Source organism: Alishewanella sp. BS5-314 (genome assembly GCF_025377695.1).
GTDB lineage: Bacteria > Pseudomonadota > Gammaproteobacteria > Enterobacterales > Alteromonadaceae > Alishewanella > Alishewanella aestuarii.
The window spans coordinates 1402661-1518003 of record NZ_JACEHJ010000002.1 but is presented as its reverse complement, the minus strand read 5'-3'; the positions used below and the strand labels follow the sequence as shown (position 1 = coordinate 1518003).

Annotated in this window: 103 protein-coding genes, 3 tRNA genes and 1 other RNA gene (2 of these 107 running past the window's edge); 49 read left to right on the top strand and 58 right to left on the bottom strand. The window is 52.0% G+C overall.

The features are described 5' to 3' along the window. The 4 genes in view from zipA to H1D31_RS11440 are tightly spaced (at most 59 nt apart) and all read left to right on the top strand, a layout consistent with a single transcriptional unit that may run on beyond the window. Positions 1 to 693: the 3' portion of a cell division protein ZipA gene (zipA, locus tag H1D31_RS11455; protein ID WP_261258696.1), read on the top strand. It extends 195 nt beyond the left edge of the window; only the last 693 of its 888 coding nucleotides appear in the window; its start codon lies beyond the left edge, outside the window; the stop codon is at positions 691 to 693. Positions 694 to 752: 59 nt separating this feature from the next. Beyond that, a complete protein-coding gene (gene ligA / locus H1D31_RS11450) occupies positions 753 to 2789 on the top strand; it encodes an NAD-dependent DNA ligase LigA (RefSeq protein ID WP_409976781.1) in 2037 nt (678 codons plus the stop codon). Beyond that, the gene (locus tag H1D31_RS11445; protein ID WP_065956344.1) at positions 2782 to 3117 is read left to right on the top strand and encodes a DUF3392 domain-containing protein; all 336 of its coding nucleotides are present in this window, start codon (positions 2782 to 2784) and stop codon (positions 3115 to 3117) included. The genes ligA and H1D31_RS11445 overlap by 8 nt, the downstream gene beginning before the upstream one ends. Continuing rightward, positions 3114 to 3581, top strand: coding sequence for a DUF2919 domain-containing protein (locus H1D31_RS11440; protein WP_261258694.1), 468 nt, complete (start codon positions 3114 to 3116; stop codon positions 3579 to 3581). The genes H1D31_RS11445 and H1D31_RS11440 overlap by 4 nt, the downstream gene beginning before the upstream one ends. A gap of 11 nt (positions 3582 to 3592) precedes the next feature. Here the strand turns inward: H1D31_RS11440 and H1D31_RS11435 are convergent, their stop codons facing one another. The 4 genes from H1D31_RS11435 to H1D31_RS11420 form a co-directional block, all read right to left on the bottom strand. After that, positions 3593 to 5221 carry a tetratricopeptide repeat-containing response regulator gene (locus tag H1D31_RS11435; RefSeq protein WP_261258691.1) on the bottom strand — a complete coding sequence of 543 codons (1629 nt, stop codon included), beginning with the start codon at positions 5219 to 5221 and terminating at the stop codon, positions 3593 to 3595. Positions 5222 to 6009: 788 nt separating this feature from the next. Continuing rightward, positions 6010 to 6085, bottom strand: a tRNA-Val gene (locus tag H1D31_RS11430). A 25-nt stretch (positions 6086 to 6110) separates the two neighbouring features. After that, a tRNA-Val gene (locus tag H1D31_RS11425) sits at positions 6111 to 6186 on the bottom strand. A gap of 25 nt (positions 6187 to 6211) precedes the next feature. Further along, positions 6212 to 6287: transfer RNA gene (locus H1D31_RS11420), tRNA-Val, on the bottom strand. Positions 6288 to 6485: 198 nt separating this feature from the next. On the opposite strand from H1D31_RS11420, the gene gltX reads away from it, so the two are divergent. The 3 genes from gltX (at position 6486) to H1D31_RS11405 (ending at position 10922) form a co-directional block, all read left to right on the top strand. Then, on the top strand, positions 6486 to 7892 hold the full coding sequence (gltX, locus tag H1D31_RS11415) for a glutamate--tRNA ligase (protein WP_261258689.1): 1407 nt from the start codon (positions 6486 to 6488) through the stop codon (positions 7890 to 7892). Positions 7893 to 8009: 117 nt separating this feature from the next. Beyond that, positions 8010 to 8801, top strand: a complete 792-nt coding sequence (locus H1D31_RS11410; protein WP_261258687.1) for a YdiY family protein — start codon at positions 8010 to 8012, stop codon at positions 8799 to 8801. A 114-nt stretch (positions 8802 to 8915) separates the two neighbouring features. Continuing rightward, complete coding sequence (locus tag H1D31_RS11405) at positions 8916 to 10922, top strand: PhoX family protein (protein ID WP_261258685.1); 2007 nt, start codon at positions 8916 to 8918, stop codon at positions 10920 to 10922. A 77-nt stretch (positions 10923 to 10999) separates the two neighbouring features. Here the strand turns inward: H1D31_RS11405 and serA are convergent, their stop codons facing one another. The 4 genes from serA to ssrS form a co-directional block, all read right to left on the bottom strand. After that, on the bottom strand, positions 11000 to 12226 hold the full coding sequence (gene serA, locus H1D31_RS11400; protein ID WP_261258683.1) for a phosphoglycerate dehydrogenase: 1227 nt from the start codon (positions 12224 to 12226) through the stop codon (positions 11000 to 11002). A gap of 105 nt (positions 12227 to 12331) precedes the next feature. After that, positions 12332 to 12988 (bottom strand): ribose-5-phosphate isomerase RpiA, encoded by a 657-nt coding sequence (gene rpiA, locus H1D31_RS11395; protein WP_008951555.1) that lies wholly within the window; start codon positions 12986 to 12988, stop codon positions 12332 to 12334. A 99-nt stretch (positions 12989 to 13087) separates the two neighbouring features. Beyond that, positions 13088 to 13672: a 5-formyltetrahydrofolate cyclo-ligase gene (locus H1D31_RS11390; protein WP_261258680.1), complete on the bottom strand. Its 585-nt coding sequence runs from the start codon at positions 13670 to 13672 to the stop codon at positions 13088 to 13090. 40 nt (positions 13673 to 13712) lie between these two features. Then, positions 13713 to 13896: non-coding RNA, 6S RNA (gene ssrS / locus H1D31_RS11385), on the bottom strand. 141 nt (positions 13897 to 14037) lie between these two features. Here ssrS and H1D31_RS11380 point away from each other — a divergent pair. The 9 genes from H1D31_RS11380 (at position 14038) to gcvP (ending at position 24101) form a co-directional block, all read left to right on the top strand. Then, positions 14038 to 14619 carry a UPF0149 family protein gene (locus H1D31_RS11380; RefSeq protein ID WP_261258678.1) on the top strand — a complete coding sequence of 194 codons (582 nt, stop codon included), beginning with the start codon at positions 14038 to 14040 and terminating at the stop codon, positions 14617 to 14619. Between the two features lie 56 nt (positions 14620 to 14675). After that, positions 14676 to 15254: a hypothetical protein gene (locus tag H1D31_RS11375; protein WP_261258676.1), complete on the top strand. Its 579-nt coding sequence runs from the start codon at positions 14676 to 14678 to the stop codon at positions 15252 to 15254. Further along, positions 15244 to 15420, top strand: coding sequence for a hypothetical protein (locus H1D31_RS11370; protein ID WP_008951558.1), 177 nt, complete (start codon positions 15244 to 15246; stop codon positions 15418 to 15420). Before H1D31_RS11375 ends, H1D31_RS11370 begins: the two co-directional genes overlap by 11 nt. A gap of 4 nt (positions 15421 to 15424) precedes the next feature. Then, positions 15425 to 16732, top strand: a complete 1308-nt coding sequence (gene pepP / locus H1D31_RS11365; RefSeq protein WP_261258673.1) for a Xaa-Pro aminopeptidase — start codon at positions 15425 to 15427, stop codon at positions 16730 to 16732. A 57-nt stretch (positions 16733 to 16789) separates the two neighbouring features. Continuing rightward, complete coding sequence (gene ubiH, locus H1D31_RS11360) at positions 16790 to 17998, top strand: 2-octaprenyl-6-methoxyphenyl hydroxylase (RefSeq protein ID WP_261258670.1); 1209 nt, start codon at positions 16790 to 16792, stop codon at positions 17996 to 17998. Next, the gene (locus H1D31_RS11355; RefSeq protein ID WP_261258668.1) at positions 17985 to 19187 is read left to right on the top strand and encodes an FAD-dependent oxidoreductase; all 1203 of its coding nucleotides are present in this window, start codon (positions 17985 to 17987) and stop codon (positions 19185 to 19187) included. Before ubiH ends, H1D31_RS11355 begins: the two co-directional genes overlap by 14 nt. 341 nt (positions 19188 to 19528) lie before the next feature. Continuing rightward, positions 19529 to 20608: a glycine cleavage system aminomethyltransferase GcvT gene (gcvT, locus tag H1D31_RS11350; RefSeq protein WP_261258667.1), complete on the top strand. Its 1080-nt coding sequence runs from the start codon at positions 19529 to 19531 to the stop codon at positions 20606 to 20608. Between the two features lie 132 nt (positions 20609 to 20740). Then, the gene (gene gcvH / locus H1D31_RS11345; protein ID WP_008951563.1) at positions 20741 to 21130 is read left to right on the top strand and encodes a glycine cleavage system protein GcvH; all 390 of its coding nucleotides are present in this window, start codon (positions 20741 to 20743) and stop codon (positions 21128 to 21130) included. Between the two features lie 79 nt (positions 21131 to 21209). Beyond that, positions 21210 to 24101: an aminomethyl-transferring glycine dehydrogenase gene (gcvP, locus tag H1D31_RS11340; RefSeq protein ID WP_261258663.1), complete on the top strand. Its 2892-nt coding sequence runs from the start codon at positions 21210 to 21212 to the stop codon at positions 24099 to 24101. Positions 24102 to 24534: 433 nt separating this feature from the next. On the opposite strand, the gene H1D31_RS11335 is transcribed toward gcvP, so the two are convergent. The 3 genes from H1D31_RS11335 to H1D31_RS11325 all read right to left on the bottom strand — a co-directional run bounded on the left by H1D31_RS11335 (position 24535) and on the right by H1D31_RS11325 (position 27902). Further along, positions 24535 to 25014, bottom strand: a complete 480-nt coding sequence (locus H1D31_RS11335) for a hypothetical protein (protein WP_261258661.1) — start codon at positions 25012 to 25014, stop codon at positions 24535 to 24537. After that, entirely contained in the window at positions 25004 to 25888 is an 885-nt protein-coding gene (locus H1D31_RS11330) for an ATP-grasp domain-containing protein (protein WP_261258659.1), read from the bottom strand. The genes H1D31_RS11335 and H1D31_RS11330 overlap by 11 nt, the downstream gene beginning before the upstream one ends. Positions 25889 to 26192: 304 nt before the next feature. Beyond that, positions 26193 to 27902, bottom strand: a complete 1710-nt coding sequence (locus tag H1D31_RS11325) for an ATP-dependent nuclease (protein WP_261258656.1) — start codon at positions 27900 to 27902, stop codon at positions 26193 to 26195. Positions 27903 to 28286: 384 nt separating this feature from the next. On the opposite strand from H1D31_RS11325, the gene nadS reads away from it, so the two are divergent. Next, positions 28287 to 28454, top strand: coding sequence for a NadS family protein (gene nadS, locus H1D31_RS11320; RefSeq protein WP_231728869.1), 168 nt, complete (start codon positions 28287 to 28289; stop codon positions 28452 to 28454). A gap of 112 nt (positions 28455 to 28566) precedes the next feature. Here nadS and rsgA read toward each other — a convergent pair whose 3' ends face one another. The 4 genes from rsgA to H1D31_RS11300 all read right to left on the bottom strand — a co-directional run bounded on the left by rsgA (position 28567) and on the right by H1D31_RS11300 (position 35278). Beyond that, positions 28567 to 29607, bottom strand: coding sequence for a ribosome small subunit-dependent GTPase A (gene rsgA / locus H1D31_RS11315; protein ID WP_261258653.1), 1041 nt, complete (start codon positions 29605 to 29607; stop codon positions 28567 to 28569). 386 nt (positions 29608 to 29993) lie between these two features. Continuing rightward, on the bottom strand, positions 29994 to 31130 hold the full coding sequence (locus tag H1D31_RS11310; RefSeq protein WP_261258651.1) for an OmpA family protein: 1137 nt from the start codon (positions 31128 to 31130) through the stop codon (positions 29994 to 29996). A gap of 28 nt (positions 31131 to 31158) precedes the next feature. Next, positions 31159 to 34194, bottom strand: a complete 3036-nt coding sequence (locus H1D31_RS11305; protein ID WP_261258648.1) for an Ig-like domain-containing protein — start codon at positions 34192 to 34194, stop codon at positions 31159 to 31161. A 202-nt stretch (positions 34195 to 34396) separates the two neighbouring features. Beyond that, the gene (locus H1D31_RS11300) at positions 34397 to 35278 is read right to left on the bottom strand and encodes a hypothetical protein (RefSeq protein ID WP_261258647.1); all 882 of its coding nucleotides are present in this window, start codon (positions 35276 to 35278) and stop codon (positions 34397 to 34399) included. A 308-nt stretch (positions 35279 to 35586) separates the two neighbouring features. Between H1D31_RS11300 and H1D31_RS11295 the strand changes: the two genes are divergently transcribed. Both H1D31_RS11295 and H1D31_RS11290 read left to right on the top strand, forming a co-directional pair. Next, a complete protein-coding gene (locus H1D31_RS11295; protein ID WP_261258644.1) occupies positions 35587 to 36552 on the top strand; it encodes a hypothetical protein in 966 nt (321 codons plus the stop codon). A 50-nt stretch (positions 36553 to 36602) separates the two neighbouring features. Beyond that, complete coding sequence (locus H1D31_RS11290) at positions 36603 to 37025, top strand: hypothetical protein (RefSeq protein ID WP_261258642.1); 423 nt, start codon at positions 36603 to 36605, stop codon at positions 37023 to 37025. 72 nt (positions 37026 to 37097) lie between these two features. Here H1D31_RS11290 and H1D31_RS11285 read toward each other — a convergent pair whose 3' ends face one another. Next, entirely contained in the window at positions 37098 to 38009 is a 912-nt protein-coding gene (locus H1D31_RS11285) for a tetratricopeptide repeat protein (protein WP_261258640.1), read from the bottom strand. Positions 38010 to 38214: 205 nt separating this feature from the next. On the opposite strand from H1D31_RS11285, the gene H1D31_RS11280 reads away from it, so the two are divergent. Genes H1D31_RS11280 through H1D31_RS11270 form a run of 3 tightly spaced genes read left to right on the top strand, consistent with a single transcriptional unit; the run spans position 38215 to position 41048 of the window. Continuing rightward, entirely contained in the window at positions 38215 to 38517 is a 303-nt protein-coding gene (locus H1D31_RS11280) for a DUF6172 family protein (protein WP_261258637.1), read from the top strand. 41 nt (positions 38518 to 38558) lie between these two features. Next, positions 38559 to 39824, top strand: a complete 1266-nt coding sequence (locus tag H1D31_RS11275) for a DEAD/DEAH box helicase (protein WP_261258635.1) — start codon at positions 38559 to 38561, stop codon at positions 39822 to 39824. 9 nt (positions 39825 to 39833) lie between these two features. Beyond that, entirely contained in the window at positions 39834 to 41048 is a 1215-nt protein-coding gene (locus tag H1D31_RS11270; protein ID WP_261258633.1) for an MFS transporter, read from the top strand. Between the two features lie 49 nt (positions 41049 to 41097). On the opposite strand, the gene H1D31_RS11265 is transcribed toward H1D31_RS11270, so the two are convergent. The 6 genes from H1D31_RS11265 to H1D31_RS11240 all read right to left on the bottom strand — a co-directional run bounded on the left by H1D31_RS11265 (position 41098) and on the right by H1D31_RS11240 (position 44797). Continuing rightward, a complete protein-coding gene (locus H1D31_RS11265) occupies positions 41098 to 41412 on the bottom strand; it encodes a type II toxin-antitoxin system RelE/ParE family toxin (RefSeq protein ID WP_261258631.1) in 315 nt (104 codons plus the stop codon). Continuing rightward, positions 41413 to 41658 (bottom strand): type II toxin-antitoxin system Phd/YefM family antitoxin, encoded by a 246-nt coding sequence (locus tag H1D31_RS11260; RefSeq protein ID WP_008951575.1) that lies wholly within the window; start codon positions 41656 to 41658, stop codon positions 41413 to 41415. Between the two features lie 97 nt (positions 41659 to 41755). Beyond that, positions 41756 to 42448 carry a LiaF domain-containing protein gene (locus H1D31_RS11255; protein WP_231728871.1) on the bottom strand — a complete coding sequence of 231 codons (693 nt, stop codon included), beginning with the start codon at positions 42446 to 42448 and terminating at the stop codon, positions 41756 to 41758. Between the two features lie 170 nt (positions 42449 to 42618). Then, positions 42619 to 43215: an NAD(P)H:quinone oxidoreductase gene (gene wrbA / locus H1D31_RS11250; RefSeq protein ID WP_008607715.1), complete on the bottom strand. Its 597-nt coding sequence runs from the start codon at positions 43213 to 43215 to the stop codon at positions 42619 to 42621. Between the two features lie 151 nt (positions 43216 to 43366). After that, positions 43367 to 43786 carry an AtaL-like protein gene (locus H1D31_RS11245; RefSeq protein ID WP_008984027.1) on the bottom strand — a complete coding sequence of 140 codons (420 nt, stop codon included), beginning with the start codon at positions 43784 to 43786 and terminating at the stop codon, positions 43367 to 43369. 150 nt (positions 43787 to 43936) lie between these two features. Continuing rightward, on the bottom strand, positions 43937 to 44797 hold the full coding sequence (locus H1D31_RS11240; RefSeq protein WP_261258620.1) for an EamA family transporter: 861 nt from the start codon (positions 44795 to 44797) through the stop codon (positions 43937 to 43939). Positions 44798 to 45056: 259 nt separating this feature from the next. On the opposite strand from H1D31_RS11240, the gene H1D31_RS11235 reads away from it, so the two are divergent. Continuing rightward, positions 45057 to 45920, top strand: coding sequence for a LysR family transcriptional regulator (locus tag H1D31_RS11235; RefSeq protein WP_261258617.1), 864 nt, complete (start codon positions 45057 to 45059; stop codon positions 45918 to 45920). Positions 45921 to 45940: 20 nt separating this feature from the next. Here the strand turns inward: H1D31_RS11235 and H1D31_RS11230 are convergent, their stop codons facing one another. Together H1D31_RS11230 and H1D31_RS11225 are read right to left on the bottom strand one after the other, a co-directional pair. Beyond that, entirely contained in the window at positions 45941 to 47161 is a 1221-nt protein-coding gene (locus tag H1D31_RS11230) for a GGDEF domain-containing protein (RefSeq protein WP_261258614.1), read from the bottom strand. Positions 47162 to 47281: 120 nt separating this feature from the next. Continuing rightward, positions 47282 to 47548, bottom strand: a complete 267-nt coding sequence (locus H1D31_RS11225; RefSeq protein ID WP_261258611.1) for a hypothetical protein — start codon at positions 47546 to 47548, stop codon at positions 47282 to 47284. Between the two features lie 112 nt (positions 47549 to 47660). Here H1D31_RS11225 and H1D31_RS11220 point away from each other — a divergent pair, with 112 nt between their 5' ends. The 5 genes from H1D31_RS11220 to H1D31_RS11200 all read left to right on the top strand — a co-directional run bounded on the left by H1D31_RS11220 (position 47661) and on the right by H1D31_RS11200 (position 51665). Beyond that, positions 47661 to 48671 carry a GlxA family transcriptional regulator gene (locus tag H1D31_RS11220; protein ID WP_261258609.1) on the top strand — a complete coding sequence of 337 codons (1011 nt, stop codon included), beginning with the start codon at positions 47661 to 47663 and terminating at the stop codon, positions 48669 to 48671. Positions 48672 to 48722: 51 nt separating this feature from the next. Then, a complete protein-coding gene (locus H1D31_RS11215) occupies positions 48723 to 49289 on the top strand; it encodes a GNAT family N-acetyltransferase (RefSeq protein ID WP_008951584.1) in 567 nt (188 codons plus the stop codon). Between the two features lie 39 nt (positions 49290 to 49328). Further along, positions 49329 to 49769: a VOC family protein gene (locus tag H1D31_RS11210; RefSeq protein ID WP_261258607.1), complete on the top strand. Its 441-nt coding sequence runs from the start codon at positions 49329 to 49331 to the stop codon at positions 49767 to 49769. A gap of 144 nt (positions 49770 to 49913) precedes the next feature. Beyond that, a complete protein-coding gene (locus tag H1D31_RS11205) occupies positions 49914 to 50708 on the top strand; it encodes a hypothetical protein (protein ID WP_261258605.1) in 795 nt (264 codons plus the stop codon). A 234-nt stretch (positions 50709 to 50942) separates the two neighbouring features. Continuing rightward, positions 50943 to 51665: a PEP-CTERM sorting domain-containing protein gene (locus H1D31_RS11200; protein WP_261258603.1), complete on the top strand. Its 723-nt coding sequence runs from the start codon at positions 50943 to 50945 to the stop codon at positions 51663 to 51665. 53 nt (positions 51666 to 51718) lie between these two features. Here H1D31_RS11200 and H1D31_RS11195 read toward each other — a convergent pair whose 3' ends face one another. After that, a complete protein-coding gene (locus H1D31_RS11195) occupies positions 51719 to 52603 on the bottom strand; it encodes a LysR family transcriptional regulator (protein WP_008607729.1) in 885 nt (294 codons plus the stop codon). Between the two features lie 88 nt (positions 52604 to 52691). Here H1D31_RS11195 and H1D31_RS11190 point away from each other — a divergent pair, with 88 nt between their 5' ends. Further along, entirely contained in the window at positions 52692 to 53012 is a 321-nt protein-coding gene (locus H1D31_RS11190) for a DMT family transporter (RefSeq protein ID WP_008607730.1), read from the top strand. 57 nt (positions 53013 to 53069) lie between these two features. Here H1D31_RS11190 and H1D31_RS11185 read toward each other — a convergent pair whose 3' ends face one another. From H1D31_RS11185 to H1D31_RS11160, 6 genes are all read right to left on the bottom strand, one after another. Then, complete coding sequence (locus H1D31_RS11185) at positions 53070 to 54869, bottom strand: diguanylate cyclase (RefSeq protein WP_261258600.1); 1800 nt, start codon at positions 54867 to 54869, stop codon at positions 53070 to 53072. Between the two features lie 253 nt (positions 54870 to 55122). Beyond that, complete coding sequence (locus H1D31_RS11180) at positions 55123 to 55518, bottom strand: hypothetical protein (protein WP_039925169.1); 396 nt, start codon at positions 55516 to 55518, stop codon at positions 55123 to 55125. A 3-nt stretch (positions 55519 to 55521) separates the two neighbouring features. Continuing rightward, entirely contained in the window at positions 55522 to 58620 is a 3099-nt protein-coding gene (locus H1D31_RS11175; RefSeq protein WP_261258598.1) for an efflux RND transporter permease subunit, read from the bottom strand. 12 nt (positions 58621 to 58632) lie between these two features. Further along, positions 58633 to 59745 (bottom strand): efflux RND transporter periplasmic adaptor subunit, encoded by a 1113-nt coding sequence (locus tag H1D31_RS11170; RefSeq protein WP_008607734.1) that lies wholly within the window; start codon positions 59743 to 59745, stop codon positions 58633 to 58635. After that, entirely contained in the window at positions 59745 to 60347 is a 603-nt protein-coding gene (locus tag H1D31_RS11165; protein ID WP_008607735.1) for a hypothetical protein, read from the bottom strand. The genes H1D31_RS11170 and H1D31_RS11165 overlap by 1 nt, the downstream gene beginning before the upstream one ends. Before the next feature lie 49 nt (positions 60348 to 60396). Continuing rightward, entirely contained in the window at positions 60397 to 60780 is a 384-nt protein-coding gene (locus tag H1D31_RS11160; RefSeq protein ID WP_008607736.1) for a hypothetical protein, read from the bottom strand. A 169-nt stretch (positions 60781 to 60949) separates the two neighbouring features. Here H1D31_RS11160 and H1D31_RS11155 point away from each other — a divergent pair, with 169 nt between their 5' ends. The 3 genes from H1D31_RS11155 to H1D31_RS11145 all read left to right on the top strand — a co-directional run bounded on the left by H1D31_RS11155 (position 60950) and on the right by H1D31_RS11145 (position 66341). Beyond that, complete coding sequence (locus H1D31_RS11155; protein WP_008607737.1) at positions 60950 to 62047, top strand: efflux RND transporter periplasmic adaptor subunit; 1098 nt, start codon at positions 60950 to 60952, stop codon at positions 62045 to 62047. Next, positions 62047 to 65199 (top strand): efflux RND transporter permease subunit, encoded by a 3153-nt coding sequence (locus tag H1D31_RS11150; RefSeq protein WP_261258594.1) that lies wholly within the window; start codon positions 62047 to 62049, stop codon positions 65197 to 65199. The genes H1D31_RS11155 and H1D31_RS11150 overlap by 1 nt, the downstream gene beginning before the upstream one ends. Before the next feature lie 113 nt (positions 65200 to 65312). Then, entirely contained in the window at positions 65313 to 66341 is a 1029-nt protein-coding gene (locus H1D31_RS11145) for a CNNM domain-containing protein (protein WP_261258592.1), read from the top strand. Positions 66342 to 66350: 9 nt separating this feature from the next. Here H1D31_RS11145 and H1D31_RS11140 read toward each other — a convergent pair whose 3' ends face one another. Together H1D31_RS11140 and H1D31_RS11135 are read right to left on the bottom strand one after the other, a co-directional pair. Continuing rightward, positions 66351 to 67715: a glutathione synthase gene (locus tag H1D31_RS11140; protein ID WP_261258590.1), complete on the bottom strand. Its 1365-nt coding sequence runs from the start codon at positions 67713 to 67715 to the stop codon at positions 66351 to 66353. After that, a complete protein-coding gene (locus H1D31_RS11135) occupies positions 67715 to 68629 on the bottom strand; it encodes a permease (protein ID WP_261258588.1) in 915 nt (304 codons plus the stop codon). The genes H1D31_RS11140 and H1D31_RS11135 overlap by 1 nt, the downstream gene beginning before the upstream one ends. A gap of 163 nt (positions 68630 to 68792) precedes the next feature. On the opposite strand from H1D31_RS11135, the gene H1D31_RS11130 reads away from it, so the two are divergent. Beyond that, positions 68793 to 69122: an ArsR/SmtB family transcription factor gene (locus H1D31_RS11130; protein ID WP_261258586.1), complete on the top strand. Its 330-nt coding sequence runs from the start codon at positions 68793 to 68795 to the stop codon at positions 69120 to 69122. 6 nt (positions 69123 to 69128) lie between these two features. Here the strand turns inward: H1D31_RS11130 and H1D31_RS11125 are convergent, their stop codons facing one another. The 3 genes from H1D31_RS11125 to H1D31_RS11115 all read right to left on the bottom strand — a co-directional run bounded on the left by H1D31_RS11125 (position 69129) and on the right by H1D31_RS11115 (position 71654). Further along, entirely contained in the window at positions 69129 to 70046 is a 918-nt protein-coding gene (locus tag H1D31_RS11125; protein WP_261258584.1) for an alpha/beta fold hydrolase, read from the bottom strand. 105 nt (positions 70047 to 70151) lie between these two features. After that, positions 70152 to 70640, bottom strand: a complete 489-nt coding sequence (locus H1D31_RS11120) for a fasciclin domain-containing protein (RefSeq protein WP_261258581.1) — start codon at positions 70638 to 70640, stop codon at positions 70152 to 70154. A 264-nt stretch (positions 70641 to 70904) separates the two neighbouring features. Continuing rightward, positions 70905 to 71654: a class I SAM-dependent methyltransferase gene (locus H1D31_RS11115; protein ID WP_261258578.1), complete on the bottom strand. Its 750-nt coding sequence runs from the start codon at positions 71652 to 71654 to the stop codon at positions 70905 to 70907. 104 nt (positions 71655 to 71758) lie between these two features. Here H1D31_RS11115 and H1D31_RS11110 point away from each other — a divergent pair, with 104 nt between their 5' ends. From H1D31_RS11110 to H1D31_RS11095, 4 genes are all read left to right on the top strand, one after another. After that, positions 71759 to 72688, top strand: a complete 930-nt coding sequence (locus H1D31_RS11110; RefSeq protein WP_261258576.1) for an AEC family transporter — start codon at positions 71759 to 71761, stop codon at positions 72686 to 72688. 61 nt (positions 72689 to 72749) lie between these two features. After that, positions 72750 to 73799 carry a hypothetical protein gene (locus H1D31_RS11105; RefSeq protein ID WP_261258574.1) on the top strand — a complete coding sequence of 350 codons (1050 nt, stop codon included), beginning with the start codon at positions 72750 to 72752 and terminating at the stop codon, positions 73797 to 73799. Between the two features lie 103 nt (positions 73800 to 73902). Continuing rightward, positions 73903 to 74460 carry a hypothetical protein gene (locus tag H1D31_RS11100; protein WP_261258573.1) on the top strand — a complete coding sequence of 186 codons (558 nt, stop codon included), beginning with the start codon at positions 73903 to 73905 and terminating at the stop codon, positions 74458 to 74460. Between the two features lie 35 nt (positions 74461 to 74495). Then, positions 74496 to 75593, top strand: a complete 1098-nt coding sequence (locus H1D31_RS11095) for a transcriptional regulator (protein WP_261258571.1) — start codon at positions 74496 to 74498, stop codon at positions 75591 to 75593. Here H1D31_RS11095 and H1D31_RS11090 read toward each other — a convergent pair. Then, entirely contained in the window at positions 75532 to 76449 is a 918-nt protein-coding gene (locus H1D31_RS11090) for a LysR family transcriptional regulator (RefSeq protein ID WP_261258569.1), read from the bottom strand. The two genes, H1D31_RS11095 and H1D31_RS11090, sit on opposite strands and share 62 nt — an antisense overlap. 107 nt (positions 76450 to 76556) lie before the next feature. Between H1D31_RS11090 and metE the strand changes: the two genes are divergently transcribed. After that, positions 76557 to 78833 (top strand): 5-methyltetrahydropteroyltriglutamate--homocysteine S-methyltransferase, encoded by a 2277-nt coding sequence (gene metE, locus H1D31_RS11085; protein ID WP_261258567.1) that lies wholly within the window; start codon positions 76557 to 76559, stop codon positions 78831 to 78833. Between the two features lie 15 nt (positions 78834 to 78848). Here the strand turns inward: metE and H1D31_RS11080 are convergent, their stop codons facing one another. Then, positions 78849 to 80483: a response regulator gene (locus H1D31_RS11080; RefSeq protein WP_261258565.1), complete on the bottom strand. Its 1635-nt coding sequence runs from the start codon at positions 80481 to 80483 to the stop codon at positions 78849 to 78851. Between the two features lie 134 nt (positions 80484 to 80617). Here H1D31_RS11080 and H1D31_RS11075 point away from each other — a divergent pair, with 134 nt between their 5' ends. Continuing rightward, the gene (locus H1D31_RS11075; RefSeq protein WP_261258563.1) at positions 80618 to 81076 is read left to right on the top strand and encodes a GNAT family N-acetyltransferase; all 459 of its coding nucleotides are present in this window, start codon (positions 80618 to 80620) and stop codon (positions 81074 to 81076) included. On the opposite strand, the gene H1D31_RS11070 is transcribed toward H1D31_RS11075, so the two are convergent. Together H1D31_RS11070 and H1D31_RS11065 are read right to left on the bottom strand one after the other, a co-directional pair. Then, the gene (locus tag H1D31_RS11070) at positions 81073 to 81957 is read right to left on the bottom strand and encodes a hypothetical protein (protein WP_261258562.1); all 885 of its coding nucleotides are present in this window, start codon (positions 81955 to 81957) and stop codon (positions 81073 to 81075) included. The genes H1D31_RS11075 and H1D31_RS11070 overlap by 4 nt on opposite strands. 105 nt (positions 81958 to 82062) lie before the next feature. Beyond that, positions 82063 to 82986: a LysR family transcriptional regulator gene (locus H1D31_RS11065; RefSeq protein ID WP_261258560.1), complete on the bottom strand. Its 924-nt coding sequence runs from the start codon at positions 82984 to 82986 to the stop codon at positions 82063 to 82065. 128 nt (positions 82987 to 83114) lie between these two features. Here H1D31_RS11065 and H1D31_RS11060 point away from each other — a divergent pair, with 128 nt between their 5' ends. After that, positions 83115 to 84623 carry an NADP-dependent isocitrate dehydrogenase gene (locus H1D31_RS11060; protein WP_065956571.1) on the top strand — a complete coding sequence of 503 codons (1509 nt, stop codon included), beginning with the start codon at positions 83115 to 83117 and terminating at the stop codon, positions 84621 to 84623. Positions 84624 to 84708: 85 nt separating this feature from the next. Here H1D31_RS11060 and H1D31_RS11055 read toward each other — a convergent pair whose 3' ends face one another. The 15 genes from H1D31_RS11055 to H1D31_RS10985 form a co-directional block, all read right to left on the bottom strand. Continuing rightward, positions 84709 to 86664 carry a methyl-accepting chemotaxis protein gene (locus H1D31_RS11055; protein WP_261258557.1) on the bottom strand — a complete coding sequence of 652 codons (1956 nt, stop codon included), beginning with the start codon at positions 86662 to 86664 and terminating at the stop codon, positions 84709 to 84711. 146 nt (positions 86665 to 86810) lie between these two features. Beyond that, positions 86811 to 88223, bottom strand: a complete 1413-nt coding sequence (locus H1D31_RS11050) for a histidine kinase dimerization/phospho-acceptor domain-containing protein (protein WP_261258554.1) — start codon at positions 88221 to 88223, stop codon at positions 86811 to 86813. Continuing rightward, complete coding sequence (locus H1D31_RS11045) at positions 88220 to 88882, bottom strand: response regulator transcription factor (protein ID WP_261258553.1); 663 nt, start codon at positions 88880 to 88882, stop codon at positions 88220 to 88222. Before H1D31_RS11045 ends, H1D31_RS11050 begins: the two co-directional genes overlap by 4 nt. Positions 88883 to 89077: 195 nt before the next feature. Continuing rightward, a complete protein-coding gene (locus H1D31_RS11040; protein ID WP_261258552.1) occupies positions 89078 to 89746 on the bottom strand; it encodes a tetratricopeptide repeat protein in 669 nt (222 codons plus the stop codon). Then, positions 89743 to 90603 (bottom strand): SDR family oxidoreductase, encoded by an 861-nt coding sequence (locus H1D31_RS11035; protein WP_261258551.1) that lies wholly within the window; start codon positions 90601 to 90603, stop codon positions 89743 to 89745. The genes H1D31_RS11040 and H1D31_RS11035 overlap by 4 nt, the downstream gene beginning before the upstream one ends. Next, a complete protein-coding gene (locus H1D31_RS11030; RefSeq protein WP_261258550.1) occupies positions 90600 to 91274 on the bottom strand; it encodes a TenA family transcriptional regulator in 675 nt (224 codons plus the stop codon). The genes H1D31_RS11035 and H1D31_RS11030 overlap by 4 nt, the downstream gene beginning before the upstream one ends. Continuing rightward, positions 91249 to 92802, bottom strand: coding sequence for an AMP-binding protein (locus H1D31_RS11025; RefSeq protein ID WP_261258549.1), 1554 nt, complete (start codon positions 92800 to 92802; stop codon positions 91249 to 91251). Before H1D31_RS11025 ends, H1D31_RS11030 begins: the two co-directional genes overlap by 26 nt. Next, a complete protein-coding gene (locus H1D31_RS11020) occupies positions 92795 to 93508 on the bottom strand; it encodes a thermostable hemolysin (protein ID WP_261258547.1) in 714 nt (237 codons plus the stop codon). The genes H1D31_RS11025 and H1D31_RS11020 overlap by 8 nt, the downstream gene beginning before the upstream one ends. 443 nt (positions 93509 to 93951) lie before the next feature. Then, positions 93952 to 94968 carry a porin gene (locus tag H1D31_RS11015; RefSeq protein ID WP_261258545.1) on the bottom strand — a complete coding sequence of 339 codons (1017 nt, stop codon included), beginning with the start codon at positions 94966 to 94968 and terminating at the stop codon, positions 93952 to 93954. A 141-nt stretch (positions 94969 to 95109) separates the two neighbouring features. After that, positions 95110 to 95670, bottom strand: a complete 561-nt coding sequence (locus H1D31_RS11010; RefSeq protein WP_261258543.1) for an NADPH-dependent FMN reductase — start codon at positions 95668 to 95670, stop codon at positions 95110 to 95112. Beyond that, entirely contained in the window at positions 95667 to 96212 is a 546-nt protein-coding gene (locus tag H1D31_RS11005) for a DUF1993 family protein (RefSeq protein ID WP_261258541.1), read from the bottom strand. Before H1D31_RS11005 ends, H1D31_RS11010 begins: the two co-directional genes overlap by 4 nt. A gap of 185 nt (positions 96213 to 96397) precedes the next feature. Then, positions 96398 to 97564, bottom strand: a complete 1167-nt coding sequence (locus H1D31_RS11000; protein ID WP_261258540.1) for a trans-sulfuration enzyme family protein — start codon at positions 97562 to 97564, stop codon at positions 96398 to 96400. Further along, positions 97554 to 98609 (bottom strand): isopenicillin N synthase family dioxygenase, encoded by a 1056-nt coding sequence (locus tag H1D31_RS10995; RefSeq protein WP_261258538.1) that lies wholly within the window; start codon positions 98607 to 98609, stop codon positions 97554 to 97556. Before H1D31_RS10995 ends, H1D31_RS11000 begins: the two co-directional genes overlap by 11 nt. A gap of 185 nt (positions 98610 to 98794) precedes the next feature. Continuing rightward, positions 98795 to 99973: a YeeE/YedE family protein gene (locus H1D31_RS10990; RefSeq protein ID WP_261258537.1), complete on the bottom strand. Its 1179-nt coding sequence runs from the start codon at positions 99971 to 99973 to the stop codon at positions 98795 to 98797. Between the two features lie 72 nt (positions 99974 to 100045). Continuing rightward, entirely contained in the window at positions 100046 to 100969 is a 924-nt protein-coding gene (locus H1D31_RS10985) for a sulfurtransferase (RefSeq protein WP_261258535.1), read from the bottom strand. Between the two features lie 245 nt (positions 100970 to 101214). On the opposite strand from H1D31_RS10985, the gene H1D31_RS10980 reads away from it, so the two are divergent. From H1D31_RS10980 to H1D31_RS10960, 5 genes are all read left to right on the top strand, one after another. Beyond that, positions 101215 to 101376, top strand: a complete 162-nt coding sequence (locus H1D31_RS10980) for a YezD family protein (RefSeq protein WP_261258533.1) — start codon at positions 101215 to 101217, stop codon at positions 101374 to 101376. 85 nt (positions 101377 to 101461) lie between these two features. Further along, complete coding sequence (locus H1D31_RS10975) at positions 101462 to 102484, top strand: sulfate ABC transporter substrate-binding protein (RefSeq protein WP_261258530.1); 1023 nt, start codon at positions 101462 to 101464, stop codon at positions 102482 to 102484. 58 nt (positions 102485 to 102542) lie between these two features. Continuing rightward, entirely contained in the window at positions 102543 to 103367 is an 825-nt protein-coding gene (gene cysT, locus H1D31_RS10970) for a sulfate ABC transporter permease subunit CysT (RefSeq protein WP_261258529.1), read from the top strand. A 1-nt stretch (position 103368) separates the two neighbouring features. Continuing rightward, positions 103369 to 104244 carry a sulfate ABC transporter permease subunit CysW gene (gene cysW, locus H1D31_RS10965; RefSeq protein WP_261258528.1) on the top strand — a complete coding sequence of 292 codons (876 nt, stop codon included), beginning with the start codon at positions 103369 to 103371 and terminating at the stop codon, positions 104242 to 104244. 11 nt (positions 104245 to 104255) lie between these two features. Beyond that, positions 104256 to 105320, top strand: a complete 1065-nt coding sequence (locus H1D31_RS10960; protein ID WP_261258526.1) for a sulfate/molybdate ABC transporter ATP-binding protein — start codon at positions 104256 to 104258, stop codon at positions 105318 to 105320. Positions 105321 to 105356: 36 nt separating this feature from the next. On the opposite strand, the gene H1D31_RS10955 is transcribed toward H1D31_RS10960, so the two are convergent. Continuing rightward, positions 105357 to 107375, bottom strand: a complete 2019-nt coding sequence (locus H1D31_RS10955) for a cation:proton antiporter (protein ID WP_261258524.1) — start codon at positions 107373 to 107375, stop codon at positions 105357 to 105359. Between the two features lie 217 nt (positions 107376 to 107592). On the opposite strand from H1D31_RS10955, the gene H1D31_RS10950 reads away from it, so the two are divergent. After that, positions 107593 to 108177, top strand: a complete 585-nt coding sequence (locus tag H1D31_RS10950; protein WP_261258521.1) for a cytochrome b — start codon at positions 107593 to 107595, stop codon at positions 108175 to 108177. An 87-nt stretch (positions 108178 to 108264) separates the two neighbouring features. Continuing rightward, positions 108265 to 109647, top strand: a complete 1383-nt coding sequence (locus H1D31_RS10945; RefSeq protein WP_261258519.1) for a ribonuclease J — start codon at positions 108265 to 108267, stop codon at positions 109645 to 109647. Here the strand turns inward: H1D31_RS10945 and H1D31_RS10940 are convergent. Beyond that, a complete protein-coding gene (locus H1D31_RS10940) occupies positions 109631 to 110650 on the bottom strand; it encodes a LacI family DNA-binding transcriptional regulator (RefSeq protein ID WP_261258518.1) in 1020 nt (339 codons plus the stop codon). The two genes, H1D31_RS10945 and H1D31_RS10940, sit on opposite strands and share 17 nt — an antisense overlap. Before the next feature lie 433 nt (positions 110651 to 111083). Between H1D31_RS10940 and H1D31_RS10935 the strand changes: the two genes are divergently transcribed. Both H1D31_RS10935 and H1D31_RS10930 read left to right on the top strand, forming a co-directional pair. Continuing rightward, the gene (locus H1D31_RS10935) at positions 111084 to 113759 is read left to right on the top strand and encodes a TonB-dependent receptor (protein ID WP_261258516.1); all 2676 of its coding nucleotides are present in this window, start codon (positions 111084 to 111086) and stop codon (positions 113757 to 113759) included. Positions 113760 to 113826: 67 nt separating this feature from the next. Next, complete coding sequence (locus tag H1D31_RS10930; protein ID WP_261258514.1) at positions 113827 to 114861, top strand: cupin-like domain-containing protein; 1035 nt, start codon at positions 113827 to 113829, stop codon at positions 114859 to 114861. Between the two features lie 59 nt (positions 114862 to 114920). Here the strand turns inward: H1D31_RS10930 and H1D31_RS10925 are convergent, their stop codons facing one another. After that, positions 114921 to 115343: the 3' end of a family 20 glycosylhydrolase gene (locus tag H1D31_RS10925; protein WP_261258512.1), read on the bottom strand. The gene runs 2214 nt beyond the window's last position; 423 of the gene's 2637 nt are visible here — the last part of the coding sequence; the start codon falls outside the window, past its right edge; its stop codon occupies positions 114921 to 114923.

Below are 115343 nucleotides of genomic sequence, written 5' to 3'. Positions count from 1 at the left end.
AAGGGCGCCGGTAAAGGCAGTGCCGAGCAGCGTACCAAGCTGCACCCAAGCCGCACTGCAACCAAACCGACCAGCCGGCCAATTGATGTTAAGCGTCCGGCGGAGCAAACCGACTTATTTGCTGAGCCGAAAGAGCCGGTATTTAATTTCTCGGCTTTAGATGAGCCGAGTATTCCGGAGCAGGATGAACTGCTGCCGGAAGAGACCGATTACGGTTACGATGAGATGGCGGCCGACGAGCCGGCAGACGACGCCGCTGCTGCACCCTCAGAAGTACTGATCCTCTATGTGCTGCTGCCTGAGCAGAAAGAAATCCGCGGTCAGGAGCTGTTATCGGTGTTAACCATGCTGGGCTTTAAATACGGCGATATGGACATCTTCCACCGGCATCAGGACAGTGCCGGTACCGGTGAGGTGCTGTTTAGTCTGGCCAATATGTTTAATCCCGGTACCTTTGATATTGAGCGCATGGACGAGCTGAGCACCCGAGGTCTGAGCCTGTTTATGACACTACCCGGACCGGGCGAGCCGCTGCAAAACTTTAACCTGATGAATAACGCCGCGAAAAAGCTGGCGGAAGAATTCGGTGGTCAGGTGTTAGACGGTCAGCGCAGTGTGCTGACGGTGCAAACCGTGCGGCATTATGTCGAGCGGATCCGCGAGTTTCAGCGGCAACAACTGATCCGCGGTTGATTGCCAGGCTTTAATCTAACGGCAGGATTATCCTGCCGTTTTTGTTGGTGAGTTTGCAAATGATGTCTCCTGAACAGCAAATCGCTCAGCTGCGCCGGCAGCTGGAACAGTATAACTATCAATACTATGTGTTAGACGCCCCCAGTGTGCCGGATGCCGAATACGATCGGCTGTACCGCGAGCTGCAACAACTGGAACAGCAGCATCCAGAATTGATTACCGCCGACTCACCAACACAGCGGGTTGGTGGCGCACCCTTAGCCAAGTTCTCCCAGGTTAGCCATCAGGTACCGATGTTATCGCTGGACAATGCGTTTGATGACAGCGATTTTCTGGCCTTTGTAAAACGGATGCAGGATCGGCTGGACTTTGCCGGCGATTTTAGCTTTTGTGCTGAACCTAAGTTAGACGGCCTGGCGGTCAGTATCCGTTACGAACAGGGTGTGTTAGTGCAGGCGGCAACCCGCGGCGATGGCAGCACCGGCGAAGATATTACCGCCAATATCCGCACCATCCGGGCGATCCCGCTGCGCTTAACCGGTGAAGTACCGCCGGTACTGGAAGTGCGCGGCGAAGTCTTTATGCCACTGTCTGGTTTTGAACGGCTGAACAACGATGCCAAGGCACGCGGTGAAAAAGTCTTTGCCAACCCGCGTAACGCCGCCGCGGGCAGTTTACGGCAGCTGGATCCGGCCGTTACCGCGAAAAGACCGCTGATGTTTTATGCCTATGCGGTTGGTCAACTGGATGATCCGCAGACACTATTAAACAATCGCTGCCATTATCAGCGGCTGCAGCAGCTAAAAGACTGGGGCTTGCCGGTGTGCCCGGAGATCCGCCTGGTTGAGGGTACAGCAGCAGCGCTGAGCTACTATCAGCAGATCCTGGTCAAACGCGCGGCACTGCCTTATGAAATTGACGGTGTCGTTATTAAGGTTAGTAATCTGGCGCAGCAACAGGCGCTGGGCTTTGTCGCCCGCGCGCCGCGCTGGGCCATTGCCTTTAAATTCCCGGCGCAGGAAATGCTAACCACGTTACTGGACGTGGATTTTCAGGTCGGTCGCACCGGCGCTATCACTCCGGTCGCACGGTTGGAGCCGGTTAATGTCGGCGGAGTGATGGTCAGTAATGCCACGCTGCACAATCAGGACGAAATAAACCGGCTGGGCGTACAAATTGGCGATAAAGTGATAGTGCGCCGCGCCGGCGATGTGATCCCACAAATTGTTGCCGTGGTTACCGAGCAGCGTCCGGCAAAGACAAAACCGGTAATCTTCCCCGAGGCCTGCCCGGTCTGTGGTTCAGCGGTGGAGCGGGTGAGTGGTGAGGCGGTGGCCCGCTGCAGTGGCGGTTTATATTGCGCGGCACAGCTGAAAGAATCGCTAAAACACTTTGTCTCGCGTAAGGCGCTGGATATCGAAGGTCTGGGCGATAAGCTGGTTGAGCAGTTAGTAGAGCAGCAACTGGTGAAAACACCGGATGCGATCTTTGACCTGGATATGCCGTCTTTAGTTGGCCTGGAGCGGATGGGCGAGAAGTCGGCGTTAAAGCTGTTAAATGCCATTAAAGCCGCGAAAAGTACCACCTTGCCGCGCTTTATTTATGCCTTAGGGATCCGGGAAGTGGGTGAGGCGACGGCGCTGAATCTGGCCAATCATTTTGCGACCCTGGATGCCCTGATGGCGGCTGAAATGGAGCAGTTACTGGCGGTATCTGATGTCGGCACTGTCGTTGCTGAGCATCTGTATCATTTCTTCCGCGAGCCGCATAATCAGCAGGTGGTCAGCGCCTTACTGGCGCAGGGCCTGCATTGGCCAGCGATAGCGCTGCAACAGGTCACCGAGCAGCCGTTAAGCGGCCAGACCATCGTATTAACCGGTACTTTGAGCAGTATGGGCCGTGATGAAGCCAAGGCGTTATTACAGCGGCTGGGCGCCAAAGTCTCCGGCTCGGTGTCAGCGAAAACTCATGCCGTGATTGCCGGCGAAAATGCCGGCTCGAAACTGGCGAAAGCCAGTGAATTACAGGTACCGGTCTGGGATGAGCAACAGATGTTGGATTTGTTTAAGCAGTATGGAGTCAGCCCGGATGCCTGATTGGTTAGTTAGCTTATTACTGGACTGGGGCGCCTTGTTTCGCCCCTATGTGCGCGATATGGCGCTGGCCATGGTGGCAACTACACTGGTGGTGTTTGGCGATACACTAAATCAAAGTGTACGCCGGCAAACCGCACACTGGCACTTTATCTGGCGCACCGCTATTTTTGTGCTGCTTTGTGCCTTTGGCTATGGCGCCCTGACGTTGTTTTTAACGCCGCTGGTGGCCAAGCAATTGGCGGGTTTAAGCAACCTCTGGCTACCCTGGGTGAGCCTGGCAGTCTTTGTGCTGCTGGGGATGCTGGCACAACGCAAGCGACAGGCATGAAAGACTGGCCTCTGCTGGATAAATACGGTCTGACGCCGATACCACAACGCTTTTACTGGTTGCTGGCGCTGCTGCTGCGTCCTTATTTAAGCTGGGTATTGGTATTGACCTTGCCGCCGCAGCAAAAAGATTTACTGAAACTGTTCTATCCGCAACAGCAGGACTTTTTGATTGCCTGTGTCATTGCCTTGCCGGTACTGTTGGTAGTGGCGGCACTAAGTCAACGCAGCGATAAACGCAGCGCCGCCTGGCGCGCCATCTGGCGCTACAGCCGCGGCTTATTATTTATCAGCTGCGCCGCCGATTTGGCTTACAGTATTTACGATTTACCGCCGGATGTGATCCTGGATGCGCCCTGGCGGCTGGTTGCGGTGTTTGGTCTGGGGCTGGGGCTATTCTGGCTGCTGCGCTCGAAAACCCTGCCGCGGATCTTTAGCGAATGGCCAGAGCCGGTAGAGAAATAAAGTACTGCGGCTCAGGCATTCATCGATAACGGCTGTTGCTTGCTTTTTAGCTGTTCATAACGACGCTGCTGCTCGGGTTTAAGGCTGGCGCCGGCGACAACCAGCTCACATTGTTGCAGCAAACGATAGCGCAGGTCTGGTGCGCACAGAGGTCTTGGGCTGGTTAGCAGGGTTTGCAGTAAGTTGAGTGCAATACCGGCATTCTTCGGCATCACCTTGTGTGCCAGAGCGAAGGCTTCAAACGCCTGCTCCCAATGTCCGCGTTGATAAAGCTGTACAGCACTGTTGTTAAGCTCGCGCGGGCCTTGTTGCATTTGCCGGCGCTCGGTGACTTCCTGTTGCAGATAGGCGCCCAGCAGCGGATCGGGTTGTTGCTGTTTACAGTGCTGACTGATTTGGCTAAACAGTTGTTCGGCCGCGTCGGTAAGCCCCACTTCATGCAGCGCCTTGGCCTTATCCAAGGCATCTTCCAGCGAGGTGATCGGCTGATCGGTTTTCAGATCGCGTAGCAGCGCCTTGGCTTTATCTTTGTGGTCTTGTAAGTACAGTAAACGGGCCTGTACTACCTGATGTTGCTCCCACAAATCCTGCTTGGCAAACTGCTTTTGTAACGCCTGTAAGCTCAGATTTACCTGCCGGTTTAAGCGGCTGTGCTGCTCTTCATCTTCAGTGGCCAGCGCAAAATCAATACTGGCCCGCGCCAGATTCAAATACAGATCCGGCTGTTCAAAAGCCGAGTAACGGGCATATTTCACCATATCCCGTGCCGCCTGATACTGAGTTTCGTAATCATGATTCAGGCGGGATAACTGCAGTAATTTCTGCTGGCGCAGTAAATTTCGCGGCGCCAGCTCGGCGGCATCAATCAAATGCTGTTGGGCTTGCTGGTAATGCTGTTGTTTAAATTCCAGTTCCGCCAATAAGTCGAGCGCAAACAGCCGGCTTTCGCTGCGCAGTAACAACTCTTCCAGTAAGTTAAACGCCTGCTGTTCCTGACCTTTGGCGACATAACACCGTACCAGACCCATCTTGGCCCAGCTAAAGGGCTGAATACTCAGCATGGCGAGAAAGAAGTGTTCGGCATCGGTAAATTCTTGCTGTGCCAGCAGAATGTCGCCTTTCAGCTTTAACAGCAGCGGAAACCATTTACGTTGATTGGCATCAGCAAGTTGCTCGTCGATATAATTCAGCGCTGCCTGGTAATGCTGCGCATCCAGCAACTGATACAACGGGCGCAGTTGTTGTTTACGTTTTAGCACCCGTTCAATACGTAGCTGTAAGTCTTTAATTACAAAGGGTTTGGCCAGAAACTCGTCCGGCTGTAATTCAATAACACTGTGTACCAGGTTCGGATCGGTCTCGGCGCTGATAAAGATCACGGCACTGCTGTGCTTTTGCAGGCCACTGAATTTTAATTCGGCAAACAGCTGAAAGCCGTCTTTGCCATCGGCCTGGTTATACGAGCAGATAATAAGATCGAACAGGTTGTTACGGCACAGTGCCAGCGCCTGCTGTGGCCGTTCGGCAATGGTAATATTCTGATAACCCAGCTGCTCCAGCGTGTAGCGCAGGTAGCTTTGTGACAGGGGTTGCTCATCAATAATCAGGATGCGTTCGTCCCGCTTGGGTGCATTTTCCATTACAGGCTGGATCCGAGAACTTCGTCTAAAGCTACTATAGCAACTTTTTGCCTTGAGTTAACCGGGCAGGATCAATAAATAGGCGATTGCGCACTAAATCGGTACTCTGCATTTACCACTTTGTTCAAGATCTTGCGGCCAGAAGGATATTTTCCGTGATGCCTCACCGATATTAGTTAAGCTCTTAGCTGCGGTAGAATTTTCGTAACAGCAGCAGGGATGCTGCGGAGGCTGAAAGGGCACAGGGATGTGATCCTTGAAGCCGGTGGAGAAAATTGCTAGCCAGCTAAGGGCGCTGCTCCAATCTCAACGCTACTGATGCTCATCGTTACGCAGGTTCTGGCTCAGTGCATCCGGCGGCTAAACGCGCCGTACAACTTTCCTGGGGCACGCCGTGAACCCATCCCTGGGGGCTCCCCTTTCGCATCCATGCGAAAGACGTCCCCAGAAAAGTGTACTCTGCATTTACCGCCTCGTTCACGATCGTGCCGCCAAAAGTATATTGTCGTGATGCCTAACCGATGCTCTTTAAGCCCTTAGCTGCGGTAGAATTTTTGTAACAGCAGCAGGGATGCTGCGGAGGCTGAAAGGGCACAGGGATGTGATCCTTGAAGCCGGTGAAGAAAATTACTACCCAGCTAAGGGCGCTGCACTGGTCTGGACGCTAAGTGTTGGGGTTTGGTGGGATTTTACTGGGTTCGAACCAGTGGCAACCGTGTTTTTGTAAAAAGCGGGTGGTGCTCTCCCGGTTGGGATAACAATCTATTGGAATTTTTGCTTAAGAGTTTTGGTGGATTGTACTGGGTTCGAACCAGTGACCCCCGCCTTGTAAGGGCGGTGCTCTCCCAGCTGAGCTAACAATCCATGGGAGTATCGTAAATAGGAGCTTTGGTGGATTGTACTGGGTTCGAACCAGTGACCCCCGCCTTGTAAGGGCGGTGCTCTCCCAGCTGAGCTAACAATCCATGGGAGTATCGCGGTATAGAATATTGGTGGATTGTACTGGGTTCGAACCAGTGACCCCCGCCTTGTAAGGGCGGTGCTCTCCCAGCTGAGCTAACAATCCACGCTGCGATGGCGCACATTATAGGGAGCGTGATTTAGCTGTCAACTTTATTTTCGGGCAAAGCACGCTGTATGCCGCAAAAGTAAACAGCATAGTGAAAAAAACCAGCTTTTGCCACTACACCTCGGGTGCATCCGCCGGCGTGGATTGTTACAATACCGGCCTCTTAGCTTTTTGCCTGTCTGAATTGGAAAGATTATGTCATTAGTGACCCGTTTTGCACCCAGCCCAACCGGCTATTTACACGTAGGTGGCGCCCGTACTGCTTTATACAGCTGGCTGTATGCCAGAAAAAATGGCGGTAAATTTATTCTGCGTATCGAAGATACCGATCTGGAACGCTCAACCCAGGAATCGGTAGACGCCATTTTAGAAGGTATGCAGTGGCTGGGACTGGAGCACGACGAAGGCCCGTACTATCAAACCAAACGTTTTGACCTGTATAAAGAAGTGGTGGCGCAGCTGTTGGAAGAAGGCAAAGCCTACAAGTGCTTCTGCACGGTAGAAGAGCTGGACGCGATGCGCGAAGCGCAAATGGCCGCCGGTGAAAAGCCAAAATACAATGGTATGTGGCGCGATCGCACTGATCATCCGGCCGATAAGCCTTATGTCATTCGCTTTAAAAACCCGCTGGATGGCGTGGTCGTGATTGACGATATGATTAAAGGCCGCATTGAAATTGCCAATGCTGAGCTGGACGATCTGGTAATTGCCCGCAGTGACGGCACCCCAACCTATAACCTGACTGTGGTCGTCGATGACTGGAAAATGGGCATTACCCATGTGATCCGGGGTGACGACCATGTTAATAACACCCCGCGGCAGATGAATATTCTGGCGGCGCTGGGCGCTGAGATCCCAAAATACGCGCACGTACCGATGATTCTGGGCGACGATGGCAAGCGGTTATCAAAACGTCACGGCGCGGTCGGCGTTATGCAGTATCGCGATAACGGCTTTTTACCGCAGGCACTGATCAACTATTTAGTTCGGCTGGGTTGGTCGCATGGCGATCAGGAAATTTTTAGTCTGGACGAGCTGGTACAGCTGTTCGACCTGTCGGCTTGTAATCGTGCCCCATCGGCCTTTAATACCGACAAGCTGATCTGGTTAAATCAACATTATATGAAAACCCTGCCGGCGGAAGAGGTCGCCAGCCATTTAGCCTGGCATGTTGCCGAGCAAAAACTGGATATCAGCACCGGGCCAAGTTTAACGCAGCTGGTGCAGGTGCAGGCCGAGCGGGTTAAAACCTTAAAAGAAATGGTGGAAGTCAGCCGCTATTTCTATGAAGACTTTAGCAGCTTTGACGAAGCGGCCGCCAAGAAACATTTAACTGCGGCAGCGGCGGAACCTTTGGCATTGTTACATGCCAAACTGGCTAAGTTGACCGACTGGCAGCCAGCGCTGATCCATCAGCAAATTACCGATACCGCCGCCGAACTGGCGCTGGGTATGGGTAAGGTGGGGATGCCGCTACGGGTGGCAGTAACCGGTGGCGGTAATTCACCGGCACTGGATCTGACGTTACAACTGATTGGTCAGGCGCGCAGCCTGGCCCGCATCGAACAGGCGCTGAGCTTTATTAAGCAGCACGCTGTCTGATGCCACAGCTCAGGCCTGGCCTGAGCTGTTACTTGAAGATTTGATAACGCCTGCGAGTTCAGGCGTTTTTAGTTCGCTTAGCTTGTAGATTAAAAAAAACTGAATATTAGATTAAACATGCCTGTTTTTTTATTGTTAGTCGTAGCCTTGCTGGCGTTTCACGTTAGTGCCGATGAAGCGCCGGAAGAAGCCGAGCCTCTGGTGCCTGAATTGCAGAACCTGGGGTTACTGGGCACCCTTACCGGCGATATTGAGCTGGGCTTTTTGTTTATCGATGGCAACACCGATGCGCGCGGCTGGCGGGTTAACACTGAACTGGTGCATGAAAATGATTTTTTCCGGAACCGCTATAACGTGCAGGGCCGGATCCAAAAGAATCAGTTTACCAACAGTGAAACCGGTGAAGTGCGCACCGAAGCCACAGTAAAACGCTATGCGTTGTCGGGCCAGAGTAACTATAAGTTTTTAAGCGGTTCTACCTCGTTCTTTGGCCGCGGAGCCTATGCCTACGATATGTTCGGCTCGTTTCGGCAGGTCGGCTCGCTGGCAACAGGTTATGCCAACCGGGTATATCAAAAGCAGGCCAATTATCTGGATCTGGAAACCGGCCCGGGTTTTGCGTATCGCGAGGGTGCTTCCGGCAACACCTCTAAGGGTTTGATCTGGTTTTTGGCACTCAACTTTGAGCAGGAAATTTACAAAGGCAGCCGTTTTCGTCAAACGTTCGAAGGCAATGTGTCGGTCGATGGCGAAAACTCGGCTTATACCAGCCGCAGCTCACTGACCGCGCAAATTAATGGCCGTCTGGCAATGCGTTTAAGTTTTTCGGTGAGTCACAACTCGCAGCCCGAGGGCAATTTACAGACTACTGATACCGAAACCTCGGCCTCGTTGGTGTATCAATTCTAAGCAGTTGTTTGTAATCAATCTTTAACCAAAAAGCCACCTGGGTGTCATTTGGCTTTCACATGGTCGTGTTCCAATTTCTGCGCCAATATGATAAATCACGCAGGAACCCTGACCATGACACAACCTAATCTCCCTGTTCAAATAGATAACTCCGGCCTGGAGCCCATCTCCAATACGTCTGCTAATCCGAGCTTTGGCGAGGTATTAGAGCAACGGATGGCGCGGCGCAGCTTTTTAAAAGGCAGTTTGGCAGCAGCCGTGTCCGGTATTATGGGCGTTGGCCTAACCGGCTGTAATAGCAGCGATACCGCTGAGCCTTTGCCACCGGTTAGTGTGATCCCGGCACCGGCTTTTTTGGGTTTTGCTGCTATTGCGGCTAACCGCCTTGATGGCATTACTGTGCCGGCGGGCTATAGTGCTAAACCTTTTCTGGCCTGGGGTACTCCTATCACCGGCACCTATCCGGCCTTTCTGGCGGATGCCAGCAACACGGCCGCCGAGCAGGCGATGCAAATGGGCATGAACCATGATGGCATGCATTTTTTCCCGATTGATGTGCGCAGCGGTGGTAATAGCTCCAGCGAAGGCTTGCTGGTGATGAACCATGAATATGTCGAGCCGAATGTACTGCATCCGCAAGGACCGGTATTACCACGCCCGGCCGAACAGGTGGCTAAAGAGCTGGCGGCGCATGGTGTCAGTGTGGTGCATATTGAAAAAGCGGCCAATGGTGACTGGCGGGTCGTCAGTAACAGCCCCTTTAACCGCCGCATTACCGGTGAAACACCTATGGAGCTGGCAGGCCCGGTACGAGGCCATGCCAAGGTGGTGACCAAATACAGTCCGGATGGCAGCCGTACCCGTGGTACCTTAAATAACTGTGCTCATGGTTACACGCCCTGGGGCACCTACCTGACGGCGGAGGAAAACTGGGCGGGCTACTTTATGAATAGCGATACTCCCCAGGTTCGTGAGCACCGCCGCTATGGCGTTGGTAGCAGTAACGGCCGCTATTTCTGGGAAACGGCTACGCCAGCTGCGGATCGCTACCAGCGTTTTAATGCATCGACATTAGCAGCCAGTGCCGCTGAGGATTACCGGAACGAACCCAATACCTTTGGCTGGATCGTTGAAATCGACCCCTTTAATCCGGACAGTGTGCCGCAAAAGCGCACCGCCCTGGGCCGCTTTGCCCACGAAGGTATCGTCTTTGCCAAGGTAACCGAAGGTGAGCCGTTAGTGGCCTATTCCGGCGATGATGCGCGGGATGAATATATTTACAAGTATGTATCGAAACAGCCGTACTTCCGTAATACTGCCGGCGGGCATCTGCTGAATGACGGTACCCTGTATGTCGCCCGTTTTAACGCCGATGGCTCTGGTGACTGGCTGGCGCTGGATATTAATAATCCCGAGTTTGCTGCCAAGGCCGCTCTGGCCGGCGTAAGCTTTAGCGATCAGGCCGATGTGTTGCTTAATACCCGCCTGGCCGCCGATATCGCCGGTGCGACCAAGATGGATCGGCCAGAGTGGGGCGCAGTGCATCCGGAAACCTCGGAAGTGTATTTTACCCTGACTAACAATACTAACCGTACTGCGGCGCAGGTTGATGCGGCTAACCCGCGCGCCAACAATGCCACTGGCCATATTATCCGCTGGAGAGAGCGCGGCACCCTGGCCTCAAGCCAGTTTAACTGGGATATCTTCCTGCTCGCCGGTGACGTTGGTACCGCTACACCGGGAACCAACCTGGTGTTAACGGCGGATAACCACCACGCCAGCCCCGATGGTCTGTGGTTTGATGATAATGGCTTACTGTGGATCCAAACGGATATGAGTGGCTCCCAGCAAAGCAGCGGCCCTTATGGTAACAATGCCATGCTGGTTGCCGATCCGGTGAGCCGGCAGATCAAGCGTTTCCTGGTGGGGCCAACTGACTGTGAAGTGACAGGGGTGATTATGACGCCGGATCAGCGCACTATGTTTGTGAATATCCAGCATCCGGGCGATCGTTCCAGCGTAACGAACTTTACCAGTAACTGGCCGGACGGTGGCAATAGCCGGCCGCGTTCAGCGACAGTGATTATTACCAAAGATGACGGTGGTATGATTGGGACCTAAGGTACTCCATTATTGACCGCACTAATAACACAGGGGGCCTTGGCCCCCTTTGTTATGTTGCGCGACTAAGTAAAACCTTAGTGTAGTACCCGCGCTCTTAAGGTACCCGGAATGGCTTTTAACTCATTCAGTGCCAGTTCGTGATCGGCCGAGTCAATATCAATCACCACATAACCAATTTCCTGCACAGTTTGCAGGTACTGGCCGGAGATATTGATATTATGCCGGGCAAAGGCTTCGTTGATCTTGGTCAGCATACCCGGTTGGTTTTTATGGATATGCAGCAGGCGTGAGCGGCCTTTATGCTCAGGCAGCGACACTTCCGGGAAATTCACCGCCGACAGCGTAGAGCCATTATCACTGTATTTCACCAGCTTACCGGCGACTTCAAAGCCGATATTCTCCTGCGCTTCCTGAGTCGAGCCACCGATATGCGGCGTTAAAATTACATTATCGAACTGGCGCAGTGGCGAGATAAATTCTTCGTCGTTGCCTTTAGGCTCTACCGGGAATACATCGATGGCGGCGCCGGCCAGCTTTTTGCTTTGTAACGCGCTGGTCAGAGCATCGATATCAACCACAGTGCCACGCGAGGCATTGATCAGGATAGCACCGTGCTTCATCAGCTCCAGTTCGGCTTCGCCAATCATATTTTTGGTTTGTGGCGTTTCCGGCACATGCAGGCTGATCACATCGGAAGTTTTCAGTAAGCTGCCTAAATCTACCTGTACCGCATTGCCCAGCACCAGCTTGTTTTCGATATCGTAAAACTGCACCCGCATACCGATATTCTCAGCCATAATGCCAAGCTGAGTACCGATATGGCCATAGCCGATAATGCCGAGCGTTTTACCGCGCGCTTCAAAGGAGTTATCGGCGGTTTTTAACCACTCGCCACGATGAGCCGCGGCATTACGCTGCGGAATACCGCGCAGTAACATAATAATTTGTCCCAGCACCAGTTCAGCCACCGAGCGGGTATTAGAAAAGGGCGCATTAAACACCGGGATGGCGCGTCTTAACGCCGCGTCCAGATCCACCTGATTGGTACCGATACAGAAGCAGCCGATCGCCACCAGCTTGGATGCTGCCTCTAACACCTTATCGGTAAGCTGGGTGCGCGAGCGAATGCCGATAAAGTGGGCATCTCTAATCCGCTCAATCAACTCGTCTTCCGGCAGCGAGGTTTTCAGATACTCGATATTGCTGTAGCCGTGATCTTTAAAGGTTTGTACGGCACTCTGGTGCAGGCCTTCCAGCAGCAGGATCTTAATTTTGTCTTTTGCCAGCGAAAATTTTTCCATGGTCACTTCTCTTGTGCTTAATATAAATGCTGCCCGGTTGTCTTCACTGCCCCTTAAGCGGGGCTATTGTTATAAAAACAGTTCTATCAAAAGCTTTGCTTAGTGTTAGCGCAGTACCTGAGTACCCTCAGCACTACCCACCAAGACCAGATCGGCGGCGCGAGCGGCAAAGATGCCATTGGTAACAACACCGACGATATTATTAATCTGCTGCTCCAGCGCTAACGGCTCGCTGATATGTAAACCGTGCACATCAATAATCAGATTACCGTTATCGGTGACCACGCCTTCGCGTACTACCGGTTTACCACCCAGTTTTGCCAGTTCGCGGCTGACATAGCTGCTGGCCATCGGGATCACTTCAACCGGCAGTGGGAACTTGCCTAATACCTCAACCTGCTTGGTACTATCGACAATACAGATAAAGGTTTTGGCGACGGCGGCGACAATTTTTTCGCGGGTTAAGGCGGCACCACCACCTTTAATCATCTGCTTGGCGGCGTTAATTTCGTCGGCGCCATCAACATAGACGCCAAAGCCGCTGATGCTGTTTAAATCCAGCACCGGAATTCCCAGTGCCTTTAAGCGGGCGGTAGATTGTTCAGAGCTGGAAACGGCGCCGGCGATTTGATCTTTGATCTCGGCCAGGGCGTCAATAAAGTGGTTTACGGTCGAGCCGGTGCCGACACCGACAATGGTCTGTGGCTCGATATAGGCCACGGCGGCGCGGGCCGCGTTGCGTTTCATTTCATCTTGCGTCATGGAGGGTTCGCTTTATGCGTTTAGCCATAAAGATGGATAGTATATCGGCTGCCAGAAAAAAAGACAGTGTTAGTTAGCGTGGATAATTTTCGGCAAAAACTAGCGGCTAAAACGCAGCAGCCGGCTGCCGGTTGCTACCGCATGCAGAGGCTGGTCCCAGGGCTCGACGGGTAACTGCGGCACTTGTTGGCAATCATGCGCCAAACCGATTAGCCGGCAATGATGATTGGCGGCTAACTGCGACAGGGTACGATCATAAAAGCCACCACCCATGCCAAGGCGTTGCCCAAGGCTATCGAACGCGACTAAAGGGGTAAAAATCAGATCCAGCTGCTGCACCGGCAGTAGTTCAGCACAGTTCAGTTTCGGCTCCGGAATACCAAAGCGATTGGGTACTAATGGCGTAGTCGGCTGATAATGCTGAAAAATCAGATAGCCGGCACAAAACGGGTGCAAAATAGGTAGGTACAGGGTTTTGCCGGCCTGCCATAAGGCCTGGATTAACGCCGTGGTATCAATCTCGCTGTCATTACTCAGATAGAGCGCGATATGTTGCGCCGCCAATACCTCAGCACAGGGTAGCAGTTGCCGCACTAATCCGATAGCAGCGTCCTGCTGCGCCTGATCGCTTAGCTGTTGCCGCCGGTTACGGATTTCAGTTCGTAGTTGTGCCCGATTTAGCAATGCAGAATCCTTGCTGTCAGGAAGAAGAGAGAGTGCAGAAGTGTTCTCCGAAGTTGCCGTGCCCTGTATCAGCCCTTGAACCCAAGGTTCAAGGCGGAACGCCAATGGCCACCGTAGGCTTCCCGGTACTAGCCGGGCCTGCACAAAAGCGACGCAGAAACATCCCTTAATAAAACAATTATCGGCTCAGGGACATCGACAAAACACGAACAACCCAGAGAACGCCCTCAGTATAACACCGCTTTTATCGCGATGAGAAACAAAGCCCGGCAAAAAGCGGCCAACTGCTGCTTGTTTAGGCACAGGTTGGCGTGGCTCTGTAGCAGTGGTAGCATAAGCAGATATAAGTAAATAAGGGGCACTGTATGCCATTATCACTGGTACAAAGCTATGAGCGCTGGAGCGCAGCCCTGGATGCAGCCTATGTGATGGCTTCGGCCGCAGAATTGCACGGTTTAATCAGTGGCCTGCTGTGTGGCGGTATGCCAGCCGATGCCAGCGAGTTTTTGCCGGTGCTGCACGACTTTTTAAATGACGGTCAGGCCCTGCCTCAGGCGCTAAAAACCGACGTGCAGCAGCTGATCAGCAATACCGCTCAAAGCCTGAGTGCTGCTGAATATGATTTCGCGCTGTTGCTGCCGCATGACGATGATGCACTGATCGAACGGCTGGAGGCGATGGTGGAGTGGGCGCAAGCTTTTTTAGTCGGTTTCTCGGTACAACAAACCGATTTATCGTTATTAAGCGAAGAAGTCCGCGAAGCCGTGAATCAGCTTAGCGAAGTGACTAAGGTTGACCTTAGTACGCAGGACGATGCCAGCGCCGAAGAAAACGAGGAAGCCTATTTCCTGGTACTGGAACATATCCGGCTGATGGTGTTTAGCTGCTACAACGAAGTCGGACAGCGGCCGGCGGTAAAGGGCCCGTTAAATAAAACACTACACTGAAAGCTCGTGTACTAAAATTGGGCAAGTTACTACCTGTATCCGAGGAAAGAGATTAGATGCCAACTTGCTGGATCATTGCTGGCCCGAATGGTGCAGGAAAAACGACTTTTGCGCTAGAGTTTTTGCCAAATGTTGTTCGCTGTCATCATTTTATAAATGCTGATTTGATCGCCGCTGGTCTTTCACCGCTGAATCCTGAAATTGAGCTGATGAATGCGAGTCGCATTTTCTTATCGGAGCTTGAAAAACGTATTCAGGCGTCAGAGTCCTTCGCATTTGAAACCACGTTAGCTGGCAAAACGTACTTAAAACTGGTGAAGAACTTACAAGCAAAAGGTTGGCGTGTTGAATTGATTTATCTAGCTTTACCTAGTGTTGACGTTTCTCTGCTAAGGGTGGCGGAACGTGTTGCACATGGCGGGCATAATATTCCAACCCAGGATGTAAGACGTCGCTTTCCGAGAAGTTTGTCGAATTTGCTTAATCATTTCGCACCTCTGGTTGATCATTGCCAGTGCTACTTAAATGCGAGTGATGAGCCGATATTAATTTTCGAGCAGTCGCAAAGTAGTCGAACAGTGCATGATCAAACCTTGTTCAAATTGCTGTTAGAGGAATCGTCAAATGAAAACTGAGCAACACGTCGAAGTACTTACCACAACAACGCACGATTCTCTGCGTCAGGCGGTAAAGAATGCATTGGACAAGAAACGAAAGCTTGGCCAATACAGTGTGCAATGGCGTAACAACAAAATTTTATTAGATGGTAAGGATTTACCATCCAGCGAACAGAGTTCTTAAGCTGATGCAAATCGAAGTCTATCAGCAGCGGCGTCAGCAACTGCTGGCGCAACTGCCAGAGCGCTCTGTGGTATTACTGAGTGCGGCCGCCGAGCAAACCCGCAGCCGCGATACCGAATATCCGTTTCGGCAGCACAGTGACTTTTGGTATTACACCGGCTTTAACGAGCCTGATGCCTTACTGATTTTAACTAAAACCTCTGCGGGCGAGTGTCGCAGCTTGTTGCTGTGTCGCGACAAAGATCCCTTTGCCGAAATGTGGCAGGGCCGCCGGCTTGGGCCCGCTGCGGCACTGACGACCCTGGGCCTAAATGCCATCAGTCTGAGTGAGCGTAGCGCCAGCTTGCAGCAAGCATTAAATGGCATGCAGGCGGTGTATCTGAATTTAGGTGATGAACCGGCATTACAGCAGGAAGTGCTGACCATTATGCAGGGGCTCAGACAGCGTGAAAAACGCGGTGAGCAGGCGCCGGTGGCGCTGATTGATCTGCGGCCTTATAGCAGCGAACAACGGCTGATTAAAAGTGCCGATGAAATTATGCTAATGCGCCGCGCCGGCCAAATCAGCACTCAGGCCCATCATCGCGCCATGCGCTTTTGCCATGCCGGCGGCTGGGAATATCAGTTAGAAGCCGAGATCCTGCATGAATTTGCGCTGCATGGTGCCCGTTTCGCGGCCTATAACACCATAGTCGGCAGTGGTGAGAATGGCTGTATTTTGCACTACACCGAAAATAGCAGCCAGCTGACTGACGGCGAGCTGGTATTAATTGATGCCGGCTGCGAGTTACAGGGCTATGCCGCTGATATTAGCCGCACCTTCCCGGTAAATGGCCGTTTTACCCCAGAGCAGGCGGCACTGTATCAGCTGGTACTGGATGCGCAGCTGGCTTGCATCGAAGCCGTTAAACCCGGTTGCACCTTTGCCCAGTTAAATGCCATTGCCGAGCAGGTGCTGACCAAAGGGTTGCTGGAATTAGGTATTTTGCACGGTGATTTGACCGAGCTCATAACCAGTAAAGCCTGTAAGCAGTATTTTATGCATGGTATAGGCCATTGGCTGGGGCTGGACGTACATGATGTCGGCGCCTATAAGGTCGCTGGTGACGATCGGCCGTTTCAACCCGGCATGGTGCTGACGATTGAACCCGGCCTGTATATCGCACCGGGTAGCGAGGCGGCCGAAAAATGGTGGGGCCTGGCAATCCGGATCGAAGATAATATTCTGGTGACCGCGGATGGCCATGACAACCTGACTGCTGGCTGTGTCAAAGCCCTGGCGGAAGTGGAAGCTCTGATGGCCAATCGTTAGCCTGGCGCTCTGACAGTAATCAGTAACAGCACAAATACACAACAAATAAGGTAAGCCGTGCAAGCAACAAGCACTACCACAGTCGATTTTGATCTGGTGATTGCCGGCGGTGGCATGGCCGGCTCGATGCTGGCGCTGGCATTATTGCGTCAGGCGCCGGTATTAAAGGTCGCGATTATCGAGCAGGCTGAAACACCGGTATCCAAAGCCAGTTTTGATAGCCGCAGTATTGCGCTGGCGGCGGCCAGTGTCGAATTATTACAACGCTGGCAACTCTGGCCGCAATTGGCCCAGCAGGCCTGCCCAATCAAAACCATAGCGGTATCTGATCGTGGCCATTTTGGCAAAACCTGGCTTAGCGCTGACGAATACCGTTTGCCCGCCCTGGGGCAGGTGATTGAAGTCGAGCATATTGGTGCCGCGCTATATCAGGCGTTAGCCGAGCATCCTAACTTAAGCCGGCTACAGCCGCGCAGCATCGCCGCCATCGACAAACAGCAAGCTTGGCAACAGCTAACCTTAGATGACGGCAAGAGTGTGAGTACCCGCTTACTGGTGATCGCCGAGGGCGGTGCTTCCAATACCCGGCAGCTGGCCGGTTTTAGTTTAACAGAGCAGCCTTATCCGCAAGCGGCCATTATCGCTAATCTGGCGCTTAGCAGTGCGCATCAGTATAAGGCGTTCGAGCGCTTTACCGAGCATGGCCCTATTGCCTTACTACCGCTGACCCAAAACCGCTATTCGCTGGTCTGGACGGTGCCGCCGGAGCAGGTGCCGCTGTTACTGGCACTCAGTGACAACGAATTTTTAGCGCAAATTCAACAGGCTTTTGGTTATCGGGCCGGCGTCTTTTCGGCGGTGGGCAGCCGTGCCGCTTACCCGCTGGTGTTAAAGCAAAGCCAACAGGTGGTGAATCACCGCACCGCACTGTTAGGTAACAGCTTACATAACCTGCACCCTATTGCCGGCCAGGGCTTTAATCTGGCACTGCGAGATATTGCCTGTTTAAGCCAGCTGCTGGCAGAACAAGGTTTAGCCGATGCCGGTGGCTATGCGCTGCTGCGTGCCTATCAGCAGCAACGCCAGGCCGATATGCAGCAGGTGATTTGGCTGACCGACGCCTTAGTGCGCACCTTTTCTAACCGTTCACGCCTGGTGGCGCTGGCGCGTAATCTTGGCCTGACGGCGATGCTGCTGTGCGATCCGCTTAAGACGCCACTCGCGCGGCAAACTATGGGTTATGGAACTCGTTATGCAAAATCTTGATGTCACCATCGTTGGCGCCGGTAGTGCCGGCTTAACCCTGGCGCTGTTATTGGCAGAGCTGGGCTTAAAGGTGGCGCTGGTGGAAAAGGGCGCCGAGCCACTGCCGGCAACCCCTGCCTATTTGCGCGTAAGCGCCCTTAATCCGGCCTCACAACGGGTGCTTGCCCATTTAGGCGTGTGGGATGGCATAGCCGCGCAGGCCGCTGCTTATCAGCACATGCAGGTGTGGGATGCCGACAGCTTTGGCCGCATTCATTTTGCCGCCGAGCCACCACAGCCGGCCGATTTAGGCTGGATCTGCGATAACGAAGCGATTCGCCAGCAGCTGTATCAAAAAGTACAGCAACAGCCGGCGATCCACTGTTATTTCGCTGCCCAAATTCAGCAGTTAGTGCAATCTGAACGAGAGGTGCTGCTGCAACTGAGCAGTGGCGAGATCTTACTCAGCGAATTACTGGTTGGCGCCGATGGCGTAAATTCATACGTGCGCCAGCAGTTACAGTTACCCCTGACGCACTGGGACTATCAGCAGGATGCGATAGTGGCGGTGATCCACTGCGATGAACCACATCAGGCGACGGCGCGGCAGGTGTTTTTACCGACCGGGCCGCTGGCGCTGCTGCCGCTGCCGGATCCTAAGCATTGTTCTATTGTCTGGAGTGCCGAAACCAGCCGTGCCAGCGAACTGATGGCGCTGGATGATGCTGCCTTTGCGCGCGCCCTGACCGCTGCCAGCCAAAGTGTCTTGGGTTGTTTAACGCTGACAACAGCGCGCAGTGTGCATCCGCTAAGGATGCGTTATGCCAGTGATTGGGTGCGTGGCCGTGTGGTGCTGGTGGCCGATGCAGCACATAGTATTCATCCGTTGGCCGGGCAGGGCATGAACCTGGGTTTAATGGATGTGACTGCCTTGGCCGAATTGTTAGGCAAACAACAGCAGGCGGGCAAGCCGCTATTTGCCCCCCGCGTGTTACAGGCGTATCAGCGTTGGCGTAAGGCCGAAGCGCAAAGCATGATCGCGGCGATGGAAGCTTTCAAACGTGGTTTTAGTAATGAGCAGCCGGCATTAAAATTTTTGCGCGGCGCAGGTTTGCTGCTGGCCGATAAACTGCCTTTTGTTAAACAGCAGCTGATGGCGCAGGCGCTGGGTAATAGCGGTGATTTACCGGCTTTAGCCAAACCAAATTGAGAGCTCTTAACCGGATTAGTCTAAGCCAAGTCTTGAAGGCATGGATGCCTGAATGAAGCCTACAGGGATGTATTTACGGCGTCTTGGCGTGATTAATCCGGTTACGGGCACTGAACCATATTTTGCTGTCATAAATTTGCCTTAGTTTTTTTGGTAACCCCGGCTGTCGCATTACAAAAAGTAATCCAAATTGGGCTGTTTGCTGGCGGGGGTATCGGGTATAATCGAGCAGTATTTTTTAGTCAGACTGATAGCAATATTGCGTAATAGGCTGATAACAAAGGTTTATTTGCCAAGCTCAATATTAAGCTGCCGGCCCGCATAATAAACAGGAAAAAATAATGGCTCAAAAAACCGCGTTACACGCCAGCCATCTGGCTGCTGGTGCGAAAATGGTCGATTTCTTCGGCTGGGAAATGCCAATTAACTACGGCTCTCAGATTGAAGAACACCACGCCGTCCGTCAGGATGCCGGCATGTTCGATGTGTCGCATATGACCATTGTTGATTTAACCGGTGCCAATACCCGTAACTTCCTGCGTTATTTATTAGCCAACGACGTTGCCAAACTCACCACCCCCGGCAAAGCCCTGTACAGCGGCATGTTAAACAGCACCGGCGGCGTAATTGACGATTTAATCGTGTACTTCCTACAAGAAGATTTCTTCCGCTTAGTAGTGAACTCTGCCACCCGCGAAAAAGACTTAGCCCATATCAACGCTGAAGCCAAAGCCTTTAATGTTACGGTAACCGAGCGTCCGGAATTTGCGATGATTGCCGTGCAGGGCCCGAATGCCAAAGCCAAGGTGGCAACCTTATTAACGGCTGAGCAGCAAGCGGCCGTCGCCGGCATGAAGCCATTTTTTGGCGTGCAGGCGGGTAACTTATTTATCGCTACCACCGGTTACACCGGTGAAGACGGTTACGAAATTGCGCTGCCAAACGAGCAGGCGGCAGACTTCTGGCAACAGCTGGTAACTGCCGGCGTCAAACCCTGTGGTTTAGGCGCCCGCGACACCCTGCGCTTAGAAGCCGGTATGAACCTGTACGGTCAGGATATGGACGAAACGGTATCACCACTGGCCGCCAATATGGGCTGGACCATTGCCTGGGAGCCTGGCGATCGTAACTTTATCGGCCGCACCGCGCTGAAGCAGGCCAAAGCCGCCGGCACCGCTAAGCTGGTGGGTTTGGTGATGGAGCAAAAAGGGGTATTGCGCCATGGTCAGAAAGTGATTACTGCTGCCGGTGAAGGTGAAATTACCTCTGGTACTTTCTCGCCGACGCTGGGCTTTAGTATTGCGATGGCGCGGGTACCTGCCGCGACCGGCGATACCGCAGAAGTGGATATTCGCGGTAAACTGGTGCCGGTAAAAGTAGTAAAACCGGCCTTTGTGCGCATGGGTAAAAAACTGGTCTAAGCTTTATAGCTGGCCAAAAATAATACAATAACGATGCCGGCCTGCTGCCGGAAAGACCAGAGAGGCTTCACCTGGCCGTGCCTGTGCTAACAGGGCGGCAGGTGGCAAGAACACACAGCTAAGGAACTTACAATGAGCAACATTCCTGCAAACTTAAAATACGCATCCAGCCACGAATGGCTGCGCGCTGAAGGCGATGGCATCTACACCGTAGGTATCACTGAGCACGCTCAGGAATTACTGGGTGATATGGTATTCGTAGAATTACCGGAAGTGGGCGAAACGGTAGGCCAGGGCGATGATTGCGCCGTTGCAGAATCAGTAAAAGCGGCGTCAGATATTTATGCGCCGGTTTCAGGTGAAATTGTTGCCGTAAACGATGCCCTGAGTGACTCGCCAGAGCTGGTAAACAGCAGCCCGTACGAAGATGGCTGGATGTTTAAGATTAAAATCGCAGACGAAGCTGAGCTCGGCGCCCTGTTAGACGCCGCCGGTTATCAGAGCGCGATTGACGAAGCTTAATATTACGGCAGATCCTGCCACCCTAAAGCCCCGTAGATAACGGGGCTTTATGTTAGAAAGCACTACCAGGATAATGAGCATGACCCATACCGCTGTGAAAACCCTGACGCAACTTGCGAAACACGACGAATTTATCCAGCGCCATATTGGCCCGGATGCTGCCGAAACTGCGGCTATGCTGCAGGAACTTGGCGTAGACAGCATCGAGCAGCTGATTGCGCAAACCGTGCCGCAGAGCATTCGCTTGCCAAAACCTTTGGCCATTGGCGACAGCCGCACTGAAGTAGACGCCCTGGCGTATTTAAAGGCTGCTGCGTCAAAAAATAAAATGTATAAGTCTTACATTGGTATGGGTTACCACCCAACACTGACCCCGCATGTTATTTTACGTAACGTGCTGGAAAACCCGGGCTGGTACACCGCCTACACGCCATACCAGCCGGAAATTGCCCAGGGCCGTTTAGAGTCGCTGTTAAACTTCCAACAGTTATCTTTAGACTTAACTGGTATGGAACTGGCCAGCGCCTCGCTGCTGGACGAAGCGACCGCTGCTGCCGAAGCCATGGCCCTGGCCAAGCGCGTGACTAAGAGCAAGTCTAACCTGTACTTTATTGCCGACGACGTGCACCCACAAACCATCGACGTGGTAAAAACCCGCGCCGAAATGTTTGGTTTTGATATTGTGGTGGGTAAAGCCAGCGAAGCCGCTGAGCAGGACGTATTCGGTGCCTTGTTACAGTACCCAACCACTAACGGTGATATCCGTAACGACAGCGCCTTAATTGCCGCGCTGCAGGCGAAAAAAGCCATTGTTGCAGTAGCAACAGACCCAATGGCGTTAATGCTGTTAAAAGCACCGGGCGAGCTGGGTGCCGATGTCGTATTAGGCTCTATGCAGCGCTTTGGTGTGCCAATGGCCTTTGGTGGCCCACACGCTGCCTTCTTCGCGACCCGCGATGCCTATAAGCGCTCTATGCCAGGCCGCATTATCGGTGTGTCGAAAGATCGCCGTGGCAATCAGGCACTGCGTATGGCAATGCAAACCCGCGAGCAGCATATCCGCCGCGAAAAAGCGAACTCCAACATCTGTACTGCCCAGGTATTACTGGCCAATATCGCCTCCTTCTATGCCGTGTACCATGGCCCGCAAGGCTTAAAAGATATCGCCGAGCGCATTCACCGCAGCGCCGATATCTTCGCTGCTGGCTTAAAAGTCAAAGGCGTTGCCCTGGTCAATAGCCACTGGTTTGATACCGTTACCTTTAAAGTTGCCGATCGCGCTGCTGTTGTTGCCCGCGCCTTAGCAGCAGGTGTTAACCTGCGTACGGACGTGGCCGATAGCCTGGCGGTAAGCTTTAGCGAAGCCACTCAGGCTGCGGATATCGCACAGCTGTTTGATATCGTATTAGGCGCCGGCCATGGCGTAGACGTAAATGCCTTAGATGCACAGATTGTTGCTAATGGCTCAGCCTCTATCCCGGCCGACTTAGTACGCACCTCTGCCGTATTAAGCCACCCGGTATTTAACCAGTATCACAGCGAAACTGAGATGCTGCGTTATATCAAAAAGCTGGAAAACAAAGACTTAGCGCTGAACCACTCGATGATTTCGTTAGGTTCATGCACGATGAAACTGAACGCCACCGCTGAGATGATCCCGATCACCTGGCCAGAGTTCGCGTCTCTGCACCCGTTCGTGCCACGCGATCAGGCCGAAGGTTACTACCAGATGATCAACGAGCTGGGCGACTGGCTGGTCAATATCACGGGCTACGACACTATCTCGATGCAGCCAAACTCAGGCGCTCAGGGCGAGTACGCCGGTATGGTGGCCATTCGTAAGTACCACGAAAGCCGTGGCGAAGGCCATCGTAATATCTGTTTAATTCCGGTATCGGCGCACGGTACTAACCCGGCTACTGCGGCCATGACCAACTACGAAGTTGTGCTGGTAGACTGCGATAAGTCAGGCAATATCGATATGGCCGACTTAAAAGCCAAAGCAGCCGAAGTCGGCGATCGCTTAGCGGCCATTATGGTAACTTACCCGTCTACGCACGGTGTATTTGAAGAAACCATCGCCGAGCTGTGTGAGGTGATCCACTCCTACGGCGGCCAGGTGTATATGGACGGCGCCAATATGAACGCTCAGGTGGGTTTAACCTCGCCAGGCTTTATCGGCTCAGACGTATCGCACTTAAACCTGCACAAAACCTTCTGTATCCCGCACGGCGGTGGTGGCCCGGGTATGGGCCCAATCGGCGTGAAGAGCCATTTAGCGCCGTTTTTACCTAACCATGCGGTCGTAAAAATCGACGGCACCGGCGCCAGCAATGGTGCAGTATCGGCAGCACCTTTTGGTAGCGCCGGCATTCTGCCAATCAGCTGGATGTATATCGCGATGATGGGTAGCGAAGGCTTAAAACAAGCCACTGAATTCGCGATCCTGAACGCTAACTACGTTGCTAAAAAACTGAACCCGCACTTCCCGGTGCTGTATGTCGGTACCCATGGCCGCGTGGCGCACGAATGTATTATCGACATTCGGCCATTAAAAGAAGCCAGCGGTATTACCGAGATGGATATCGCCAAGCGCTTAATGGACTTTGGTTACCACTCACCAACCATGAGCTTCCCGGTAGCCGGCACGCTGATGATTGAACCAACCGAATCAGAAAGCAAAGCCGAGCTGGATAAGTTTATCGAAGCGATGACGACCATCAGAGCCGAAATTGCCAAGGTAGAAGCGGGCGAGTGGACTGTGGATAACAACCCACTGGCTTACGCCCCCCACACCATGGCCGACATTCTGGACCCAAGCTGGGATCGCGCCTACGAGCGCACCTACGCCGCCTTCCCGGCGCAGTTTGTGGCAGAAAACAAGTTCTGGCCAACGGTTACCCGTATCGATGACGTCTACGGCGACCGCAACCTGATGTGTTCATGCCCAAGCCCGGAGGCTTACCGGTAAGATTTACTGCGTAAGTTAAGCTTGTCTGAAAACCCGACCTTGTGTCGGGTTTTTTATGGCTCGCCAGCACTGGTTTGATGTTAACAGTTTACGAGCGCCCCCTTAAGTTATCTTTGCTGCGCAGATCCTAAACAGAGCAGGACTGCGAGGGAATGCTGACGAACAGTGTGAAAGCAGCCAAAAAAGTGAACAATAAGAAAGCGACCCAAAACCGGGTCGCTTTTTGCGTTTATAGGCTGCCACTATTAAAAGCCACCTCGGGCTAAATCCTAACTCTGACGCTAACCCGCACTACGACTCCGGTATGCTTGCGTACCGGAGTCGCGATCTGCGATGGTGATTTAGGTGCTAGAGGTAGATGTGTAGTTAATCTTTAAACTTAGAAAGGTTGCTTTGAGCGTTGCGGGCATAAATCGGTATTTTCTAATTGCTTTTACGAAAATTTACATATTCCATAGTAGAAATAAATGTATGATAATATTACAAAAAAAATAGCTGCCACATTAAAAACCACTGAGAAAGAATAATGATCTTCAATAAGAAGCTTTCTTGAGACGTATGTGCATGCTGCTGCTAAACAAGACCACATTACACCTATAGAGAAATCTAAAATCGTATGAGCGAAGGAATTAACAAAAATATCTTTATCAGAAATTTTGGAAAATAATCCCATGAGAGCAACGGCAGCTCCACCATTCAAAAGGATCGACATTTTAATAGTTACTTGCCCTAAGGTAATAACTGATTCTTCGTAAGTTTTTAAAAGGCTATTTTTTGTTGCGAGCAATTCTAAAACAAGCTTGCTCTGCATCTCTTTCTCTTGTTCTGAAAAGTTATCATTTTTATATATTTCTGATAATTTTAATGAGCAGTTTTCAAAGTTTTTTTTCAATTTTTTGTATTTAGCTTGCATAACAAAACCTATCGATAAAAGTGGCCAAAACGGACTTGATACTAAAGTTTTTAGAATTTGAGGTTTTTAGAGCGTTTAGAGCAATAATTTTTTCTTGAGTCTTCATAGACAATAGCGAAAAATAGACAAGCGGAGAAATATGCGTTGTTACTCGTTGCATTTCTACTATTGCCATGGGTGCATCATCATCGGCATTTGTTAATGTTTCCATAAGCCAAATGATGTCTATGTTTTTTTCAATATTGTCATGTAAAGACGCCCAGAGCCTTGGGTTAATATCAATAACATATACTTCATCGCCTCTTAAAATAAAGTCGATGTTTAGAGGCCCACACCAGCCTATAATGTTAACTAATTCAATTGCAGCTTTTTTGATCATGTCTGATTTACTTTCAGTTTTAAGCACTGAAATCCCTGTTTTCGGCCATCTTGCGAGGCTTATAAAGGAATCATAGAAAAACACCTTTCCGTTCTTAGAGATTATGTTTGCACTGATTTCTATTCCTTCTATTTTAGGCTCATAATAGAAATGCTCTGACAATCCTCTTGATGTATTAAGTTTAACTTGAAATGGCTTAGAATGTTTTCTTGGCTTCACATAAAACGGTGTTTGAGGTTCAAATGGAAAAAGCTGCGAAGCGGGCATTTTAAAATGCTCTCCTTTTATATTTTTTGAGGCATTGTACCGGTCTTCTATTTTTATAAAGCTATCTAAGCTAGGTATTAAAGATGTAAAAAGAGATTTCATTTTTGCATGGTTATTAATTACAAGCTTAGTTTCGTTCCAGCATGGAATGACAAACAATTTTTTTTCAGAGTGGAATCTCGAAATTATAGAAGAAAACAACTCATTAAAAGATTCTGGGTTTTTCAAGGTGCATCCATAGCTATGATGTTCAACTGCCTCGTAGTAATATTTGTTTCGTTTAAATTTATTTCTACCGAGTAAAATAAAATTTCTGCCACTTTTGACCAAGTTCTCGATAAGAGCTTCCGCGAGAAGCTTGTGGCTTCCAGAGACTATATATAGAGTTCTATTTTCTATCATTGGGTAGTTCTGTAATACTAATATGGAAGAGGTTAACTTAACATAAACCGAACGTCTCGTATTGGCACTGACCTGTCTTAACTACTCGACGGCAGCTACGAACGAATAACGGACATCAACAAATAAGAAGTCATGTGTCAGCGAGCTCACGAACAAAATTCCGAGCCGCTTCAAGTTCTGGATCGGTTGATAAATCACGTGTTAATACTGCGTTTACCCATTTGGGACCATGTCCGCCTTCGGTTCGGGCATAGCCTTCAAGTTCCCCAACCTCAACAACAAAGAGTCCACCAGCACGCAGCTTTGCCAGCAACCGCTCGCAAGCCTTTGAAGGGTCTCCCGAAGGAACGAATGACTTTCCAACAAGCTTTGCGTGTGCCCAAGGTGATGAACGTTTCAAGATCGCTTGAATATCGGATTTCATTCTCGGCGGGAACGTAGGTGTGGTAATGGAAGAAAGAAGGGCGCCAATCTCTTTCTTTACATCGTCGGTATTAAGGTCTGGCTTCTTGCTGTCAACGGCATATTTAACGATTTTCCAATCAGCCTCTATCTCTTGCCAATCGATGCCCAGAGACTCAGAAATCGATTTTAATGGCTCTTTCTCTGACAATACATCGAAATCTGCGACTGCTCGGACAGGCACATCCACCTCTCGGAGTGCCCGAACTACAACTGACAGTCTAGCCTTTCCACCACAATGAGTGAACATCAAGTCCGGTCGTTTAGCATCTTCTGATTTGTTTAACATAATGGCATCGAGGACAGCCGAGTAAAAGCGACAATCAGCATCAGCCTCGCATACGATAACACTTTCGTGAAAGAGTCCATCAAGTATGTTGGAATACCGCAGCAGCGGATCCCCCCATAATTCCTTGATCCGCTCGTTGCTTAAAAGCCGAACAGTGTTCTTTTCTCCATTTCTTCGAATTCTAATTACTCTAGTATCAGTGCTCTCTGCATCAAGCACGCCACGCAAGATATCGGTACTATGTGTTGCTATGAATAGTTGACGTTCTTTGTTTCGATTCTGAACAAGAGTAGTGCCGAGTAAGCGGGCTTGTGGCGGATGCAAAAATGCTTCTGGTTCATCGATCAGCATTATGCTTTCGCGCCCTACAGAGGTTGCCAAGAGCACACCTGCAAAACTACGCATCCCATCGCCTTGAGTGTGTAACGTAGGAAGCTTTTCTAGTCTTTCTATGTAACTAACGCTAACTCTGTCTTCCCCATCCTCGGGTATCGGACGTTCGCCAATGTGCAGTGGGACTTGGTTACCGGCATTACGATGCACAACAAGATCCACACCAAATGCTTTTCGAAACTTCGTGCTCAAGCTACTTTCTAGCTTGTCGTCACGAAGCAAGAAATGAATCGGATGGCTGGGGTTATCTCGGGCGAGAGCTATGTTTCCAGGAGGATTACAAATTTGAAGTCGTTCATCTGCCGACAGTAATTGACAAAACCAACGTGAGAGTTGACCTAGGATATGATCTGAACGTTGCCATTCAGTGTGAGCCTGACTTTGGTGGACTGCATGTCCAAGTGCTTGAAATATTGGGTTGTCTGGTGGAGAGCCGAATTGTTGTACAGTCCAACCTGAAAGCCAAACTTTGAATGCATCCAAGCTACCAGTTCGCTGAATTTCGAGACTCTGTAACACCGGACTCTTGTGGGCTCCATTCTGTAACTTGTCCCTTATTGCTCGGAGGGTTGCGCTTTTTCCAGCGTTGTTCGGTCCGACAACGAGAACTACATCATTTACCGCAATTGGTACTGTTTTATCATCACTAAAAGTAAGGCTGGTAATTGCTACTCTGGGCGAGAATGGATCATCCATTGATTCAATCCTTAATTGCTAAAGTCCATTTGACGGATTACCCGTATTTGTCCCCGAGTTAACCTGCCTTTTTAATTTAATATACAGAACATTACACCGCTTCTTCAAAACTCACAACAACATAAAGCTACGGATATTCGATGTGCCAGCTATCAATGCAGATTATTTCATACAACTAGCGTTGGCGACATTAGAATGCGGGTAGGATATTTCTACAGTGTCTAAAATTCGATGAAGGTTAGGAACGTCCGCTATTGGCACAAATCAGCATTTCTTCGCCACAGCATTGTTTACATACCACGGCCAAGGTTTCTACCCCACCATCGCAGGACCGACTCCGGTACGCAAGCATACCGGAGTCGAGGGATCGTGTAATGACTAAGAGTGCGGCTAGCGCCAACGCAGGCGCAATTAGCGCAGGCACTGGGTACCAGCGTTGATACCATTAAAAGCTGGGAAAGCAAGCGGCGTAACCCAACGGGTTTGGCGGCGAAAGTGCTGGCGACGATTCAGGATAACCCGGAGTTTTATCGCCAACTGGCTGAGCATTAAATTTGTTATCTCCGGGATTCAAGCCATCGTTGGCCTTGCTGTAGTATCGCGATCCAAGATTGCAACGCCGGCTTGGCAAGCAAACCGGCGTTGCTGTTAGGTGACTAAACCGCTAGTCAGCGTATTTCTTGGCTTTAAGTGACGTTACCGACTTAACCAGCTTACTAAACTGCCGCTCTTTTTCTCGCCGCTGATGTAAAGAGGCCGCATTACGTGCTTGTTCGGCATTAAGTTTCCGGTAGTTGGCGAGCCGTCTGGCGTCTAACTCCCCCCGCGCGATAGCCTGTTGTACCGCACAGCCTGGCTCAGTCTGATGCTGGCAGTTGCTAAAGCGGCACTCGCTGGCCAAGGCATCAATGTCGGCAAAGGTGCGGCGAATACCGGCATCGCAGTCTGTCAGTTGCAGTTCACGCATACCAGGTGTATCAATGAGTGCCGCGCCGGCGGCAGTAAAATGCATCGAGCGGGCGGTGGTGGTATGCCGGCCTTTGCTGTCATCACTGCGGATAGCCGCGGTTTTTTGTGCCGTATTGCCGGTCAGGGTATTTACCAGGGTTGATTTACCCACGCCAGACGAACCTACTACCGCCAGCGTATTACCAACCCGGCACCAGTGCTGTAATTTGCTACTGCAACTGCTGTCGAGGGCATTTACAACCTCGACCAGCAGCATAGGGTCAAGCTTAGTAACCTCTTGGATATAGGCGTCCACATCGGCGCAAAGATCTGCCTTGGTCAGCACCAATAACGGCTCGGCACCGGCTTCGTGCGCCAGTGCCAGATAACGCTCGATACGGCTTAAGTTAAAGTCGTGGTTTAACGAGCAAACAATAAGCAGCGTATCAACATTAGCGGCGATCAGCTGTTCGGCCAGCTGGTTACCGGCGGCTTTACGTTTAAACAGCGACTTTCGTGTTAATAAGCGGATAAAACCGCCGGCTTGATCCAATAGCAGCCAATCGCCAATCGTCATCGCAGGTAAGGCCAGGCTGGTGGTTAAATGGCAAGGCCCTTGCTCAGTCATTAGCTGATAACCACTGCGGTGATGCGCTGTGACGCGGGCGATAAGCGCCTGTTCAAATTCTGCCAGCGACAGTTGTTGTTGAAAAAAGGCTTGCCAGCCCAGTTGTGGTAAAGTTAAGGCTAAGTTCATTGCATTTCCTTCTGCGCACAGCTAAGCACTGCGCGCACAGTAAAAATGGTGAGGAACTCTGGAAAAGTTAAGGTAACCCGAATGGGTTTTCAGAGATCCCGGTCAGCAAACACCGGGCTAAGGCAGGTGAAATTAAAAAGCGAAAAGTTTAACTTACGCCGCAGCCTTCGCCGGGTGGGTAATTACTGCAATCATCAAACTCTCCTTCTTAATTTAGAACACGGTAAAATTATAGCAGCAGTAAATTGATTTAGCTATTTGGCGATGGGGGAGGCAGAAGGTTATTATTTTAAGTAAGGTGTGCATTTAACATTTTAGGTTGCGACTCCGGTTCGGCAAGCAAACCGGAGTCGGGGTGAGCGGCATATTAGTGTGCAACTCGGTTCTTACTCAACGATGATCTCAAACAAACCCCGCATATTAGCTTTGGCTGCATCTGAGCGCAGCGCCGAGGGTTTTGCCTCGTATTCTGCCGGATTACTTGCACCAAAACCGATCGTTTTAAAGCGGTTAGCATTAATGCCTTCACTTACCAAAAAGGTTTTGATCGACTCTGCCCGTCGTTCACTTAATGCCTGATTATATGCGGCAGTACCACTGGCCGAAGTATAGCCGGCGATACGAACCCGTGCCCGAGGGTTGGCTTTAAGGGTTGCGACATGTCGGCGCAAAATGACTTTAGTGTCAGGGGTGAGTTCTGCCGTATCAAAGTTAAAATGGACATCCTCCAGCACTAATACTTCTGGCTCTGCCGTCACTGGGGCCGGCCGCGGTGGCGGGGCGACAGGCTGTCTGATCACCGGCACTGGCTCGGGTGCAGCAGCAGGGACATAGCGGTCCTCAGTGCTGCCAAATCGATAAATTAAACCTAGCGAGTACAAATCCATATCGCCGTGGTTACCGATTAAATCATCCATCCGATAGCGTTCGGCCTCTAATCTCATGGTAAAGGCATCAGAAATATTGTACTGCAGGCCCAGGCCATATTTGTGTTTAGTGTAATCGTCATCCTGATTACTTGCGGCGCTGTTAACTAAACCGTTACTGTTAAAGCGGGTTTTGGTGTTGTTGTGGGTTACACCCACTCTGGCCAGTGCCGACCAGCGTAAAGACAGGGGTAGCATCGCCACCAAATCCAAATTCCAGCCTTTTAAGCCGGTTTCACCGGCATAATCTGATACGGGCAAGGTTGCGGCTTTAAAGCCAAAACTCCCTAAGTCAAAGTAGCCACCTTCCAGCGCGAGATACTGTGTAAATTTGTAGCCGGTATAGAGTTTATAACCGAAGTGGCGAGTGTCTTCAGTGATTGCAGATACCGCAAAACCGCTTCGCTCCAAATTGGCCCGGATACTGTTGCTATCAATATTGGCAGTGGATTGCCCCAGATTAACGCCGATAAACCAACCATTTTCCAGGTAATCCTGACCGGTATTGGCCTGGCTGTTAAAGGCCAGTAACACCGGTAAACAACTACAGACAACGAACAAGTTATTATGACGCTTTACTATTAATGAGTTTTTCATTTTTGTATCCTTTTTAAGTCACCAACCATTACTGCGGCTTATTAACCAGATTGGCGTCCAGCGTGACCTGCTCGGTCACTGAGAACAAACGGCCAGTGACTTCAGCACCAGTGCCCAGATTGATTTGAGGCCAGGCAAAAACGTTACCGGCAAAGCGCGTATTAGTGCCCAGCACAGTGGTGCCTCCAGTACGCCAGTAAACATTGCTGGCCCGAGCGCCACCTATTAACTCAACGTTACCGCCTGGTGCGCCTGTGCTTAGAGTCCCGGCAATTACCAGAATAAATACCGAATCCGGGTCGCCCTGAGCGTCCAGAGTCAGGTTGCCCTGCTGAATAATCACATTGCCGGTATTCCGATAAACACCGCGGGTCAGTACTAAACCACCCAACTCTGCAGGTAGTGTTTGAGACGCTGCTAGCGGATTAGGATCTGCGGCTAAAAAGGTCGCAGCGATACCTAAGTCGGTTCTAACCTGGTTAATAAAAGCGACCATTGAGGCATAGGGTGCCGGCACGACGTAAGGTGGCGTTGTGTCATCCGGCGCATAAGATAAGCCATTGCTCAGTTCAGTAAACTGACCAGCGACATTACCCGGAGTAAAACCGGCATAAGCAGTACGTGCTAAATCAAGGATCGCCAGATCACCGTTACTCAGGGCGGAGCCGCTGGTTGTGGTTATGGCCTGACTCGCTAACATAATAAAACGGGATAGCTCGCCCATTGCCGGCGCTTGCGGGTTATTGGCTAAAGCGGCATTAACCGTCAGTACGGCACTGTCCTGCACTGAACCCAAGGTTGCCGTGATATCCGCAGAGCCGGCAGAAAGTGCGGTTACCAGACCGCTAGTTGCCTGATGATTGCTGTTCAGAACCGCGACACCGGTATCACTGGAAGTCCAAACCACATTGTCGTTTATTGTCTCAGTGCTGCCATCACTGAAAATACCGGTTGCGGTAAACATCTGGTTGTCATTAACGCGCACAGTGGCAGTGGTGGGGCTTACTGCTATAGCGGTTAAGCTGGCGGTGGTAACGGTAAGCAGGGTACTACCCTCAACCCCTGCCAAACGGGCGGTGATAAGTGAGCTGCCTGCTGACACCCCTCTGGCTTGACCACTATCAGGCTGTTGGCTGGCATTCATAGCAGCGACGCTGACTGTACCGGAAGCCCAGCTGGCAGCCGTAGTCAAATCGGCAGTGCTACCATCACTGTAACTGCCTATTGCATTAAACTGGCGGTTGAAGCCTGCCGCTACACTGGGGTTTAACGGTGTCACACTAATTCCGGTTAAGCTGGCATTGGTGACTGTCAGGCTGGCAGTACCTAATTTGCCATCGAGTGTTGCTCTGATTTGTACGTCACCTGGCGCAAGGCCGGTGACTAAGCCACTATTTGTATTGCCATTAGCATTAAGGGTGGCGAGCTGGATGTTGGACGATGCCCAAATCACGCTGCGGCTAATGTCCAGCGTTGAACCATCAGAATATAGGCCCGTAGCGGTAAACTGTCTGGTTAAACCTGCTACTACCGTTGAGCTGACAGGAGTAATGCTGATGGAACTTAAGGTGGCGCTGGTAACGGTCAGATTTGTCTGCGCGCCCACTGCACCTAAGTTAGCCTGAACTTGTACTGCACCGCTCGTGACAGCTGTAAATAAGCCACTGTCACTGGCTAAATTGGCATTAGGCATAGCGATGGCGTTATCTGAAGAGGTCCAGTTAACCATGGTTGTCAGATTTTCAGATGAGCCATCAGCGTAAACGCCGGTCGCGATATATTGCCGACTTTGACCGGCAACCAGGCTGCTATTCGCGGGTGTGATCAACATGCTGCTTAAGCTTGCTGCTGTAACCGTTAAATTTGCCGCGCCAGAGAGTTCGCCGAAGCTGGCGCTAATTTGCGCGTTACCCTGCGTCTGTGCGGTAGCCAAACCGCTGTTGGGATTACCATTTGGGTTCATAACGGCGATAGCTGTATCGCTGGAGGCCCAAATCGCGGTGCGACTGACGTCAAAAGCGCTGCCATCGTTATAATTTGCTGTCGCCACAAACCGGCGTGATAAACCGGCAGCGACACTACTATTCGCTGGTGTCACCACCACACTACTTAAACTCACCGCACTAACCGTCAAGGTCGTTTCGGTTGAAATTGCAGCTAAGCTAGCACTGATCTGGCTTGTACCTGCACTGATGGCTGTCGCAACACCGTGCATTGCATCGGCAGGTGCGGTCGCCGGGAGGTTACCTATTGTAGCGACTTCGCTGTCACTGGAAGCCCAGCTAACCTCAGCACTGATATTTTGCGAGGTGCCATCAGAATAAATGCCAGTGGCAGTAAAGAGGCGACTTACACCAACATATAGACTGCTATTTTCTGGGGATAATTGAATTGACAGTAAAGTGGCATTCGTCACTGTAAAGCTCGTCGACGCGGACAGCTCACCCATGGTTGCGCTAATTTCTGTGCTGCCCGGGAGCAGGGCGCTAACCCAGCCGCTGTTGTCAGTTTGATTGGCGGCGAGTACAGCTACAGCCAGATTACTGGATTGCCAGTTTACGTCCCGGCTGATGTTTTCCGTACTGCCATCAGAGTAGATGCCGGTAGCGGTAAATTGTTGGCTTAATCCTGCGGCAATACTTGATTCCAGGGGAGCGATAGTCAAACCGACTAAGACGGCATCCGTCACGGTGAGTAAGCTGCTGGCTGTCTTACCGGCGAAAGCTGCACTGATCACTGAGCTGCCTGGTTGTAATGTCTGTACTAATCCACTGTTATCGACAGTGGCAACAGCGGGGGTGGCTGAGTTCCAGCTTACCTGACTGCTGATATCTATCGAGGTACCATTGGCGTAAATACCCAGGGCGGTAAAGGGTTGGCTTAAACCTGCAGCCACACTGGGATTTTGGGATGACACCGATATTGACGTTAACCCCTGAATTGGATCAACGCCAAGCACAGGATCCTTTTTCTCGGCGTTACAGCCAGCCAGTAGGGTCAGTAGTAACAAGGCAAATAAGCCCTTACTAGTGTGACCGAGCAACTTAGAATAATATTTTCTCATGATCTTTCCTTGCTTAGCTTTATGCACCGGCAAAAGCTGTTGTAACCTGCAATGCTTTTAGCACGAGGCAAAATAAGCAGTCTGTGTGATGCCACACTTAGGCTGATTTAAGGATTACAGTCGCGGAACCAGGGCATAAGCGCCTGGTCCGGTTAGGCGGGCAAACAAGATTAGAGAACAGCTTGATAACGGGTGATAGCGTCTATATTGTCGCCATTTTTTTTACCGGCTCCGGCATTGGCCGGCTAACAAACCAGCGGCCCAGCTGCCACAGCAAATACATGGATAACAGCGGAAACAGCAAGGTTTTCAGGCTGTATACCACGATTAGCTGGATCAGCTTTTCTACCATATTGTCGGAGAAGCTGCGCATCGCGCCCAGCATATCAGTGGCTTTGGCGGCCATTTGCCGCAGCCAGCTAACTGAGCCATCCTCTGTATTGCTAATTGGCTGATCAATTTGTTGCAAAGCAGCCGTTTCTTGGTTAAGTGCCGCTTCGGCGGCTTCGCGTTGTGGCGTAAGTACCCAATCCGACAGTCCGGCCACACCATAAGCCGCCAGAGGAATACCGATACGGATAATCAGCAACAGCGCTACAAAAAGCCGCAGCAGATAGCGGCAACTGTTGCGCCAGCTGGCTGGCCCGCATAACAGCAATGCTGCCGAGGCCAGGATGCCGCTACCAAAGAGTGGCAAGGCGGCCAGCTGACCAAAGTGCAGTAAAAATAACTGCAACCCGACCGAGGTCATCGCAATCACCATCACATCCGAGTAGCGCACTGCCATATCCTGCAGTGGCTTTAATAGTTGGCCCGGTTTTACGCTGGCAACACCGACGCCAACCTCGGCTTCGGAAACAAAAGCGATACCGCGGTCAATCAACCGCGCAGTGGCAAAGGACGCACTGCTTAGCAGCAAACTTTGTTGTAAAGCCTGCTCGGCTTTATGATCCAGTGGCGCCAGGGCCGGGTTTATTAACCGCTGTTGCAGCACACCGCTATAGATCCCGGCAGCTAACGTCAACAGGCAGAGCAGGAGCAGTACTAGCCGCTGCCAGGTACTGAGTTTGCTGAAAAAACGCATGCTGTTCTCCGCTAAATACACTTTGGCTCAGTATTCACGATATCAGGGCTGAGATAAAGCCGTTGGCGCCACAGCAGCTGAAGTTCGCTGAGAGAGATTAACGGCAGACGGCAAATCTGCCGTGCTGCAGAGCCTTGCCAGGATTTCTGCCCGGGTATGGTTAACCTAAAAAAGCGTAATATTTCATTAAAAAAACATGGCTGCTTATTTTGTTTTACAGCTTTTCCCGGTTGTAGTAAGGTCTGGCCGATCAGCGTTAATGGCAGTTAACGCTGTGGATTGGGAACTTTTATAAATAAGGAGCTGTGATGACTATGTTACGGACACTTTCCCGTCTGCCTTCACCAAAATTCGATCAACAGTTGGCCACCGGTGACACTCACCTTGACCAGTATCTGCAGGCTCTGGACGCTGAGTTGGTGGGGGCCAAAACGGTACGTAACCAAACTTTGGCTGCAGTTCGGGAACAGCTAATCGCACAAAAAACGAGCTTAATTGCAGATGGCACGGAGGCAACAACTGCCAGTTTGGCCGCAGTAGAGCAGCTCGGCCCGGCAGCAGCACGAGGTCAAGCTCAGCGTCAGGAGCGTCGTGCATTTTACGTTAATATGATGCTGAGCACCGGGCTGCCTTATGCGGTATTTATGACGCTTTTTAGCTTTAGCTCGGAGACAACGCAGGAAAGCTCATGGTCCGGATATATAGCGATGTTTATGTTTTATTTTTTGTTTTTCGGCAATGTTATGGCTGCTTATTTAACCTTTGGTCAGGCACCGGCAAAAACAACACAACGTATCGAGTCCCTTGAGCCGGGTGAGACATTAGAGGTTTTCTCGCCGCCCGCCAGTAAAGCTGCCGCCGCAATTTTGATGCTATTGATGCTGTTTGTCGGTAGTGCCGCTTTGCTTGGGATATTTAATATAGGCTTTATGGCGAGTACCCATCTTGCTGTCAATCTGTTTATGGTTTATATCGCCTGTACCGGGATCCTCGGCGCAACCATAGTAAACAACCGGCTGTTGGTACAAGGAGATACCTTGATCAAGCAAAGCTTATTCTCCAGGCAGGTAATTCCGCTTACGCGGTTAGTGGCCGTTGAGCCAGCCCCTGGCTGGCAAGCCTGGTTTCGGATTGGTTTTGGCCAGCGTTATATTTTGCATTTTAGCGATGCCGGCGGCGGCAGTATTAAATCCTCGCTGATATTAAATCATGAAATGTACAATAGTGAGCAGTTACTGACCTTGTTACAGCAGAAAGTTAAACAAGTTAGCTGATTATTTTTGTTGGGTAAGCTGATGTTGGGAGTTTTTAAGGGAGGGGTATTTTGGCAGGAATCGATTTTAGTCGTTACAGCGTAGAAGAGCTGCGCCAGGCACAGGAAAGTATCGACGCTGCACAATATCCGGAAAATTATGCCCGCTTAATGGCTGAACTGGCTAAACCGGAGCGGCAGCAACAAGAGCAGGCAGAGTCGCGCGCAAAAGAGATAGCCTCTCAGGATGTGAAAAGAACCTTAATACGGATCTTTGTAGCCCTTGTTGGTAGCGTGACGCTTTTTAGTGCTTTTACGTCTTATGGTGAGGGGGTAATCACAGGGAAACATGGTAGGGTTATTGTAAAGCTGGCAGACAACCCGGTGGGATTTTATTTTGGTATTGTTATTTTGGTTAGTGGAGGGCTCTATCTGTTGTATACAGGGCTTACCGGCAAAGGCTTAGAAAAGAATATCAAGAGCGACATAAAATAAGCGTTTTAACTAAGCCAACTAACCGCCATGTATTAGCCTGTCCGGTTTTATTAAAGTAGCTCCAGCGCTATGCTACTGGCCCCTATCCAGCGCAGTGGCAAGCTGCTGATAAATTTGTCGGTGGCCTGGTCCAAGCTGCTCTGGGATAACTTGTTGCAGATAAGTTCGGGCCTGTGCGGGTTGCTGTAGTTGCAGGCTGATTTCGGATAAGCGCAGCAAATGGATCTGATGTTGCACGCGGTGTTCTGCGGCAGCGGTAAACTGCAGCGAGTCCTGATACAGCTGCAGCGCTTCCTGCAGCTGACCTAATAGCTGCCTGGTGCGCGCTAAATTACCCATAGCAACAATAATCTTATTATGATGACCAAGCGCACTGGCGGCGGTTAAGGCTTCGCTGCGGTAGGCCGCGGCGGCTGCCAGATCGCCACGCTGATGGGCGACTAATGCCAGATTGGAATTAAGCTCAAAGCTAAACTGGGGATCCTTACTTTTTTGATATCGCGACTGTGCCACCTGCAGCAGTTGCCCGGCCTGTTCAAGATCACCCAATGAATAGTGTAAATTTGCCAGCTCGACCAGTCGCAGCGGATTACCAAAGGCATGGTAAACCTCTTCCAGCATCGCGAGTGCCAGCTTGGCGTAGTGTTTTGCTTCGTCACGCTGTTCGAAATAAAACAGGGTTTTCGCGTAATAAAAGTACAGTTGTACCCTTAATACTTCGGGTAGATTGGGCTGTTGTAATAGCTGTTCGGCTTCGGTGTTTAATTGCCGGAACTGATGTTTATCAAACAGGTAGTTAAGCTGATAAGCCTTAACTCGATACCAGGCAGAGCTATAAGGCGTTAATGCCGTTAGTTGTTGCTGCAGATAGTCGCCACAGTTTTGCGCTGCCACAGGCGCGCAGAATTGCGCATGGTCGCTTAGATTTTCTGAAGCGTTAACCGAAAAGGTCAGGCATACCACAACAAAGAGAGCATGGCGCATATAAAACCTACTGCAGGATAGATGTCCAAGGTAGTGAGTTATCACTATGCCCGCCGCTCTTCAGACCGTCAATGCTCGTCAGCAATTAACCGGCGTTAAGACGTGAACGAAAGAATAGGGCAGTTATCTTGGTCACTTAAAGGTATAATAGCGGTTTATTCGCGCGCGCAAGCTGTTGCGTAGTAGCCACCCCCTAGGATTTGTGATGAAAAAGACCTTTGCCTTAACCCACCCCAAGCTGCAACCAGCGCGTTTAGTTGACGCCATTAAACACGAAATTCGCAAATATCTGGCGCGTGAGCGGCGAAAAGCGGTACCTGCAGATAAAGATTATTGGACCTTTGATTGTCGCTTTGGCGCCTCAGAAGCGGAAGCAAAGCCGATGTTCACCTCAGAAATCAACCAACATATCGATGCTGCGGCTGCGCAGCAGTGGCCACAGTTTTATATTGAAATTCTGGCCCGTGCCTGTAATCACAAGCTACGCCCGGATAGCGATCTTGAGTAAGCTTCACTTTTAAACTGCAGCCAGGCTGCAGAGGAACTTCTATGCAATTTTCAGCTTTAAATTTGGCACCAGACTTACTGCGCGGTTTAACGGCGTGCGGCTTTAGCGAGCTAACGCCTGTGCAGGCGCAAGCCATAGTGCCAGCGCGGCGCGGTAAGGATTTACAGGTTACCGCCCAAACCGGTACCGGTAAAACCGCTGCCTTTGCGATTCCGCTGTTACAACGCTTGCTTGATGCCGCTAAACCCGCGCTTGCATGCCGGCCGCGTGCCTTAATTTTAACGCCGACCCGGGAATTAGCAGAGCAGATCGCCAATGCGATCAGCAGCTATGCGCAATTTTTGCCTTTAAAAGTTACCGCCATTTACGGTGGGGTAAAAATGGGCGGCCAGGCCAGTAAATTACAGGCCGGCCTTGATATTCTGGTCAGTACGCCGGGGCGTTTAATTGAGCATATGGCGCTGGGTAATGCCATCTTAAGTGATGTCGAGTTCGTGGTATTGGACGAAGCCGACCGCATGCTGGATATGGGCTTTAGTACCGATGTGTTGAAGTTATTACAGATGACCCCGGCTGCCCGGCAAACCCTGTTGTTCTCCGCGACCACCTCGCCGGCGGTAAATGAGCTATCGCATAAGATCCTGAAAAACCACCAGCAGATCCGGGTGGCCAAAACCAACAGCACTGCCGATACCGTTGAGCACGTCGTGTATCCGGTAGAAGAAAGCCGGAAAATCGAGCTGTTTGAACAGCTGCTGGCCGAACAAAACTGGTTCCAGGTGCTGGTATTTACCAGTACCAAAGAGCAGGCTGACCGCCTGTTGGCAGATTTGCAAAAAGCCAAGATCAACGCCGCGGTGTGTCATGCCGATAAAAGCCAGGGCAGCAGAAGGCGTGCTATTGCCGATTTTAAATCGGCCAAGCTGCAGGTGCTGATTGCCACTGAGGTTGCGGCGCGCGGTCTGGATATTCAGGGGCTGGACTATGTGGTGAATTTTAATCTGCCGTATTTACCGGAAGATTATGTCCATCGCATTGGCCGTACCGGCCGCGCCGGCGCTAAGGGGCAGGCCATTTCCTTTGTCAGCCGTGAAGAAGAGCAAAACTTAGAGCGTATTCAAAAGCTGATTGGCAGTACTATTCCCCGTGTGGTCAAACCCGGCTTTGAAGTCAGTAACCGCGCCAGCTTGCTAAAAAATATCTCATGTAAGGTGCTGGGCAGCCGCTCGAATAAGGCTACTGCCACCAGTATTGAGATCCGTAAGCCGGCAGCCAAGCCTAAAGCCAAAGTTAAAAAAGCGCGCTAAGCCATGACCATGACCACCTCACCAATAGCAAGTATCAGCCCGGCGGCAACGCCAGCCTTACTGGTATTGCCAGTGGTGGGGGCGGTCAGTTTTGTCCATCTGCTGAATGATCTGATCCAGGCCATCCTGCCAGCCATTTATCCGATGCTAAAGCAAGACTATGCGCTGAGTTTTACCCAAATTGGTTTAATCACGCTGATTTTTCAGCTTACGGCGTCGTTACTGCAGCCAGCGGTTGGACTTTACACCGATAAGCATCCCAAACCTTTTTTACTGCCGCTGGGGATGCTGTTTACGTTGCTGGGTTTGGTACTGCTTAGTGTGGTCGGCAGTTTTCCACTGTTATTACTGGCTTCTGCGATGATTGGCTTGGGATCGTCAACCTTTCACCCGGAAGCATCACGGGTAGCCCGGATGGCCTCGGGAGGGCGGTACGGCTTTGCGCAGGGGCTGTTTCAGGTTGGTGGTAATGCCGGCTCTGCGCTGGGGCCGCTGCTGGCGGCCATTATTATTATGCCGCGGGGGCAGGGTAGTATTGGCTGGTTTTGCTTGTTTGCCATCGTCGGAATTATGGTATTGCTGCGGGTGAGCCGTTGGGTGGTCAGCTCTAATGCCCGCTTGCAACTGCGCGCGGCAGCGACAACGGGTAATGGCTTAACGACGCGGCAAACCCGGCGCGCGCTGCTGGTCCTGGCGCTGCTGGTATTTTCTAAATATGTGTATATGACCTGCCTGAGTAATTTCTACACCTTTTATCTGATTGAAAACTTTGCGGTATCGGTTGCCGCGTCGCAGTTGTATTTATTTCTGTTTTTGGCGGCGGTGGCAGTAGGTACGGTGCTGGGCGGGCCGATCGGCGATAAAATTGGCCGCAAGCCGGTGATTTGGGTATCGATTTTGGGTGCCGCACCGCTGGCCTTACTGCTGCCGTACAGCAATTTAGCGGGTGTTGCTATCTTAACGGTATTGATTGGCCTGATTATGTCGTCAGCCTTTTCGGCTATTATCGTTTTTGCTCAGGAGTTGATGCCAGCCAAAATCGGTATGATTTCCGGTGTATTCTACGGCATGATGTTTGGCATCAGTGGCATTGCCGCAGCTTTGCTCGGCATGCTGGCCGATGCCAGCAGTATCAGCACCATCTTTAAGCTGTGTGCCTGGTTTCCGCTACTGGGGATGCTGGCGTTTTGGTTACCCAGGATCCCACGGGCGACTCGTCACTGAAGGATAGTTTTATATCGCTGGTAACCTTGTTGCTGACGGGGAAGTTTTGCTAGTTTGTCAGGCGCGTTTCCAAGTGAGGCTTTGGCAGCATGGATTCTCCTAACACGGCAAAAACGGTAATGTATTCTGGGTAAGCCAGATAATAAATAACATGACTCTTTACCGGGAAGCTGTATGCGTTAATTTTGATATCTGGCCTCGCTTTGCCGAGACGCGGTTGCTCCGCCAGTAGTTCTGTTGCCTGCTTGATGGTGTGTAAATAGCTTTTTGCCTGTAAAGGTCCCCACTGCTCCAGAGAGTAGCGCTTGATTTCGGCTAAATCAGCCCTGGCAGATAGCGTAAATTTTGCTTTTGCGGCGGCCAACTAAAGATCCTGCAACAGCTCAGCAAAGACGGTATCCACATCTGCCAGCTCAGTAGCTTGTTCAGCCTCTGCCGCTCTGAGTCTGAGTAATTCCAGTTTAATCTTATCAATAGCGTCGTATTCAGCCATAGAGATTACCACCGCGACAGCTTTACCATTACGACTGATCTGAACTGGCTCACGTTGAGCTTTAAGTAATAGCTCGCCAAAATGCTTTTTAGCGTTGTCTGCAGTTAAGCGTTCCATCCTTACCTCTCAAAACGTTCGTTTCGAACGGTTCAGATGATACGCTTTGCAAAAGCTCTTGCCAATTTTTATTGATACTGTGGTATGCGCGGTATTATCAGCTTTTGGTTAATCCCAGTGCTGAGCGGATTGAGTTGGCAAATTCGGTAAAGCGTTCCTGTAAGGTGCGTTTTACACTGATACTGACCGAGCCCAGTACTGAGACACCTTCAACCCGGATAAAGTGTGTTTTGGCTTGCCCCGGACCGCCGCTGCTGACGTTATTGCTGCTGGAAGACGCGATATTGTTCACATCGCTAATTACTGCAACGTGTTCAGGTACCTTGATCGTGACGCTGCCCAGCCAGTTTTGCACTTTTATTGTTAGCTGCGTATGGTCAAACTGCGCTTCAGAAAAATCCAGCTCAACCGAGGAGAGCGCATTAATGATGGTCAGATGTTGTGGTACCCGCCATGGGCCACTGCGCTCATCACTGCTTAATACTGAAACCAGACGATCGCAGTCGGTCGGCTCGCTTTGCTGGTGCGCCTGATTATGGCGACCCGGCGAGTTAAAATTTTGTGCCCACATAGCGCGGTATTTGGCATCGGGTAATAAGGTAAGGTCAGCAACCTGTTCGGCCAAGAGCAGGTGATCATCAGAATTGGTGGCAATGTCCAGCCGCCGTTCAAAGGCTTGCTCTGAAATAACACCATGGCTGTAGTTCATAATCAGTTGGTCAATCACCTCTTCCCTGATTTGAGCAACAGGCCGGTCTTGCAGTTTTACGCCTGTGGTATCAATTGCCATCTCGCTATCCTTTTGCTGGTTGCTGCCGGAGCCGGCACACAGTACTGATCGAATAACTATCAGCATGGCGCAATTTTAACCGTTCGAACAGGAGAAAATTGTAAGCGATTTTAACAGCCAGAAAACATCGGCCTTCTGGCTGTGGTCTACTGCCGGGTAGTTCGCGCCTGTCAGGTAAGCTTTAGCGCCAGCGTTGCAACATGCCGCCCCTGAAAGCGCGCCATATTCAACTCTTTTGGCGAGGGCGCGCGTTTCCCATCTGCCCCGGCTATACAGGCAGCACCCAGTGGTGAGCCCCCTTTAAGCTCTGAAATATCGGCCAACTCCGGACAGCTGTAAGGCAAGCCAACGATAATCATGCCATGGTGCAATAGCGTGGTATGAAAGGACTGCACTGTGGTTTCGTTGCCACCACCGGTGCCGGTAGAGGTAAAAACGCTGCCAATTTTGCCAATCAGTTTGCCTTGTGCCCAAAGCCCACCGGTTTGATCAAGGAAATTGCGCATTTGCGAGGCCATATTGCCAAAGCGGGTTGGGGTGCCGAAGATGATCGCATCGTAATCGGCCAGCTCAGCAGGCTTAGCTATTGCGGCTGCCTGATCCAGCTTCACACCGGCTGATTTCGCCACTTCAGGGGGCATCAGTTCCGCCACCCGTTTAATATCCACCTGCACGCCACTAACTTGTCGGGCGCCTTCGGCAACCGCATTCGCCATGGTCTCGACATGGCCGTATGATGAGTAGTACAGCACCAGTAGTTTTTTCATAAGGTCCTCATAAGTATTAATGGCATCAAGCAGTTTAAGGTTCTGCCACAGGCCGCTGTTATCACGCCTTTGGCGCCCGGAGCCGTGCCGGTGGCAGTCTGAGCAGGTGCGCTGTCAGCGATAAGCTTAGCTGCAATAGCCACCGCTTGCCTTATGACTCTGCCAATTGTTTGGCATGTAACACGGCATTTTTAATGGTCTCTTGCCAAAAACTGTCGGGCTGCGCTGCTGATTTACCCGGTTTCAGCGTCCAATTCAGGGTGTAATCAAGATAAACGCCGTCGTCTTCTTCAAAGATGGTATTAGTGACAAAGCCGCTATACACCTCATCCTGATAAGATTTAAAAATCACCGTCAGGGTTAGCGGTTCGGCCACAATCAGCTCTCTGATCACTTTGCCCTGTGCCGTCTCCATTTCCCGTTCAATGCAATTGGCACTGTGTTCCCGTAGTATTGCGACCCGGACTATCCCGGGTACGTATTTGTCAGGACGCCGCATTTTATCTAGCATCATGTCCCAGAGTTTATTCGCACTTGCATGCACCTTTACCCGATAGTTCACTAATGGCATAGCGGCCTCCACTGTTGGTTCTGCTACTAAGCTTAGAGGGTGTGACCGCCGTGCACTAGCGCGAGATCTGAAACAGCTGCGTTTCAAAATAGCTAGCTATAGGATAGGGCGTTTGCCCGGGCGTCCGGGGCAAACTCTGTTGCACCCAGTTTAGGAGCTGGTTTTGCGCTGTTGACTGAACCAGACACTGCCCAGTACCACCACAATACCAAGGATTTGCGGTACCGACAGGGCTTGCCCTAGGATCAGCCAACCCAGCATTACGGCACTTAGCGGGCTTAAAAAACCCAAAGGTGCCACCAGATTGGGGCTTAGCCGGGCAATGCCACGAAACCAGATAATGTAGGTAAAGGCGGCACCCAGCAGCCCCAGATATAAAAAACCGGCGATATTGACCAGTGTCAGGGACGGCAGAGCTGGCTCGAAAAACCATGCCGCAGGCACTAACAGAATGCCGCCAGCCGTGAGTTGCCAGCTGGTAAAGGTCAGGGTGTTGACCGCCGGTTGCCAGCGCCGGCTCAAGACAGTGCCCAAAGCCATGGCAACGGCACTGCCGATCCCGGCTGCAATGCCCACAGGATCAAGTTTAGCCGCCGGTGTCAGAATCAGCAGGGCGACCCCGAGCATGCCGGCCACGGCAGCGATTAGTGCGCTGGTGTGAATCTTGGTGCCCAGTAATCCTCTGGATAAGACGATAACAAACAAAAACTGCATTGCCCCCAGGGTTGCTGCCACGCCTCCGGGCAAGCGGTACGCCGCGATAAATAATAACCACCAGAACACTGAGAAATTCAGGGCACCGAGCAGAAAAACCCGGCCCAGCCAGTGTCTGTCGGGAAGTTGCCGCACCAACAGTAACAGCAGGATACCGGCCGGTAAGGCCCTTAGCATTGACGTGGTAAGCGGGTAGCCCAGTGGCAACATCTCGGTGGTGATCAGATAAGTGCTGCCCCAGATCACTGGTGCCAGGCCAGTGATCAGCACGTCACGGGCGTTGCTTTCACGGTTCATTGGTTAGTCCTGTGGCTATTATTGCGCTCAGATTATCCTGTTGTCTGCTGTGTCACTAGTACTAAAATTGGCCGGGCGCTGTTTCGTTTTTACACGCTATCCATTACCGTCGTGGCCTGCTCCGCCGTGGATCGGCAAGTTAAACGGCGAGCCAGAATAGTTAGCGTTATAGCTGGGTTTAAGATCTAAGCTGAACTATGCTGTGTAACGGTAATGCCCGCTGCCGGGCACGTTTTACCAGCCTGAAGATGAGCTAGTCATGGATTTAAATGCGACCCGATATTTCGTAAAGATCGTGCAAATGGGCAGTATTTCTGCCGCAGCCAGGGTACTGAATTTGCCAAAGGCAACCCTAAGCCGGCAATTATCAGCTTTGGAGCAGCGACTTGGCAACCGGCTACTAAACCGCTCCACCCGGGCGTTGTCGCTAACCGATTTGGGGCAGGAATACTATGCCAGCGTTGTCAGCTTAATTGACGAATTTGAGCTGGCAGAGCAGAGCTTGCTGCAGCAACATGCCGAGCCTGCAGGCCTGATCCGGATTGGTGCCACCACTGGCTACTGTCAGCATCGGATTACGCCGCTGCTACCGGGCTTTCTTACTGCGTATCCCAGGGTCCGGATTGAATTAAAGCTAAGTGAGCAACGCAGCCACGTTGTGCAGGATGGGCTCGATCTTACCATCAGAATGGGGGAGTTGGCTGACTCTGAATTGTTGTGCCGTAAAATTGGTACTGTCAGACGGATCCTCTGTGCTGCCCCCGCTTATCTTGCAAAATCGGAAACGCTGGTCACTCCGGACGATCTGAGACGGCAGCAATGTGTGGTATTGTCTGCCGCGCTGGATAAATGGCAGTTTGAGAATAATATTTCGGTCAGCGTAAATTGGCAGATCGCAGCCGGTAATATGTCTAACGCCTGTCAGTTAGTGCTGGCTGGGCAAGGGATAGGGTTGCTACCTGATTTTATGGTGGCGGAATATCTTGCCACAGGGCAACTGCTCAGCTTATTGCCGGATTATCCGGCCAGCCAGACGCCGGTGCATGTGCTGTATGCCAATAGTAAGGCTAAAACGACCGCCGCTATGGCTTTTGTTGATTATCTGGTATCAGCGCTGCGTTGAAACGCTGTGGCTGCGGGTTTCTATAACTCTGTTTTCATTGACACTGCGGCATCACCATTGGCAGCAGTAGCATTCTCCATTTGTTTGGTGACAGTGTATACGCTATAGCCACTCTTCCCACGCTGCTTCACCTGATACATCGCCTGATCGGCATGGGCTAGCAATTCGGCTAAACTGGTGCCTTGCGCCGGGCAGATACTGACACCAATACTGGCTCCAAGCTGATATACCTTGTTACCCAGCTCAACTGGTTGTTTTAAGATCGTCAGTAGTTTATCGGCTAGCTTGTGGAGTTGCTCTGACTGATCCAGCTGGGTAGCAATCACCACAAACTCATCGCCACCGATCCGGGCGCAGATATCGGTGCTGCGCACCGAGCGCCTTAACCGGTTAGCTACCTCCAGTAGTACCTTATCGCCGGTTTGATGGCCATACAGGTCATTGATCGGTTTAAAGTTATCCAGATCGATATAGTAAATCGCTACAAACTGGTGCGGCCGGGTGGCCAGCAGCAGAGCCTTATCAAACAGCATATCCATATAACGCTTATTATTGAGTCCGGTTAGCGGATCCTGATAGGCCAGCTCCAGCGCCTGGCTTTCGGCATCAGATAAACGCTGATAAAACAGTGCAAATACTGCCAGTAGCAAGCTCAGATATAACGCCATCGTCAGAATGGTGCCAAGCACAAAGCCTAATACCCGCCACCAGGACAGTGTTAACACAAAGGGAAAAGTCGCCCAATGCAGTGCCAGTACCAAGGCGATACCCGAGGTAAAAAGCAGGGCTTGTTTAGGGACTGCCTGGCGGTGTTGAAAGCAGCTGTAGGCAACGTAGCTTAAACAGCCCAGATTAAACAGCGCAAAGACGATCATCGGACCTAATTGCGGTCGTTGTAACAAGCTGAACAGGACTAACAGGCCAAATAGCAGGCTGGCGGGACCAACGAAAACAACGGTAGGTAGCGGTAATTGCAAAAAACGTTTCAGGCCATGAATTAGAAATATTTTTTCCAGAATAATAAAGCCGGCATACCAGACAAAGGTATCGATAAAAAGCAACGCCGGCAAGCTCAGCAGTAGTTGAAGTCGGGCCAGACACATCGCAGCCAGCGCCAGGGCCCAAAACCCGGCTCCCGGATTGGTGCGCGGTACCCGCGAGCAAATCAGAAATAACAACAGCAGCAGTAGATACAAGGCACTGCCAGCAATATGCACAACCTGATACCAAGCCATATCCATCTTTGCCTGTCACCCGCTGCTGTCAGCACCCGCGGTGCCGGCTAATACAGCATTGCCGGAGTTAGTATCTAAATACTATAGTGCAGCCCGTTGCAGTTTGCCACCCGGCATCCAGCGCCTTTAGTGCTGAGGGTGCGCGCGAGTATTTAACTGCACTCTGGCTGGGGTTGGCTGTGCCTGCGACTTCACACTGAACGTTCGACGGGGGCGTGCTTGGCGCTGCTCCAGCAACTTGCCGACGCCAAAGGCCGTGCTAAGTAATAAAACCGGTATTGCCACCAGATGCATCAGCAGAGACAGCTCAGCAGCAAAGTTGATCCACAAAATCAGCCACCAGTTACCAAGCCAGGCCAGCACAGTGAAAGCCGTTGCAAATTTAGTTTTCATCTTGTTTCCGTCCGTTGTTATGTCTGTAGTTTGCAGTTTACGCCTTGCCAAAGGGGGACCACAGTGTCACTATTGATAAAAATAAGGTGAATAGTGCCAAAGCGGGGTCGGTATGAAACACATCGCCGTATTAGCAACCAATAACAGTATCAGCAGCGATCTCTTTGGTGTGCTGGACTTTTTTGAGTACTGTAATGTGCTGTGGCAATATCAACAGCAACACCAGGCAACGCCTTTGCTGCATTGCTACCTGGTGTCACCGGACGGCACGCCACTGCAACTGAAACAAGGGGTTAGCCTGCCGGTACAACCGCATCGCTGGCAAGAGGCTGATGCCATTATCCTGCCACCGGCTTATGCCTATAACCGTGCGCAACTGACAGCCATTGCCGAGCCATCACGCCCTTATTTAGCGGGCTTGCTTGAGGCGGCACAAAGCGGCAAGTTGATTGCGGCGAATTGCACTGGCACCTTTATTCTGGCCGCAAGCGGTTTACTGGCGCATAAAAGGGCCACGACCAGCTGGTTTTTCAAAGACGCTTTTCAAAGCCTGTATCCGGATGTGTATTTGCAACTGAATAAATTGTTGGTGCAGGATGATAATCTGCTTACGGCCGGTGCCACCACGTCAAATGTAAACCTGTGTCTGGCTATTACCGAGCGACTGGTTGGTGAACACTTTGCCCGGCAAATTGCCAAGGTTATGCTGACCGATCCTAATCGCAGCTCGCAAATTCCCTATATGGATCTCTCAATAGGCCAGCCACATAACGATCAGGTGGTTAAGCAAATACAGGCCCAGCTTAGCAAGCAACTTGCTGAACCCTTCTCACTGGATCTGCTGGCGCAGCAGTTTTATTTAACCAAACGTACTTTGCTGCGGCGGTTTAAACTGGCATTAAACGACACCCCGCTTAATTATTTGCAGCGGCTACGGGTCGAACATGCCAAGCGTTTGCTCGAAACGACCGATCAGGCTATCGAGCAAATTGTTGCTCAGGTGGGTTATGAGGATGTCAGCTCATTTCGGAAGCTCTTTGTCAGCTATACCGAGTTTACGCCGGGGCAGTACCGTCAGAAATTTAGTCAGGAAGGTCATTTCAATTGCTGTCCGGTTAGCTGAATACGCCGAGCGCAGTGCATCAAAAAACCGCTATTTTTTGGAGTAAGCACTATGTTGGTTGTACCTGACTCAGGCCGCCTGAGTTTTGCCTTAATAACCTTAGCTGATGCGGATCTGTTATATCAGGTCGATCAGGATGAGGAGGTCATGCGTTATATTAATGGCGGTAAGCGCAGCACTATGCAAACCATCGTTGCGGTGATGCTGCCGCGACTGGCGTTATATCACAGCCCGGCAGCAGGATTTGGGATCTGGCAAATCCGGCGTCTGGACGATCAGGCCTATCTTGGTTGGGTCTTGATCCGGCCCATGGGGTTTAACACCGAAACGCCCAGTTTAGATACTTTGGAGATCGGCTGGCGGTTACAACGGCCTTATTGGGGGCAAGGTTATGCCAGCGAAGCTGCGTTAGCCATTGCCCGGGCTGTGTTAGCGGATAAGCCGCAAATCCACTATCTTTCTGCTATTGCAATGCCGGATAATGCCGGCTCTATCGGTGTGATGAAAAAGCTTGGCATGCAGTTTATCAAAACCTTTTTGCATCGCGATGCCCTTGGTGACGTGGACGCGGTGCTGTATCGTGTCCACCGTTCGGCGTTGCCGCAGCTAAGTTGCTAGCCCTCGGTTTCATCTTTAACGTATTTTCAGGAAGTGTTAATGACAGCGGAATTCCAGCAGCAGATCGCCAGTATCGCCTTATTGGTTGCCGACTATGATGAGGCTATCGCGTTCTATACGCAAAAGCTCGGCTTTAGCTTGCTCGAGGACACCCCTCTTGGCGGCGGTAAACGGTGGGTACGGGTTGCACCAGGCACTGCCGGTACGGCCTTGCTGCTCGCCAGGGCCAGTACGCCGGCACAATTGCAGCAGGTGGGTGATCAAGCCGCGGGCCGGGTATTTTTGTTTTTACAAACCAAGGATTTTTGGCGCGATTATCGGCAAATGCAGGCAAAGGGGGTACATTTTCACGAAGCCCCACGCGAAGAGGCCTATGGCACTGTGGTTGTGTTCTCTGATCTCTATGGCAATAAATGGGATCTGCTGCAACTGAACGCGGTTTCGGCACCCGACGTTGCCGATACAGGCCCGGCCGATTAGATAAACAGCTAAAGAATTAAGCCACCGCGCCGATATGCTGATACGCCAGGTTAAAAGCAGGGGCGCTCAGTGCAAGTACCGGCCGCTCTATCGTCACGACTAAGTTTTTCTCCGATTGTCAGCACAACCGCTGCCGGGCGAGCTTTGCCTGCTGCTGCAGTACTGCCTGACAGCAATGTTGAGCAGAGCGCCGTGGTGCCGCAACTGAGTTTGGCCAGCCGGCTTAACCAGGCTAAAGATAACGCCGCAGCGCCGGCTCAGCAGTTGTCGGACGAGCGTAAAACTCAGGCGCGCGAGCGCATCGCTGACATCAAAAAAAGACTGCATGAATTAAAGCGTTTGTTGGCATTGTTTGGCGAGCGGGCGGCAAAACCGTTATTGCAGCAGGTGCAACATTTAAGCCGGGAGCTGGCCAGTGCAGCCAAAGATCTCAGAGCAGACAGTAACGACCCGCTTTCGGCTTTACCCAAAATGTCGCTCAATAGTGCTGAGCAGCCGACACTAAGCTCAGGCACAGTAGCGATAAGCCAGCCAAGCGCCGCATCGTCAGTTGCAGTCATGGCGCAAGAGCCCACTATTAACACTGTCTCAGCTGACTCAGACAGCGAAGAAACACAGCCTATCAACTCAGGATCCCACGAGCCGCAATCGTTGGGGGTAGCCGGGCCTGCGGAACTTGCTGCCTGGCTGCAACGTGAAGCTCAGGACCCGGTGAAGCAACAAAGGCAAGCCGACAAGCAGCAACTGGACGAGGTGGTTATTGAACTTGGCAGCTTTTTCCGGCTGCTAAGCTTAATACTTGAGCGGCAGCGGCAGGAGCCGCAGGTGCAAAAACAGCAACAGCAGATAGCCGACGATTTGGAACTTACTGCCAGTATTGCTCGCGAATTGGGTTGTGCTGGCAATACCGTTCAGCTTCGGCTCCACATAACGGTATGACCTAATATTTGATACAGCCGAGATTTATCCTGCCGATTGTCAGTTTTTCTTACATAAAAATCTTAATGCAAGCACTTTAAACGCCTGATTTTTCATTAATCAATTGTTTTTAAATGGCATTTTGCCAATGGCTTAATTCGTGCATGCGATGTGGTTCTACGTACTATGCTGAAAGCCTTTGCGGTCAATTTTTAGTACTCGAATAGTAATACTTAATCGGAATAGGTGTTCGTGATGAAAAAGTTCTACTCTGTTATTTTGTCAGCCGCAATGTGTTTTAGCATGTCAGCGAATGCAGCGATTATCGCGGTTTTCGGTAATAACTCAAATTTAAGCGTTACCAGCTTTTTGACCGCTAATGGTCACACCGTAACCAATTTTGGTATTGCTGCTCCTACGGCAGCACAACTTGCTGGTGTTAATGCAGTAATAGCATTACGTGCAGATGGTAATGATGCAGTAAGAGATTTTGTATTGGCAGGAGGCCTGCTAATTACTGAGTGGTCTGCTGCAGAATGGGCACTGGATATCGCAAATTTACTGAATGCTGATGGTGGCACTAATAGCTTTATTGGAAGTAATACGCCTGTCACTCTGACAGCTGCAGGACTCGCATTAAACCTTGGTATGGGCTTACCTAACCCATACAGCGACGGGCCAAGAACGGAATTTCAATGGACACTGAGCAACATTGGTGCCGGAGTGGATATTCTTGCAACTATTCCCGGCAACACACCGGCAATTATTGGTGGACAGTCTGGTTCTGGTTATACCCTAATTAACTCCTTGGATTGGGCTGATTCTTTTCCGGAATCTGCAAGCGCAAGTGGGACTTGGTTACTTAATGCTTTGAACTTAGTTCGGAGTGAACCTAACCCAGTACCTGCACCTGCGACACTGGTTTTATTGCTGATCGGCTTGGTAGGTATTACTGCGGCCCGTAGCAACAAGAAATAACGTAAATCGCGCCCTGCTTCATCAGGGCGCTGTTGTAGCTGACGGCTGTATCCCTAAATTGTGGAATACAGCCGTTTTAACTGCTCGATCAAAAAGCTGACTACAGGGCCATGCTGGGCACCGCGACGGAAGACCAGATCAACCGGGACTGACCAGCTAACATGGTCAAAACTCACCGGCAGGGCGTGCAGCTGGCCGTTAGTCAGTTGTGCCGCCACCATAAAGCGTGGCAGATAAGCCCAACCAACATTACGGTTAACCAGCGCCAACACCTTGCTATAGCTGGAGCACCACCAGGTTTTACTGGCAATACTCAGTAACAGCTGCGACTCGCGCTGCGCTCTGCCACGCACAGCAATCTGCCGGTGTGGTAGCAGATCTGTCAGGGAAACGCGGTTTAGCGCCGCCAGGGCATGTTCCGGATGACAGACCGCAATATAGTCGATGTGTCCGACATAGCAGAAGTCGATAGGCTTAATAGCCTCAATCTCGGAAAACATCATGCCCAAATCAAGGTTGCCCGCGGCAACCTCCAGCGCAATATCGGTCGAAGGCAACGACAGCAGCTCCAGCTCGACACTGGGAAACTGCAACTCTACCTGCTTGAGCACATCAAATACCTGAGGTAGCAACAAGCCATCATCCGCTGCGACGGTCAGTCGGGTTTCCTGCTGCTGATATATCGACTTGGCAGTATTTTCCAACTCGTTCGCCTGCACCAGTAAACCGCGGGCTAAGCGCAATAAATGCTCACCGGCGGGCGTGAGTCTGGGGTGGCGGCTGGAGCGGTCAAACAGTTCAACATTTAAATCCAGCTCCAGCGTGCTGATACTGTGACTTATTGCGGATTGCACCTTGCCCAGTTTTCTGGCGCAGGCAGAAAAGGAACCCTCATCGGCCGCACAAACAAAGATCCGTAATTGTTCCAAACTAAACATATGAAAATAATCGATGGTATCTAACTTTGTTCTTGCAGATTAACTGATAGTATTGCCGGCCTCAACTAAAACAAACGGAGGCGAGGGCATGTTAAGTTGGCTTTATCTACTGCTGGCCGGGGTTACTGAAATTGGCTGGCCAGTTGGGCTAAAACTGGCACAACAAGGGCAATATAAATTTACCGGCATTGCGATTGCGGTCGCCTTTATGGCGCTAAGTGGTACCTTGTTATTCCTGGCGCAGCGCACTATTCCGCTTGGCACTGCCTATGCGGTATGGACCGGTATCGGCGCGGCTGGCACCTTTTTGATTGGTGTCTGGTTTTTTGGGGATGCCAGCTCGCTGCTACGCTATATTGGGGTGATGCTGATTATCAGTGGGGTAGTGGTATTAAAGTTAGCCAGTTAAGATCAGAGCCGGCGTTTGATATGGTACCGGGCGGAGATGATGCCGCCCGGTACGGGGCTAAGGTGAACGTTCCTCAGGTGTAAAGTAGACGACCTGATTTCGCCCCTTAGCTTTAGCCTGATATAAAGCTTGATCGGCTTGCTGCAGTAACTCTTCGGCAGTCTGGACGTTAACGGCACAGCCGGCGATACCAAAGCTGGCACTGATGTTAAACTCAGGCTGCGTCAGCACATTAAAACTGAGTGTGCTAACAGCCTGCCGTAGTTGCTCAGCCAGTGCCAGAATGTCGGCCTCGCTTTCCGCCCTGGCCAGGATCACAAACTCTTCACCGCCCAATCTGGCGAAATAATCGGTTTGCCGCAGCCGGCCGCTAATCAACTGACTAAAGCCTTGCAGTACCTTATCGCCAGCATCGTGACCATATTGGTCGTTAATTTTTTTAAAATAATCAAGATCAATCAGGATCAGATAGAAGGCAAGCCGGTGGTCGCGTTGATACTGACGCCAACATAGCGTGAGGTGCTGCATAAAGGCCCGGCGGTTAGCGATAGTGGTTAACTCATCGGTCATTGCCTGGCTGTTTAGCTTGGCTTGTAATTGCTGCTGCTCTGTGACATCGACTACTGTACCACTTAAGCGCTTTGGCTCACCGTTCAGATCGCGTTCGGTAATAGCCCCCTCTAATTGCTGGTCTCGCCAGCTCCCATCCTGATGTTGTAAGCGCACGATCAGTTTCAACTGCGGTTTTTCGCCGAGCAGATAAGCCTGTACTTCCTGTTGTAGCCTGACTCGATCATCAGCATGGATCAGCGGGTTGAACTCAGGCAGCGGCTGTTTGCGCGGATAAGCGCCATGACCAAGATTTTGCAGCAAATGGGCATTTAGAAATAACATCTTATCGTCCAGCCGCAGATCCCAGATACCGGTTTTGGTCGCGGCGATGGCACGACGCATCAGCTCGGCATTTAAACGTGCTTCGGCAGCACTGACGGATAGGATCAAAGATACTAAGCCCAGGCTGGCCATATAAAGCCAGGTACCCATAGTCGGGTTGGCTAAAGTAGCAAAAATGCCGGCATTCAGATAGACACTATAAATAGCCAGCGATGAAAAGCACAGTACAACCCAGGATGTGACGACCAGATTGGTGCGCATGGCAATCCAGAGCAGGCAAATCATCGGTAGTAAGGTTAAGGCTACGCCAAGGCCGGTTTGGTTAAAGATAAAGACCTCTGCGCTTAGCACCAGCATCAGGCCAAGGGCCAGCAAGTTTTTAAGCTGGAACAGCACGGCGAGCTTTTGACGCTCAAAGATGAGCAAGGCCAGGCCGAAGATTAGCACGCCGGTCAGATCGCCCAAAAACCAGCTACTCCAGGCGGTAACTAAGTCGGCGGCCGGGACCCGGCCAATCCAAATCAGCAGGCTAATGCCAAATAACGCCAAAATAGCAGAGCAAGAGATAATGGCAATGGCGACAAAACGCAGCATATCGGCAACCTGCTCAAGGCGGCGGTCAAAGCCGGTTTTTTCTAGCCAGGCGCAGTGCAGAGCAATAATCAGTGCACTGCCAAGGGCTAAAATAAAAGCCTGTAGTAGAGAGAAATCGGACGCCAGCAATTGCAGACCAAGCCCGCCAATAACAATAGCTGGCCATAAATTAAGCCCCCAACGCAGCAATAGGGCAATGGCTACGCCAATCGGCGGCCAGATCAGGCTAATGCCATAGGAGAGATTCGCCAGTTGAATGCCGACATAGCCCAGCATGGCATAACTTAGTGCAAGAACAACAAAGTGATAGAGTTGGATAACTGATGATGGAGCTTGCAGAAACCGACGAACAGCCAGTTGAAACGACATCTAACCTTTCCTGAAAAGCGACTCCTGATATGCGACATCAACTTAGAGTCCGCGACTATTTTGGTCAAGTGAAATCTGCAGTTTATGTACTGGCGGCTGTAGCGGATGTGAGTACGCAGTGTTAAAAGCCCCGGACAGGCGTGAGAAAGCTGACCAAAGCGATGCTGGCTCAGGTCAGTTTCTTTTAATAAAGTTAATAGCCAATTGTCGCTAAGATCCTTTCTTGTCTGTTGCGACAACTGACGCCGGGGTATTAAAAACTATAGCGAAACGAAAAGCGCTGCTGCTGCGGGTTAGTCAGGCTTACCACGACCTTGGCGCCATCGGGCAGGCTCAGCCCGGCACTGAGTGTCGGCCCCGTTACAACCAGCGGTATGTCCTGTTTTTGACCGGCGGCAAGGACTGTAATTTTTCCCTGCCAGCCTGTTGGGTCAATCGCATCACCGTGATCTGTCAGATGCAACTCGATACTCTCGCTGTGCCGGACCAGCTCCACTGCTAAATCGTGCCGGCTTTGGATCTGACCACCGTGTTGTGCTTTGGCTTCGCCGTGGCTAAGAGCAGGCGTTGCCGGTAACAGGGTGACCATAGCCAAGACCATAGTCACGATCAGAATGCAGCTCAGTTTTTTCACAAACGTTAATCTCATCAGTTATACCTCTGTTTGCTGTTGTAACAGTTGTTCGGTTGCTGACCGGCCATACAGCCAGTAAAGCAGGGGGGTCAGTAAAATATCCAGCAGCGTAGAGCTGAGTAAGCCGCTGAAAATTACCACGGCCACCGGATACAGAATTTCCTTGCCGGGAGCTCCGGCCGATAACAGCAGTGGCAATAACGCAAAAGCCGTTACCAGCGACGTCATTATGACGGGCGCTAAACGCTCGGCGGAACCCCGGATAATCATTTCCTGACTAAAATGCTGCTGTTCATGCCGACACAGGTAAATATAGTGACTGATCTTCAGAATAGCGTTGCGTGCCGCGATGCCGGTAAGCGTAATAAAGCCAACAACCGAGGCCACGGACAGCGATAAGCCGCTTAGCCAAATCCCCAGTACACTACCCAGCAGTGCCATTGGCATGGTGCAAAACACGATGGCAGCCAAGATCCAGGACTGATAGCGCAGATACAAAACGAGTGCAATCAGCAGGAAGGAGACTAAGGCTAAAACCGCCACCAGCTGCATGGATTGCTCCTGCGCTAAAAACTGACCTTCGAGGCTGATAAAGCTGCCTGTGGGCAGGCTGAGGCTAGCCACTTGTTGCCGGATCTCGGCCAGTAAGGTTTTAACATCAGTGCTGTCGGCGTTGGCGTACACCACAATCCGACGGCGGCCATTTTCCCGCAGGATCTGATTCGGGCCGTCACTGGCACTGACTTCTGCCACTGCCGCCAGCGGCACCGGGCCGGCAGGGGTATCCAGCAACGCCCGGCGCAGCGCTTCCGGGCTACGTTCAGTGTCTGCCAGGCGTAGTACTACATCAAAACGTCTTACTCCGTCGATAATTTCCGCTACGACCTCACCGTCAGTCAGTAGTTGTAGCTGCTCGATCGCCGCCCCGGGCGTTAAGCCGTGTTGGGCGGCGCTGCGCTGGTTAAGTTGTACCGACAGTTGCGGGATCAGCACCTGCTGTTCCACGTTAATATCAACCAGCCCAGGGATCTCAGCCAGACGTTGTCGCAGTTGCTCAGCCGTCAGGCGCAGCTCGGCTAAATCATCACCAAAGATTTTCACCGCCAGCTGCGCCCGGACACCGGATAATAGGTGATCCAGGCGGTGGGATATCGGTTGGCCGATCGCAACCTGGGCCGGCAGCACAGCGAGCTTATCCCGGATCTCTGCGAGTACGGCGTCGCGACTGCGGGTGGAAGGCGTTAAGTCGATATCGATTTCACTGGAATGCACGCCTTCGGCATGTTCATCCAGCTCTGCGCGACCGGTACGGCGGCCAACCTGGCTGACCTCGGGGATTTCTAATAGCAAGCGCTCGGCCAGTAAGCCCAGCCGGTTAGCTTCCGACAAGGCAGTGCCGGGCTGATATATTACCCCCAGCACCAGGGAGCCTTCGTTAAAGGCGGGTAAAAATGCTCTTGGCATCTGTGTCAGAGACGCCAGGGCAATCAGTACCGCGCCAGCGGTCACGGCTAGCAGGCCTTTCGCGCGCGCAAAGGCCCAACGTAGCCAACGCTGCTGCCACTGTTTCAGTTGCTGGATCAGCCAGCTATCCTGGCGCTGCAGTTCTGGCCGGCCCGGTAGCAGGTAATAGCAAAGGACAGGTGTAACGGTGATGGAGACCAACATCGAAGCCAGGATGGCGACAATATAGGCTACACCCAGCGGGCTAAATAACCGGCCTTCAATACCCGGCAGCGCAAACAGCGGCAGGAACACCAGCACCACGATCAGCGTGGCGTACAGAATACCGGAGCGTACCTCCATGCTGGCGCGCCAGATCACGTCTAATACCGCTTCTTTACTGTCTGCGGCTCGCTGTTTCAGCCGGCGCAGCGTATTTTCAACCCCGACCACCGCATCATCGACCAGTTCACCGACAGCGATGGCCAGACCGCCAAGCGTCATTACGTTGATGGTCATGCCGAACCAACGGAATACCAGGATGGTAATGGCAAAAGACAGCGGGATCGCCAGCAGTGAAATAAAGGTGGTGCGGCTGGACAGTAAAAACACAAATAACACGATCAGCACCATAATGGCGGCATCACGCAGCGCTTCGGTGACATTACGCACCGCGGCACTGATAAAGTCTGCCTGGCGGAACAGCACTTGTGGCGCTGCCAGTCCGGCAGGTAAACCACTTTGTAGCCCGGTCAGTGCCTGCTCGATGGCGGCGGTTACCGCAACGGTATCGGCATCAGGTTGCTTTTGAATGCTGAGGATCACGGCGCTTTGGCCATTAAAGCCGGCATCACCACGTTTTACCGCGGCGGCATAGCTGACCTCTGCCAGTTGCTGTAACAAGATGGGTTGACCGGCATGCCAGCCGACAGCCAGTAATTGCAGATCTGAGAGCTCAGTGGTCAGTGCCTGATGGCGTAACAGATATTCGCGTTGATTTAACTCCAGAAAACCGCCGCCGGCATTACGGGCAAAGCCCTGCAGCGCTGCTTTGAGATCGGCTAAGCTGACGCCGGCAGCCGCCATTTTCGGCAGATCCGGCATCACCCGGTACTGACGCACTTCGCTACCAATCGGGATCACCTGAGATACACCCGGAATAGCCTGCAGGCGCGGGCGCAGCACAAAGTCGGCATACTCGCGGGCCTGCATTGGGCCTTCTGCTACGCCGGCTTTAAGCGGCAATGCCAGCAACATGATCTCGCCCATAATAGAGGATACCGGCCCCATGACCGGCGTAAGCTGTCGCGGCAGTTGTTGCTGTGCCAGGGTCAGGCGCTCCGCCACCAGTTGCCGGTTACGGTAGATATCGGTATCCCAGTCAAATTCGACATATAACAGCGAAAGTCCGATACCGGAGGTGGAACGGATCCGGCTGACGCCGGTAACACCGCTCAGCAGGTTTTCCAGTGGAAAACTGACCAGCTGTTCCACTTCTTCCGGTGCCATACCACCGGCTTCCGTCAGGATAGTGATAACCGGCTTATTCAGATCCGGAAAGACATCGACCGGCAGCGATTTGGCGCTGAACAGGCCGTAAATTAATAGCAGCAGGGCAGCCAGCAGCACCAACAGCCGCTGCTCCAGGCTGCGGCGTACAATAATGTCAAACATGGTTCCTCCCGCTTAGCGGATCTGATTCAGCAGGTTGGCACCTTGTACCACCACGCGATTGTCCGCTCCCAAACCGGCGGTAATCAGCACCTCTGTGTCATTCAGCGGCATATAACGCACAATTTGCGGTAAAAAGCGCTCGGCACTCAGTTTGATCCAAACCTGCGGCAGATTCTGACTGCTGCTGACCACAGCGCTGGCGGGCAGGCGAATACCACTGAGCTGCCCGGCTTGCGCTACGACCAGCGTCACGGGTTGGCCGACAGCCAGTGGCGCCCGGGTTAGCTTAAACTGCAAACTGAGGCTACCCTGCTGGTACTGCCCGGTGCTGCCGATATATTCCAGCGTCGCTTGCGGCCAGCCCTGCAGATAGGCGTGCCCGATTTGATTGAGCAATGCGGGCTCAGTAGTGCGGGCATCCAGCAGTAACAGAGCCGGATCAAGGATTTCAAACAGCGGTTGCCCGGCAGCCAGCCATTGGCCGCTACTCAGTTGATGCGGCTGAATAATGCCACTTAGCGGGGCGCTAAGCACTTCTGGTTGCTCCAGGCCACCTTCTAACTGCCGGATTTGTTGTCGCAGGCTGTTCAGCTGCAACTGCAGCTGTTCCAGCTGTTGTTGCGCCACTAAATCGGACAACTGCTGCAGACGTTTCACGTCACGCTCGGTCTGGCTGGCACTGAGGCGCAGCGCAGTTAGCTCTGCCAACTGGCTGGCCTGCTCGTAAGCCGTATCCTGGTAATATAAGTAGCCAAGAATTTGCCCGGCCTGAACGCGCTGGCCGGCAACGGGCAGGCCATTTGCCGGCGGCGCTAAACGGCCGGCACTATTGGCTTGCACCAGGCCCCGGCCAGCCGGATGGCTTTGCACTACGGCATGCAGTTGCCGGGTTGGCGAGGCGGTGCTGCTAACCCCCAACTGAGTGCGGATCTCGAACAAGCGTTGCTGTGCCATCGGTAACACTACACTGCCATCCGCCTGACGGCCCAGTGGCGAATGGGGTTCGGGCGAAGTGGTTAAATGCTCGCCATCAGGGCCATGCGCCCCCGGGGCGGCACAGGCAGCGGCGGCCTGCAGCCCTGCTGCGAACAGCATGCTGAGATAAAATCGATTACGCCTCTGCATTATAACCTCCGCGCCGCACGGGTTAGACCAAACCAGTAACCGCTGCCAGCGGCCAGCGCCAGCAGAACCAGGGCGGCTAACCAGCTAGCATAGTGGCTATGTTTATGATGGTCATGCTCATGTTGATGATCATGCTCAGAGGCATGCGGGGTGGCTGTTTGGGATAGCTGAAAACTGGCCAGCAGCAGATCAGCGTGTTCCGCGGTCAAAACGGTCACTACCAGCTCATGCTGCTGCGGTTGCTGTAGCAGCTGTAACAGTGCCGGTTCGGTTATTTCATAGTAAGCGGCAGTGCTGTTGTAGCGGGCCTGAGCGGTTAGCCCGGCGCTTTCCAGCTCCAGGCTGGCATCAGCGACGGGCTGATTGCTGGCATAGTGGTGCAAATGTAGCACCAGGCGATCGTCGTAGAGTTCGGCCAGCAGTTCAAACTGCTCACTGAAAGTTTCAAAACGCGGCGCCAGCTGAGTGTTAGCGACGACGGGCCCGGTAAGGTGTTCTCCATTGGGGCCATGTGCCCCGGGTGCGGCTAACGCTGGCAAAACAGCGAGCAGCACGCTTAACAGCAAGCCGACAGTCAGCTGCTGTAGTTTAAAGCTAAACATAACAAATCCTCTGCTAAATACAGTGAAGAAAAAAATTTAATCAGCAGAGTCAGGGGCGGGGAGGCCGCCATAGCAGGTTTTGCGGTGAACGCGGCCACCAGCCGGAGAAGGTGATCAGTACCAGATCCGGACGCAAATCAAGCGCTACCTCGGGCACTGTTTGCCACAGTAATTGCGCGCTGTGACAGAGATCGGCAAACACATGCCAGCGGGCTTCGGCAGAGTTTTCCAGGCTAATTTGCTGGGCATCAGCGTGGTGCAGGTGCGCCTTACCAAGAAAATGCAGCAGGTCATGCCAGGATAAAGCCGCGCTGGTCTGATGTTGATGCTCAACGGCGATATCGGCGTTATCGTTATGCAATAGCCAGTGTCGTCCAGACAGCTGAACAAATAAGCTTAGCAATAACAGACAAACCAACGCCTGGCGAAGCATTAACTAACCCGGTGATAAGCGATAAGACGATTACTTTAGCATGGCCATTTTACTGACACAATCTATCGCTGGCTGACGACGCCCTGTCGTTTACCGTGATCTGATGGCTAACTTGGTTCATACTGCAAATAACACGCTTATAATCAAAAAATTAAAAGGAAATGGCAGCATGATTAGCCGTGGCATCTATCTGTATTGGCTGGCGCTAACGATAACCGGCTTAGTGGTACCGGCTGTTGCCGATGAAGCGGTGCCGGTGCAGGTTGCACAACCGCAACAACAAGGGCTCGCCGAGCAGCTGCAGTTAAGCGGCAGCCTGACAGCGCAGCAAAATGCCCAGTTGTCGAGCCGCACCGCCGGCCTGGTGGCTGAATTGCTGGTGGACGCCGGCACCGAGGTCAAAGCCGGGCAGCCGCTGTTAAAGTTAGATCCGGCGCTGGCTGAGCATGAATTGGCACAACAGCTTGCCGCGGTTAATGCGGCCCGGGTTATGCTAGCCGAGCGGCAACGGCTGGTGGCTGAAGCGGAACAACTAACCACGCAACAACTGTTTCCGCAAACCGAGCTGGCAATTCGGCGCGCCCAATTAGCCGAGGCCGAAGCCTTGCTGCAACAAGCCAATGCCCGGTTAGCGCAGCAACGGGAAATTATCAACCGGCATACGTTAACCGCACCTTTTGCCGGTGTGATCGCACGGCGCGATACTGATCTGGGCGAGTGGTTAGCATTAGGCGCACCGGTGTTTCAGCTGGTCAGTTTATCGCCGTTGTTACTGGATATTCAGGTGCCGCAAGAATATTTTGCCAATCTTGCTAATTTGCGCCGCATCGAGGTGCGCTCGGATCTGGCGCCGCAGCAGGTGCTGAGCGGCCGGTTACTGGCCACAGTGCCGGTGGGCGACAGCAATGCCCGTAGTTTTCTGGCCCGCCTTGAGGTCACCACTGCCGATACTCCGTTACTACCCGGCACCTCAGCCCGGGCGACCTTATATTTTGAACGTGAAGACAGCCAGGTGCTGGTGGTGCCACCCGATGCACTGTTACGTCATCCGGATGGTAACTTCAGCGTTTTTGCGATCCGCAACAATCAGGCTGAACGCTTTAATGTGCAGCTTGGCCGCAGCAGTGAGCGCGGTGTGGAAATCTTATCAGGCTTACCTGCCGGTTTACCGGTGGTGGTGCGGGGTAATGAGACCTTGCGCGCTGGCCAGCAGGTACGGATCCTGAATCCTACGCCAGCTGGCGCCAATCGTCAGGGAGCAAACTGATGCTGGATGCAGGTATTCGTCGCGGTACCATCCTGACGGTAGCCGTATTAATGGTGTGTGTACTGGGGATAGTGGCAGCGCTGCGTATACCGGTGCAAATGATCCCTGATCTGGAAGTACGCACTATCAGTGTGGTAACCGGTTGGCCCGGGGCGACGCCGCAGGATGTCGAAAAAGAGATCCTGATTGAGCAGGAGCGGTATTTACGCACCCTGCCAAATCTGAAACGCATGGTGTCACGCGCCAGTACCGGCTCGGCGCAAATTGAGCTGGAATTCCCGTTTGGCGTCGATGTTAATGAAGCGCTGATCCGGGTCAGCAATGCGTTAAGTCAGGTTTCGTCCTATCCGGAGAATGTCGATCAGCCGCGGCTGTTCAGCAGTTCTTTTTCCAATAACGCCTTTATGTACTTCCGACTAATGCCACTGGCCGGTAATCCACTGAACCTTGATATGGATATGCTGCGCGATTATGCGGAGGATTTTGTCCGGCCGCAGATGGAGCGCGTGCCCGGGGTATCGGAAGTCGGGGTAAGTGGGGGGGCCGAGCGGCAAATCCAGGTCTTGGTCGATCCGGCGCGACTGGCGCAGCGTGGCATTAGTTTAACCCAGGTGCGCGATACGATCCGTGCCCGCAACCGTGACAGCTCAGCGGGGGATATTGATAGCGGTAAAAGGCGCTATTTGTTGCGGGTAGTCGGGCGTTTTGAACAACTGTCTGAGCTAGAAAATCTGATCCTGACACAGCAGGGCGATAATCAGGTACGTCTGAAAGATGTGGCGACTTTGGTGCTGGATCACTTTGAAGTGCGGGAGTTGTCGTTTGCCGATGGTGAGCAAACTCTCGGCTTGTCGGTGCGGCGCGAACCCGGCTCAAATGTGATTGCCATCAAAGAGGCGATGTTGCAGGTCGTGGCACAGATTAACCGCGATATGCTGGCAAGCAATGGTTTGCAACTGATGCTAATCAGCGATGATGTGCGCTATGTCGAAGACTCTATTCGCAATGTTTGGGTTAACCTGGCGCTGGGGGCCGCGCTGGCTACCGGGGTGATGTATCTGTTTTTACGCTCGGGCAGCGCAACCCTGGTTGGCGTGATTGGCGTGCCAATCTGTACTATTGCCGCCTTTATTGGTTTGCTCGCCTTTGGCCGCACCATTAACGTGATTTCACTGGCCGGTATTGCCTTTGCTATTGGTATGACGCTGGATAACACCATCGTGGTGCTGGAGAGTATCGAGCAGGCGAAACAGCGTGGTCTGGACCGGATTGAGGCCGCGATCCGTGGCGTGCGTGATGTCTGGCCGGCGGTGCTGGCATCCACTTTGACTACCGTGCTGGTTTTTATGCCAATTCTGTTTATTGAGCAGGAAGCCGGTCAGCTGTATTCGGATATCGCCATTGCTATCGCGGCGGCGATTACTGCTTCTATGCTGGTGGCGGTCTTTGTGGTACCGCCGGCGATTGCCCGTTTAGGGTTTCGTGGCAATGGTGTTAACACCGCTCCGGAGGGGGTTACAGGCTCGCCAGTAGTAACAGGCGTGATTCTGCCGCTGGTGGCGAAATTATTGTATTCAACGCTGGCCCGGCGGTTAGTGCTGAGCCTGACGGTCATTCTGACACTGGGTGCGGCCTGGATATTTTTGCCACCGGCAGAATATTTACCTGAGGGTGAGGAGCCGAAAGCCTTTTCGTCAATGATTGCGCCGCCCGGTTATAACTTATCGGAAATGGCACAGATCGCAGCAGAGCTGAAAACACTATTAACCGCTCAGGTTAATGCCGATCCGACAGCCTTTGATCGGGGCGATACGGCGATGCCGCCGCTGAAGTACTACTCATTAAGTGTCTCAGTCGGCCGGATCCGGGTGTTAAGTGAGCCGGTGCGGCCGCAGGATATTACGCCGATGATGGATGCGATGACGGCATTATTCCGCCAGTATCCGGGGATGCGGGCGTTTTCATCACGTGGGTCGATTATCAGTAGCAATGACGGTGGTACCCGGGCGGTCGCACTGGATATTTCCGGGCCGGATCTGGCCAGCTTGTATGCTACGGCCGATGCTGCCTATGTTGCCGCCGCTGAGTTATTTGACCGGCCACAACTTAACTCTGAACCGGCTTCGTTGTCACTGGATCAGCCACTGATAGAAATCCGGCCTAACTGGCAGCGCCTGGCTGAGCTGGATTTTAGTGCCGCCGACTTTGGCTACGCGGTGTCGGCGCTGAGTGACGGCGCCTTTGTCGATGAGTTCTTTTTAGCCGATGATAAGGTCGATATCTTTTTATTTAGTCAGGCCGGCGCCAGGCAAAGTCTGGCGCAACTGGCGCAAACGCCGGTGTTGACACCTTCGGGGGCAGTGTTGCCACTGAGTAGCCTGGCGGAACTGGTTGAAGTGGCGGATAGCGATACGCTGCGTCGGGTAGATGGCCGTCGTACGGTGACGCTGTATATTATCCCGCCACGCTCGGTGGCGTTAGAAACCGCAGTGGACAGGGTGCGGCAACAGTTAGTGCCGGCGTTACAGCGGCAAGGGGCTATCGCGCCCGGCGTGATGCTGGATATCTCCGGTGCTTCGGATCAACTGGATGAAACCAAAGCCGCATTAAGCAGTAATTTCCTGATTGCCGTGGTGCTGATTTATTTACTGCTGGTGGCAATTTTCAGCCACTGGGGCTATCCGCTATTTATCCTGGCGACTGTGCCACTCGGATTAGCGGGGGCTTTGGTCGGTCTGGTGGGGATTAATGGCATCAGCGGTCTGCTCTCAACTATCGGCCTGGGCGGTTTTTATCAACCTTTTGATATGATTACCATGCTGGGCTTCCTGATCCTGCTGGGTACAGTGGTGAATAACCCGATCCTGATTGTCGATCAAAGCCGGCATAATTTGCAGCTCCCCGGCGTGTCTGTTACCGAGGCGGTGCTGCAAGCGGTGGCGACCCGCTTAAAGCCGATTTTAATGTCAACCACAACCACGGTGTTTGGTCTGGCGCCTCTGGTATTGCTGCCAGGCGAGGGCACCGAATTGTACCGCGGTGTGGGTATTATCGTGTTATGCGGCCTGATCTTTTCGACGCTGATTAGCTTAACCTTCCTGCCTGCGCTGCTGGTATCGGTATTAAAACGTCGGGAATTGTTGCGAAGCTGAGTGAGATGAGTGAATAAAAAGCGTGGAAAAATCCGAAAAACCTCCTCGCTTTTGTGTTTCGCACTGATATACTGCGCGGGTCGAGGCAAAAAGGAGTGTTGTAACCAACCTGTATGAGTTTATTAATCGCTTTTGTGGTGTTATCCATTGCGGTATCTTTTGTCTGCTCCATTTTGGAAGCTGCCCTGTTATCTATCACCCCCAGCTATATCGCCCAGCAAAAGCTGGTGCAGCCTAAGCGCTACGAAAAATTAAAACAGCTGAAAGAGAAAATTGACCAGCCGCTGGCGGCTATTCTGACCCTGAACACTGTGGCCCATACCGTGGGTGCTACCGGTGTCGGTGCACAGGTGACTATCGTCTTTGGCGACGGTTATCTGGGTATTGCGTCCGCTGTGATGACCCTACTGATTTTGGTCTTGTCAGAAATTCTGCCTAAAACCATTGGTGCACGCTACTGGCCAAGTCTGGTGCCGGTATTGCCTGCCATGTTGAACACCATGATATTGCTGCTAAAGCCCTTTATCTGGATGTCAGATCAAATTATGAAGCTATTCGGTGGCGGCCAGCACGATCATGATTTACGTCAGGAGATAAAAGCCCTGACGATTTTAGGCCGTGAGCTGAATAAACTCGACGAAGATGAACAGCGGGTGATTGGCAATATTCTGGATCTGCATGAGATTAAAGTGCGGGACATTATGACGCCCCGCACCGTTTGTGAGTATGCTAAGCCGGATGAGCCGCTGGCTGAACTGCTGGAACGGGTTAAGAAAGATCAGTATTCACGTTATCCGGTACTGGATGATGACGAATCGCCTTTGGGTATCGTGTTTCGTTACGATATGTTGGAGTTTGCAGAGGGGCAAACCGCAGCTGATATTATGAAGCCGGTAAAAATTATTCCGGATAAACTCAGTGTGGAACAACTGATGTCGCAGTTGATCCGCGAGCGCCAGCATCTGGCTTTGGTATACGATGAATACGGTAGCTGGATGGGCTTGGTGACCATGGAAGATGTGATCGAAGCCATTATCGGCCAGCCGATTATGGATGAGACCGACGATATCCCCAATATGCGCCGCTTTGCCAAGCGCCGCTGGGAGCATAAGCAGAAACAACTGGAAGATGTAAAATCCTGATCTTGTTGCTCAGGCAAAGCCTGAGCAACAACAAGGTTTCAGGCTAATCAAATCCAAAGTCGCAGCACCATGACTGATCCCACCCTCCAGGCTGCTGCTAGCTTTGCTACGACAAAGATATCCGCCATAGCTGGCGGCCGAGCCCAGAGTAAAAATACCCAACTCGCTGATTTGACCAGCGCTGTTATTCTGCAGCAGTTCGCCATGTTTTAGGCTAAAGACATTTTCACGGCGAATGTTAGCATTAATCGGCGCCATCAGCAGATCGGCGCTGTCATAGTGCTGATAGCGTTGCCAGCCTTGCGCGTAGCGTGCCACATTGCCACCGCCTTCTTGTTGAGTCTTGTACCAGTAGCCGGCGGCTAGTTTGGCGCGGACTGCCTCCGCTGTTAAGTCGGCAACGGCAAAGCTGGGCACGATGAGTTGTTGCAGCAGCTGCAATTGTGCCGGGCTAAGTCCAAAGCGCTGAGCGAGCTGTTGCCGCCCGCTAGGCTGCTGCAGCAAGAGTCCCAGTTGATGCTGTAACCATTTGCTGCCGCTTAACTGTCCTGCCAGATTAGGGCATTGCAGCAGATTCGTGTGCTCAAGACTCGTCCGAAATGCCCAGTAATCAGCTGCCTGTGGCAGTGGGTTATAGCCGGTGCGCCAGTACAATAAGCTTACCCGCCGTCCATCTGTCAGATAGAAACCTTTGTCTACCCGCACCTGGCCTTGTTGTAACTGGTTTAGGGTCAGCCGTTCGGTCGCCACGCCGTGCTGGCGGACGGCTTCAGTGAGCAATTGCTGATCAAAGATATTTTGCTCCTGTTCCGCGATGACCATAACCAATAACGCGGGCTGTCCGGCAGCATTGGCAAGAGCGGCTTCTGCTAACAGCTTCGCTTGAGCGGCCAATGCCGGATTATCGACATAAGGCAGTGGCAATAAGGGCGCCAATAGTTGTTGATAGCGTGCACTAAGGGGGCCCATACCGGCGGCAATCGGATTAGATTCGACCCAACGCCATCCGCCTGCAGTTAACAGCAAATCGTGCCGGCTTAAGTTGAGATTCTGGCTGGTTAAGCGAGCCGGCTCTATCGCAGACAAGGTTCGCCAGATCTCGCCTGGCACTGATGCCGAGTCTTGAAGTGCCCGGGTTTGTTGCAGTAACCAATAGGGATCACCAGCGATCCTTTCCAGCAAACGTCCGAGTAGCGTAGCCGCTGTCCTTGCCTGTTGCCACTGCGAGCTACTGAGTTGCCAGGGCGTCAGTGAAACCGGCGCTGGTACAAAACCCTTGGCCTGTTGCAAACCCAAGCGGGCGTTAATCAGCAAAGGTTGTAGTGTAGTAGCCAGTTGCTGAGGTGTGGCGATTGTTCGCAGCGACTGTGCCATCACAAACTCCTTACCGGTAACAGCAGATCAATGGCAATACCGGTGCTGCAGGCAGTAACAAGCACCACACCAATAAATGCCAACAGCAGCGGCCATTGAAAGATCTTTTTCAGGATAATCAGTTCGGGCAAACTGGCACCGGCACCGCCGATTGTCAGCGCCATAACGCTGCCATAGCTCATGCCTTTACCCACTAAGCTTAGTGCCAGCGGGATCATCGAACTGGCGCGAACATACAGCGGAATGCCAATCACAGCGGCCAGCGGGATCAGGTACAGGCTATTGCTACCACTTAAACTGGCAAAGAATTCGGCTGGTACATAGCCATGGATCACCGCACCCGCCAGTACACCAAGCATTAAATGTGGCAGAAAGCTGCGGGTGTCTTTAACTGCCCGCAGCCATAAGCGGCTCCAGTACTGCCATGACCAATACTTTACCGCTACTGTGGCCTGGGAGCTATTACAGCAAGACTGCTCTGCTGCAGGTAGCCTAACGTAACGGGAAAAGCCCAGTTGTGATAACAGCAGGCCAGACAAGATCGCAATGCTAAGCACGCCCGTTGCGTATAGCAGAGTGAGCTTGGCGCCAAACACGGAAAACAGCAGGGCAACCAGGATTGGATTAAGCAACGGAGAGGTCAGTAAGAAGGTCATCACCGGGCCAAAGGCTGCATTGGCACGCAGCATACCAACTAACATCGGCAGAGTGGAGCAGCTACAAAAGGGTGTAATAGCGCCCAGGGCTGCGGCAGTAAAGTAACCTTTGCCACCGGCCAATAAGGCCTGGATCCGCTGTGCCGGAAAGCGATCCTGCAGCTGGTACACCAGCATACTAATCAAGACAAAGAGTATCAGCAGCTCGCTAAGGGTACCGATAAAAAATTGCACACTGGCATAAAACGCATCTGACATAAAACCTCCACAGGTTAGTTAGCACACACAGATATTTCCGTGATTATGGAAATATAATATTTCGATAAACATGGAAGTGTCAAATGATATTTCCAAGTTTGTGGAAATTATTTCGGGAGGGCGTTACACTAGCGCTGTTAGCAACTCAGGACCTGGAGTAAAGATGAGTTTGGAATTGGAGCAGGCTGCAGCACAGTTGGCAGAATTGGGGCATCCAACCCGATTAGGCATTTTTCGGATTTTGGTGCGTGCTGGTCATCAGGGCGTCGCGGTTGGCGAGATCCAGCAGGCTTTGGATATTCCAAATTCAACGCTGTCACATCATTTAAGCCGGATGACCAAAGTCGGTTTAATGGCACAACGCCGGGATGGCCGCACCTTATATTGCAGTTTGCTCTTTAACAACGTCGAGACCTTGTTAGCATTTTTATATGATGAGTGTTGCCTCGGTTTGCCCTCGGCTTCAGCTCCACAAAGCAGTTGTTGTGACTAATGACGGTTAGCACTGTCGTAAAAAGTGGCGATAGACGGTAGCACTTTGCTTTGGGATCTCCAGCATCGGTAAATGACCAATACCGGCAAAAACCTGCAGTTGGAGTTGCGGTAGCTGTTGCTGCCAAAGTGCTGCAGCACTGATATCGATCAGTTGGTCTTCTTCGCCCCAACATAATAAAACCGGTACTTTAATCTGCGCCAGCTCTGCCGCTGTTAAGCGGGCATCGAAAAAATCAGCAAAGATAGCAGCAAGTAATGCCCGTTGTCGTTGGTAGCGCCAGGCAATGCCTTTTAGCATTAGCTGTGGAATATAGGGTGGCCGGGCCATCGATAGGGCGTAAAATCGCTTAAAGTCGGCAAAATCCAGCTGTAAAAACGGGTTTAAGCCCTGGCGTACCTGCTGCTCTAACTGACTTGGCGTAGCAGAGCTAAGCCCGGCGGGATCCTGAAGTGCCAGGGAGAGCACCTGCTCCGGATAGCGGCTGGCAAAGACGGTGGCTAAGAAACCGCCCATCGAATTACCAATCAGATGCACCTGCGGCAGGTGCAGCGTCGCCAGTAATAATGCCAGTCGCTCCGCTTGCCTTGGCATACTATGATCGGCATCAGCGGCAAAGGGGGTTTCACCATGACCAGGTAAGTCTGGGATCAGTAACTGATAGTGACGCCGCAGCTGACGGGCAAAACGCAGCCAGATACTTTTATCGGCGCTAAAGCCATGTAGCAATACCAGTGTTGGTTTACCGGGGTTGGCATGCCAGTAATAGTCGATGGTTAGCTCGCCAATATCAGCTTGCCTGCGGCGCAGGCCATACCAGTAGGCTTCGGCAGCCATGCTTTGTTGGTACAACCATAAACCAAGTTTTTCATGACGGCGGCAGCAACGGCCGGCTGATGATGTCGCGTTGTGACTAAAGTCCATTTTTTTGCCAGGTGTCTAACGGATGAAACCCCACTTTAGCCGGTCAGTCACCAGAGGTAAAGCTGTGAAGTACCGCCGGTTAGCCCGGCGGTAGAGGATGCAGAATTAGTTAGATGGTAACACCACAGTATCTAGCACATGGATCACACCATTACTGGTCTCAATATCGGTGGCGATAACTTTGGCGCCGTTAACAAATACATTGCCGTCTTTCACTTCAATGTTAAGGTCCTGCCCCTGTACGGTCTTGGCGGATGTCAGATTAACCACATCAGCGGCCATCACTTTACCGGCTACCACATGGTAAGTCAGAACATTGGTCAGCGCCGCTTTGTCTGCCACCAACGCATTTAAATCAGCCGCCGGGATCTTGGCAAAGGCGTCATCATTTGGGGCGAACACAGTGAAAGGGCCTTTGCCTTTTAAGGTATCAACCAGCTCAGCCGCTTGCACTGCAGTGACCAGCGTAGTGAAGCTACCTGCAGCTACAGCAGTATCGACAATGTCGGCTTTTGCTTTGTGGTTGTGTGCCTGAGCAGTAAACAGTAATGAGCCGGCAAAGAGTGAACAGGCAACCAGGTGTGACAGTTTCATAACGTTTCCTTTTTCAACTTAGGTTAGGGTTAGGGTTAGGGTTAGGCGTGGTAACAGCGTCGCCACGCTTGGTTCTTATGATCAAACGCCAGTCGCTTAAAAAAGGATCAGATTTATATTTTTTCGGAACATGTAAACTGGATAAAATGCACGTGCGTAAGCAGGCAGCGCTTAAATACGATCACTTCACTCAAAGCAAAAAGATGTAGGTTCAACGCCTATTTTTTACAGCACTCCGGTACCGGTCTGACCAGTCTGTAGTGCTTAATCGCGCTTAATACAGACAAAAAGCGCATTACCGGCGTGCTGATCCCAGGCTTGGATCCGCTGATAGTCGTGTGCAAGGATCTGAATATCGAAGTAGGGGGCGAGAAGTTCGGCGAGCTCGGTAAAGCTTACCGCAACCATTGGATGTTCGTCCTGCCAGTATTCCTGCTCCAGCTTTGTGATCTTACTTATCTTTAGTTTCAGCGCTTGTTGCTCACCCGAACCACTGTAGTACCAGGCAGAGGCAAAATCAAAACGGGCGTTTTGATAATAAGTGCTATGACTTACCGCGCTGAGATTACAGATCTTAGTTTTGTCTACGGCGTTAAAGCAGAAGACGCCACCCGGTGTTAATGCCTGATAAACCCGGGCAATGCAGTCGGCCAGCAGTTCCAGAGTACCGGTATAGTGAATGGAATACAAAAAGCAGGTTATTAAATCAACAGGTTGCGCAAGTTCAAACCGGCACATATCACCTAACAGGAACTTCGCCTCGGGACAGCGCGCTCTGGCCAGCGTCAGCATCGGTTGATTTAAGTCTAATCCTTGAGACTGAAAACCCGCATCAATGAAATGCCGGATATGCGGCCCGGTACCACAGGCCAGATCCAGATGCTGCAAGCCGGCATTGCCAAACAGTTGTTGTAGGCGGATGATGCCCTGGCTTTGCTGCAAATAGTTAATATCGCAGCACATTAGGTCATAATAGCCCGACAGATCGGTGTAAAGTGCGTTAGTAGCCTGCATATTGAGCATCGGGCAGCAAAAGGTGGCGCATTTTATAGCAGTTTTACGCAACTGCGAAATAAAACTCTGCATGGTTCGACCAAACTGGTCGTACCGGTACCGGAGTGCTGTGGATAAGTGAGGTGGGGATGGTGTTGTTGGCCTTGTTGCCGGATTTTTTATTGCTACTGGGTGGCACGGCATTGCGTAAGGTGTTACCGCCGGCCGGCTGGCAGGCGTTGGATACCCTGAATTTCTATTTGTTGTTCCCGGCGCTGATTTTCATCAGTGCCCTTGGTGCCCCTCCTGCTGGCCGGGATTTAATGATTCTGGCTCCCGGGATCTGGGGCATTATGTTGTTTGCCTGTCTGCTCGGCTGGCTGGTGCGCGCCTGGGGGCCGGCCCGGTTCCTGGATTTTGCTGCATTGTGGCAAACCGCCTGGCGCTTTAATACGGCGCTGGCGATGGTGATGGTCCAGGCGCTGCCAGCTGAGTATCGGGCACTGATGTCGATTGCGATAGGTCTGGCGGTACCGGTTGCAAATATCCTGGCGGTGTCTGCGTTATCGCGCGGACAGAGCATGGGGCTGGTAAAAACTTTGAAGCTGGTGGCCAGCAATCCTTTTTTATTGGCCAGTCTGGCCGGTTTGCTGTGCTCAGTATTGGCGGTTTCCCTGCCTGAACCGCTGCTGCTGGCATTGCAGAAACTGGCACAGGCTGCGCTGCCATTGGCGCTGTTGTCTATTGGTGCCGCTATGCAATGGCAAGCATTATGGCGGCTTGACCGTTTTCAGCTGGCTTTAAATACGATTAAGCTATTGTTGATGCCAGCGCTGATGCTGCTGATCTGTTACCTGACAGCAGTGCCAGCCGGCCCGGCACTGGTACTGGTATTATTTGCCGCCTTACCAACAGCCTCAGCGGCGCATGTGCTGGCCTCGGTGTATGGTGCTGAGCGCCAACCGGTGGCGACCCTTATCGCCCAGTCCACTATGCTCGGCTGCATTAGTCTGCCGCTGTGGTTGTTACTGTTGTTTAAAATTTATCCGCACTAAACTGGTAATATAAAGCGCTTTGCTTTAAGGTAGAAAAATAAGAATAAATAAGGAGATACGGATGTCATTAGTTACCACGTTAGCGAAATTCCTTGGCAAATGTCTGGGCGGCTTGGTGGCAGTTGTTGTGACCTGCTACCTGCTGTTATGGGGGGTTAACTGGCAGGATGAGGCAGCGTCAGAACACGCGCTGGATCTGAAACGCCAGTTGACGCTAAAGCCGGTTAGCAACAATGGCTATCAGCTTTATACTACACAGCTGGTGCAGTTGGGCTCCGCCGCTATCCCCGAGTTACAGCAATTATTTAGTGATTGCTATCAAGCCGGATGTCAGTCGCTAATTCAGGCGGAAACGGAAACTTTGCAGCAGTTATTGGCGCAACAGCAACAGTTGTTAGCGGCCTATCAACAGTGGCTTGCCACCGAGCACTGGCAGGAATCGCTGCTGGTTAGTACTGACTTACCTGCCTATCAACCGTTATTAAATGGCCAGCGGTTGCAGTTGCTACAGGCGTATCTGGCAGCACGCCAGGGAGATAGCGAGCTGGCACAGCAGTTACTGGCGGCCGATCTGCAATTCTGGCGCAAGCTGTTACCACAAAATCGTTATCTGTTATCCAAGATGATCAGCGTCGCCGCCATTGAGCAGCATTTTCTATTTGCCAGCGCGATCAACCAATCTCTGACTGATGGCGAGCGACCCCTACCTGCGATCTGGCAACAACCTTTTAGTCCGGCTGAACTGAGCCTGGAGCTAGCCCTGGCCGGCGAGTGGCAGCTGTCTGAGCAGCTAATTGCAAAAGGGTTGAATGAGAGCAGCGAATTAAAGCTGTTGCAACGCTTGGGCGTAACGCTACTTAAACCGCTTTATCAAGCGCAGGCCAGCAGTAATGAGCGGGCACTGCTGCTAAGCTGTGAAGCCGGCGGGCAACAAGCTGTTGCTCCCTGGTATCACTGGGCGTATAACCCGGTAGGTAAGATATTGAACCGCGCCTCCAAGGTACCCTGTGCGCAATATTTGTCGAGACTCGAACGTCTGGAACAAAGCCGCCAGCAGTTAGTCTCGGCCGGCCAGGTGCCAGTGCCCGCTGCATCGCTCGCAGCGGACTGATGTAACTGATACCGCAAAAAATCAGCCCTTCCTCATCTTTTGCTCATGTTTTTAGCGCGCCTTGGCCTGATGATAGGCGCGCTAATTAATCAAGGAGCATCTGATGCAAACGTTAAAGAAACCCTCGTTATTCCGGTTTAATCCCTGGCGTCTGGCACTATGGAGTAGCGTGCTGGGATTATTGTTACTGCCGCTGCTAGCCATGCAGTTTAGCAGCGAAGTGAACTGGACCGGCTCCGACTTCGTGGTTGCCGGCGTACTGCTTGCTGGCACCGCCTTGCTAATTGAGCTGGGCTGTCGGGCGGGCAACAATCTGGCCGGGCGCGCCGGTTGGGCTTTAGTCGCACTTACCTCCTTACTGCTGATCTGGATTAATCTGGCTGTCGGCATTATTGGCAGTGAAGATAACCCGGCGAACTTATTGTATCTGGTGGTGTTGGCCGTGACAGCGCTGGGCGCACTGTGGGTCAGGTTTCGACCACGGGGTATGAGCAAGGTGTTATACCTTAGTGCTGCGCTACAGCTGGGGATTGAGCTGGTGATTCAAGTGGCGGATTTAGGCGCGGCACCGGTGATCAATACTGCTTTTGCTTTACTCTGGTTACTGGCGGCGGGATTATTACGAAATTCTGACCCGGAGCGGTCGGATCCTGAGGCATAATAACGTTAGTCGAAAGTATGGAGTGAGTCAGCCCGATGGCGGCAGAGTGTTATTCTTTTGCAGGTTTTCAGCTGCACCCGGCACAGCGGCAGCTTTATTATCACGGGCAGCTGCAGGAGCTAAACAGTCGCTATCTGGATGCCTTGCTGCTGTTGCTGCACCATGCCGGTGAACTGGTTAGCAAGCAGCAGTTTTTTGAGCAAGTCTGGCCGGGGCTTGTGGTAACTGATGAGGCCCTGACGCAGTGTATCCGGACCTTACGCCGGGTACTTGGCGACAATGTCGCTGCGCCGCGCTTTATTGAAACGGTTCCCAAACATGGTTACCGCTTTATTGCGGCGGTCAGCCGGGAGGATGGCAAAGCGCCGGCCGGCGTTGGCGCAAGCTTAACCCCTACGGCACGGCCGACTGCTAACGAAACCCGGGTAGAGCGGCAGCGACAACACCTCTGGTTCAGTATCGGTTATGGCGTGGCCGGGGCAGCTGTGGCCGGCTTAACCGGAGGCATGCTGTATGGTTTGCTGGCGGCGCTGCAAGCCCTGAACAGCGGCAGTCAGGCGATGTCATTTTTGCTGGTGCTGTTAACTGTTACGACCTTGCTGGCGTTAGTGGCCGGCGCTGCGATTGCCGCCGCTATCAGTGCCGCACAGCTATGGCGGTCGCAGCAACCGCTCTGGACCCTGTTGGCCGGGGCGCTGGCAGGTTTGCTGGTTGGTGCCTTTGTCAGTGTGCTACTTAAGGATATGCTGATCCTGTTTTTTGGCCGCAGCCCGGCACAGTTGACCGGAGCTACCGAAGGTTTGCTGATTGGCCTTGCTGTGGCAACAACTGTGCTGTTGCTGCGACGGCAACCACGCTTTCACCGTTTAGGTTTTGCGCTGCTGCCCGGTATGCTGGCCGGACTGTTGATTAGCCTTAGCGGCGGCGTTTTACTGGCTGGCAGTCTGGCGCAACTGGCAGCGGAATTTCCTCAGGCAACGCTGGGTAAAATCTTGCTGCCAGAGGGTTTTGCCCGCATCGGCCTTGGCAACGGCTGGCTTCATCTTAGCGCCATGCTCGAAGCCGGGCTCTTTAGTGCGGGTCTGGCGCTGGGGCTGCAACGGGCGCAACAGCGCCTTTCGCCAATTGAATAAAGGTAGCAATGGGCGTGTTTTGCCGCTCTTGCTGGCGACAGCCGACATAGATATGTTTTTGGATACCGCGCTCGCCCAATCTGAGCAAACTCAGTGGCAGGCTGCTGGCGTACTGACGGGCCAGCCAGTCGGGCAGGGCGGTGACACCGCGATCGGCTGCCACCATCTGCAGAATAATATCAGTATCTTCCAGAGTTTTATGCTGTCTGGGCAGACATTGCGCCGGCAGTAAAAACTGCTGAAAAATATCCAGCCGGCTTAGCTCTACCGGATAGGTTAATAGCCGCTCCTTGCTAAGCTGCGCTGCACTCACCTGCTGTTGCTGGCTAAGCGGATGCTGCTTGCTGACCACCAGTACCAACTCATAAGGGAATACGGCTTCAAACTCGATAGCCGCTTTTCGGATCGGATCCGGGGTGATCAGCAGATCGATCTCCTGATTAAACAACGCTGCCATGCCGCCGAATTGAAACTGTTGCCTCACATCGATATCCATCCCCGGCGCTGCCGCCAGAAAGGGTTTTACAACCTGCAGCAACCACTGATAGCAGGGATGGCACTCCATGCCGATATGCAGGGTACCGGCCTCATTGCTGGCAAACTGCTGCAGCTTTTGCTCCAGCCGTTCAAACTGTGGCAGTAAACGTTCGGCCTGGCTTAGCAGATAGCTGCCGGCCTGAGTCAGCCGCACCGAACGACCATCCTTATCCCACAGCGCGGTACCCGCCTGCTGTTCCAGTTTTTTAATGCTGTGGCTCAGTGCCGATTGCGTCAGATGCAGTGCCGTGGCGGCGGCTGTCACCGAGCCCTGGCGGGCTAACTCGCGCAGAATCGCCAGATGGATCCGTTCTATCATGATATTTATGATCTAATTTCATTGGTTGATGAAAATATACCATTTTTGTTCATTAAATAAAGTTGTTAATGTTTAGCCATCCAGATGGATATAAAAGGAAGGGCACAATGGCAATATTACACAACCTGGGTTTTCCGCGGATTGGCCGCAAACGGGAATTAAAAAAGGCGCTGGAAGCTTACTGGCAGGGCCAGAGCAGCGAGAGTGAACTGGAGCAGACCGCAGCACAGCTAAGAGCGCAAAACTGGCAACTGCAACAAGGTCTGGACTGGCTGCCGGTTGGCGATTTTTCGCTGTATGATCAGGTGCTGGATCTAAGTTTTACGCTTGGTAATATCCCGGCCCGACTGCAGCATTTAGCCGGTAGTGAGCTGGACAATTATTTCCGGCTGGCGCGCGGCCGCTCGGCACAGGACAGTGCGTGCAGCTGTATTCATGCCGGCGAAATGACCAAGTGGTTTGATACCAACTATCACTATATCGTGCCGGAGGTGACCGCCCAGACCGAGTTTTCGTTACAAAGCGGCCGGCTGTTACAGCAATTTCGCGAAGCGAAGGCGCAGGGCATTCAGGCCAAACCGGTGTTGATTGGCCCCTTAACATATCTGTGGCTATGTAAGGCCAAAGATCAGTCTGAGCCCCTGGCGCTGCTGCCACGGCTACTGCCGGTATATCAGCAGTTATTGCAGACACTGCAGCAAGCCGGGGCCGAATGGATCCAGCTGGATGAACCGATACTGGCAACAGAGCTTAGCGAGCCGTGGCAACTGGCTTTTGTTAGCGCCTATAGTCTGCTGGCAGAGGTGCCGGTTAAGCTGCTACTGGCCAGCTATTTTGGCCGGCTGGGAGCCAATTTACCCTTATTACAGGCGTTACCTGTTGCCGGCATCCATCTGGATGCGGTGCGGGGCCGCGCTGAGGTGCAGCAGGTGTTACAGGGGTTGGCGCCGCAACAGGTGCTATCACTGGGCGTGATCGATGGTCGTAATATCTGGAAAACTGATCTGACAGCCGTACTCGACTGGCTGGAGCCGATTGCAGCTTTGCTGGGGGAGCGACTGTGGCTGGCACCTTCCTGTTCCTTGTTGCACGTCCCGGTTGATCTGGACAGCGAGCAGAAGCTGCTGCCAGAGCTGAAAAACTGGTTAGCCTTTGCCAAGCAGAAGTTGCAGGAGTTGCAGATCCTGGGCTTGGCACTTAACCAGGGGCGGTTGCTGGTGGCAGAAGCGTTAATTGATAATGCGGCGGCGATCGCCAGTCGCCGTCAGTCTGCGCTGGTGCATAATCCGGCGGTGCAGCAGGCGCTACAGCAGATCCGGCCAGAGCAGGCACAGCGGCAAAGTCCTTATCCGGTAAGGGCGAAACAGCAAGCAGCACGTTTTTCCCTGCCACTGTACCCTACGACGACTATTGGTTCTTTCCCGCAAACGACGGCCATTCGTCAGGCGCGGCTGGCGCTGAAAAAAGGCACTATCTCGGCGGCGCAATATCGGGATCAGATGCAAACGGAAATTGCTCATGCGGTGGCGCAGCAGGAACAACTGGGGCTGGATGTGCTGGTGCATGGCGAGGCGGAGCGCAACGACATGGTGGAGTACTTTGGTGAGCAGTTATCGGGCTTTGCCTTTAGCCAGCATGGCTGGGTGCAATCCTACGGTTCGCGTTGTGTCAAACCCCCTATTATTTATGGCGATATCAGCCGGCCCCAGCCGATGACAGTGGCCTGGACCCAATATGCCCAGTCGCTGACCACTAAACCGATGAAAGGGATGTTAACCGGGCCTGTTACCATGTTGAACTGGTCTTTTGTGCGCGATGATCAGCCGCGGCAGCAAACCTGTCTGCAGTTGGCGCTGGCGATCCGGCAGGAAGTTCAGGATCTGGAAGCCGCTGGTGTCGGGATCATCCAGATTGATGAAGCCGCACTGCGTGAAGGTTTGCCACTACGGCAAAGCGAGTGGCAACAGTATCTGGACTGGGCGGTGTTTGCCTTTAAACTCTGTGCCAACGGTGTGGCTGACAGTACGCAAATCCATACCCATATGTGTTACTCCGAGTTTAACGACATTATCGCTGAGATCGCGGCGCTGGATGCCGATGTGATTACAATAGAAACGTCACGTTCCGATATGGAGTTACTGCGCGCCTTCGAGCACTTTGCCTATCCGAATCAAATCGGGCCCGGTGTTTATGATATTCACTCGCCCAATACCCCTACGACAGCGCAGATGGTTAAGTTGATGCAAAAGGCGGCGCAGCAGATCCCGGCGCAGCGGCTGTGGGTCAATCCGGACTGTGGTTTGAAAACCCGGCAGTGGAGTGAGGTATTACCGGCCCTGAAAAATATGGTTTCGGCCGCACAGCAGTTGCGTCAGGCCTCCTAGCAAAAAACAGCGGGGTTATCCCCGCTGCGTATTTTGTAATTGCGAATACTGTTTGCTCAGGATCTGCTGATACTGCTTAAAGCGCTCCTGCATCCGTTGCTCAAGGGGCGCACTTTGCAGCAGGGATAGCGCGTTGCGGGCTACCGGCAGGGTATCAGCACTTACGCCGGTACATTTGGTCATCGCTTGTAACAGGCTTAGCGCCAGCGCAGGGTTGGTGGGCATCTCCTTGCTGGCCCGGCTGAATATCAGTACTGCCTTGCCATACTCCTGCTGTTGGTAGGCATCGGTAGCTTGCAGGATCAGCTGCTTTAGCTGCTGATAGAGGGCTTCATAACGACGCTGTTCGGTATTCAGTAATAATCGTTGACTGTCGGTTAAAAAATTGGCCTTATCCAACTGTTTTCGAAGCAGGTTAACGTAAAATTGGCAGCCATAAATATCGCCCGTTTCAAAATAGGCTTTGGCCGCATCCAAACAGGTTTCTGGATGGTGCTCTTGCTCCGTAAGTTGTTGGTACTTAGCTAATAATTGCTTGGCTTCTGCGAGTTTACTTTTAGCGCAAAGCAACCTGACCTGCAAAATCTGTAAATCAAAGGCAATCAGTTCCGGGCTAAAGCGTTTTACCAGACTATCCAGTAATTTCCCGACATGCCCCAACGCATTGGCCCGGTCAATCGGGGCTTGCTGATTGGCATTATCAATAATACAGCGGGCATGATTCAGATAATTTTGTGCCGAGTCATGCATCGAGTGGCGGGCCAGACCGACAATTTTGTGGAAAATCCGGGCCGCGGCGGCGAAGTCATGGCAAAGTAGCGCGAGATTGGCCATGGTTTTCTGGCGGGGAATATTTTTCGGTGAGAGCTGGGTGACATACTGTAGAATGTCAAAGGCGCGCTTCAGATCGCCGCGCTGAAAGTACAAATGCGCCAGGTAGTCACGCGATTCGACAGCCGTTTCGTCATGTTCGGTTAGCTCAGTCAGTAGTTGCTCTGCTGCATCAAAACGCTGTTGTTGCAGAATGCTAATGGCTAACCCTAATTTGCTCCAGACGGGCTTGCGCTGGTTAACCAGTTGCTGGTAATAAATTTCCGCCTGCTGATAATCACCAGCCTGCAGCAAGAGCTCGCCTTTTAATCGCTCTGCTTGTAACTGGACTTCGTTTTGCTGGCGGATAATGGCATCGGCCTGGCGGCAGGCTTCGGCAAGATCGCCGCCCTGCGATGCCTGAAATATTTTGCGCAGCGCCATTTTTTCCTTCATTACCTTGACCATACGCTCTTTTAATACGGGGAAGGTAAAAGGCTTTAGAATGTAGTCATCCGGTTGCAGTTCGATAACCCCATGCACGATTTGGCGCTGACTTTCGGCACTGATAATTACGAAGCAGCACATGCTGTGCAACAATTGGCGGCTTTTTAAGGTTTCAAATAGTTGGTAACCGTCCTGACAATCGCCCAGATTAAAATCGCACAGGATAAAATCCAGCGCATGTTGCTCACAAATGCTAATGGCCTCAACAGCATCCTTGGCCTGATAAATTAATTTAAAGCCTATTTGTTGTAACATGCCTTTGATACTGGCCCGAACCGGTGCACAATCATCTACTAACAGCACTCTTCTGAGTGCAAGAAAATCCGGATCCATAACACTGTGTCCACTACTACTTTCGTTCTACTATGGCATAACTGATCGGAAAAACTAAGCCTGAAAACAGGTACGTGTTGTGGTTTTTTGTGGGTTACAGGTAAGAATTTATTAAATATAGGGAAAACAAAACTATGCTGACCATTATCCGCGATCCGCTGACCAGCCAGGCGATTAAGGATCTGCTGAGCGAACATCTGGCCGATATGTATGCGACCTCGCCGCCGGAAAGCGTACATGCCCTGGATTTGGAGCGGTTAAAAGCGCCGGATATTGTGTTCTGGAGTGCCTGGCAGGACGGACAGTTGCTGGGATGTATCGCGCTGAAGCGCCATGCTGCCACTATGGCAGAAATTAAGTCGATGCGTACTGCTCGTATTGCCCGCGGTAAAGGGGTGGCGAAGGCGCTACTGGCGCACTTAGAGCAGTTTGCCAAAGCCGAAGGCGTAACTGCCTTGTATCTGGAAACCGGCGCCGAACCTTATTTTGCGCCGGCGCGGCAGCTTTATCAGCAGCATGGCTATCTGCAGTGCGGGCCCTTTGCCGATTATCAACCGGACCCGCTTAGCGTTTTTATGCAAAAAGCCCTTTAATCCTGTTTTGGTACTGGTGCTGCCAGCTTTTTCAGCTGCGGCTCCGGCTGCTCGCTTAACGGTTGCAGCTGTGCTTCGATAGCCTGCTGCAGCTGTTGCTTGGGTGCATCAATTAGCTGCTGTTTTTGCGCATCAATGGCTTGCTCAAGTTGCTGCTTGGGTGCATCAATTAGCTGCTGTTTTTGCGCATCAATGGCTCGCTCAAGTTGCTGCTTGGGCGCTTCAATTAATTGCTGCTTTTGCGCATCAATGGCTTGCTCAAGTTGCTGCTTGGGCGCGTCAATTAACTGCTGTTTTTGCGCGTCTATCGCCTGCTGCAGCTGCTGTTGCGGCTGTGTAAGTAATTGTTGTTTTTGCTGTTCCAGTTGCTGTTGCAGTAACTGTTCCGGATTACTGGCCATTTTGGCGTAATCTACCAGCTCATCCGGCCACACTGGCAGCACAGCTTTCGCCTTTTTCTCCACCGCTTCGGCGAAAATCTCTGTAACACCGCCTTTACTGATTAATACCGCCATCTGATTGGTTTCGGCATTCCAGACAAAGCCTGCTTTTTCAGCCAGCTGCGGTAGCGGCGTATAGTTGGACGCAACATAAAACAGCGGCCCTTGCTGTTTGATCTCATCTGCCGTGTTCAGCAACGATACTGCCGTTTGGTAATGCTCGCCCAGTAAGGGTTCCAGCCGCTTTTTAATCAGCGGTTGCTCAAATAAATTCACTTCCTTGGGATCGAGGCCAACCATTGGCTTCATAATGGCCCACATCAGCTGGCCCTGTGGTGACAGTAACAAGGCTGGCGCGACGCAGGCGCTTAATAATAACGCCGCTAATAACAACAAGCTTAGGCGCACGGCTGCGCACTTGTTTACGACATAAGTGAACATAGTTTTTGGGTACCTGAATGGTGTTGGGATTGGGGTTGAATTGAGCCGGAACCGGATCGCGCGCACTCTAGCACGGCGCTGAACTTTTCGCCAGCGCTAGTACATTCAGCCCGATGCCTGCTGTTGCAGATATGCAATAAAGCCTCGCGCCGTCGCGCTTTGCGGGGTGTCACGACGCCAAACCACGTACCATTGCCGGACGATGGGAAAGCCGGCGACCTCCAGTATCCTTAGTCCATTTGTGGTGCTTGACCAGGCCGGTTGATTGACCGCCAAATCGGACAGCACCGCAATACCAAGCCCGGCCGCTACCGCATGTTTAATCGCCTCGTTACTGCCCAGGCTCATCACAATATTCGGCTGAAATTGTTGCTCGGCAAAAAACTGTTCTGTCACTTTGCGGGTACCGCTACCGGCTTCCCGCATTAACCAGCGTTCGCTGCTAAGTTCGTTTAGGCGCAACTTTTTATTGCTTAACGGATGGTTCGCCGGGGCTATGACAATCAAGTTGTTGGTTTGAAAGGCCTGGCTGTCCAAATCCAGCTCTGCTGGTGGTAGCATCATTACCGTCAGATCGTCCAGCCCCTGGCTTAGTCGCTGCACAATACGATCGCGGTTTTCGACACTGAGCTCAATTTCAATACCTGGATAGGCACGCGCGAAAGGGCCCAGCAGATCCGGGACAAAGTATTCGGCTGTGGTGACCGCGGCAATTTTTAGCTTGCCGCGCACCAAACCATGAATTGCCGCCAGCTCTGATTCCAGCCGCTGCCAGCAGCCAGCAAGCTCGCGTACCGTTTGATACAGCAGTTCGCCGGCCTGCGTTAAGCGGATCTGACGGCCACTTTGCTCAAATAAGGACTCGCCCAGGGTTTCTGCCAGCTCTTTCAGTTGTACTGACACCGTAGGCTGACTGACAAAGAGCTCACGCGCAGCCTGGGTTACCGATAACAAGCGGGCACTGGCTTCAAAGGCGCGCAGTTGTTGCGGCGTAATACGTTGAAAACGGGCGAGGGTACTGGCTGGCATCGCTAAGTTGGCTCTGGTTGGCTGATATATAGATTTTAAGCTATGGATAAGATTAAAACTAAATATTTTTCTTAATGATTTAACTGCTCTACAGTGCCGGCATAGCAACCACAGTCGGAGTAGTTCAGATGCAAGCTAAGCAACACCTAAACTCAGAGGCAACAGAGCAGTGCGAAAAGGTAGCGGTAACCGTCGCACTGGGCGATGGGATAGGGCCAGAAATCACCCGGGCCACGCTGGATATTTTGGCCGCTGCCGGCGCCAGAATTGCCCCTGAATATATTGATATTGGTGAGAAGCTTTATCTATCTGGTCACAGTTCAGGAATCGCGCCAGATGCCTGGGAATCGTTGCGCCGCACCAAAGTCTTTCTAAAAGGGCCTGTGACAACGCCAGCCGGCGATGGCTACAAAAGCCTTAATGTGACCATCCGTAAAACCCTGGGTTTGTACGCTAATGTAAGGCCCTGTGTCAGTTATGCCCCCTTTGTCGCAACCCTGCATCCTAAGTTGGACATCGTCATAGTGCGGGAGAATGAAGAAGATCTGTACGCGGGTATAGAACATCGTCAATCTGATGAAGTTTTTCAGTGCCTGAAGCTGATTAGCCGCCCGGGCTGTGAAAAAATTGTACGCTATGCCTTTGACTATGCCCGCAGCCATGGCCGGAAAAAAGTCACCTGCATGGTCAAAGATAATATTATGAAGATGACAGATGGCCTGTTTTATAAGGTGTTTCAGGAGATAGCCGCAGAGTATCCTGATATTGCGACCGAACGCTATATTATTGATATCGGCGCAGCCCGCTTGGCGACCCAGCCGCAACGTTTTGATGTGATCGTGACGCCCAATTTATATGGCGATATTTTAAGTGATATCGCAGCCGAGATGACCGGCAGTGTCGGCCTGGCCCCCAGCGCCAATATTGGTGAACAAATTGCCATGTTTGAAGCTATTCATGGCAGTGCGCCGGATATCGCCGGGCAGGGCGTGGCAAACCCCAGTGGCTTATTACTGGCAGCGGTAATGATGCTGGTGCATATCGGTCAGGCCGAGGTGGCAGCGCGCGTGCATAATGCCTGGCTGGCAACCCTGGAAGAGGGGATCCATACCGCCGATCTGCAGGGTGAGCAAAGCCAGCAAGTGGTTAGCACAGCAGGCTTTGCAGAGGCCGTCATTGCCCGGCTGGGGCGCTTGCCGCAGCGCTTTACGCCGGTGCAGTATCAGAGTCAACCGCGTCAGCCGGCAGTAAAGAGCCTGTATAAGCGGGCGACACCAGCGCATAAGGTACTATTGGGTGTCGACATCTTTTTGCATGAACGTAACTTTACACCGGAGCAGCTGGCCAGTCGTTTACTGGCACTGACTAAAGGTATCTTGCATCTACAGATGATCACTAATCGTGGCGTTAAAGTATGGCCGGAAGGCTTTCCGGAAACCTTCTGTACCGACCACTGGCGCTGCCGTTTTATGCCGGCCCAATCGACACAACTTACGCAACTGCCACAGGAGGTTAAACAGCAGGATATTGTGCAACTGCTGCAAACATTAACCCAGGCCGGGCTGGATGTGATGAAAACCGAGAACCTGTATAGTTTTAACGGTGAGCGCGGTTTCGCACTGGGGCAGGGGCAGTAGCCACGGTAAGATGGTTAATCCGGGGCAAGATATTAAAGCCTGCGTTGCCGCAGGCTTTAATCAGTAATGCTTTGCCACACCCTCACTAGACTCTGAATTGTCCGGCCGACTGCCCCAAACTCTGTGCCATACCAAGTAACTGGCGGGTGCTGCTGGCGACCTGGGAAATGGCGGTACTGTTTTCCTCGGCGGCGGCGCTAAGTCTGGAGATGCTATTTGCCAGAGTAGCGGATACCGTAGTTTGTTCTTCCGCCGCTGTTGCGGTTTGGGTCATTAAATCTTTTAGCACGGCCAGACGCTGATAAATGTCATTTACGGCGTTTGCCATCGCGTTAGATTGTTGTAGTGTTTGTTGAGCGGCTTCGCTGCAAAAGCCGCTGTGCGTCGCCAGAGACGCCGCTTTACCAGTTATGCCGTTGAGTACTGAAGATATCTCTTTAATCGCCTCCTGCACCCGAAAGGCCAGCTGCCTGACTTCATCAGCCACGACGGCAAAGCCACGACCATGTTCGCCGGCACGTGCAGCTTCAATAGCGGCATTTAATGCCAGCAAATTGGTTTGTTCGGCAATGCTGTTGATGACGCTAAACACCTGACCAATTTTGCGACTATCCTGGTCCAGCTCACCGACTTCGTGATGAATGTGGGCAAAGCGGGTCAAGGTTTGTTGTAAGCTTTCACTGGTAGCGTTGAGGGCGGCGGTAAGCTGTAGGCTGGAATTGTTGCAGCCTTTTACTTCATCGGCGGCATAGGCCGTATTTTTACCGATTTCGGCGGCGGCATAGCTCATTTCTTCAACTGCTGTTGCCAGCATATCGGTCTCACGGGCCTGCAGTTGGATACTGCCATCCGCCTGGGTAATGGCTGCTGAATTTTGGGTTGCAGTATTTTCCAGCTCCCGGCTGATACCCAGCAGCTGCGAAATCAAACCTTTAAGCGTATGTTGCATTTTTGCCAGCCAACCCATCACATGGCCGGGTTGTTCGGGTACCATTAACTCAGTGGTAAAGTCACCGGACGCGATGACACTGGTAAGCTGGCACATTTGCTCCGGCTCACCGCCAAGCGGCCTGATCACTAAACGACACACCAGCTCGGCGGCCAGAATCGCCAGCAGTAAAGCGGCCAGGCTAATACCAATGCCGGTAAATAGCATGCGGCGGGCTGGTGCTGCGATTTCGGCAACGTCAATTTCCGCCAACAGCGCCCAGCGTACACCGAACACATTCAGCGGGGCAAAGGCCGATAACACGGCATTGTTGTTGTAATCGATAACTTGCATAACGCCATTCTGCCCGGCTAGCGCCTCTCGTACCGCCTTGGTATCCACGCCGTTTGCGGCGACGGTACCACGAAATGAGGCCTGAATATTGCGTTGTTGCGGATCGAGATAGGAATCTGAGCGCATTCTGAAATCGCTGCCAACCAGATAGGTTTCGCCACTGTCACCCATACCTGCGCGAATTTGCATCACGCTATTAATCTTATCGATCGACAGCTGAGCGGCAACATAAACCCGCTCCTGATTAAGCATAATGGCTTTGCCAAGAAAGGCGGCGGCTTCATTATTCGAGGGGGCATAGGGCGAGAAATCTTCCATCAGCACCTGATTATCCTGAGCCCGCAGTTGCTGAAACAACCGGCCAAGACCAGAGTCGCGGTAGGGCCCATGTTGCAGATTGGTGTGCAGATCGGACTCTCGCGCCACAGTGTAAATAATGTCACCAGCACTGTTTATGACAAACAGATCATAAAATCCAAGCTGCTGATTAATAGCGCTAAAAAATGGCGTTAGACTCTCAGTTTGCTCCAACTGCGGTAACTCGGCCACCGCACTGGCCGCAACTTCTAATCCGGCACGAAAATCATGCAGCATGGCAGCGATATTTTGTTCTTTAATTTCCCGCACTGCGACTAAACGCGATTCGGCTTCGCGAAACAGTTCAGTGCGACCCAGCAGGGTAATCACGGTAGTGGCAACGAGTAGGGGTAACAGGACGATACTAAGGCTAATGATCTTTATTTTCTGACTAAAACCCATTTTCAACTCCCTGATGATACGTTTTAGATACCAGAAGAATAAAGCATTGTTTCTTTAAAATAACAATGATGCATAAAAAATTTAATTTTTAAAGCAGGAAGGTGCGCAGCCAGATGTCGCGGGAAAACGATATCGTTAAAAGATATTTAACTCTGGTTGTTGGCAAGAGTGATAATGATCTGTGCCCTAAACGTATGCCCTGAAAAGGCGCAGTTAAACCCCAGATGATGTAGCTCCGTAATGCGTTTTACGATTGACAGACCCAAACCTGAGCCTGTTAGATCCTGATGCCCGGGAGCGCGGTAAAAGCGTTGTCCCAGGACATCATTATCCACTGCGACTAAGCATTGATTCTGTATTGTCAGTACAATCTTATTATTTAAACCCGGCTCAAGGCGCAGTACTACCTCTGTATCTGCTGGCGCATACTTGGCGGCATTTTCAAACAAGTTACGCAGTGCTACCTGTAACAGTGTCGTGTCTACCTGCACTTGATAACCCGCAGCCCGGCAAGCAGCAAGATCGTCTAGTTGCCAGATAACTTTTTGCAGCAGCGCTGGAGCGACCTGGTGCAGGCTGGTTTCCAATAAATCTGCGAGTGGTTGCGGCCGCAACGCCAGTTTCGGGTGTTCTAACCGCGCCAGCGCCAACAGTTGATTGGTCAGATGGCTCATCCGTTCACTGCCTTGTTTAATTGCGGTCACCGCCGCATCCTGTTCCGCATTAAGTGCTGTTTGTGCCAGATTTTGGGCATACAAACTGATAATACTCAGGGGCGTGCGCAGTTCATGCGAGGCATCAGCAATAAAGCGTTTTTCGTGTTGCATATGCTGCTCAATCGCTGCCAACAGCTGATTAATAGCAGTGACAACCTGAGTCAGTTCAGCCGGCATTGGACTGACGATAGGTTTTAGTTGCTCAGGTTTGGTATGAGTGAGTTGCTGTTGCAGTTGTTTTAGCGGCTTTAAACCGCGCCGGACCAGGTAAAGGGTTAGCAGACTCAGTGGTAAGATTAAAAACAGAACCGGCCGGATCTGGGTTAGGGCGATGCTATAGCTCAGCTCCTCGCGCACCGCTTCGCGCTGACTGCTAACGATTTGTACCCCCAGCTCATCCAGACGCAGGGTAAAGTTGATCCACAGATCACCGTTCTCAGTGTGATATTCGCTAAAACCGGTTTTACGAACCGGCCGCATTGGCTGTTGCAGATTAGCGGTATGCAGAATCAACTGCTGCTCGTCACGCCAGATCTGGATCGCGATATTGCTCTCATATTTGTAGCCGGTAAGAAAGCGCTCACTAAGCTCAGCCTGGCCTTTAACCAGCTCGTCCAGATGCGCCACTGGTATCAGCACTGGTGTTTCCTGCTGTAATAATGTCGGATTAGCCTTTAGTACTCCTGCGGTTAAGCGGGCGCTTTGCGCCAACTGTGCATCAAATACTTCGTCTATTTCATGCAGGCTTTGCTGATAGCTGATATAGCCGGTCAAACTCAGGACGGCGATCACCAGTAAATTGAGTAATAGGACTAAGCGGCTTTGAATACTCAGTGGCTTCATACTTGTCCCGGTAACAGGTAGCCGATGCCGCGCACGGTTTTAATCAGCTCCGGGTGCAGTTTTTTGCGCAGGTTATGAATATGCACTTCAATGGCATTACTTTCGGTATCGCCATCCCAGCCCACACTTAGCTCTTCCAGATGCTGGCGGCTTAAAATCTTATCTTTGTGCTGCATAAAGTCTTTTAACAGTAAAAATTCGCGCCGGGTTAAATTCACGGTTTTCCCGGCATATTCGCAGCTATGTTTCACTAAATCGAGCAGCAGTTCACCATGCTGCAGCACATCATGCCGCCGCTCGGCTTTGCGGCGTAATAGCACCCGGATCCGCGCTTCCAACTCCCGCACATCAAAGGGTTTGACCATATAGTCATCAGCGCCGTCGTTTAACAGTTGGAGCTTAGTGTCAATTTGATCCAGCGCCGTGAGTACCAGCACCGGCAGTTGATGCTGCTGTGCGCGTAGCTGTTGTAAGATTTTGCCGGCAAAGCCATCGGGTAGGCCTAAATCCAGGATCATTAAATCAAACTCCGCATTATCCAGCGCCTGCAGTGCTTGCTTACCGGTGCGGCAATGTTCGGTTTGATAACTGGCCCGCGCCAAGGCTGTAACTATACCCTGTGCCAGTAAGTTATCGTCTTCTACCAGTAAGATCCGCATGCCATTTATCCGTTTACGGTCAGTCTGTTAACTATAACCAGATTAACCTCACTTACTTAAGAAATTCTTAAGTTTTCATCTCGTGCAGCAGTTAAATGACTAGCGGGGAATAATGCGGTCAGACGGTTATCCAAAGTTATCGCAGTAAATAGCAAATATACCGGCTAAGCCGGTATATTTAGAGGATATCGAGCCTTAACTTTTAATTTTGCTACGCGCTTTAGTCAGCGCCAGCTCAATCTCTTGCCGGCGTCCGGCATCGGCGTCTTCACGGCCGGGGCGCGGCGGCGCCAGCAAGGCTTTTTCCAGTACCGCCACGGCGGCCTTATATTCTTTTTGTTGCAGCAAGAAATCACCGTAAAAATAATTACTGTCGATACCGTCAGGGTTAACCTCCAGGCCTTTTAGTAAATATTCGCGGGCTTTTTTATCGCTACCAAAGCCGACAGGCCAACCTGGAACCTGATAATACAGTGAGCCCAGGCTGGTATAGGCCGAGCCATCCAGCGCTTTCTCATCCTGCTTTAGCGCCTGTTCAAATAGCTTTTTCGCGGTTTTGACTTCGCTAAGCGCATCCAAACCGCCGACACTGCCGGCATAGGTGGCGCGGATAATACCTTCCCAAATCAGGTAGCGGGCATCCTCAGGGTGGGCTTTTACGGCGGCCTGGGCGGCGCTAACCAGTTCGGCAAAGGCTTGCTGCTGGGTTTTACCACTTTGCTGATACTTTACGCTGGCCCATTGTTGTTGAATCTGACCTAGTTCGCTTGGTACTGCGGAAAGCGAGCTTTCGGCCTGTACTGACCCCAGCAGTAAGCTGGCGCTGAGTAAACTTAGGGCAATCAGTGAAGAGGTTTTTTTCATTTGCATGCTCCTTTATCGCTGGCAGGGACGCTTTTCACTTCAGCCAGCGCATTGTGGGTTAACCCTGGGGCTTGCCGTCGGGCGAATTGTTTGATGGTCGTCAGTTGTTTGCGTAGTGCTTTATCCAGTAAGGCTGGCAGCAGCGCATTTAGCCGGATAAACAGTCGCTCCGGCATGCCAAGGTTCTGATCCTGCATCTGTTTTGCGATTAACTGGTTTAGAATTTGGGATGCGACCCACTCAGGTTGATCGGTTTTGCTACCCAGCGCCTGATTCAGCTGCTGTGCTGCCAGGGTGTTCATACTGGTTTGGGTAGCCCTGGGTGCGATATAGCAAAACTGCAGAGCGGTATCGGCCATTTCCCGGCGTAGCGCCTGCACAAAATGCTTTAGCGCGGCTTTGCTGGCGCCATAGGCGGCATAGCCCGGATAGCCGATGGCACCCAGTGTCGAGCCGACATAAACTAAGCGTGCCTGAGGTGTAAGCCGGGGTAACAGGGCGCGGGTAAGTAGTATTGGCAGTAGCGTGTTAAGTTCAAATAGCCGCTGTATTGCTGTTGGCTCCTGCTGTCCAAACAACGCAAAATCGTTATAACCTGCGGCGAAGATCACACCATCGAGCTTGTCGGGTAGCGCCAGCAGTAAATGCTCGCGACCCGAAGCATCACTAAGATCGGCGGCCACACACTGGGTTTTAGTGGCCAGTTGCGTTGCCAACCGCTGTAGCGGTAACAGATTGCGCCCGGTAATAATCAGGTTCGCGCCCTGTGCCGCGAGTTGTTTCGCCAGTGCGGCACCAATACCGCCACTGGCACCTAGCAGCAGTAGTGTTTGGCCCTGTAGGGCAGCGGCGCTCATGCCGCCGCCTTAGCCGCAGGCGCTGCTTCAATACTGCGAAAGATATTGCCATACAGCTGATAGAACACTTTAGCAGCATGCACAATCGCTTGCTGATCGGCTGCATCGCTAATGGTGTCCATAAGTTTTTCAAAAAAGCTCAGATGTTCAATATCCAAACTGCCGTGCGAGCGTATATAACTAAAGGCTTTATTGGGTAACTGTAGCTGCTGCTGAATAATCTCAGCGGCGCCGGTGGCGAGGTTAACGCTAGTGCCTTCCAGTACCAACACCATGCCAAAAAAGGCCAGCGGGTTGCCTCGCAGCACAGTGTCATAGGCGTAGGAAACCATCAGTTCGGTGGCAAGGCGCGGTGTGCCGTGGCGTACTTGCTCTTTGTCGGCGCCGGTTGCTGCAAGATCATTCAGCACCCATTCCTGATGACCCAGCTCTTCTTCGATATATTCAGCAATGGCTTCGCGGTAATATTCCTGGGCACTGCTTAGCCTGCTGCCAACGGCCATCAGTAATGGCACTGTGTGCTTAACATGATGGTAAGCTTCCGTTAAAAATGCCTGATACTCGGCTAGCGTAAAGCTTTGTTGCTTAAGGCAGCGCTGGATCAGCGGTGCACTTAACAGATACTCGCGTTCGGCCTGGGTTTGCTCAATTAATTGCTGATAAAAGCTCATCGCGATGCTCCTGGTTTAGCGGCACAAGCACTGGCTCTGCCGTTGTTGGGGTAAGGTGGTAAAGTTGCTCAATAGGTTGTTGGTACCGCGCCAGAATATGTTGGCGGCGCAGCCGGCCGTTGTCGGTAAGTTGCTGGTTTTGGCCGCTAAAAGGTTCATTTAGCAGCAAGACGGTACGAATTTGCGCATAATCCGGGAGCCGGGCGTTAAGCGCCTGCAACTGGGCACTGAGCTCCGTCAACTGCCTGGCCGACCGCGGCACTATCAGTGCACTTAACCAGGGCTTGGCATCACCGCATACCATGGCCTGGGCGATCGCCGGGCAAAGCTGTAGCTCAGCTTCCAGCCATTCCGGCGAGATATTACGGCCAAAGCTGCTGATCAACAGTTGTTTGTTGCGCCCGTCAATTTTCAGATAACCTTCGCTGTCCAGTTGCCCCAAATCGCCTGTCGCTAACCAAGAGTCGGCGTCGCGTGCGGCTTCGCCTAAATAGCCGGCATAGAGCTGACCTTGTACTTCAATCTGGCCCGCGTTAATCCGCAGTTGTATATGAGGTAGCGCTTTGCCGACGCTACCGGGCCGATTCGCAGCAGGTAAGTTTAAAGCCACCACTGAGCCAGCTTCGGATAAACCGTAGCCCTGATAGACAGGTAGCCCTAGCTTGGCGGCCTGTGCCAGTAATGCCGGTGCGCAGTGCGCACCACCAACGGCAATAAAACGAAAGCTGGCTGCCAGTGCCGGTTGCTGCTGGCAAATCAACAGCAGCGCCTGCAGCAACTGTGGCGTAAGGATCAGGCTGTGCGGCTGGTACTGCGCCAGGCTTTGTGCCAATTGCGCTGAATCGAGCTTTGAACTTCCGCTCAAACCGCTTTGCGATTCGTTCAGCACAATAATTTGCTGCCCCAGAGCCAGAGGTAAATACACACCGGCCTGATTTTCCAACAGGGTAGATAAGGGCAGCAGACAGTAATGTCGCAGTTGTTGCTGTTGTGCCTCTGCACTAAATTCTGCGCCTAGTGCTTTAACTAATCCGGCTAAGGTCGCCGCTTGCTGTGCCCAGCTTAAACATACGCCTTTCGGGCTGCCGGTAGTGCCAGAGGTAAAGGTCACTTTACCGCTGGATATTGGAAAGGTTGGCACTTCGTGAGTACCTGATTGCGGCACCTGCCGATACCATAAACCTGGCACTGCGCAGGCTATGCTGCCGGCAAGTAGTTCGGTCTCCAGTACGATCTCGATCGCGGCGGTATCAAGGATATAAGCTTGCTGCGCCGCTGAGAAAAAACGTGGTAGTGGAACACAAACTTTGTCGCTCACTGCCAGCGCTAAATCGGCAATAATCCAGCTGATGCTGTTCGGGCCGCTAATGACAAAGCGCTGTGCCGGCAGTTGTTGCAGCCAGTTGGCCAGTTGAGATACCTGTGCAGCGAGTTGCTGATAATTCAGACTGTGTTGGCCGTCAGTTAACGCCGGGCGGTCGGCAAACTGGCGCAGGCTGGGAAAATCCAAAGGTACTGACTTAGTCATGACCAGCCTCCGTTAGCCGCGCCAATTGCGGTTGCAGCTCAGTCAGCTGTGGAGCCAGTAACTGCTGTAGTAACTGATAGCGCGGCAAGCGCCGGGCACTGGCTATGGCCGGTAAGGTCATACCTGCCATCACTTGCGGGTGTTTTTGGTAGTACGCGCCCCAGGATTGGGGCTGCTGCAGCTTATCGGCATTGGCTGCGGCTAACAGTATCGGTTGATAATGTAGCTTGCTTAACAGGGATTGCACTTCATCAGTTGCGGTAAAGGTTACCCAGCGAAAGCGGCTAGCGGCAATCAGTTCACTCAAGGCAACCATTAGCAGCAAGCTGCTGCCAGCGCGTGCCGATACCAGATTGCCGATTTCCAGAATTTGCCCGCGTTTTACCTCTTGCCCGGATTGTTCTGACAGCAGCTGTTCAATCTGCTGTGGCAGATATTGCTCCAGAAACAGCGGGCCCTGCGTTGCGGCCTGTAACCCGACCGCTGCGGTCAGGGCTCCGGCGCAGCGTAAACTTAGCAATTGCGGCAGAAAGTAGCAGATTTCGGCCTGATGCTTGCGCTGAAACTCGCGGGCAATAAGGGTTTCTACTTCAGCGCGGCCATCGGCTTGTCTTGCCAGCAAAGTCAGTTTACTGGTCATATTTCCCAGGCTACACAGCAGCGGCATAGCGGCAGCGGGTGGTGCCAGTAATAAGGGTTCAGACATAAGACGCTCCGGTTTAACCTCGATGCTGGCAGGTTAGGTGGCGAAGCTTAAGAAAACATTAAGCAGCAAAAATGCTGAAAAATTATTTCGGTGTTGATTAGGGCGTGTTGACGTTTGCTGCTTATTTTTGCAGCTGTTTGGCTGGTGTTTATACAAGGCAGAGCTTGTGATGTGTAGTTATTCTACATGAACAAGCGATAACGCAGTAGAAACGCCAGCCAAACGCTGCCCGAAGGGTTCACGCTGGCGGCGCTTTGCTCTTTGTCACTCGTCACTTATTTAGAATAACTAAACTGCGCTCCTCGTTTCGCGATCAAAGCGCCGCCAGTGTGAACAAAATCTAAGCAGTAAACATCAACACGCCCTAAGAGTGAAGGAGCAGGTGTGGCGAGATATAGGTTGTGTCGGCAAAGCAAGCGGGTAGCAGACTACCCGCACTGAGCTTAGAAGCGGTAGATAATCCCCAGCGATAAGCCGGTGCTATCTTCACCGGCGATCGCCGGTAACTGAGTGCCGCGGCCGCCGCCAGAGATGCGGAAGGCGGCATTGTCATCATTACTGGTGATACCGTAAACGGCATAAAGCACTAACTCACGGCCAAAATTACGGTCTACACCCACAGCGAATAACGTTGCGCCGCTGTCTGCCGTATCGTTGTCGCCGGTTTGATAAACCTGGCCGCGCCAGACATAGTTACCTTGCTTATAGCTGGCACCAACACCATAAACATTGCGGTCGCCACCCGGAATATCCTTGGCGCTTTGCCACAATGTCGTCAGGCGGATGGCATCCGTAATATCATAGTAAGCACCCAGGCGGATCGCCTGCGGATCTAAACCATCAGTGCCTTCAAAACGCTCAAAGGCCGCAGCTAAATAAATGCCTTTTTGCTCATAGGTAATGGAGCTGCTGTAAGACTCGCGCAGATTATCTACGGTAGCGCCGGTATTGTTATGCGGCGTATAGTGAAAGGCAAAGGTCAGGTTATTGACGGTCGGGCTTTGATAAGCCACACCATTTTTAAAGCGCTCGTCAAACACATTACCAATGGTTCCGCCACTAACCCGACCGATGTTACGGATATCACCCACCCGATCACCAAACTGATCGACCTTGCCGCGCAATACTTTTAGCGGCGTATCGAACTGACCAATTTTTACTGTACCAAAATCGCCACGCAGGCCGACATAAGAATCGCGATCGGCAAAGCTACCGGCACCCTCATCGATACGAATGGTTTGCTCAAGCTGCACAAAGGCCTCTAAACCGCCTTCCAGTTTGGTGCTGGCACGAAACCCCAACCGGCTTGAGTTACTGGAAACGTTGGTACCGCTGTCGACGCCATTATCCAAACGGTCCAGCGAGAGATGCGCCAGACCATAGATCTCGACGTTATTGGCCTGAACAGTGCCCACAGCCAGCAAAGATGCGGCCAGTAAAGAGTATTTAAACAGTTGCATATTTTGTTTTCCTGAATTTATGTTTTATTTGGGCTATTTTGCTGTTGTCTTATTACTGTAATATTCTTTTTTTAAAGGGTCTACTAAGATTCCAATTCTATTTTGATATAAATTAAAACCCTTTCATATTCTGGTTGGCGCTTAGGCAACAATGCTGCGTTGCTGGCTTTTCGCCAGGCTCACGGCCTGGTTAACACTAAAATAAATGCGCTGTAACTGCTGGGCATTATTCAAGCTAAAACAATAGGGTAGTGGTGCACTATCCAGCTCGCTGTATGGGATATAGCTATCTATTGGCAACACAAAAAGCCCAAAATACTCCAGCAGCGGCCGCAGTTGTTGCTCGGATACGTTTGAATAAAGCAAGTTTCCGGTTGTGCACTGCAGCGCAATTTTATTGCGCAGCGCTGTCGGGTCCAGTAAATCAAAGATGTGTTTAAATAATCCCGGTAGCCCCTGATGAAAAATTGGGCAAATAATAATTATTAAATTTGCATCCAGTAATTGCTGGCAGGCATCTAAAGCATGATCCGGCAACTGCTGTAATGTGGTGGCGCTGCCCAGCAAATTGCCCCAGATACTGAGATCAAACAGGCTGTGCTGTACTGTTGGATACTGCATCAGGGCCGCCTGATAGCGTTTAGCTATGGCGAGGCTTCTGGTACCTGGTAAAGGGTCACCAGAGACAACGACGGCTTTCATATAAAGGCACCCAGATCCGGCCATGCTGGATCGTCTTGCTGCGGCCGGCCGAGATAATCTTGTTTACCGATGGCAACGCCATTGTGGCGTAAGATGTTATACGCCGTGGTCACGTGAAAATGAAAATTAGGTACGGCATAAAACAAGATATAGCCCAGGGCGCTGTATTGTTCTTCAAAGGTTGGCGGTAATAAAAAGTCTTTCTCTGCGCCACTGTTTACTTGCCTTGGTGCGACACTGATCAGAAAACTGAGGGTGTGATTAACCCGGGCAATATGCTGCTCCATAGTGATCAGTGGCTCGGCAAAGTCTGGTTCAGTGATGCCGGAGAGCTGGGTAATGGTTTCGGCAGCAATTTCCGCTGCGCGAACAATTTGTTTCGATAATTCAAACATATCCGGGTACAGCCGGCTTTGTAAAAGCAAGGCTGCCGGGTAACCTTTTAGCTGTGCCTGGTAGTTGGCTTTACGTAGCAGACGGGCAAGATTGGTCAGGCTGCGGCTAAAAACGGGGGTTGAGATATCGTTTAAGCTGATCGTCATTCGAAAGTTCCTTCTCAGGCCAGGCCTTACCGGTAAAAAACGTGGTATCCAACACGGATACCACGGGATAAAACTACCAAGAGGGTGTAGAACAGGACTACAACTACAGCTTAATATATTCCTTAGTTAGATCAAATCAATTATAAATAACCAAATGGAATAACTAATTCAGGAAAGTTTGCTGCTTAAATCAGCCCGCTCAGCGCCTGATTCAGATCAGCAATTAAGTCGGCCGGTGCTTCTACGCCGATACTTAAGCGGATTAAATCATCGCTAACACCAGCCGCCAGACGTTGTTGCGGCGTCATAGCGGCATGGGTGGTACTGGCAGGGTGGCAAGCCAGACTCTCCAGATCACCAAGGCTTACGGCTTGGGTAAATAATTGCAGCTGGTCCAGAAAACGGGCGGCGCTGTTAAAGCCGCCATTAATTTCAATACTGATCATGCCACCATAGGCGCCTACCGTATCGGCCATCACCTGATGGCCGGGATGGGTATGCAGGCCCGGATAAATCACGTTTTTAACAGCAGGGTGCTTAGCTAAAAAAGCGGCAACTTCTGCTGCTCCGGCAAGATGGGCATCCATTCTAAGCGTCAGAGTACGCAAACCCCGCTGCAGTAAGTAAGCCTCTTGTGGGCCGAGCGCAGCCCCCAGATGTTTTAATGCAATATTCCGCACGCTTGGCAATAACCGGCTGTTACCGGCAACCACGCCGGCAATAATATCACCGTGCCCGCTCAGGTATTTAGTTGCACTGTGGATCACCAGATCGATGCCATGTTTTAGCGGCTGAAACAAATACGGGGTCAGAAAGGTGTTATCACACACTGTGATCGCGCCGGTTTTAGCCGCTGCCGCCAGCACTTTTCGGTAGTCGAACACTTTCAGATTCGGATTGGTGACCGGCTCGAATAAGATGACTTTGGTTTTGGGGTTAATGTTGGCCAGTAATTCATCGTCAGATTGGTAGGAGCTAACCGTGACGCCGGCACGGCTCAGTGTATTAACCAGAAAGGCCGCGCTACCACCATAGACGGGTTCAAGTAAGGCGACCTCATCACCCTGACTGGTCAGCGCATAAAAGACACTACTGACAGCGGCCATACCGCTGGCTACCGCCACCGCTTCATCGGCGCCTTCCAGCATGGCCAGTTGCTGTTCTAAGGCCATTAAAGTCGGATTCCCCATTCTGCTATAGATAAAACCGGCCTGTTCGCCGGCAAAGCGGGCTTTACCGTCTGCGGCGCTACCATAACTAAAGGTGCTGCTTTGGTAGATGGGGGTTGTCAGCGCGCCACTGGTGTTATAGCTATCAGCCTGAGCATGAAGTAATTGAGTTCTAAACTGCATAATTAAGTTCCGGGATGATCGGGGACTGAGGTAATGCTGCCGAATTTGCAGCGGTAATATCCGGGTAGTGCAAGGCCGCTACGTCCGGATGGGAGCGTAAACGTCCTTTTAGTACATTTTGGCCAACCTGATAAAAGAGTGGGTTTAGTGGATCACTGGCCGGGCCTTTGGCCCGCAATGCCAACTCATCAGGCAGTGGCAAAAGCGGCACCGTAGCATCGAGCTGCGCTGCCATAAAAAAGGCACAGGAATAGCGTTCGATACCTGCCGGTGGGCTAAGCACACGGTGGTAAGTTGCACGCAGGTAACCATTTGATGCCAGTTCCAATAGCTCACCAATATTAACAACAAAGGCCCCGGGCAGGGGCGTTGCCTGTATCCAGCCTTGTTCGGTCAGGACCTCCAGGCCACTGTGTTCATCCTGCAGTACCAATGTCAGATAGCCTGGATCTTTATGCGCGCCGACGCCTTGTTTACTTGTCGTACTGGCCTGGCCGGGATATCGGATTAACTTCAGGTGCTGGTAGGGGCCCTGACTGATGGTGTGATCAAAGGCCGAAACCGGCTGCTGCAGCACCAGCGCAAAGGCGCGCAGTAGCGTCACCGTAAGTTCGCTTAATTGCTGCTGCCAGCTTAACAACTGGCTGCGCATTTGCGGTAAGCTAGCGGGCCACTGATTCGGGCCATAAAGACCATACCAGGCAGGTGCGGCGGCCACGCCGGGGCGGGCAGGCTGCTCCGCCATAATATCAAATTGCTCGCGGTAGTCAGCCTTACCCAGCGTGAGTTCATCTCCCAACCGGGTGTAGCCGCGAAAATGTGGCGAATGCCGCATTTGTACCGCTAACTTTGAGGGTTCAGGTAAAGCAAAAAACTGCTTCGCCAAATCCAGAATAGCGGTTTGTTGGCTGACGGCAATACCGTGGCCGGTTAAATAAAAAAAGCCAGTTTCACGCGCGGCTTCACCCAGCTCATACAGAAATGCCCGTCTGGCATCACCGCCCGCATGCCATTTTGTTAGATCTAAAATTGGGAGTTGTTGCATCTGATCAATCCACAGCGTTGACAATTGCTGCTGAGTGTAGATTCCGGAAAGAGGATGGAGAAGAATCATATAACTATTAGTTATAGCAATAAGAAATATCAGGATGTTTTGGCATATAAGCGGCCAGAGGTGTAGAAGTCTGCTCTGGCCCGAAGTCTGACCAGAGCAACGGTGGCAGCGTAGCGCTAAGCTGCGCTATAACGTTGTCTCAGCCACCATCCGGCAAACAAGCCAAGGCCACAACAGAGTAAAAACACCCACCCAGATAAAGCAGATGCCATAATGCCGGACAATAGCACGCCGACGGTACAGCCGAGTGCCAGCATGGCGCCAAAGCCCATTAGCACGCCACCGGTAATTAGCCGTGGTAACTCCCGTAGTTTCGGCAAGCTGGGTTTAAATTCGCCGGCGGGCAAGGCGGCAGCCAGGGAGCCGGCAATTAACGCCAGAATAAAAACGCCATTGTTACTTAACAGGGTCTCCTTAACTACCGTTGCGCAGCCCCGTAGCGTATCCAAGCCTTCCAACCGGGACGGAAAGCTACTGAGTTGTCCGCCCAGGCTGCGGCTGATACTGCCCAGTTCGGCCGTTACCCCCAGCGGCGCCACGCGTAAGTAAGCCAAAGTCGCGATAAAAGCCACCAGGAGCCCGCCGATAAAAGCAGGCCAGCGCGCGACAAACAGCCGTTGATAAAGTGTTGTAACCTGGGCAGGACGATCCTTGGCCAGTCGTAGCAAGCCACTGGCGAGCAGCGCCAGTACTCCCAGTTGTAATATCAGCGAGCCAGCATAGCCCAGCTGCGCCGGTAGCCAGATAACCGTACTTTGCTGCACAAAAGCCGAGTAAAGCGTATTCCAGCAGTAAAAGCCCAGCAGAAACCCCAGTATTACCGCCGGAAGCACAATTAAACCACTAAAGGCGCCTTCGCCAAGCCGGTAAAGTACTGCACTGATGCAAGAGCCAGCCAGGGCCATACCAACACCAAAAGCGCCCGCACCTATGGTTAATGCCCAACTAACTGCACCGATGTGCGCGCCGGGTGGTAAGCGACCAGCGCTGGCATCTGGCACGAAAATACCAAACACCGCGTGATACCCGACCAAACCCAAGGCTAAAGCGGTAATGATCCCGAGTAAGCCCTGCGCCTGACGTCGTTCGATAAAGTCGCGGCTAACACAGTAAAAGCAAAAACGACTACGCTGTAATACATAGCCGAAGGCGGCGCCGCAAAGTAAAGAAAAACTTAGCTGGCGGTTTTGCTGCTCAAGGTAATAAGCAAGCAAGCCGAGGATTAGAACAATGATGCAACTGACCAGCCAGCGCAGCCCGGTTTGACGTATTGTAAGTGGTGATACCTGCTCCACACAGACTCCCGAATTCCTGAAAAACCTAACGCAAAAAGGGCCTGCCGGCCCTTTGTCAAAAACTGCTGTAGCTTACTTACCGCCCCAGATGGTACCGGCGATATTTACTACCGGTACGCCGACACTGTTACCGTACTCCGTCCAGGAGCCGTCATAGTTTCGTACGTCGTAGCCCAGAATTTTCTTCAGTGCAAACCAGGTATGGCTTGAGCGCTCACCGATCCGGCAATAAACGACTATCGGTTTGCTGCCATCAATACCCACGCTGGCGTACAGTTTTTGCAGTTCTTCTTTGGATTTAAAGGTGCCGTCAGCCGCCACCGCCTGTACCCAGGGCACATTTACTGCGTTAGGAATATGACCGGCACGAACAGCGGTTTCCTGTACGCCGGCCGGCGCAAAAATTTTCCCCTCGTACTCATCTTTAGACCGAATATCTACCAGGCCATAGTTTTTACGTCCCTCAGCAATATCCAGAACATCTGTTAGCCGGGCACGCAATGCCAGATCCGGCTCACCAACGCTGATATTGCCGGCTTTGGCCTGGCGCTGCACAACGCTTAGCGGGCGTTTTTCAGCTTCCCATTTGGCGCGTCCCCCGTCTAACAGTTTGACATTGGGGACCTGATAGATATCAAAAATCCAGGCTCCCCAGGCAGCAAACCAATTATTGGTATCGCCATACAGTACTATGGTGCTGTCGTTTGAGACACCGGCATTGCGAAGCAGCTGCTCGAAGCGCGCTTTATCGACGATATCCCGTTTCACCGTATCGACCAGGTCGGTGTGCCAAACCAAATTTGCTGCCCCTTCGATATGCCCCCGCTCGTACACTCCCGGATTAACGCTGACTTCCAGGATCCGGACTTTGGGGTTCTGCAGATTTTGCTCTAACCAGTCGGTACTGACCAGAAAATCAGAGGCCAGACTGTACCAGCTAGTGACCGTCAGCAGGCTGACGGTCAAGGTTTTTGCAAGTAGATGTTTAAGTGCCATGGTTATAGCTCCGTGCTGTCGTATTAAAAATGTGCAATAGCAGTCTAGAAGGGCAAACAAGAAAACCACAAAGAATAAAAGTATCTAACTAGTGCCAAAAAAGCATATCGCTGCCGTGTTGGTAGCAGGCTGAGGTTTTGGCTATCTATATATCCAGATGGAATAGAAAAGAATTAAATCGAATTTTCTGGTTATGGAAGTTCTGGTTACTATCATCGCAGCTTCGATAGTGTGGAGAGAGCGAAATGAGTGAAGCAAAGAAGCAGATCGAGTCATTAGAGCCGTTGGTTGCAGTGATAGAGCAGTTGCTTGGCAAAATTGAGTTTGGCTCAGTAGAGCTGATTTTTCATCACGGCAAGCTGGTTCAGTTAGAAAAGCACGAAAAGGTGCGCTTTGAAAAGCATTAGTCATTAAACGCTAATAGACAAAACATCATGCTGACCGGATTACCGGAAGCGAAAAAACAAAAATCATAATTTTGAGGACATCAGCATGAAACCTATCTTTAAAACAGCAAAGAAAATTGCTATCGGCGTGGCGCTGGCTGCCAGCAGCTTCGCGGTAACTGCGACAACATTACTTAATGTATCTTATGACCCCACCCGTGAGTTTTATCGCGAGTATAACCAGTTGTTCGGCCACCACTGGCGTGCCCAGGGCAACAGCGCCGTCACAGTGCGTCAGTCGCATGGTGGTTCCGGCTCGCAGGCACGATCTGTGATTGATGGCCTGGATGCCGATGTGGTGACATTGGCACTGGCCTATGATGTGGATGCACTGCGCACCCAGGGTAATTTGATCCCGGAAAACTGGCAAAGCCGCTTGCCGCTAAACAGCTCGCCTTATACGTCGACCATCGTTCTGCTGGTACGCAAGGGTAACCCAAAGCAGATCAAAGACTGGGATGATCTGGTGCGGGATGATGTACAGGTTATTACACCCAACCCGAAAACCTCCGGTGGCGCCCGCTGGAACTATCTGGCGGCCTGGGGCTATGCACTGAACAAGTACGGTTCGGATGATAAAGCGTACGAGTTTGTTGAGAAAATTTATAAGAATGTGCCGGTACTGGATCCTGCCGCCCGTGGAGCAACCAATACCTTTGTGCAGCGCCGCATTGGTGATGTGTTTATCGCCTGGGAGAATGAAGCCTTTTTAGCCGTTGAGCAATTGGGGCGCGGTGAGTATGAGATTATCGTTCCCAGCAGCAGTATTCTGGCAGAACCACCGGTAACCGTTGTCGATCGCAATGTGGATCGCAAAGGTACCCGCCAAGCCGCCGAAGCCTATCTGAATTATTTATACAGCGACGAAGCCCAGCATCTGGCTGCCAAACATTTTTACCGCCCGGCTAAGCCTGAGATTGCCAAGCAATATCTGGAGAAGTTTCCACAAGTTAATTTCTTTACGGTAGATCAGGTTTTTGGTGGCTGGGATAAGGCACAGCAAACGCACTTTAATGATGGTGGCCGTTTCGATGCCATTTTAGAAGCGATAGCACGCTCACGCCGTTAACTAAGCATGGCGCCCCGGTTATGCCGGGGCCTGTTATTTGTAATTATAGGTGTCAATAATGAGTCAGGCCGCTGTGCGCTCCGTGATCCCGGGCTTTGGTATTACCCTTGGCTTTTCGGTGTTATATCTGAGTTTATTATTTTTATTACCGGTCGCCGGGTTAATCCTCTTTACGTTTAAGATGACCTGGCCGGAGTTTTGGGCGGCCATCAGCCACCCCCAGGTTGTGGCTTCTTATAAGTTGTCGTTTGGCGCATCCTTTATTGGGGCAAGTATCAATGCCGTGTTTGGCACCTTAACGGCCTGGGTGTTGGTGCGCTACAGCTTCCCGGGGAAAAAAATTGTTGATGCGCTGGTGGATCTGCCTTTTGCCTTGCCAACTGCAGTGGCAGGGATTGCGTTGGTTACCCTGTATGCCAGCACCGGTTGGGTAGGGCAATATCTGGATCTGTTTGGGATCCGGGTGGCATACAGTGAGGTTGGCGTCATTATTGCGCTGACCTACATTGGCTTACCTTTTGTGGTACGCACTGTCCAGCCGGTATTGGCTGATTTTGAGAAAGAGCTGGAAGAAGCCTCAGCTGCGCTGGGTGCCAGCCGCTTAACCACCGTCAGGCGGGTAATTTTGCCGGCAATTTTACCGGCGCTGCTGACCGGCTATGCACTGGCGTTTGCCCGCGCGGTTGGCGAATACGGCTCGGTGATCTTTATCTCTGGCAATATGCCTTACAAAACCGAGATCACGCCTTTACTTATCGTAGCGAAAGCTGAGCAATACGACTATAACGGTGCTGCTGCTATAGGTGTGGTCATGCTGTTTGCGGCCTTTGTGCTCCTGCTGCTGATTAACGGCCTGCAGTGGTGGACCAGTAAGAGAGCCTAAGATGACAGAATTGGTATTAACAAAACTTGAGCAGCCGGCGCGCGCCGTGCCAAAAGCCACCGCCGAACCGCTGTGGGTAAAATGGACGCTGATTGGCGTTTGTCTGGTGTTTTTAAGCTTATTCCTGGTGCTGCCTTTATCAGTGGTGCTGTTTGGTGCCTTTGAACTTGGTCTGCAGGTCTGGTGGGACGCGGTCAGTGAGCCGGATGCACTGGCGGCAATCCGCCTGACGCTGCTGGTGTTGTTGATCGTGGTGCCGCTTAACGCCATCTTTGGCGTTGCTATTGCCTGGGCTATTGCCAAGTTTGAGTTTAAAGGCAAAACCCTTCTGATCTCAGTAATCGATATGCCCTTTGCTATTTCGCCGGTGGTGGTTGGCTTAATCTTCGTTATTTTGTTTGGCTCGCAGGGCTGGCTTGGTCCTTGGTTGGCGGCACATGACCTGAAAATTGTCTTTGCGATTCCCGGCATTATTATCGTGATCTTGTTTGGCACCTTGCCGTTTGTGGCACGCGAGCTAATCCCGCTAATGCAGCAACAGGGTAAGGAAGAGGAAGAGGCGTCACTAACCTTGGGGGCCAGTGGCTGGCAAACGTTTTGGCGGGTCACGCTGCCCAATATTAAATGGGGCCTGATTTACGGCGTGGTGCTGTGTAATGCCCGTGCCATGGGCGAGTTTGGCGCGGTGGCGATAGTGTCGGGCCGTATTCGCGGTGAAACCAATACCATGCCGCTGCATATCGAAGTACTGTATAACGAATATATGTTTACTGCGGCCTTCGCCGTATCATCCCTGTTAACCGGCCTGGCGCTGGTGACCATAGTGTTGAAAAGCTGGGTTGAATATAAAGACGAACGTCGTCATAAAACTGCCTAAGAGAGAATGTGATGAGTATTAGTATTGAACAGGTTAATAAACGCTTTGGTCATTTTGTGGCGCTGGATAATGTTAATTTAAATATTCAAACCGGTGAGCTTACCGCTTTACTGGGGCCATCCGGCTCGGGTAAAACCACCTTGCTGCGGATTATTGCCGGGCTGGAACAAGCGGACAGCGGCATTATCCGCTTCAACAGCGAGGATATTACCGGTCAGCATGTCTCCGAGCGTGGCGTCGGTTTTGTGTTTCAGCACTATGCGTTGTTTAAGCATATGACGGTGTTTGAAAACGTGGCCTATGGCTTAACGGTTAAACCAAAAAAATTCCGCCCCTCGAAGGCGGAGATCGCCAAAAAAGTAAACAATCTGCTGGAGTTAGTGCAGCTGGGCTGGACAGCCGATCGTTATCCGTCACAGCTCTCGGGCGGACAACGGCAGCGAATTGCGCTGGCCCGGGCTCTGGCAGTTGAACCGAAAATGTTATTGCTGGATGAGCCGTTCGGTGCGCTGGATGCCAAGGTGCGTGCTGAGCTGCGCCGTTGGTTGCGCCGCTTGCATGATGAAATTCATGTCACCAGTGTCTTTGTTACCCACGATCAGGAAGAAGCGCTGGAAGTGGCCGATCGTATCGTGGTGATGAACAAAGGTCGCATCGAGCAGGAAGGTACGCCGGAGCAGGTGTATGACAACCCGGCCAATCCCTTTGTGTATGAGTTTTTAGGTAATGTAAATCTGTTTCATGCCCGGGTAAAACAAGGCCAGAGCAGTATCGGACAGTTAAGGGTGCCGTCACCGGAATATACCAACAGCGAAGAGCAAGACGGCCTGGCCTATGTGCGGCCGCATGAAATTGATGTCTTTAACCTGCCGCAGCCCGATGCCATTAAAGTAAAACTGGATCTGGTGACCATTGTTGGCCCCTCAGTGCGTTTGGAAGTGCTGGCTGAATCCGATCAACAGCTGATCCACGTTGAACTGCCGAAAGAGCAGTTTAAGCAACTAAACCTGAAGCAGGGCGAACAAGCCTGGATCCTGCCACGTTATAGCAAGGTGTTTTTAGGGGAAGGGATCTAAGCGGGCTGGCAAAGCCCGCTATATTTCGCTGACAGGCTAGGCGATAGCGACGGTGGCAGTCACGATGGGATCTTGCCGTTCGGCCGGATAAATCACCAGCAAATTGGTGTGCGGCAGTGCCTGACTCAGCCTTTGCTGTAAACGGGGCAGATCAGCATCCCAGGCCAGACCACCCTGACGCACGCCGTAGAGCACCAGTAAGTCACCTGTCGGTGCCAGCTTATGCAGCTGATCGGGTAACAACTGATACTGCGGCGCGGTAATGTAACCACTGATATTGGCTTTATTCAGCGCGGCTTTGATAGCCGCGACCTGGTTATCCTGACAACAGAGCTGTACCGTCAGACTTAACTGTTGCGCCAGACGTTGCACCAACTCGCGCGCTTCAGTAAAACCGGCCTCTTTTTCTGCATTGGGTGGAATAAGCCAGAATAAGCGTTGACCGTGTTGTAGTGGTGACAGCTGACGCTTCACCAGCAGTGTATAACCCGGATCGGCCAGCAAGCGGCTTAACATTGAACCAAATAGCAGCTCGGCGGTACTGCTGTGTTCGCTCCAGCCCACAATTACTTCAGTCGCATTCAGCTCCCGACGACTTCGCAAAATACCATCACTGATATTCAGATCCAGCCGGGTTTTGGCCTGAGCCGGAATATTGGCGGCAGCCAGATAACTGACCGCCTGCTCCAGTCGACCGGCGGCTTGCTGTAACGGCAGGCTGTGATCGCGCTGTTCTTCTACCACTGTCATCGCGTACACAGGTTGACGGGCGCCCGGCGCGCGCAGCCATTTCGCCAACTGTAAAAAGGGCTCCATCTGTTGCTGCGGTGCCAGTGCTACCATAATCCGTTGCTCCGCCAGGCTTTCCTCGGTCTGCTGTTGGCTGCTAAGCGCAATTTTCCGGCCGTAGCGATCAACCAGCCAGGGCGCCAAAAAGCAGGTAACCAGAATCATAAGAATGGCACCGTTTACCACCGCTTCATCAAACAAGCCAATTTCATAGCCGACCATCGTTGCGGCCAGTGTGGCGGCAGCCTGGGCGACGCTTAAGCCAAACACCACCCGCGCTTGCGGTTTGCTATAGCCTAAAAACAGTCGGCATAGCTCAGCGGCGGCCCACTTGGTTAAAATGACAGTGGCGACCATAGCAAAGGCAATGACCCAGGCGCGGGCACTGGCAAAGAAAATCCCGACATCCAGCAGCATACCAACCGATAACAAAAAGAACGGGATAAATATCGCTTCACCGGTAAATTGCAGCCGGTTCATCAGGGTACTGTTATGCGGAATAATACGGTTAAGGGCTAACCCTGCCAAAAAGGCGCCGATAATCGGCTCAGCGCCAGCCAGATGTGAGAAGCTGGCGCAGATAAAGACTGTGGCTAAGACAAAGACAAATTCGGCTACGCCATCACCGCCGACACTGCGAAAGAACCAGCGTGCCAGCCTGGGTAATAACACTAAAATAAGCAGGATATACAGGCTTAAACTTATGCCCAGTTGCAGCCAGTAATGTTCGCTAAGCTCGCCTTTGGCCATGGTTGCAATCACCGCCAGCACCAACAAGGCGAGCGTGTCGGTAATAATAGTGCCGCCAACGGCAGTCGTTACGGCCGGGTTGCGGCTAATGCCTAAGCGGCTGGCGATAGGATACGCCAGCAACGTATGAGAGGCGAACATACTGGCCAGCAGTATCGCCGCCAGCCAGTCAAAGCCGAGTAATAAGCCAATGGCGGTGCCGGTTGTCTGCGGGATGGCAAAGGTGAATAGACCAAACAGCAGCGTGTGCGATTTGGAGCGTTTTAATTGCTGCATATCAATTTCAAGTGCAGCAATAAACATAATATACAGCAAGCCTACGGTGCCAAAGAGCACAAAAGACTGATCACGGGCCAGCACATTGAGCGCATTGGGGCCAAGCAGGGCGCCGGCGAAGAGTAAACCCAGCATACCGGGTAAGCGGTAGCGCGCGAGCAGAATAGGGCAGATCAGGATCAGGCTGGCAACAATCGCAAACACAACAACCGGATTGGTTATAGGAAACAACTCAGACATCTGTCCGTTATCCTTCAAACTACGGTAAAAATAGCAGTGGCTAGTGTAATCAAAGTTCATGGCGCCTGATAGCATTGATTGCACCTTACTGCCCGCTTTTGCCTGACGTTATTCGAATTTCTGCAACAAAGTGAGCAACTAATACTGTTGTTGCTGACATTTTAGCCCGGCAAACTAGAGCACTGGTTTTGTTTAACAAAGGCTACTGGATTTCGTTATGTTAAAAAACTCCCCAACTCACTATGGCCGGGTTGCCCGCGCCTTGCACTGGCTGACGGCACTGCTGTTTTTACTGGCTTATATCGCAGTGTATTACCGACAGTGGTTTACCGAAGCCCGGACGCCGGAGAACTGGACTGCACTGCAACTGCATTTATCCTTTGGCGTGACTATCGCGGTGCTGGTGGTGCTGCGGCTTTATTGGCGGCTGACTAATGTTCAGCCTGCGGCTGAGCCCGGTTCGGCGCTGATGCAAAAGGCTGCGCATCTGGGGCATCTGGTATTGTATGGCGTGCTGATTGTGATGCCATTGACCGGCTATTTAGGGACCGGCGTGGCAACCGAGTTTTTCTTTTTATTTGAGATCCCGAAATTTGCCGATACCTGGTTGTTTCAGACGCTGGTTGCGGATGGTATGGGCCTAACCTTTGAGCAATTTGAAGCGCCGATGGATTTTATTCATAAGCAGGGCGGTGCTTATCTGGTGTGGCTATTGATCCTGGGGCATGCCGCGGCCGCGCTTTACCATCACTATCATCTAAAAGATCGCACGCTATTAAAAATGTTGCCACCCCGTCGCTGACAGCGGAAATGTCTGCTGGGTCTGTGAACGTGAATGGCGTATTATACGTAGCACTTAGCAGTTGATAGTAGTGTAATACGAGGTGACATGGCCAGCCGTTCGAGCGCTGAAATGACCTTAGCCGGCGAGCAGGATCTCTGGTTTTTGCCGCTTGGCGGTTGCGGCGAAATTGGGATGAACCTGAATTTATACGGTCATGCCGGGCGCTGGTTAATGGTGGATTGCGGCGTCACCTTTTATAATCCGCTGCAGCCGCAGACACAGCCAGCTCAGCTTACGGCTGAAGTGCAGGCGGCCGATCCCAGCTTTATTGCCGCACAACGCGAAAATCTGTGCGGTATTGTTATTACCCATGCCCACGAAGATCATATCGGTGCCTTGCCCTATTTATGGCCACGCTTGCAGGCGCCGGTGTATTGCACACCTTTTGCCGCTGAGGTGCTGCGCCGCAAACTGGTGCGTACCGATCTTGTCGAGCAGATACCAATTATCGAAATCCCACCCGGCGGCACCTGTCAGATCGGGCCTTTTCTCGTCAATTGGCTAAATATCACCCACTCGATCCCGGAATGTCAGGCGCTGTTAATCAGCACGCCGGCCGGTAAGGTATTTCATACCGCCGACTGGAAAATGGACCCAGCACCTATGCTGGGACGGCCTTTTAAACCGCAGGTATTCAAACGGCTGGCGGCGCAAGGTATTACTGCTATGGTCTGTGATTCAACCAATGCACTAAAAAGTGGCTTTTCGTTGTCGGAAACCGCTTGCTTTCATGCGCTGCGTGAGGTGGTCAGTCAGGCTCCAAAGCGGGTGCTGGTAACCGGTTTTAGCAGTAATATTGGCCGCTTAATTAGCCTGGGTCGCATTGCTCAGCAAAGCGGCCGTTACCTGGCACTGTTCGGCCGGGCGATGGAGAATATGGTCGGTGCTGCGCGTGCCTGCGGTTATTGGCCGGATGACCTGCCGCTGATTGATAACGCCCATATTGGTTTTTTGCCAGCGGAAGAAGTGCTGGTGGCGGCAACCGGTAGCCAGGGTGAACCCCGGGCCGCCCTGAGTAAACTGGCTGAAGATCGTCATCCGCAGCTGCTGCTATCAAAAGACGACTTGGTGATTTTCAGTGCCAATCTGATCCCTGGCAATGAGATGCTGGTCAGCCGGCTGGTGGATAAACTGAAAGCCAAACAGCTGCAGGTGTTGCAAGCGGCGGATACCTTGTTGCCAATCCATGTTTCCGGTCATCCGAATCAGGGCGAATTGGCTGAGATGTATCAGGCGGTAAAACCGGCCGTGGCGATACCGGTACATGGCGAGGCTGCACATATGCAAGCCAATGCCGCCATTGCCCGCGAGGTTGGGGTACCGCAACAACTGCTGGGGCAAAACGGCGATCTTTTTGTATTAGCGCCAAAGCCCAGGATCTGGCCGGGCTTTGTCAAAGCGGGCCGGGTGGCTATTCAGAGCGGGTAGACTCGCGAACGACCAGTTCCGGCACAAACACTGGCTGTTGTAAATAGGGATCACTGTCACTGAGCTTAACCGCTTTAAATAACAGCTCTGCCGCTTTACTGGCAATGATTCTGTTCGGCTGATGCGCCGTGGTTAGCGGTGGCCAGGTTTGACGCGAGAAGGGGCTGTCTTCAAAGCCGGCAATTGCCAGCTGAGAGGGGATAGCAATTTGCTGTAAGCGGGCACAAAACAGCGCCCCGGCCGCGATTTCATCGTTACAGGCGAAAATGGCACTGGGTGGTGTAGCCAGTGACAGCAATTTGCGGGCGCCGGTAACCCCGGATTCAAAAGAGTAGCTACCCGGCACGATATAGTCGTTTGGTAGCACAATGCCCCTTTTATTGAGTGCCGCCTGAAAGCCGGCCAGCCGCTCGCCACTGGAAGAGTGCTCTTCATCACCACATAAAAATGCCAGCTTGGTATGCCCTTGGTCCAACAAGTGGTTGGTAATGCGAAAGGCGGCGGTAAAGTCATCAATCAATACACAATGCTTTAGCTTTTCCGACGGCGTTGAGCCGGAAATAATCCGTACATAGTCGATATTATGTTGCTCTAGCGCTTTGGCAATTTCCGGCATTTCTGAAAACGGCGGCGTTAGCACCAATCCGGCCAGTCGCGAGCGCTCGACCAGATCCAGCACCTCCTGCACTATGCCACTGGATTTGGCGTTGGTGGGGTGGATCAACAGCTCATAGCCTTGTTTACGACAGGCATCCAGTAAGCCGTTTTGCATATCGATAATATAGTAGGCATTCGGATTATCGTAGACATAGCCAATACTGTAAGAGCGACTGCTGGCCAGATTGCGCGCCGCGGCGTTAGGTTGATATTGCAGTTCGGCAATGGCAGCCGTTACCTTGTCAAAGGTATCTTTACGGACCGAAGGTTCATTATTAATGACCCGGGATACGGTTTTAATCGACACGCCAGCCAGTTTGGCAACGTCATTAATGGTCACTTTCATCGTAAATTCATTCTGTTAGTTGGCCGGACATTATGCGGCGCCGGAGGCTGGATGCGCAAATGCTTTGTTAGCATATGACAGCGCTGGTCATTTTGTACAGTCTTTGCGCAGAATAAATCCGGGCTGTGCACCATAGTGTGAACAGTTTCCCGGTATAGAACCATAGCTGATTCAGCCAGTGCTTTATCCATTAATCTGGTGCGCGCTTTATTTTTAAGCTTTTGTTTGTAAATGATTTTAACCATTTCTGAATCAGCTGCTTTACTCCAGCACGGTCTACTGATTGACAGCTTTGCTACGTGATAAAAAAATTCTGCTTAAAAAAACAGCTTTTGCTATTTGCAAAGCCGAATTTTTTTGTGTAAGGTTATTTTATGACAGCGTTGTCATAAAATAACTAAAACGACCACCAGAACAGGAACGGGAGAAGCTTATGCTTAACCATAAAATCGGTGTCTGTGCTTTGGCAGTAAAAGCTGCCTTGCTGACCGGCATCTTTACCGCCCCCTCTTATGTCTTAGCGCAAGATGCTGCTGCGACTGAAGAGAAAGTTGAAGTGATTCAAATCCGCGGCATTCGCGCCTCACAGCAGGCCAACCTGAATGCCAAGCGTTACTCCGATGCGGTAGTCGATGTGGTGACTGCTGAGGATATTGGTAAATTCCCGGACCGTAACGTTGCCGAATCACTGTCACGTATCACCGGCGTCGGGGTTAGCCGCGAATTTGGTGAAGGCGAAAAGATCACTATCCGTGGTGCCAGTTCAGCCACCAACCGTACCTTGTTAAATGGCCAATCGGTCGCCACGGCCGACTGGTTTATTCTGGATAACCCGGGTCGTAGCTTTAACTACACTATGTTGCCGTCGGCGCTGGTATCCGATCTGGAAGTCTATAAATCGCCGATGGCCAGTATCGACGAGGGCTCCATTGGCGGTACCGTGATTCTACGTACCCGCAAGCCGTTAGATCTGGATGCCAATTCTATTAACCTGTCGGTGGAAGGCCAGTACTCGGAAATGGCCGATGCCTGGGATCCGCAGTTAGCCGGTTTGTACTCCTGGAAAAATGACGATGAATCCTTCGGGGTGCTGGTGTCGGCAATCAAACAGGATCGTAAGGTCGTACGTGAAGGTTTTGAAATCCTCGGCTGGCCACAAAATCCTGATCTGAATAGCCGGGTACCCAGCCATATCGGTGTGCCACGTTTTGAGCAGCAACGCGAGCGTGAAACCCTGTTTGCTTCTTTCCAGTATGCGCCGTCTGACAAGCTGGATATTACCGTCAATGCCTTACATTCCAAGGTCGATGCCAATAACCAGAACGCAAACTGGCTGATCTTTGTTAATAATGATGCCGAGGCCCTGAGCAATGTCACCCGGATCAATAACAGCGTTGTCGCTGGTACTGTGGCCAGTGGTGGCACCGCGGCGTACAACTTTATTAACCGGGTCGCGTCAACCGAAACCAAAGGGATCGATTTTGACCTGAACTACCGCGCCGATAACTACGAGTTACATACCCAGTTTGGTACCACCCGTGCTAAGGGTGGCACCCTGCGTGAAACCTCGTGGGAATATGTGGCAACCACCGGTTATAACTTTGATTTACGTGGCAGCACGCCTTCAGCCAGCACAGTGGTCAATGCTGCCGATCCGGCGCAATTCCGTGCCGGTTGGATTTGGGGCGGCGAAAAGCCAACCACTGATGAAGAAGATTATGCCCAGTTCGATCTGAGTATTCCGGTGGAATATGGCATTTTCAACAAGTTACATACCGGGGTAAAACTGCGCGCAGCGGAACGCACCCAGGGCCGCACTGCTTATAGCTGGCATGGTCCTAATACCCTGGCCGATGCCTCACTGGCACCGGACTGGCCGGTTTATCTGCAGTATATCTTTGATACCTGCCCGACGTTGGCGCAATGTAACCTGACTAGCGGCAGTCAGAACGTCAATGCCGCAGTCAATGGTAACCTTGGTCAGCAGGTGGTGCATAACCGGCAGCGGATGGAAGAAATTGCTTTTGTTGGCTTAAATGGCGTTAAAGCTGACTATGCGCGCTCGCTGATCCTGGCTGAGAACTGGGCGGTAGAAGAAGATATTACTGCGTTCTATGTGCAGGGGGATTTTGATGGCGAAGGCTTCCGCGGTAATCTCGGCCTACGTTATGTTGATACCCGCCAGACGTCCGGCGGTTATGAGTTCTCAGATGATAGCTGGGGCTTTTTAACTGTGGACCGCGAGTGGTTAACCCCAAGCGAACTGGCCTGGGTGGAAGTGAAAAATGATTATCGTGAAATGCTGCCAAGCTTTAATATCGCCATCGATTTAACTGAAGACTCGTTACTGCGCTTTGGTGCCGCCCGCGTCATGGCGCGGCAGAACTGGAACGATATCTCAACTTCGGTCAGTTATGGTTCTTTGAACGTGGCGCAACCGACCGGTACCGCCAGCAATCCGCTGTTAAAGCCACAAATTGTCGATCAGTTCGATTTCAGCTACGAGTGGTATTTCAATCCGTCATCGGTGTTGGCGGCAACTTACTTCCTGAAAGATGTAAAGAGTTACCGCAGCTTCTCGACCTTTGTTGACCAGCGCTACTGGGAGCAGGGGGATCAGATGGTTGATGTCACCTTTACCCGCCCCAGCAATGGTCCGGGTGGCCGCACTCAGGGGATGGAGCTGAGCTATCAACAGGCCTTCGGTGACTTTGGCGTCATTACCAATTACACCTACACCAGCGCCAAGCGCGATGAAGATCGCGATCTGAGTAAGCCGGGTTCAGGTTTGGTTGAGGGCACCTCTAAGCACATGCTGAACCTGAGCGGTTACTATGAAACCGACCTGTTCAGCGTGCGCCTGATGTATAACTACCGCACTGAATGGTATAAAGGCTTACACTGGAACGGTGACGAGCTGTGGAATGACGACTATGGTCAGCTTGATGCCAGTATCAGCTATAACCTGACCGACAGTATTGTGTTGTCTTTTGAAGCCATTAATCTGACTGATGAGCGGGTAACCGAATACAACACCGATAAAGCCCGCCTGTTCTCGATTTACGAGAATGGCCGCCGCTTTACTGCCGGGATCCGAATGGCGTTCTAAGCTTTAACTTTCACCTGGACAAAGGCTGATACAGGGATTGATCAGCCTTTTTTTATTGGAAAACCGGATGCAGCAAATTAAAGAATATCATGGTTGCAGCCCTGAGCGCTTTTTGCAGGAGTTGTTACCCTTAGGTCAGCCGGTGGTATTGCGCCAGGCAGTCGCATCCTGGCCGGTGGTTAAAGTCGCGCAGGATGGTCCTGCCGCCTTGCTAAGTTATTTAAAGCCGTTTGACAGCGGGCAGGCGACCGACACCCTGTTGCTGGCAGCGGATACCGCGGGCCGGATTTTTTACCGCCCGGACTATCAGGGCTTTAATTTTGAGCGTAGCCGCTATCCGCTGACTGCGGTGCTACAGCAGTTGATTAAACAAAGCAGCGCAACACCTTCACTGTTTATTGCGCTGCAAAGTGCGGCGCTACAGCGCTGCCTGCCGGAGCTGGTGACGCAATTGCCACTGCCATTTTTACCGGAGCCTGCCGCCGGCAGAGTCTGGCTGGGTAATCAGGTGACGGTACCGGCGCATTTTGATGACGGTCATAATCTGGCGGCAGTGGTAGCTGGACGGCGGCGTTTTACATTGTTTCCGCCTGAGCAGGTCGCCAACCTGTATCCCGGGCCGCTGGATTTTGCGCCAACCGGCACCCCAATCAGCCTGCTTAATCTGAATAAACCGGATTATCAGCGTTTCCCGCGCGCCAAGGCGGCACTGGCCAGTGCGCAGCAGACAGAATTGTTACCGGGAGATGTGTTGTATATTCCGCTATTGTGGTGGCATCAGGTTGAATCGCTGTCGCCAGTGAGTATGCTGATTAATTACTGGTGGGGTGGCAGCCTGAGCGCTAAACCGGTGCAACCTGCGGCATTTGACAGTTTGCTGTTTACACTACTTAGCATGCAGCATTACAGCCCGGCAGAACGCAAGGCCTGGGCAGCACTGTTTCAGTATTTTGCTTTTAGTGGGGAAGAAACCGGTATCCCGGCGCAGTTGCCGGCATTACAAAATCTGCTGCAGCCAGGGCAGGGGGAGCTGCCCACTGCGGCGCGTCTGGCGGCGCTGAGAAGCTGGTTACAGCAGCAGTTAGCAGATAAAGCAGACTAACCGTAATTAAGCTGCAGCATTCGGCTGCTGCAGCTTAGCCAGTGTATATTGTTCAGCTCCTAGGGTTGCAGCGGCTCAACACGACTACTTACCTGACCCAGCCGACCGCGTACCAGTAAGCCCGCTGTAGCCGGCAGCGGTTTAACATAAGGCTGCCAGCTTTGGCCGCCATCCAGACTAAATTCCAGCGCCACCTCTGGCCAGCGATGATTCAGCTGCCACAAGCCTTTGCTTAATTTGGCGCCCGGCGCTGGCAAATAATGCTGACTGCCTGCCCGTTGCAGCCGTTTTAGCTCTACCTGTGTGAGGCGTGATAAAAATTGCTGCAAATCCTGCTGTGCACTGGCTGTCTGCCGGTCTGGCTCCCAGGGCGCCCGGTGCCAGGCGCGCTCCGCCAGTGCCACCAATCTTGGATAGATCATCTGTTCCAATTGCGCTGCCGTGCGGATGGTTTCACTCCAAACCTGGCCCTGAATACCGAG

Excerpts from the sequence above, each read along its gene's own strand:
- ligA (WP_409976781.1), top strand. The coding sequence starts at position 753 with ATGATGTCTCCTGAACAGCAAATCGCTCAGCTGCGCCGGCAGCTGGAA.
- H1D31_RS11445 (WP_065956344.1), top strand. The coding sequence starts at position 2,782 with ATGCCTGATTGGTTAGTTAGCTTATTACTGGACTGGGGCGCCTTGTTT.
- H1D31_RS11440 (WP_261258694.1), top strand. The coding sequence starts at position 3,114 with ATGAAAGACTGGCCTCTGCTGGATAAATACGGTCTGACGCCGATACCA.
- H1D31_RS11435 (WP_261258691.1), bottom strand. The coding sequence starts at position 5,221 with ATGGAAAATGCACCCAAGCGGGACGAACGCATCCTGATTATTGATGAG.
- gltX (WP_261258689.1), top strand. The coding sequence starts at position 6,486 with ATGTCATTAGTGACCCGTTTTGCACCCAGCCCAACCGGCTATTTACAC.
- H1D31_RS11410 (WP_261258687.1), top strand. The coding sequence starts at position 8,010 with ATGCCTGTTTTTTTATTGTTAGTCGTAGCCTTGCTGGCGTTTCACGTT.
- H1D31_RS11405 (WP_261258685.1), top strand. The coding sequence starts at position 8,916 with ATGACACAACCTAATCTCCCTGTTCAAATAGATAACTCCGGCCTGGAG.
- serA (WP_261258683.1), bottom strand. The coding sequence starts at position 12,226 with ATGGAAAAATTTTCGCTGGCAAAAGACAAAATTAAGATCCTGCTGCTG.
- rpiA (WP_008951555.1), bottom strand. The coding sequence starts at position 12,988 with ATGACGCAAGATGAAATGAAACGCAACGCGGCCCGCGCCGCCGTGGCC.
- H1D31_RS11380 (WP_261258678.1), top strand. The coding sequence starts at position 14,038 with ATGCCATTATCACTGGTACAAAGCTATGAGCGCTGGAGCGCAGCCCTG.
- H1D31_RS11375 (WP_261258676.1), top strand. The coding sequence starts at position 14,676 with ATGCCAACTTGCTGGATCATTGCTGGCCCGAATGGTGCAGGAAAAACG.
- H1D31_RS11370 (WP_008951558.1), top strand. The coding sequence starts at position 15,244 with ATGAAAACTGAGCAACACGTCGAAGTACTTACCACAACAACGCACGAT.
- pepP (WP_261258673.1), top strand. The coding sequence starts at position 15,425 with ATGCAAATCGAAGTCTATCAGCAGCGGCGTCAGCAACTGCTGGCGCAA.
- H1D31_RS11355 (WP_261258668.1), top strand. The coding sequence starts at position 17,985 with ATGCAAAATCTTGATGTCACCATCGTTGGCGCCGGTAGTGCCGGCTTA.
- gcvT (WP_261258667.1), top strand. The coding sequence starts at position 19,529 with ATGGCTCAAAAAACCGCGTTACACGCCAGCCATCTGGCTGCTGGTGCG.
- gcvH (WP_008951563.1), top strand. The coding sequence starts at position 20,741 with ATGAGCAACATTCCTGCAAACTTAAAATACGCATCCAGCCACGAATGG.
- gcvP (WP_261258663.1), top strand. The coding sequence starts at position 21,210 with ATGACCCATACCGCTGTGAAAACCCTGACGCAACTTGCGAAACACGAC.
- H1D31_RS11335 (WP_261258661.1), bottom strand. The coding sequence starts at position 25,014 with ATGCAAGCTAAATACAAAAAATTGAAAAAAAACTTTGAAAACTGCTCA.
- H1D31_RS11325 (WP_261258656.1), bottom strand. The coding sequence starts at position 27,902 with ATGGATGATCCATTCTCGCCCAGAGTAGCAATTACCAGCCTTACTTTT.
- rsgA (WP_261258653.1), bottom strand. The coding sequence starts at position 29,607 with ATGAACTTAGCCTTAACTTTACCACAACTGGGCTGGCAAGCCTTTTTT.
- H1D31_RS11310 (WP_261258651.1), bottom strand. The coding sequence starts at position 31,130 with ATGAAAAACTCATTAATAGTAAAGCGTCATAATAACTTGTTCGTTGTC.
- H1D31_RS11305 (WP_261258648.1), bottom strand. The coding sequence starts at position 34,194 with ATGAGAAAATATTATTCTAAGTTGCTCGGTCACACTAGTAAGGGCTTA.
- H1D31_RS11300 (WP_261258647.1), bottom strand. The coding sequence starts at position 35,278 with ATGCGTTTTTTCAGCAAACTCAGTACCTGGCAGCGGCTAGTACTGCTC.
- H1D31_RS11295 (WP_261258644.1), top strand. The coding sequence starts at position 35,587 with ATGACTATGTTACGGACACTTTCCCGTCTGCCTTCACCAAAATTCGAT.
- H1D31_RS11285 (WP_261258640.1), bottom strand. The coding sequence starts at position 38,009 with ATGCGCCATGCTCTCTTTGTTGTGGTATGCCTGACCTTTTCGGTTAAC.
- H1D31_RS11280 (WP_261258637.1), top strand. The coding sequence starts at position 38,215 with ATGAAAAAGACCTTTGCCTTAACCCACCCCAAGCTGCAACCAGCGCGT.
- H1D31_RS11275 (WP_261258635.1), top strand. The coding sequence starts at position 38,559 with ATGCAATTTTCAGCTTTAAATTTGGCACCAGACTTACTGCGCGGTTTA.
- H1D31_RS11270 (WP_261258633.1), top strand. The coding sequence starts at position 39,834 with ATGACCACCTCACCAATAGCAAGTATCAGCCCGGCGGCAACGCCAGCC.
- H1D31_RS11260 (WP_008951575.1), bottom strand. The coding sequence starts at position 41,658 with ATGGAACGCTTAACTGCAGACAACGCTAAAAAGCATTTTGGCGAGCTA.
- H1D31_RS11255 (WP_231728871.1), bottom strand. The coding sequence starts at position 42,448 with ATGGCAATTGATACCACAGGCGTAAAACTGCAAGACCGGCCTGTTGCT.
- wrbA (WP_008607715.1), bottom strand. The coding sequence starts at position 43,215 with ATGAAAAAACTACTGGTGCTGTACTACTCATCATACGGCCATGTCGAG.
- H1D31_RS11245 (WP_008984027.1), bottom strand. The coding sequence starts at position 43,786 with ATGCCATTAGTGAACTATCGGGTAAAGGTGCATGCAAGTGCGAATAAA.
- H1D31_RS11240 (WP_261258620.1), bottom strand. The coding sequence starts at position 44,797 with ATGAACCGTGAAAGCAACGCCCGTGACGTGCTGATCACTGGCCTGGCA.
- H1D31_RS11235 (WP_261258617.1), top strand. The coding sequence starts at position 45,057 with ATGGATTTAAATGCGACCCGATATTTCGTAAAGATCGTGCAAATGGGC.
- H1D31_RS11230 (WP_261258614.1), bottom strand. The coding sequence starts at position 47,161 with ATGGATATGGCTTGGTATCAGGTTGTGCATATTGCTGGCAGTGCCTTG.
- H1D31_RS11225 (WP_261258611.1), bottom strand. The coding sequence starts at position 47,548 with ATGAAAACTAAATTTGCAACGGCTTTCACTGTGCTGGCCTGGCTTGGT.
- H1D31_RS11220 (WP_261258609.1), top strand. The coding sequence starts at position 47,661 with ATGAAACACATCGCCGTATTAGCAACCAATAACAGTATCAGCAGCGAT.
- H1D31_RS11215 (WP_008951584.1), top strand. The coding sequence starts at position 48,723 with ATGTTGGTTGTACCTGACTCAGGCCGCCTGAGTTTTGCCTTAATAACC.
- H1D31_RS11210 (WP_261258607.1), top strand. The coding sequence starts at position 49,329 with ATGACAGCGGAATTCCAGCAGCAGATCGCCAGTATCGCCTTATTGGTT.
- H1D31_RS11200 (WP_261258603.1), top strand. The coding sequence starts at position 50,943 with ATGAAAAAGTTCTACTCTGTTATTTTGTCAGCCGCAATGTGTTTTAGC.
- H1D31_RS11195 (WP_008607729.1), bottom strand. The coding sequence starts at position 52,603 with ATGTTTAGTTTGGAACAATTACGGATCTTTGTTTGTGCGGCCGATGAG.
- H1D31_RS11190 (WP_008607730.1), top strand. The coding sequence starts at position 52,692 with ATGTTAAGTTGGCTTTATCTACTGCTGGCCGGGGTTACTGAAATTGGC.
- H1D31_RS11185 (WP_261258600.1), bottom strand. The coding sequence starts at position 54,869 with ATGTCGTTTCAACTGGCTGTTCGTCGGTTTCTGCAAGCTCCATCATCA.
- H1D31_RS11180 (WP_039925169.1), bottom strand. The coding sequence starts at position 55,518 with ATGAGATTAACGTTTGTGAAAAAACTGAGCTGCATTCTGATCGTGACT.
- H1D31_RS11175 (WP_261258598.1), bottom strand. The coding sequence starts at position 58,620 with ATGTTTGACATTATTGTACGCCGCAGCCTGGAGCAGCGGCTGTTGGTG.
- H1D31_RS11170 (WP_008607734.1), bottom strand. The coding sequence starts at position 59,745 with ATGCAGAGGCGTAATCGATTTTATCTCAGCATGCTGTTCGCAGCAGGG.
- H1D31_RS11165 (WP_008607735.1), bottom strand. The coding sequence starts at position 60,347 with ATGTTTAGCTTTAAACTACAGCAGCTGACTGTCGGCTTGCTGTTAAGC.
- H1D31_RS11160 (WP_008607736.1), bottom strand. The coding sequence starts at position 60,780 with ATGCTTCGCCAGGCGTTGGTTTGTCTGTTATTGCTAAGCTTATTTGTT.
- H1D31_RS11155 (WP_008607737.1), top strand. The coding sequence starts at position 60,950 with ATGATTAGCCGTGGCATCTATCTGTATTGGCTGGCGCTAACGATAACC.
- H1D31_RS11150 (WP_261258594.1), top strand. The coding sequence starts at position 62,047 with ATGCTGGATGCAGGTATTCGTCGCGGTACCATCCTGACGGTAGCCGTA.
- H1D31_RS11145 (WP_261258592.1), top strand. The coding sequence starts at position 65,313 with ATGAGTTTATTAATCGCTTTTGTGGTGTTATCCATTGCGGTATCTTTT.
- H1D31_RS11140 (WP_261258590.1), bottom strand. The coding sequence starts at position 67,715 with ATGGCACAGTCGCTGCGAACAATCGCCACACCTCAGCAACTGGCTACT.
- H1D31_RS11135 (WP_261258588.1), bottom strand. The coding sequence starts at position 68,629 with ATGTCAGATGCGTTTTATGCCAGTGTGCAATTTTTTATCGGTACCCTT.
- H1D31_RS11130 (WP_261258586.1), top strand. The coding sequence starts at position 68,793 with ATGAGTTTGGAATTGGAGCAGGCTGCAGCACAGTTGGCAGAATTGGGG.
- H1D31_RS11125 (WP_261258584.1), bottom strand. The coding sequence starts at position 70,046 with ATGGACTTTAGTCACAACGCGACATCATCAGCCGGCCGTTGCTGCCGC.
- H1D31_RS11120 (WP_261258581.1), bottom strand. The coding sequence starts at position 70,640 with ATGAAACTGTCACACCTGGTTGCCTGTTCACTCTTTGCCGGCTCATTA.
- H1D31_RS11115 (WP_261258578.1), bottom strand. The coding sequence starts at position 71,654 with ATGCAGGCTACTAACGCACTTTACACCGATCTGTCGGGCTATTATGAC.
- H1D31_RS11105 (WP_261258574.1), top strand. The coding sequence starts at position 72,750 with ATGTCATTAGTTACCACGTTAGCGAAATTCCTTGGCAAATGTCTGGGC.
- H1D31_RS11100 (WP_261258573.1), top strand. The coding sequence starts at position 73,903 with ATGCAAACGTTAAAGAAACCCTCGTTATTCCGGTTTAATCCCTGGCGT.
- H1D31_RS11095 (WP_261258571.1), top strand. The coding sequence starts at position 74,496 with ATGGCGGCAGAGTGTTATTCTTTTGCAGGTTTTCAGCTGCACCCGGCA.
- H1D31_RS11090 (WP_261258569.1), bottom strand. The coding sequence starts at position 76,449 with ATGATAGAACGGATCCATCTGGCGATTCTGCGCGAGTTAGCCCGCCAG.
- metE (WP_261258567.1), top strand. The coding sequence starts at position 76,557 with ATGGCAATATTACACAACCTGGGTTTTCCGCGGATTGGCCGCAAACGG.
- H1D31_RS11080 (WP_261258565.1), bottom strand. The coding sequence starts at position 80,483 with ATGGATCCGGATTTTCTTGCACTCAGAAGAGTGCTGTTAGTAGATGAT.
- H1D31_RS11075 (WP_261258563.1), top strand. The coding sequence starts at position 80,618 with ATGCTGACCATTATCCGCGATCCGCTGACCAGCCAGGCGATTAAGGAT.
- H1D31_RS11070 (WP_261258562.1), bottom strand. The coding sequence starts at position 81,957 with ATGTTCACTTATGTCGTAAACAAGTGCGCAGCCGTGCGCCTAAGCTTG.
- H1D31_RS11065 (WP_261258560.1), bottom strand. The coding sequence starts at position 82,986 with ATGCCAGCCAGTACCCTCGCCCGTTTTCAACGTATTACGCCGCAACAA.
- H1D31_RS11060 (WP_065956571.1), top strand. The coding sequence starts at position 83,115 with ATGCAAGCTAAGCAACACCTAAACTCAGAGGCAACAGAGCAGTGCGAA.
- H1D31_RS11055 (WP_261258557.1), bottom strand. The coding sequence starts at position 86,664 with ATGGGTTTTAGTCAGAAAATAAAGATCATTAGCCTTAGTATCGTCCTG.
- H1D31_RS11050 (WP_261258554.1), bottom strand. The coding sequence starts at position 88,223 with ATGAAGCCACTGAGTATTCAAAGCCGCTTAGTCCTATTACTCAATTTA.
- H1D31_RS11045 (WP_261258553.1), bottom strand. The coding sequence starts at position 88,882 with ATGCGGATCTTACTGGTAGAAGACGATAACTTACTGGCACAGGGTATA.
- H1D31_RS11040 (WP_261258552.1), bottom strand. The coding sequence starts at position 89,746 with ATGAAAAAAACCTCTTCACTGATTGCCCTAAGTTTACTCAGCGCCAGC.
- H1D31_RS11035 (WP_261258551.1), bottom strand. The coding sequence starts at position 90,603 with ATGAGCGCCGCTGCCCTACAGGGCCAAACACTACTGCTGCTAGGTGCC.
- H1D31_RS11030 (WP_261258550.1), bottom strand. The coding sequence starts at position 91,274 with ATGAGCTTTTATCAGCAATTAATTGAGCAAACCCAGGCCGAACGCGAG.
- H1D31_RS11025 (WP_261258549.1), bottom strand. The coding sequence starts at position 92,802 with ATGACTAAGTCAGTACCTTTGGATTTTCCCAGCCTGCGCCAGTTTGCC.
- H1D31_RS11020 (WP_261258547.1), bottom strand. The coding sequence starts at position 93,508 with ATGTCTGAACCCTTATTACTGGCACCACCCGCTGCCGCTATGCCGCTG.
- H1D31_RS11015 (WP_261258545.1), bottom strand. The coding sequence starts at position 94,968 with ATGCAACTGTTTAAATACTCTTTACTGGCCGCATCTTTGCTGGCTGTG.
- H1D31_RS11010 (WP_261258543.1), bottom strand. The coding sequence starts at position 95,670 with ATGAAAGCCGTCGTTGTCTCTGGTGACCCTTTACCAGGTACCAGAAGC.
- H1D31_RS11005 (WP_261258541.1), bottom strand. The coding sequence starts at position 96,212 with ATGACGATCAGCTTAAACGATATCTCAACCCCCGTTTTTAGCCGCAGC.
- H1D31_RS11000 (WP_261258540.1), bottom strand. The coding sequence starts at position 97,564 with ATGCAGTTTAGAACTCAATTACTTCATGCTCAGGCTGATAGCTATAAC.
- H1D31_RS10995 (WP_261258538.1), bottom strand. The coding sequence starts at position 98,609 with ATGCAACAACTCCCAATTTTAGATCTAACAAAATGGCATGCGGGCGGT.
- H1D31_RS10985 (WP_261258535.1), bottom strand. The coding sequence starts at position 100,969 with ATGGCACTTAAACATCTACTTGCAAAAACCTTGACCGTCAGCCTGCTG.
- H1D31_RS10980 (WP_261258533.1), top strand. The coding sequence starts at position 101,215 with ATGAGTGAAGCAAAGAAGCAGATCGAGTCATTAGAGCCGTTGGTTGCA.
- H1D31_RS10975 (WP_261258530.1), top strand. The coding sequence starts at position 101,462 with ATGAAACCTATCTTTAAAACAGCAAAGAAAATTGCTATCGGCGTGGCG.
- cysT (WP_261258529.1), top strand. The coding sequence starts at position 102,543 with ATGAGTCAGGCCGCTGTGCGCTCCGTGATCCCGGGCTTTGGTATTACC.
- cysW (WP_261258528.1), top strand. The coding sequence starts at position 103,369 with ATGACAGAATTGGTATTAACAAAACTTGAGCAGCCGGCGCGCGCCGTG.
- H1D31_RS10960 (WP_261258526.1), top strand. The coding sequence starts at position 104,256 with ATGAGTATTAGTATTGAACAGGTTAATAAACGCTTTGGTCATTTTGTG.
- H1D31_RS10955 (WP_261258524.1), bottom strand. The coding sequence starts at position 107,375 with ATGTCTGAGTTGTTTCCTATAACCAATCCGGTTGTTGTGTTTGCGATT.
- H1D31_RS10950 (WP_261258521.1), top strand. The coding sequence starts at position 107,593 with ATGTTAAAAAACTCCCCAACTCACTATGGCCGGGTTGCCCGCGCCTTG.
- H1D31_RS10945 (WP_261258519.1), top strand. The coding sequence starts at position 108,265 with ATGGCCAGCCGTTCGAGCGCTGAAATGACCTTAGCCGGCGAGCAGGAT.
- H1D31_RS10940 (WP_261258518.1), bottom strand. The coding sequence starts at position 110,650 with ATGAAAGTGACCATTAATGACGTTGCCAAACTGGCTGGCGTGTCGATT.
- H1D31_RS10935 (WP_261258516.1), top strand. The coding sequence starts at position 111,084 with ATGCTTAACCATAAAATCGGTGTCTGTGCTTTGGCAGTAAAAGCTGCC.
- H1D31_RS10930 (WP_261258514.1), top strand. The coding sequence starts at position 113,827 with ATGCAGCAAATTAAAGAATATCATGGTTGCAGCCCTGAGCGCTTTTTG.